The following is a 111,267-nucleotide window of genomic DNA, read 5'->3' as shown; positions in this document are numbered from 1 at the left end:
GCAACGTCGCCGTGCAGGGGGTGCACGCGGTGCCCCAGGTGGTGCGGGCGGTCAAGGAGCTGGACGCGCGGCCCGATGTGGACGTGATCATCGTGGCGCGGGGCGGCGGAAGCGTGGAGGACCTGCTGCCCTTCTCCGACGAGGAGGTCGTACGGACGGTGGCGGCCGCCCGCACCCCGGTGGTCTCGGCGATCGGGCACGAGCCGGACTCCCCGCTGCTGGACCTGGTCGCGGACCTGCGGGCCTCCACGCCCACGGACGCGGCGAAGAAGGTGGTCCCGGACGTCGGGGAGGAGCTGGAGCGGGTGCGCCAGCTCCAGGGGCGGGGGCTGCGCGCCCTGCGCTCCCTGCTCGACCGGGAGGAGCGGGGGCTGGAGCACTGCCTCGCGCGCCCGGTGTTCGTGCACCCGCAGCGGATGGTGGAGACCCGGGAGGCCGAGCTGGAGGCCCTGCTGGCCCGCAGCCGGCGCACGCTCGGGCACCTGCTGGACCGGGCCGAGTCGGAGCTGGAGCACACCCGCGCCCGGGTGGTCGCGCTGTCTCCGGCGGCCACCCTGGAGCGCGGGTACGCGGTGCTCCAGCGGGCGGACGGGCACGTGGTGCGGGCGCCCGGGGAGGTCGCGGCGGGCGAGGTGCTGCGCGCGCGGGTCGCGGAGGGCGAGTTCGCGGTGGCGGTCGCGCGGCCCGGCGAGGCCCGGTCCGGCGAGGCCTCGGACGGGGCGCTGGAGTCCGGCTCGAGCGCCGGCGCAGCCCCGCTAGAGAACTGACACATTCCACTCAATTCGATGCACGGCACACCTACGATGGGACACGGGGAATGACAGACACCGACAGGGCGCTGGGGTACGAACAGGCCCGCGACGAGCTCGTCGAGGTCGTCCGCAGGCTGGAGGCCGGCGGCACCTCCCTGGAGGACTCGCTGGCGCTCTGGGAGCGCGGCGAGGAGCTGGCGCAGGTCTGCCGGCACTGGCTCGAAGGGGCCCGCGCCCGGCTGGACTCGGCGCTCGCGGCCCGGGAGGCGGCGGCCGGGGAGGCCGAGGACGGCCGCGAGGAGTGATCCGCCCCACCCGACCGGGAGAGTTAGTTGAAATTTCATCTACTTTCCCCTTACAGTCGGAGACACCGCACCACTCCGCAAAGAAGAAGGCCTACCGATGTCTCTCGTGCTCGACGCCGCTGCTCAGGACCTGCTGTTCCGCGAGGCCCGCACCGCCAACTCGTTCACCGACGAGCCCGTCACGGACGAGCAGGTCCAGGCGATCTACGACCTGGTCAAGTACGGCCCGACCGCCTTCAACGCGACCCCGCTGCGCGTCACCCTGGTCCGCTCCCCCGAGGCCCGCGAGCGCCTGGTGAGCTTCATGTCGGACGGCAACAAGGCCAAGACGGCCGCCGCCCCCCTGGTCGCCATCCTCTCCGCGGACAACGAGTTCCACGAGGAGTTCGACACCCTCCTGCCGCACTACCCGCAGGTCAAGGACTACTTCACCGAGCGCCCGGTGCGCGAGGGCTTCGCCGGCATGAACGCCGCGCTGCAGGCCGCGTACTTCATCGTGGGCGTGCGCGCCGCCGGCCTGGCCGCCGGCCCGATGACCGGCGCCGACCTGGAGGGCATCCGCAAGGAGTTCCTCGACGACGACCACACCGCGCTGATGGTCGTCAACATCGGCAAGCCCGGCGAGAGCGCCTGGTTCGACCGCAGCCCGCGCCTGGCCTACGACGAGGTCATCACCACCGTCTGAGCCGGTGAGCACGAAGGCCGCCCGCCCCGGGATCCCGGGGCGGGCGGCCTTTTCGTCGTGCGCGCCGTACGTCCTGCGGCGCCTACGGGGTCTGCGGCCCCTGCTTGAACTCCAGCGCCGCCGCCATCGCGCCCAGCTGCTCGAAGGAGGCCGTGCCCGTCACCACGGTCACGTACCCCTGCTCCTGCCGGACGAGCGCGTCGTACTTCTCGCCGTCCCAGCGCTCCCAGGCGCGGTCGCCGACCTGCTGGCTCTGCCCGGTGGCCGCCGCCCGCTGGGTGATCCCGGCCACGTTCTTGGCGGAGGTGTCGGTGGACTGCTCCACGGCCACGTACTGCTTGTCCGGGTCCTGGAAGCCCAGGTGCCAGGCGTTCGCGTTCTTGCGCTCGAACGTCACCGAGGTCGCCCGCCACTGCTCCGGAAGGCCCACCGGCACGGCCACGGGGTACGGAGCCGCACGCCGGGCCGTCAGGGCCTCCACCCGGTAGTCCACCGTGCGCGTCGGGTCGGCCGTGTCGTCATGGGGGACGAAGATGTAGATGCCCGCCACGACCACGCCGATCACCGCCAGCGACCGGACCATGTCCCAGACCGTCTGCTTGCCTTTCATACCTGCCACCGCACCATCGTCCCGCATCGCCCGGGGCGATCACCGCCGGGGTGGGCGTGGCGGCCCCTGCGGGTGTCCCGCCAGGGGCGCGCGGTGTCCGCTCAGCCGGACACCATGACCGATATTCCGCTCATACGTGACCCGGTCTGCTCAATATGTCGACCAACCGATAGAGTTCCAGCACCCTCACATCCCGGCCGTCGTCGTACAGAAAGGTGCGCTCCGATGACCGAGCACAACCTGCCGCCCCAGCTCGAAGTGGCTCCCGATTCGCCCGACCGCAACCTCGCCCTGGAACTCGTACGGGTCACCGAGGCCGCGGCCCTCGCCGCGGGCCGGTGGGTCGGCCGCGGCGACAAGATCGGCGCGGACGGCGCCGCGGTCAACGCCATGCGCACCCTGATCTCCACCGTTTCGATGAACGGCGTCGTCGTCATCGGCGAGGGGGAGAAGGACGAGGCCCCCATGCTGTTCAACGGCGAGCGCGTCGGCGACGGCACCGGTGCCGAGGTCGACATCGCCGTGGACCCGATCGACGGCACCACCCTGAACGCCAAGGGCATGCCGAACGCCATCGCCGTCCTCGCGGCCGCCGACCGCGGCACCATGTTCGACCCGTCCGCGGTCTTCTACATGGACAAGCTGGTCACCGGCCCCGAGGCCGCCGACTTCGTCGACATCAACGCGCCCGTCTCGGTGAACATCCGCCGGGTCGCCAAGGCCAAGAACATCGCCCCCGAGGACGTCACGGTCGTCATCCTGGACCGCCCGCGCCACGAGGGCATCGTCAAGGAGATCCGCGAGACCGGCGCCCGGATCAAGTTCATCTCCGACGGCGACGTCGCCGGCTCGGTCATGGCCGTGCGCGAGGGCACCGGCGTCGACCTGCTGATGGGCATCGGCGGCACCCCCGAGGGCATCATCTCGGCCTGCGCCATAAAGTGCCTCGGCGGCGTCATCCAGGGCAAGCTGTGGCCCAAGGACGAGGCCGAGCGCCAGAAGGCCATCGACGCGGGCCACGACCTGGACCGCGTCCTGACCACCAACGACCTGGTGTCCGGCGAGAACGTCTTCTTCGTCGCCACCGGCATCACGGACGGCGAGCTGCTGCGCGGCGTCCACTACCGCTCGGAGACCGCGACCACGTCCTCGCTGGTCATGCGCTCGAAGTCGGGCACGATCCGGCAGATCGACTCCACGCACCGCCTGTCGAAGCTGCGCGCCTACAGCGGCATCGACTTCGACCGCGCCCAGTAGGAGCGGTCCGGCCGGCGACGGCACGGCGAAGGGGCGGTCCCGGTGCGGGGGGCCGCCCCTTCGGCGTGCGTGCGGTGCGTGCGGTGCGTGCGGTGTTCCCGCGGTGTCGTGCCCGGTTCGGGGCGGCGGTGCGGCGTCGCGCGCCGCGCCTGCGGGCCTTCGCGTTCCGGCGTTCCGTCCGCGCCGGTGCCGCGCTCCCGCGGGGGCCCTGCGTGTCGCCCCCGGTGCCGTGCCCGCTCAGCCCGCCGCGGCGACCGCTCCGGGCGCGCCCGCGCCGGGCAGCAGCTCGGCGGCGCGCCGGCGCCTGCGTCCCAGCACCACCCTGCGCTCGGCGGCGGTGAGTCCGCCCCAGACGCCGTAGGGCTCGGGCTGGAGCAGTGCGTGCTCGCGGCAGGCGACCATCACGGGGCAGCGCGCGCAGACCCTTTTGGCGGCCTCCTCGCGGGCGAGGCGGGCCGCGGTCGGCTCCTTGGACGGCGCGAAGAAGAGGCCCGCCTCGTCCCGGCGGCACACGGCCTCGGTGTGCCATGGGCCGTCCTCCGCCCCGGCCCCGATCCGCGGCTTCGGCACGGCGGCCGGGCGCGTCTGAAGATCCTGGACGGCGACTGCCTGCAGGGACTGATGCGGCGGATGCGGCACGGTCTACTCCTGACGACGTATACGCGAGCGAGAGACGATGCACCAGTCCCTACCCGGGTGGACGTTCCGCTATGCCGGGCGCGCCACCGGGGCGACCGGGTTCGTCCGAAACCGGCCGTTCCGCAGCCGCGTTCAGTCCGGGTGCCGGCGCAGCCGTGCCGCCAGGTCGACCAGGCGCGACCCCCGCTTGGGGCGCGCCTCGATGTTGCCGAGCAGGGCGAAGCCGCGGACGATCACCACGGGTGCCTGCGGGTCGGCGGCCGCGCCCTCGCCGCGCACGTCGAAGTTGCCGAGGACCCCGCTGCCGTAGCCGCGCAGGGTGACGTTCTCCGGGACGAGCACCTCGACGTTGCCGAGGACGCTGGTCACGGTGATCTCGGTGACCTGCTGCTCGAAGACGGCCCCGGTGAGGTCCAGGGTGATGTCGCCCATGACCGAGACCGCGCGGGTGCGCGCGCCGGGGCGCCAGCGGCCCGTGCGGGCGGAGCTGCTGCACACGGCGACCACCGTCTCGACCGGTCCGGCGGCGGGCGGCGGCACCGCCGCGACGGCGGGCGCGGGCGCGGCCGGCCGGGGTGCGGCGGCGGGCGCGGGGAGGTCGCGTACCAGCTGGTCCAGCTCCCCCACCGTCTTGACGGCGTACAGGGTGTCCAGGCGCTCGGAATGCTCCTCGGAGGTCAGCCGGCCCTCCGCGAGGGCGTCGGCGAGGATCCCCGCGATCCGGTCCCGGTCGGCGTCGGAGGCGCGCAGCGCGGGGGGCCCGGCGACGGGCGCGGGGGCAGGGGCGGCGGAGTGCTTTTCCAGGTCCACACGGCCAGCATAGCGAGACACGATAGATCGCGATACTGCTGGGTGAGCCTTACCTCACAGACACGGCGGCCGCGAGAGGTCCTACGCTGGATAGCCGCGCTGCCAATTGGTCGCCAGCGCTGTCTGCCGAGTTGAGGAATGGCTACCGACATGCCGGAGTTCGCGTACACCGACCTGCTGCCCCTGGGCGAGGACACCACCCCCTACCGGCTGGTGACCTCGGAGGGCGTCTCGACCTTCGAGGCCGACGGCCGTACGTTCCTCAAGGTCGAGCCCGAGGCGCTGCGCAAGCTCGCCGCAGAGGCCATCCACGACATCCAGCACTTCCTGCGCCCCGCGCACCTCGCCCAGCTGCGCCGCATCATCGACGACCCGGAGGCGAGCTCGAACGACAAGTTCGTCGCGCTCGACCTCCTGAAGAACGCGAACATCGCGGCGGCCGGCGTCCTGCCGATGTGCCAGGACACGGGCACGGCGATCGTCATGGGCAAGCGCGGCCAGAACGTGCTGACCGAGGGCGGCGACGAGGCGGCGCTCTCGCGCGGCATCTACGACGCGTACACCAAGCTGAACCTGCGCTACTCGCAGATGGCCCCGCTCACCATGTGGGAGGAGAAGAACACCGGCTCGAACCTGCCCGCGCAGATCGAGCTGTACGCGACCGACGGCGGCGCGTACAAGTTCCTCTTCATGGCCAAGGGCGGCGGCAGCGCCAACAAGTCCTTCCTCTACCAGGAGACGAAGGCGGTCCTCAACGAGGCCTCCATGATGAAGTTCCTGGAGGAGAAGATCCGCTCGCTCGGCACGGCCGCCTGCCCGCCGTACCACCTGGCGATCGTGGTCGGCGGCACCTCGGCCGAGCACGCGCTCAAGACCGCCAAGTACGCCTCCGCGCACTACCTGGACGAGCTGCCCACCGAGGGCTCGGCGCTGGGCCACGGCTTCCGCGACCTGGACCTGGAGCAGCAGGTCTTCGAGCTGACCCAGAAGATCGGCATCGGGGCGCAGTTCGGCGGCAAGTACTTCTGCCACGACGTGCGCGTCGTCCGCCTCCCCCGCCACGGCGCCTCGCTCCCGGTCGCGATCGCCGTCTCCTGCTCGGCGGACCGCCAGGCGGTCGCGAAGATCACCGCCGAGGGCGTCTTCCTGGAGCAGCTGGAGACGGACCCGGCGCGCTTCCTGCCGGACACCGAGGACGCGCACCTCGACGAGTCGGCCGACGTGGTGAAGATCGACCTGAACCAGCCGATGGACGAGATCCTGGCGACCCTGACCAAGCACCCGGTCAAGACCCGGCTGTCCCTCACCGGACCCCTGGTCGTGGCCCGCGACATCGCGCACGCCAAGATCAAGGAGCGGCTGGACGCGGGCGAGGGCATGCCGCAGTACCTCAAGGACCACCCGGTGTACTACGCCGGCCCCGCGAAGACCCCCGAGGGCTACGCGTCCGGCTCCTTCGGCCCGACGACGGCCGGCCGCATGGACAGCTACGTCGAGCAGTTCCAGGCGGCGGGCGGCTCCAAGGTCATGCTGGCCAAGGGCAACCGCTCGCAGCAGGTGACGGACGCGTGCGGCACGCACGGCGGCTTCTACCTCGGCTCGATCGGCGGCCCGGCGGCCCGCCTGGCGCAGGACTGCATCAAGAAGGTCGAGGTCCTGGAGTACGAGGAGCTCGGCATGGAGGCGGTCTGGAAGATCGAGGTCGAGGACTTCCCGGCCTTCATCGTGGTCGACGACAAGGGCAACGACTTCTTCCAGAACCCGGCCCCGGAGCCCACCTTCACCCACATCCCGGTCCGCGGCCCGGGCCTGTAGCCGGTGTCGTGAGGGCCCCCTTCCCCGCCCGGGGGGAGGGGGCCCTCGCGCGTGCCGGTGCCGGCCCCGGCGGCGGGTTAACGTCGGGGGCACCGGCCTGCCCCTGGCCGTTCATCCCGGTTCGCAAGGATTCCCGTATGGCACCGACGACCTCGTACTCCCGCACCGCGCGCGCCGTCCGCGTCGTCGCCCATCGCGGGGCCTCGCACGAGCATCCCGAGCACACCATCGAGGCCTACCGGCAGGCCGTCGCCGACGGGGCCGACGCCCTCGAGTGCGATGTGCGGCTCACCGCCGACCGTAGGCTCGTCTGTGTGCACGACCGGACCGTGGAGCGGACCTCCGACGGGCGCGGGGCCGTCTCGGCGATGACGTACGAGGAGCTGTCCGCCTTCGACTTCGGCCGGTGGAAGGGCGAGGCGCACCGCGGGGCCCGGGTGCTGCTGTTCGAGGACCTGCTCAAGGAGGCGCTCGCCGCGGACCGGCCGGTCGGGCTGGCGGTGGAGACCAAGCACCCCACCCGGGCCGGCGGCCGGCTGGAGGCCGAGCTGGTGCGGATGCTGCGGGACCACGGGCTGGCCGACGGCAGGTCCGGTCTGGTCGAGGTGATGAGCTTCTCGCGCGGTGCGCTGACCCGGCTGCACCGGCTCGCGCCGGGGCTTCCCGCGGTCCACCTGATCGAGCGCCGGCTGCGGGCCCCGCGCCCGCCGTTCGCGGGGCACGCCGGTCCGGGCATCGACCTGGTCCGCAAGGACCCGGGGCTGGTGGGGCGGTTGAGGGCCAAGGGGCTGCGGGTGCGGGTGTGGACCGTGGACGAGCCCGAGGACGTGGAGCTGTGCGTCCGGCTCGGGGTGGAGACCCTCATCACCAACCGGCCCCGGCAGGTGCGCGAGCAGCTCGCGGCGCTGTGAGGCCGTGGGCTGCCGGTGACGGGGGAACACCCGGCCGGGTGCACTCCGGCCGGGTGTGGGGGGTCCGGTGGCGGTGAGGGGGCTGCGGGGCTACGCGAAGCGCTGGGCCGCCGAGCCGTTGCAGGGCTGCAGGCGCAGCTGCTCGTGGGCGGCGGAGACCGTCAGGCACGTGCCGGGGGCGGAGGCGGGGCGCAGGGTGGCGCCGTCGCGGACGAACTGCTGGTTGGCGCCGCCGTGGCAGTCGTAGAGGATCAGCCCGGTGCCGGCGCGGTAGTCGGCGCCCGGGACGTCCAGGCAGCGGTCGTGGGTGAGCTCGGTGCGGACGGCCTTGCGGGAGGCGTCGTACCACCAGCCCTGGTTGCGGCCGCCGTGGCAGTCCCAGCCCACCACCTTGGTGTCGTTGGCGCTGGAGCCGCCGAAGGAGTCGAGGCAGTTGCCGGTGGCCTCGTTCTTCAGGGGCTTGTAGAGGGAGTCCCAGGCCCCGGCCTGGAGGACGGGCGTGCCGGTGCTCGCAGGGTCGGCGCAGGAGGCCTCGCGCAGGCCGGAGGCGTAGAGCTGGGTCAGACAGGACGCGAAGGCGCCGTGGCCGCGGTAGTTGGGGTGGAAGGACTGGCGGGCGGTGTTCTCGTCCCAGGGGAAGTGGTCGCCGAGGTCGAGGTAGAGGCCGCGGGCCCAGGCGTCCTCCATGCAGACCTCGTGGCCGTGGAAGAGCCGCGAGTTGTCCAGGTAGAGCGCGCCGGAGGCGAGGGCCGCCGCGCGCATGCCCTTCTCGAAGGCGGGTACGGCCTGGTTGCGGCCCCAGGCGGCGTCGGAGTCGTAGCCGGCGCAGCCCCCGGGGAGCTTGCCGGGGAAGTTCGGGTTGTCGTAGAAGTCGGGGCCGATGGGGCTGGGGTAGCCCATCACGACGAGCTTGTAGTCGGAGTCGGCGTAGCCGGCGTCGCGCATGACCGTCTTGAGGTCGGCGACGGTCGCCTCGACCTTGGGCTTCAGGCCGTCGACGCGCGCCTGCCAGCCGGGGCCGTACTTGGGCTCGCAGGTGCCCTGGCTGAGCACCCAGCGGGTGACGCAGTCGGTCATGACCGGGCCGAACTGGAGGTCGTCGTTGGCGCCGGCGACCAGCACCACCATCTTGATCCTCGTGTTGCGGGCCTTGACGGCGAGGCTGTCGCTCTGCACCAGTTCGTCGGCGTACTGCTTGCTGCCGCCGATGCGGATGTTGCCCGTGTAGCCGCCGGAGCAGGCGACGTTGAAGGTGAGGTCGGCGGCGATTCCGGTGCGGTGGATGGCCGCGTCCGGCGAGCGGTGGCACTGGTTGGCCGAGGTGTTGGTGGCGGGGTCGTAGTTGCCGGTGCCCTCGCCGGAGATCTCGCTGTCGCCGAGCGAGATGAGGCCGGTCTTGCGGTCGGCGAGGGGCCTGATGGCCGGGTCCCCGTAGATCCTGGTCGCCTCGGCGGCGCGGACGGCCTCCAGCTCCGGCGGCAGGGGGGTGATCGAGCCGGACGCGGCGGGGGCCGCGTGGGCCGTGGGGGTGACGGCCGCGACTCCCCCGAGGGCGGCCGCGAACGCCGCGACGGCGGCGAAGGTAGATCTGAGCCTGGGTTTCGTACGCGCACGTGCCATGAACGCCTCCCCGATGTCGGTGTTACCCCCGGTATTTACTGGCCGGTAGGGGAGATGGGAACAGTTCGAACAAGACAATTGCTCAACTTTTTGAGGAGGCTACGCACATGACCGACGATCAGCAGCCGCAGGAGTACCGCACCGAGCACGACTCCATGGGCGAGGTACGGGTGCCCGCGCACGCCAAGTGGCGTGCCCAGACCCAGCGCGCGGTGGAGAACTTCCCGCTCTCCGGGCAGCGCATCGAGCGCGCCCACATCGAGGCGCTCGCCCGGATCAAGTCCGCGGCTGCCCTGGTCAACGCCAAGCTCGGCGTGGTGGACGGGGACCTCGCCCAGGCGATCCGGTCCGCCGCCGCCGAGGTCGCCGACGGGCGCTGGGACGAGCACTTCCCCGTCGACGTCTTCCAGACCGGGTCGGGGACCTCGTCCAACATGAACGCCAACGAGGTGATCGCCACCCTGGCCACCGAGCGGCTCGGGCGCGAGGTCCACCCCAACGACCACGTCAACGCCTCGCAGAGCTCCAACGACGTCTTCCCCTCGTCGATCCACATCGCCGCCACCGCCGCCGTCTCCCGCGAGCTGGTCCCCGCCCTGGAGCACCTCGCCGCCGCGCTGGAGCGCAAGGCGGAGGAGTTCGCCGAGGTGGTCAAGGCCGGGCGCACGCACCTCATGGACGCCACCCCGGTCACCCTGGGCCAGGAGTTCGGCGGGTACGCCGCCCAGGTCCGCTACGGCGTCGAGCGGCTGCGCTCGGCCCTGCCGAGGCTGGCCGAGCTGCCGCTGGGCGGGACGGCGGTGGGCACCGGCATCAACACGCCGCCCGGGTTCTCGGCGGCCGTGATCGCCGAGGTGGCCGCCGCCACGGGTCTGCCGCTGACCGAGGCGCGCGACCACTTCGAGGCGCAGGGGGCCCGGGACGCGCTGGTGGAGACCTCGGGGGTGCTCCGTACGATCGCCGTCTCGCTCACCAAGATCTGCAACGATCTGCGCTGGATGGCCTCGGGCCCGCGCACCGGATTGGCCGAAATCAATCTGCCGGATCTCCAGCCGGGGTCCTCGATCATGCCGGGAAAGGTCAATCCGGTCGTCCCGGAGGCCGTTCTGATGATCGCCGCACAGGTGATGGGGAACGACGCGACGGTCGCCGTGGCGGGCGCCGCCGGCAACTTCGAGCTCAACGTGATGCTGCCGGTGATGGCCCGGAACCTGCTCGAATCGATCCGGCTGCTCGGCAACGGGAGCCGCCTGCTGGCCGACCGCACCGTGGACGGGATCACCGCCAACTCCGAGCGGGCCAGGGAGTACGCCGAATCCTCGCCCTCGGTGGTGACCCCGCTCAACCGGTACATCGGGTACGAGGAGGCGGCCAAGGTGGCCAAGCGGGCGCTCGCCGAGCGGAAGACGATCAGGGAGGTCGTCCTGGAGTCCGGATACGTCGACCGGGGCGACCTGACCCTCGCTCAGCTGGACGAGGCGCTCGACGTCCTGCGGATGACCCGCCCCTGAAAGCCGTTCCGGACAGGGGCCGAATCCAGTCGTTTACGACCCTCGGCCCCCTCCGTGACCTGCACCGCAGCATCCGGCGGGGCCTCCGCCCTAAGATCTGCGCATGACAGGTACCTACAGCCCCGGGGGCGGCGCGGCGCGGCCCGCCGCACGGGGTGGGACGCGGGAGGCGCACTGGGCGCCCGGGGACCGGATCCTCTGGCGCTACCGCGACCACGCCCCGGGGCTCCGGGGCCGCATCCACATCGCCCGCCCCGTGACGGTGGTGCAGGACACGGACGAGCTGCTCGCGGTGTGGATGGCTCCCGGCACCGAGTGCGTCAAGCCGGTGCTGGCGGACGGCACTCCGGTGCACCGCGAGCCGCTCGCCACCCGGTACACCGCGCCGCGGACCACCGTACGGTCGCACTGGTTCGGCGGGGGCGTGCTGAAACTGGCCCGCCCCGGGCAGCCGTGGTCGGTCTGGCTGTTCTGGGACGGCGACTGGCGGCTCAGGAACTGGTACGTCAACCTCGAGGAGCCGCGCACCCGGTGGGCCGGCGGGGTGGACTCCGTGGACCACTTCCTCGACATCGCCGTCTACCCCGACCGCAGCTGGAAGTGGCTGGACGAGGACGAGTTCGCGCAGGCGCAGCGGATCGGGCTGCTGGACCGGCACCAGGCGCAGCGGGTGCGGGACGCGGGGCGCGCGGCGGTGGACGTCGTGAAGGCCTGGGGGGCTCCGTTCTGCGACGGCTGGCAGGACTGGAGGCCCGATCCGGCCTGGGGAGTTCCGGTTTTGCCCGAGGACTGGGACCGCACCCCGGCGCATATGACCTCATGAGACCCTTGATGCGCCCCCGGGGTTCAAACGTAGGATCGTCCTCCGCCGGTCGTACGCGGGGGGTCTCCGCGGTCCCGTATCCGTAAATGACCTGCGGCGACCGGGACTTGACCGGAGGTCGACGCGAGCGAAAGGTAACGAGCGGGACGCGGTACCCGGGGGTGGTGGTGCCCCCGCCGCTGAGCGGGTATACCGCGACTGACCGAGTTGAGTGCAGCGCACATCGAGCGCAAACGGACGGAATTCCACGCGTGACGGAGTACCCCACCTCCCAGGAGGGCCCGCAGCCCGCCGTCGCCTCCGGCGGGGGTACGGACGAGCTCGGCCACGGCAAGGCCCCCATCGCGGCCGCCGAGGCCGTACGCACGCATGCCGACTTCCCGCGCCCGCGCGGCACCACCGGCGAGGGCTCCGGGCACGGCCCGGCGGACACCGGCCCGGCGGCCGCGCGCAGCCGCGACGGCGAGGCCGCCCGCAACGCGGGCCGGCGCGGGCCGCAGACCGACGGGGTCCCGGCCGGGCCGTCCGGCGCCGAGGCCGCCGTACGGGCGGTGGTGGACGCGGCTCCGGGCACCGGTGTCGGCGCGGCCGGCGCGGGCTCCGGTTCCGGGCCGGGCCACGGCCCGGGTGAGGTCGGCGTGGCCCGCCGCGAGGGCGACCGGCTGCGCTTCGTCGGCGCCGCGACGCGCCGGATCGCGCGCGGCATCGACCTCGACGAGATCGTGCTCGGCCTGTGCCGGGCGACCGTGCCGACCTTCTCCGACGCCATCCTGGTCTACCTGCGCGACCCGCTGCCCGTCGGCGACGAGCGGCCCGTCGGCCCGGTCGTCTTAAGGCTGCGCCGCACCGACCGGCTCCGGCCGATCGACGACCTCACCGACGCCGCCGAGGGCGCCGGGGCCGCGGGGGGCCCCGGCGAGCTCGACTTCAGCCAGCTGCCGCTGGTCGGGCCGCAGGGCGACCTGCCCGCGGCCGAGCTGTGCGAGATCCGGCCCGGCGGGGCCCTCGCCGAGGTGCTGCGCGGCGTACGGCCGGTGTTCGGGTCGGCCGCCGGGGCCAAGGACGCGCTGCCAGAGCTGCTGGGCGCCGACCATCCGGTGCCGCGCGGCCAGCGGGCCATCCTGGCCCCGCTGCGGGGCCGCCGCCGCGTGATCGGCGCGGCGGTGTTCCTGCGCACCCCGGACCGGGACGCCTTCGAGCAGAACGACCTGCTCGTCGCCGCGCAGCTGGCCACGCACACCGCGCTCGGCATCGACAAGGCCGTGCTCTACGGCCGCGAGGCCTACATCGCCGACGAGCTCCAGCGCACCATGCTGCCCGACGGCCTGCCCCAGCCCACCGGGGTCCGCCTGGCCTCCCGCTACCTGCCCGCCGCCGAGACGGCCCGGGTGGGCGGCGACTGGTACGACGCCATACCGCTGCCGGGCAGCCGGGTGGCGCTGGTGGTCGGTGACGTCATGGGCCACTCCATGACCTCGGCGGCGATCATGGGCCAGCTGCGCACCACCGCCCAGACCCTGGCCCAGCTGGACCTGCCGCCGGCGGAGGTGCTGCACCACCTGGACGAGCAGGCGCAGCGCCTGGGCTCCGACCGCATGGCCACCTGCCTGTACGCGGTCTACGACCCCGTCTCGCACCGCATCACCATCGCCAACGCCGGCCATCCGCCGCCGGTGCTGCTGCACCTGGGCGGCCGCGCCGAGGTGCTGCGCGTACCGCCGGGCGCCCCCATCGGGGTCGGCGGTGTGGACTTCGAGGCCGTGGAGCTGGACGCCCCGGCCGGGGCCACGCTGCTGCTGTACACGGACGGGCTGGTGGAGTCCCGGCTGCGGGACGTGTGGACCGGCATCGAACAGCTGCGGGAGCGGCTCGCCGCCACCGCGCAGCTGACCGGGCTGGACCACCCGCCGCCGCTGGAGGCCCTCTGCGACGACGTGCTGGACATGCTGGGCCCGGGAGACCGGGACGACGACATCGCGCTGCTGGCGGCCCGCTTCGAGGGGATCGCGCCCAGCGACGTGGCGTACTGGTTCCTGGACCCGGAGGAGACCGCTCCGGGCCGGGCCCGCCGGTTCGCCCGGCGGGCGCTGACCCGGTGGGGCCTGGAGGAGCTGAGCGACTCGCTGGAGCTGCTGGTCAGCGAGGTCGTCACCAACGCCGTCCGGTACGCGGAGCGGCCGGTGACGCTGCGCCTGCTGCGCACGGACGTGCTGCGCTGCGAGGTCGGGGACGACTCCCCGCAGCTGCCGCGCCAGCGCAGGGCCCGGGAGACCGACGAGGGCGGGCGCGGCCTGTTCCTGGTCAACCGGCTGGCCCGGCGCTGGGGTGCGACCCGGCTGAGCAGCGGCAAGGTGGTCTGGTTCGAGCTGCCGCTGCCGGGGCCGCACGAGCGGCGCTGACCCCGGACGACCGGTACGGCCGCGGCCCCGCAGCGTCTTCGCTGCGGGGCCGCGGGCCGTTCGGTGCCTAGCGCTGCTGCGGGTTCGGCAGCAGTATCGGCGGGGTGGGGTCCTTCGTCGGGGTCGGGTCCTTCGTCGGCGGCGTCGGCTTCTTCGTCGGCGGCGTCGGGTCCTTGGTGGACGAGGTCGGGTCCGGCTTGCCGGAGCTGCCCGACGGGTCCGGGGTGCCGGACGGGCGGGCGCCGGAGGTCGTCGGCGACGGGGAGACGGTGCCGCTGGGGGTGGCCGACGGGCTGGCGGAGCGCGCGGGCGGCGGGGTGCCCATCTTGGCGTCCGACAGGTCGAACTGGCCCGTGGTCTGGCCCTTCAGCGCGGCCGTCGTGTACGCCTGCCAGATCTGCGCGGGGAAGCTGGAGCCGCCCGCGCGGCCCTTGCCCGCGGTACCGGTCAGGGTGACCTGGTTGTGGGTGTTGGGGTCCTCGCCGAACATGGCGACGACGGTGACCAGTTCCGGGGTGTAGCCGGTGAACCAGGCGGCCACGTTCTTCTCGGTGGTGCCGGTCTTGCCCGCGGCCTCGTAGGCGGAGCTGCGCACGGCCTTGCCGGAGCCGTCCTCGACGACGCCGGTGAGGACCTTGGTGACGGTGTCGGCGGTGGTGCTGGTGAGGACCTGGGAACCGATGGGGGTGACGGGCTTGAACTCGCCGTCCTTGTGCTCGGCCTTCTTGATGATGGTCGGGGTGACCTTCTTGCCGTGGCTGTCGAGCGTGGCGTAGACGGCGGCCATCTCCACGGTGTTGGCGCTCATCGTGCCGAGCGACATGGCGGGCCTGTCCGCGAGCCAGCCCTCACGGTCGACCATGCCGAGGGAGAGCGCCGTCTTCTTCACGTTCGCCGGCTTGGCGTCCACGATCAGCTGGGCGTAGACCGAGTTCACCGAGGAGTTGGTGGCCTCCTGGATGGTGACCATCGGGTCGCCGTAGTTGATGTCGTCCTGGTTCTCCGGGGCGAACGGGGTGTCGCTGCCGACCACGGGGCGCTTGCTGGTGCCGTCGTAGAGGGTGTTCGGGTTGATCGGACGGCCGTCCTGGGTCTTCGCACCGTTCTCCAGGGCGGAGGCCAGCACGATCGGCTTGAAGGTGGAGCCCGGCTGGTAGTCGGTGCGCAGGGCGTTGCTCGCCGACTTCTCGGTCAGGCCCACGCCGCCGTACATCGCGACGATGTAGCCGGTCTTGGCGTCCACGGAGGTGGCGCCGGCCTGGACGCTCTGGTCCTGGGGCCGGTCCTTGGTGTTCTTGCGCTCCAGCTTGGACTCCAGCTCGTCCTGGACGGCCTTCTCCAGGGCGGCCTGCTTCTTCTTGTCGATGGCGAGGGTGATCGTCCAGCCGCCGGCGGCTATCTCGGAGTCCTTGATGCCCTGCCGGTTCATCTCGACCTCGGCGGCCTGGATCAGGTAGCCCTTCTGCCCGTCCATGCCCGGACGCGGCTTGGGCTTGATCGGCTCCTGGAACTTCAGGGTCTGGCGCTTGGCCTTGTCCAGCTTGCCCATCTCGACCATGTTGTCGAGGACGGCGTTGAAGCGGATCATGACCAGCCGCTTGCCGTTGGGGCCGGCGGTCGCCCAGTCGTACTGGCTGGGTGCCTGGATGACGGCGGCGAGGTAGGCGCCCTGCTCCAGGGTCAGCTTCTCGGAGTCGACTCCGTAGTAGGCCTGGGCGGCGGCCTGGATGCCGTACGCGTTGCGGCCGTAGAAGTTGGTGTTCAGGTAGCCGGCCAGGATGTCGGGCTTCTCCATGCGCTGGTCGACCTTGAGGGAGATGATCAGCTCCCGCAGCTTGCGCGTCGGCGACTGGTCCTGGGTCAGGTAGTAGTTCTTGACGTACTGCTGGGTGATCGTCGAACCGCCGGCCGTGCCCTTGCCGCGGACCGTGTTGACCAGGCCCCGGGCCACGCCCATGACGTCGACGCCGCGGTCCTGGTAGAAGGTCTTGTTCTCGATGGCGATGAACGCGGTGCGGACGTCCTCGGGGATCTTGTCGATCGTGACGATCTCGCGGTTCATGTCGCCGGTGCGGGCCATGATCGAGCCGTCGGCGTACTTGTAGGTGTTGCTCTGGAGCGTCGCGGTCTTGTTCGGGTCGCTCGGCTCGTCCACGGAGAAGTAGAGGGCGACGGCGGCGACGACCATGAGGAGGAGTCCGCCGAGGAAAGTCCCCAGGATCGTCTTCCAGTTGAGGAAGCGGCGTATGCCGCTGCGCTTCCCGGTCGCCTTGCCCGCGCGCCCGCCGGCGCGCCCGCTCGGCGCTTTCCGCGCACCGCGTTGCTGCTGCGCCCGTCGCGCATCTGCTCGGCCCATCGCTCCCGCTCCGCTCGATTACCCCCCCGACGTCAGCTCAGAAAACTAACACCGCAGGCTGTGACAAAGGTTGATCAACCCTGATCAATACCGGTCAAATCGGACGTGAGAATCAGCACCCACTCCGATGGAACCGACGCTCACGATGCCGGAAGGGTTGCGGTGACCGCAAAAAGTGATATCACTTTGATAGGGCGCCGCGGTCGACGACGGCCGGACACAACGGGCCAAACAGGGGGAATCCATGACAGTCGCAGCTGACACACGGTCCGGCGAGGTACGGGAGTTCACGGCCCGCAGCGTCGGCGGCGGGCCCGCCCTGCTCGGCGGGCTGGCGGGGGTCGCCGCCGGTGCGGGCCTGCTCGCCCTCGCCGCGGCGGCGGACGCGACGGCCGCCAGGGCGGTCCTGATCCCGCTGGGCGCCCTGCTGGCCCTCGGCGCGCTCTTCGCCATGACCGGGCTGAACACCGTGGCCCCGGGCGAGGCCAGGGTGGTCCAGCTGTTCGGCCGCTACCGGGGCACGGTGCGCACGGACGGGCTGCGCTGGGTCAACCCGCTGACCTCGCGCGAGAAGATCTCCACCCGGGTCCGCAACCACGAGACGGCCGTCCTGAAGGTCAACGACGCCTACGGCAACCCCATCGAGCTGGCGGCGGTCGTGGTGTGGAGGGTCTCGGACACGGCGCGGGCCGTCTTCGAGGTCGAGGACTTCACCGAGTTCGTCGAGACGCAGACCGAGGCGGCGGTGCGCCACATCGCCATCGAGTACCCCTACGACTCCCACGAGGAGGGCGGCCTCTCGCTGCGCGGCAACGCCGAGGAGATCACCGAGAAGCTCGCGGCCGAGCTGGCGACCCGGGTCGAGGCGGCGGGCGTGCGGATCATCGAGTCCCGCTTCACGCATCTCGCGTACGCTCCGGAGATCGCCTCCGCGATGCTCCAGCGCCAGCAGGCGGGCGCCGTCGTGGCGGCCCGCAAGCAGATCGTGGAGGGTGCGGTGGGCATGGTCGAACTCGCCCTGACCCGGCTGGCCGAGGAGGACATCGTGGACCTGGACCCGGAGCGCAAGGCCTCCATGGTCTCGAACCTGATGGTGGTGCTCTGCGGCGACCGCGCGGCCACGCCGGTCATCAACACGGGCACCCTCTACCAGTGACCCCCTCCGGCGGAGCGCGCCCCGGCGGCCAGGACCCGGGCGAGCCGGGGGCCGCCCGGGCCGGGCGGCAGGCGCGTAAGCAGGTCCTCCTGCGGCTGGACCCCCAGGTGTACGAGGCCCTCGCGCGCTGGGCCGGCGAGGAGCTGCGCAGCGCGAACGCGCAGATCGAGTTCCTGCTCCGCAGGGCCCTGTCCGAGTCGGGCCGCCTCCCCGGGGGCGCCGCCCCGATCCCCCCGCGCGGCCGCCCCCGCAACTCCCCCGACTCCTGAGCCGGACGGCGCGCGGCGCGCGCCACTCCGTACGCCCCCACCCGCACCCGAAGGCCCGCCGGCGCCCCGCCGGCGGGCCTTCGGCGTGACCGGTCGCGCGAATCCGCACCTCGGGCAGCTATACACCGTGCGTATACACCCCGTGTATAGTCGCGCCCATGTCCATCGGTCACACCCTGCTCGGCCTCCTGGAGGCCGGCCCGCGCCACGGCTACGACCTCAAGCGCGCCTTCGACGAGACCTTCGGCCACGACCGCCCCCTCGCCTACGGGCAGGTCTACTCGACCATGTCCCGCCTCCTGAAGAACGGCCTCGTCGAGGTCGAGGGGATCGAGAGCGGCGGCGGCCCCGACCGCAAGCGCTACGCCATCACCAGCGCCGGCATCACCGACGTCGAGCACTGGCTCTCCCAGCCCGAGAAGCCCGAGCCCTACCTCCAGTCCACCCTGTACACCAAGGTGGTCCTGGCCCTGCTCACCCACCGCAGCGCCGACGAACTGCTGGACACCCAGCGCGCCGAGCACCTGCGCCTGATGCGCATCCTGACCCAGCGCAAGCGCAAGGGGGACATCGCCGACCAGCTGGTCTGCGACCATGCCCTGTTCCACCTGGAGGCCGACGTCCGCTGGCTCGAACTGACCGCCGCCCGACTGGACCAACTCGCCCGGGAGGTACGCCGATGACCCCGGCCGGATCCCTGCTCACCGCCACGGACCTGTGCAAGGCGTACGGACCCACCAAGGCCCTGGACGGGGCCGGGTTCTCCATCCACCCCGGCGAGGTCGTCGCCCTCATGGGGCCCTCCGGCTCCGGCAAGTCGACGCTGCTGCACTGCCTCGCCGGGATCGTCCGACCGGACTCCGGCACCGTCACCTACGCCGGCCGCGAGCTGTCCGCGATGAACGACGCCGAGCGCAGCGCCCTGCGCCGCGGCGACTTCGGCTTCGTCTTCCAGTTCGGCCAGCTCGTCCCCGAGCTGACCTGCGTGGAGAACGCGGCCCTGCCGCTGCGCCTGGCCGGGACCAGGCGCAAGGAGGCCGAGCGGACCGCCCTGCACTGGATGGAGCGGCTCCAGGTCGAGGACCTCGCCGCCAAGCGCCCCGGCGAGGTCAGCGGCGGCCAGGGCCAGCGCGTGGCCGTGGCGCGGGCCCTGGTCACCGGCCCCCGGGTGATCTTCGCGGACGAGCCCACGGGCGCCCTGGACTCCCTCAACGGCGAGCTGGTGATGCAGCTGCTCACCGAGGCCGCGCGGTCCGCGAACGCCGCCGTCGTCCTCGTCACGCACGAGACGCGCGTCGCCGCGTACTCCGACCGCGAGATCGTCGTACGCGACGGCCGGTCCCGCGACATGGAGCGGATCGTATGAGCACGGCGCGGGCCTGGGCCCGGGACCTCGCGATGGGCGCCCGGTTCGCCCTCGGCGGCGGGCGCGAGGGCTGGTTGCGCACCCTGTTCACCGGCGTCGGCGTCGGCCTCGGAGTGGCGCTGCTGCTGATCAGTACGGCGGTCCCCGGCGCGCTCCGCGCCCGGGACGAGCGCGCCGACGCCCGCTCCACCGTGTCGGCTCCCGAGGCGGCGGCGCCGGGCCGGAACACCCTGCTGGTCGGCAACGCGAACATGACCTTCCGCGGCCAGGACATCGAGGGCCGGCTGCTGAGGCCGGAGGGCTCCGAAGCCCCGCTGCCGCCGGGCCTGAAGGCGTTCCCCGCAGCCGGCGAGCTGGCCGTCTCCCCCGCCCTGGACGAGTTGCTGCGCTCCCCCGGCGGCGCGCTGCTGCGCGAACGCCTCGACGGGCGGATCAGTGCGGTCATCGGCGACGCCGGGCTGACCGGTCCGGCCGAACTCGCCTTCTACCAGGGCGCCGACAGCCTCCCGCTCCCCGGGCCGGGCGAGTACCGCGTCAAACGCGTCACCGGCTTCGCCGACGCCCTGGAGAGCGGGCCGCTCAGCCCGGTGCTCATGCTGATGGCCGTGCTGACCTTCGTGGCGCTGCTGATGCCGGTCGCCGTGTTCATCGCCGCCGCCGTCCGCTCCGGCGGGGAGCGGCGCGACCTGCGGCTGGCCGCGCTGCGCCTGGTCGGGGCCGACGCCCGGACGGTCCGCCGGATCGCGGCCGGCGAGGCGCTGGCCGGGGCGGTGGCCGGGCTGGTCCTCGGCTCCGGGTTCTTCCTGATCGGGCGCCGGCTGGTCGGCTCGTTCTCCTTCAACCAGCGCAGCGTCTTCCCGGCCGACCTCGACCCCTCGCCGGGGCTGGCGGCGCTGGTGGCCCTGGCCGTGCCCCTCGCGGCGGTCGGCGTCACCCTGTTCACGCTGCGCGGGGTCGTCATCGAGCCGCTGGGTGTCCTGCGCACGGCCGCGCAGGGCCGCCGCCGCGTCTGGTGGCGGCTGCTGCCGCCCCTGGGCGGGCTCGGCCTGCTCGCGCCGCTGGCGGGCCGGGGCAACGACCACGGCCGCTTCAGCCAGTGGCAGGTCACCGCGGGCGTGGCGCTGCTGCTGGTGGGGATCACGGCGCTGCTCCCCTGGCTGCTGGAACGTTTCGTCGCACGGCTGGGCGGCGGTCCCGTCTCCTGGCAGCTGGCCGTTCGCCGCCTCCAGGCCTCCAACGGCCCCGCCGTCCGCCTGGTCAACGGCATCGCGGTGGCGGTCGCCGGGGCCATCGCGCTGCAGATGTTCTTCACCAGTACGGAGGGCGACTTCACCGAGGAGACCGGGCAGGATCCGTCCCGGGCGTCGGTGGCGGTCATGCTGCACAGCGGCAGGGAGTCCGGCATGGAGGCGCTCGCCCAGCGGATCGCCGCGACCCCGGGCGTGGTGCGGACGGTGGCGCTGGAGCACGTCAACACCGCGGCGCAAGTGCCCAGTCCGGAGTCGGTGCCGTTGACCGTCGGCACCTGCGAGGCGCTCGCCGAGGTCGCCGAGATCGGCGCCTGCCGGGACGGGGACGCCTTCGTCCTGTCCGGCGGCCCCCTCGGCTTCGCCGTCAAGCCCGGTGACCGGCTCTTCGCCGGTGACGTCTCGGTCTCCCCGCAGCAGTCCGCCGAAGCGGGCGGCAAGACGGTCGAGTGGGCCGTCCCGGCGGACGCCCGCACGGTCCCGGCGCGCGAGGACCCCGCGGGAGGCTTCCGCACCGGCCTGCTCGCCACCCCCGCCGCCGCCCCGCAGGGCCTGGCCCGCGCCAGGTCCGCGCAGGTCTTCGTCCAGGTCGACGATGCCGACCCGGACGCGCTGGAGCGGGTCCGGACGGCCGCCTTCAAGGCGAACCCCTTCGACACGGCGATGACCCTGCGCTCCACCCGGCAGGACCCCCACTACACGGGCATCCGCACCGGGCTGTTCTTCGGCGCGACCGGGGTGCTGGTCCTGATCGGCACCAGCCTGCTGGTCTCCCAGCTGGAGCAGCTGCGCGAACGCCGCAAGCTCCTCTCGGCGCTGGTCGCCTTCGGCACCAAGCGCTCGACGCTGAGCCTGTCGGTGCTGTGGCAGTCGGCCCTGCCCGTCGGCCTCGGCCTCGTCCTGGCGGCGGCCGTCGGCATCACCCTGGGCGGGGTCCTGACCCGGATGGCACGCGTCCCCTTCCGCGTCGACTGGGGCTCGGTCCTCGCGCTCACCGGCGCCGGCGCGGGCGTGGTGGCGGCGGTCACCCTGCTGTCCCTGCCGGCGCTGCTGCGGCTGATGCGCCCGGACGGGCTGCGCACGGAGTAGCGGGGCAGCGGGGCAGCGGGGCAGCCCCGGCAGCGGCGCACGGCCTCAGTCGGTGGGCCACACCGGGAGCGGGCGCACCGCCTCGCGCAGGGCGCCCGCGACGGCCCGGAACTCCTCCTGGCGGGCCGTGCCGGTCCGCATGGCCAGCGCGATCCGCCGCGAGGGGGCCGGCTCGGCGAAGTACCCGGTCGCCAGGTGCTCGTTGCGGGCCGTCTCCAGCCGCAGCGCGGTACGCGGCAGCAGGGTCACCCCGAGCCCCCCGGCGACGAGCTGGACGAGCGTGGAGAGCCCCGCCGCCGTGGTGGTCACGTCCGCTCCGGCGCCGCGCCCGGCCTCCCGGCAGATGTCCAGGGCCTGGTCGCGCAGGCAGTGCCCCTCGTCAAGCAACAGGAGCTGGAGCCCGCGCAGTTCCTCGCGCGGAATGTCGCGCCGCCCGGCCAGCGGGTGCTCGCGCGGGGCCAGCAGGACGAAGTCCTCGTCGAAGAGCGGCAGTTCGGTGACGCCGGGCACGCCCAGCGGCACCGCGAGGAGCAGCAGGTCCAGCCGCCCGCCGGCCAGTCCCTCCAGCAGCGAGGCCGTCTGCTCCTCGTGCACCTGGAGGTCCATCCCGGGATAGCTGCGGTGGAACAGCCCGAGCACGGTCGGCAGCAGGTACGGGGCCACGGTCGGGATCACCCCGAGCCGCAGCACCCCGGTGAAGGGGGCCCGTACCGAGTCGGCCTCCTCCAGCAGCCCGCCCAGCGCGTCCAGCACGCCCCGCGCCCGCACCGCGATCCGCTCCCCCGCCGGGGAGAGCAGCACCTTGCGGGTGGTGCGTTCCAGCAGCCGCACCCCGAGTGCCTCCTCCAGCGCCGAGACGGCACCGGAGAGAGCGGGCTGGCTCATGCCGATCGCCGCGGCGGCGTCGCGGAAGTGCAGGTGCTCCGCGACCGCCGCGAAGGCGCGCAGCTGCGCCAGCGTCGGCTGCTTCGGTCCTCTACTACTCACAGCCACTGATAGGTACCTCCGATCACCCGACACAAGACTAGCTATTTCCGCAATCAATGCAGCTGTGCCAGCATGTGAGATCCGTCCAACCCTCTCGGAAAGCCCCCAAAAGGGTCACTTTCCATTCCGCAAGGAGTGAGTGTGCTCACTGTCGGTGACAAGTTCCCCACCTACGATCTGACCGCCTGCGTCTCCCTGGAGGCCGACAAGCAGTTCGCGCAGATCGACCACAAGGCCTACGAGGGCAAGTGGCGCGTGGTGTTTTTCTGGCCTGCCGACTTCACCTTCGTCTGCCCGACCGAGATCGCCGCGTTCGGCAAGCTGAACGACGAGTTCGCGGACCGCGACGCGCAGGTCCTCGGCGTCTCGGGCGACTCGGAGTACGTCCACCACGCCTGGCGCAAGGACCACGCCGACCTGCGTGACCTGCCCTTCCCGATGCTGGCCGACGTCAAGCACGAGCTGATGCAGGCCTGCGGCGTCGAGGGCGAGGACGGCTTCGCCAAGCGCGCGGTCTTCATCGTCGACCCGAACAACGAGATCCAGTTCGCCATGGTGACCGCCGGTTCCGTGGGCCGCAACCCCAAGGAGGTCCTGCGGGTCCTCGACGCCCTGCAGACCGACGAGCTGTGCCCGTGCAACTGGAACAAGGGCGAGAGCACCCTCGACGCCGGCGCCCTGCTGGCCGGTGAGTGACGGATGTCCCTCGACTCCCTCAAGTCGGCCATACCGGACTTCGCCAAGGACCTGAAGCTCAACCTCGGTTCGGTCATCGGCAATCAGGACACCCTGACCCAGCAGCAGCTGTGGGGCACCGTCCTGTCCTGCGCGATCGCCGCCCGCTCCCCGCGCGTCCTGCGTGAGCTGGAGCCCGAGGCCAAGGCCGCGCTGTCCCCGGAGGCGTACACCGCCGCCAAGTCCGCCGCGGCGGTCATGGCGATGAACAACGTCTTCTACCGCACGCGCCACCTGCTCTCCGACCCGGAGTACGGCACGCTGCGCGCGGGCCTGCGGATGAACGTCATCGGCAACCCGGGCGTGGAGAAGGTCGACTTCGAGCTCTGGTCCCTCGCGGTCTCCGCGATCAACGGCTGCGGCCAGTGCCTGGACTCGCACGAGCAGGTCCTGCGCAAGGCGGGCGTCGGCCGCGAGACGGTCCAGGAGGCCTTCAAGATCGCCTCGGTGATCCAGGCCGTCGCCGTCACCCTCGACGCCGAAGCGGCCCTGGCCGCCGAGTAGCACCCGTACGGGTCCTCCCGTACGCGCCACCGTGCCCCCGCAGCCCTTCCGGGCGGCGGGGGCACGGTCGTAGGCTCAGGCTCGCTGATCGTCCCCGGCCTCCAGCGCGGCAGCCCGTACCGCAGTGGCTCCGTGCGGCCCCGGGCCGCTCGCGGCGCCGGCCGCGTGGTTCCGCTCGCGCGAATAGGCCCGCAGGTAGACGACCACGGTGTTGGTGACGGCCACCAGGGGCACCGCGACCACCGCTCCGCCGATGCCCGCGATCATCCCGCCGGCCGCCACCGCGAGCACCACCGCGAGCGGGTGGACCCGTACGGCCCGGCCGAGGATGAAGGGCTGGAGCACGTGCCCCTCGATCTGCTGGACCGCCAGTACCACGCCCAGCACCGCCAGGGCGATGACGGGCCCCTGCGTCACCAGCGCCACGACCACGGCGAGCGCCCCGGAGATGACGGCGCCGACGAGCGGGATGAAGGCGAACAGGAAGATGAACACGGCCAGCGGCACGGCCATCGTCACGTCGAGGAAGTACAGCCCGAGACCGATGAAGACGGCGTCGATCAGCGCGACGAGGACCGTGCCGCGCACGTACGCGGTCAGCGTGCGCCAGGCACGCGGACCGGCGCCCGCGACGCCGGGGCGGGCGGCGGCCGGGACCAGGCCGAGCACCCAGGTCCAGATGCGCTTGCCGTCGTAGAGCAGGAAGAGCGTCGAGAACATCGCGAGGAGCATGCCCGTCAGCACCTCGACGAGCACCGTCACGCCCTGGAGTCCGGCGGAGGTGATCTCCTCGGTGTTGGTGCCGATGGTCTCGCTGAGGTTCTTCGCGATGTCGTTGATCTGCTTCTCGGTCACGTGGAACGGACTGTCCAGTGCCCAGCTCTTCAGCTCGTTGATGCCCTCGCGGAGCCGGTTGGAGAGGTCGTCGAGGTTCTCCATGACCTGCCAGACCACGAACCAGCCGACCAGTCCGATGACGACGAACCCGAGGATCGCCGTGACGGCGGTGGCCAGCCCGCGCGGCAGGCCGAGCCTGCGCAGCCGCACCACGAACGGCTGGAGCAGCGCGGTGACGAGCAGGGCCGCGGCGAAGGCGAGGACGACCAGGCGGACTTCGCTGATCACCTTCATCAGCACCCAGACCATCCCGGCGAGCAGCAGCAGCCGCCAGCTGGCCTCGGCGGCGACCCGCACCCCCCACGGGATGACGGTCACCGGGTCGGGCCGCGCGGGCGCCGGGAGCACCGCGCGGTGCCCGGCCGCCTCCTCGGCTCCGGGCGCTGGCGCGGCCACCACGGAGGCGGGCAGCGGCGGTTCACCGGCGTCCTCCGCCTCGACCTCGGCCCGCCGTTCGTGCAGGCGAGCCTCCATCCGGCTCAGTCTGCTGCCGAGCCGGCCGAGCCAGCCTGCCCTCTTCGCCATGTCGTTCCCTTCCCCCGCCCAGCGGTGACACCTCGCACGACCGTACACGCGCGGAACCCCACACCGTCGTACGGTGTGGGGTTCCCCGAGGTTGTACGCGGGCCCTACGAGGGGGCTCTACGCGGGGCTCTAGTACCAGCCGTTGGCCTGGTGGAAGCTCCAGGCGCTGCACGGGCTGCCGTAGCGCTCGTTCATGTAGCCCAGGCCCCACTTGATCTGGGTGGCCGGGTTGGTGCGCCAGTCGGCGCCGGCCGAGGCCATCTTCGAACCGGGGAGCGCCTGGACCAGACCGTAGGCTCCCGAGGAGGAGTTCACGGCCTTGTAGTTCCAGGTCGATTCCTGGTTGATGATGTTCGAGAAGCACTGGAACTGGCCCGCCGGGACCAACTGCTGGGCGATGGCCTTGACCTGGGCGACCGTGTAGGAGCCCTGGACGGCGAAGTCGCCGGCGTCGCGCGTGGCGGACCGGCTGGCGACCTCGCCCTTCTCCTCGCGCTCTTCCTTGAGCTTGGCGTCGGCTTCCGCCTTCTTCGCCTGCTCCGCCTTCTCGGCCTCCGCCTTCTTGGACTTGGCGTCCTCGGCGGCCTGGAGGCGGGCGGCCTCCTCCGCCGAGCGCTTGGCGTCGGCGTCGGCGGCGTGGGCGATGCTGTCGGCCTGCTGCGCCAGGGTGGCGCTCTGGACCTGGGCCTGCTCGCCGACCGGGATGTCAGTGAGGAGAGTCGCGCCGGACGCGGTCGTCTCGAGATCGTTCGAGGCGGCATCGCCAGTGGCGACGCCGACGACTGCGCCGACGGTGGTGACCGCGGTGGCCGAAGCCACTGCGAACCCCCGGACCGAGATCCGGCTCACACGGTGTCCTTCCAGCAGCGTCCGCAGTGACCGCGCGGTCGCAAGAGTGCCCCCTCGACACTGGTCTCCGGGGTGATGAGGTCACTGGAGACGCGGGCCCGTGGGCAACTCCCTTGCGGGGGCTGCCGCGTGTTCCGGGCGGCATACGGACGTCGGCTGTGGAGTTGTGGTACTGCGCGTATCCCAACGGGAGATACACCTGTGCCGTATGCGGGGCCTGACGGAAAACAGACTCTGCCGGACCTCGACGCCGCAGGGCAATTCCGCGTTGCGTGGGAAAGGTCACACCTGCCATGACGCCGCTGTTTTCGGCAAAGGCCTGTGCAGCGGGACGCCGCCCGGCTAGGCTCCTGCGCCTTTGCCGGGCGGCGTCAACTCACCGGCCCGCTATGGGGGTTTTACCCCGTTCTCGGCTAGAGGTTCTCCAGCATCTCCGTCACGAGGGCGGCGATCGGGGAGCGCTCGGACCGGGTCAGCGTGATGTGGGCGAAGAGCGGATGCCCCTTCAGCTTCTCAACGACGGCGACCACTCCGTCGTACCGGCCGACCCGCAGATTGTCCCGCTGGGCCACGTCATGGGTCAGGACCACCCGGGAATTGGCCCCGATCCGGGACAGAACGGTCAGCAGGACGTTGCGCTCCAGGGACTGGGCCTCGTCCACGATGACGAACGCGTCGTGCAGCGACCGGCCGCGGATGTGCGTGAGCGGCAGGACCTCCAGCATCCCGCGCCCCAGCACCTCCTCGATGACCTCGCGCCCGGCGACCGCCGACAGGGTGTCGAAGACGGCCTGCGCCCAGGGGCTCATCTTCTCGGCCGCGTCCCCGGGCAGGTAGCCGAGGTCCTGGCCGCCCACCGCGTACAGCGGCCGGAAGACCATGACCTTCTGGTGCTGCCTCCGCTCCAGCACCGCCTCCAGGCCCGCGCACAGCGCCAGCGCCGACTTGCCGGTGCCGGCCCGGCCGCCCATCGAGATGATCCCGATCTCCGGGTCGAGCAGCAGGTCCAGGGCGATGCGCTGCTCGGCGCTGCGGCCGTGCAGCCCGAAGGCCTCGCGGTCGCCCCGTACGAGCTTCACGTTGCCGTCGGCCGTGACGCGGCCCAGGGCCTTGCCGCGCTCCGACTGGAGGACCAGCCCGGTGTGCACGGGCAGTTCCGCGGCCTCCGGTACGTGGAGCCGCTCCTCGGAGTAGAGCAGGTCGACCTGCTCCCCGGAGAGCGCCAGGTCGCTCATGCCGGTCCAGCCGCCGTCGGTGATCGCGAGCTCCGCGCGGTACTCCTCGGCGAGCAGCCCCACGGAGGAGGCCTTGATGCGCAGCGGGAGATCCTTCGAGACGACCGTGACGTCGTAGCCCTCGGCCTGGAGGTTGCGGGCGACCGCGAGGATCCGCGAGTCGTTGTCCCCCAGCCGGAAGCCCGCCGGCAGGACGCCGGGGTCGGAGTGGTTGAGCTCGACGCGCAGGCTGCCGCCCAGGTCGCCCAGCGGGATGGGGGCGTCGAGGCGGCCGTACCGGACCCGGAAGTCGTCGAGCAGGCGCAGGGCCTGACGGGCGAAGTAGCCGAGTTCGGGATGGTGCCTCTTGGCCTCCAGCTCGGTGATCACCACGATCGGGAGCACGACCTCGTGCTCGTCGAAACGGGAGAACGCGTTGGGGTCGGCCAGCAGGACGCTGGTGTCGAGGACGTAGGTCCGCCTGTCGGGCAGGCGGCGCTTTGTGCTGGTCACCACGGAAGGACGTACCCCCTCGGAAGAGGTCGGGCCATGAAGACCGGACCGGTCATCGGCGCCATTGCCAGGGCCGAATTCCGGCCCTCCAATCCGTCCGTGCGAACCGCACGCGCGTCCTGGTGCAAAGGGCCTCCCGGGCGGACGGCCCTGTGCCGTCCGCTGAGACTCGACACCCGTGGATCGGGCATCGACCTGCCAGGGTTATGCCCTCGAACGAGCGCCGCCATGCCATGGCATATGACGGACGCTCGGTGAATCCCAGGTGAAGGCTTTTCGCGGGGGCGGGAGGGGCCGAGGGGGTGTCAGCCGCTCCCGGTCAGGTGCCGTACCGCCGGTGGCGGGCGGCGTAGTCGCGCAGGGCGCGCAGGAAGTCGACCTTGCGGAAGGCCGGCCAGAAGACCTCGCAGAAGTAGTACTCGGAGTGCGCGCTCTGCCAGAGCATGAATCCGGACAGCCGCTGCTCACCGCTGGTGCGGATCACCAGGTCCGGGTCGGGCTGGCCGCGGGTGTAGAGGTGCTCCGCGATGTGGTCGATGTCCAGGACCTCGGCGAGCTCCTCGAAGGAGGTGCCCTTCTCGGCGTGCTCCAGGAGGAGCGAGCGGACGGCGTCGGCGATCTCCTGGCGGCCGCCGTAGCCGACGGCGACGTTGACCAGTATCCCGTCGACGTCGTGCGTGGCCTGTTCGGCCTCCTTCAGCACGGTCTGCGTCCGCGCGGGCAGGATGTCCAGGTTGCCCACGTGGTGGACGCGCCAGCGGCCGTCCTCGGCGAGGCCCCGGACCGTGTTCTCGATGATGTTGAGCAGCGGCCGGAGCTCGACCTCCGGCCGGTCCAGGTTGTCCGTGGAGAGCATCCACAGGGTGACGACCTCGACGTCCGTCTCGGTGCACCAGCCGAGCATCTCGGAGATCTTGTCGGCGCCGGCCTGGTGGCCCTGCTCCGTCGTACCTCCGGACGCCTTGGCCCAGCGCCTGTTCCCGTCCAGGATGACGCCGATGTGCTTGGGCGACGCGTCATGGTCGAGGCGGCCTTCCACCCGGCGTGCATAGAGCCTGTACACCAGGTCGCGCAGCTTCACGATCTTCCAGCCCCTCCGTGCAAAGCCCCCGTGCGAATTGCGGTCTCCCCCGAGTCCGCCACATTACTGCGCGGCGGGATCGGGTACCCAACTCGGTCCGTCACAGGTCCGTGATAGCAAGGACAACGTGACTGATAACAATCCCTATCGGGCAGAGCCCTCGCGCTACGACTCCATGCACTACCGGCGCACGGGTCGCAGTGGCCTCAAGCTCCCCGCCATCTCCCTCGGCCTCTGGCACAACTTCGGCGACGACCGGTCCCTGGAGTCCCAGCGGGCGATCCTGCGCCGCGCCTTCGACCTCGGCGTGACCCACTTCGACCTGGCCAACAACTACGGCCCGCCGCCCGGCTCCGCCGAGCTGAACTTCGGCAAGGTCTTCGCCCAGGACTTCGCGCGCTACCGCGAGGAGCTGGTGCTGTCCACCAAGGCCGGTTACCTCATGCACCCCGGCCCGTACGGCGAATGGGGCAGCCGCAAGTACCTGCTGGGCTCGCTCGACGCCTCGCTGAAGCGGATGGGCGTGGACTACGTCGACATCTTCTACTCGCACCGCTTCGACCCGCAGACCCCGCTGGAGGAGACCATGGGCGCGCTCGCGTCCGCGGTCCAGCAGGGCAAGGCGCTGTACGTGGGCGTGTCCTCGTACACCGCCGAGCAGACGGCGCAGGCGGCGCGGATCCTGACGGACATGGGCGTGCGGCCGCTGATCCACCAGCCCTCGTACTCCATGATCAACCGCTGGACGGAGGAGGACGGGCTGCTGGACACCCTGGAGGAGGCCGGCATGGGCTGCATCTCCTTCGCGCCCCTCGCGCAGGGGATGCTGACCGGCAAGTACCTCCGGGGGATCCCGGAGGGCTCGCGGGCCAGCCAGGGCAAGTCGCTGAGCCCCGAGCTGCTGTCGGACGACGTCGTCCGCCGGCTCGGCGGGCTGAACGACATCGCGGCCCGGCGCGGGCAGTCCCTGGCCCAGCTGGCGCTGACCTGGGTGCTGCGGGACGACCGGATGACCTCGGCGCTGATCGGCGCGTCGAGCGTGGAGCAGCTGGAGGAAAACCTCGCCGCGCTGTCCGCGGAACCGCTGACGGAGGAGGAGCTGAAGGAGATCGACTCCTTCGCGGTGTCCACCCCCGGCACCAACCTCTGGGCCCAGCGCGGCTGACCTGCGCGTTTGCCCGGGGGGCGGGTGGAACGAAAAACGGGCCGGTCCGTGGGGGGGATACGGACCGGCCCGAGGGGGGGGTTCCACCATAACCCTTCGTAAAGCGTCCTGCGTGCATCGGCGCAAGATGATTACGCTCCGAATCCGCCCAGCAGCACTCCGGTGAGGGCTCCGGCGGCCATCCAGGGGCCGAAGGCGAAGCCCTGGTGGCGGCCCGCCCGGCCCCGCAGCACGAGGGCGAGGCCGTACAGCGCCCCGTAGAGCAGCCCGAGGAACGCCCCGGCCGCCCATACCCCCCACCCGTACCACCCAAGAGCGACCCCCAGCGGCAGCGCCAGCTTGACGTCGCCGAGGCCCATCCCGGCGGGGTTGACCAGGAACAGCACGAGGTACGCGGCCCCGAGCGCGAGCCCGCCCAGCAGGGCGAGCCGCCAGGACCCGGCGGCGCCCGGCAGCAGCGCGGCCGCGCCGAGCAGCGCGGCGCAGGCCGCGGCCAGGGGCAGGGTCAGCACGTCGGGGAGCCGGTGCACCGCGAGGTCCACCAGGGCCAGCAGCACCAGGGCCGGCGCCAGGGCGATGAACACCGCCGCCTCGGGCCGCGCCCCGACGGCCGCGCCGAGCCCGGCGCACACGGCAGCGGTGGCGGCGGCGACCCGGCCCGCGCGGGGTCCGTAGCCGGGCGCGGCGCCCAGCCAGCCGGGCAGCGGCCGCCCCCGGGGGCAGTGCGCCCGCCAGGGCTCGCCGGGCTCGACGGAGAGCCGGTAGGCGGCGCGCGGCAGCCCGAGCCCCGCGGTGGCCCCGTACGCGGCGCCGAGGATGATCACGAGTACGCCCACCCCCCGACGGTAGGCCCGCCGCGCCCCCGCGGGGATGGGCCCGTGGACCCCTTCCGCGCCGGGGACGGGCCGGGGACGGCCGGGGACGGGCCGGGGACACCTAGGGTGGCCGCATGGCGCACTGGCAGGACGGCCCCGGCACCCTCCGCTTCGGCACGTCGGCGATCCCGCTGGAGATCGCCGCCTCCTACCGGGCCCGGACCCGCGGCCTGCTCGGCCGCGACGGCGTCGAGGGGGCGCTGCTGCTGACCCCGGCCGCGAGCGTGCACACCTTCCGGATGCGGTTCCCGATCGACGTGGCCTACCTCGACCGCCGCATGCGCGTGATCGCGCTGACCACGATGCCGCCCGGCCGCCTCGGCCTCCCCCGCCTCCGCGCCCGGCACGTCCTGGAGGCCGCGGCCGGTGCGATGGCCGGCTGGGGTCTCGGTGTCGGGACCCTGGTGGCCGTCTCGACTCGGACTGGGTGACGCGCCGTCCGGGCGGTAGGTTGGGGCGGTTGAGCTGGGGTCTCAGGGGAGCGGCATGACGGAGAACGCGCGGATCAAGGCGCTGGAGCAGATCATGCCGGCGACGCACGGCGCCGACGAGGACATCGACTGGCAGGCGGCCGAGGCCGTCTGGGGGACCCGTTTCCCGTCCGACTTCGTGGCGTTCATGGGGCGTTTCGGCGCCGGCTCCATCAACGGCGAGGCCAGCATCCTGCTGCCGCTGCCCAAGCCGGGTCTCCAGTGGGACCCGGCCGAGATGGCCGAGGAGACCGCCAACGCCCGGCAGGTCCTCCGGGAGGCCGCCGGCGGCCGGGACGCCTTCGACGTGGACCCGGAGTCGGTCATCGCCTGGGGGGTCACCGGCGGGTCCGACATCCTGTGCTGGCTCACCACCGACCCCGACCCGGACCGCTGGCCGGTGCTGGTCATCGGCCGGCACACCGCCGACGCCTTCGCCGTCCACCCGTACGGCATGGCCGAATTCCTGCTGCGGCTGTGCTCGGACGAGTTCGACGTCAGCCCCGTGAGCATCACCTTCTGGGACGGCGGGCACCTCAGCTTCGTGCACTGGCGCAAGGCCCAGCGCCGCTGGCAGGAGGGCCGCAACCCCGAGACGGGCGAGCCCGACCCGTACGCCGGCGAGTTCGCCGACTAGCCTCCCGCCCCCGAAAGGCTTCGAGCCCGTTTTCCATCCGGAAACGGGCTTTTCGGCATGTCTACGCGCGTCCCATTCCTGGCGCTCATATCGGAAAGCACAATGCGGAAAACCCATGGTTGGAGCATTCGCCACACGTTCCGACCCCGCGGAATCAACCCCACCGCTCTCGGGAGAGAATTCCGGCCAGACGGGCCACGGCGGGACACCCCAGCCCGGAGCAACTCATAAGTAACAACGGGACTCAAAAGAAAATCAGGGGTATCCACCCGTGCGAAGAAGAATGTTCGGCGCGGCCGCCACCGCAGCCGTGTTCGGTCTACTGATACCGCTGTCCGGCTGCGGAGGCTCCTCGGGGGACGGCGGCGACGGCGACACGCTGCGGCTGATCGCCGCGGAATACGGCAACACCTCCGCGAACAGTTCCAAGGCTTTCTGGGACAAGGTGACGGCCGATTTCACCAAGGCCAACCCCGGCCTCAAGGTCGAGGTGAAGCTCCTCCCGTGGGCCGACATCGACCGCGAGGTCTCCCGTATGGTCAGCGCCGGCAAGGCGCCGGACATGGCCCTGATGGGCTCCTACTCCGACTTCGCCGCGCAGGGCAAGCTGTATTCCGCGGAAGAACTCCTCTCGATCACCGCCGAGGCGAACTTCCTCCAGCCCCTCGCCGAGGCCGGCTCGGTCGGGAACACCCTCTACGGCCTGCCCTTCGTGGCGAGCAGCCGCCTGCTCTTCTACAACACCAAGCTGTTCGCGGACGCGGGCATCCTCCCCAAGGACGGCTCGGGCACCTGGCAGCCCAAGACCTGGGCGGACCTGAAGACGGCCGCCAAGGCGCTCCAGACCAAGGGGGTGAAGTTCCCCTACGCCCTGCCGCTGGGCCCCGAGGAGGCGCACGCGGAGGCGATGATCTGGGAGCTGAGCAACGGCGGCGGCTACGCCGACAGCAGCGGCAACTACAGCCTCGCCTCGGACCAGAACATCCAGGCCTTCAACTGGCTCAAGACGGAGATGGTGGGCCCCGGACTGACCGGCCCGACCTCGCCCTCGCAGCTGAACCGCGCCGACGCCTTCGCCGCGTTCCTGCGCGGGGAGGTCGGCATGCTCAACGGCTACCCGTCCCTGTCCCACGAGGCGCGCGCCAAGGGCATCACGGTCGGCGCGGTGTCCATGCCGGTCTCGGACTTCCTCGGCACCGGCGAGACCCCGCCGACCGTGGGCGTGGCCGACTGGATGATGGCCTTCAAGCAGAACGGCAAGCGCGCGGAGATCGGCAGGTTCCTGGACTTCCTCTACCAGGACAAGAACCTGTCGGACTTCGCGGGCCGCTACCACCTGCTGCCCTCGACGGTCACGGCCTCCCGCACCCCCGCGGGCGGCGGCCTCGACAAGAACGACGAGCAGTTCCTGACCGCCCTGCGCGGCGCCCAGCTCTACCCGGTCAACGACCCGGCCTGGGTGACCGTCAGCGACACCATCAAGCGCAACATCGGGCGGGCCGTCGAGCCGGGCGGCAACCCGAAGGCCGTCCTGGAGGACATCTCCTCGAAGGCGAGCGCCGCCTCCAAGAAGAAGAGCTGAGGACCGCCGGCTTCCGGACCTCCGCCCCCCCCCTGCCGCACCCCATCCCGTACGGCAGAACCGCCGCCGGCACTTGATCCAAGGCCGCGGCCCCGTCGCCCGCCGAGCGCCCACAAGGTGCGCGGGGCGACAGGCCTTCCCCACCGCTCCTCCGCGCCGCCGGGCCGTCAGGCCCCGCCGTTCTCCGTGGAGAACGCCGTGCGGTACCGCTCGCAGCTGGAGTCCCAGCGCAGCTTCCCCGTCACCGTCCCGTAGTGGGTGCGGGTGACCGACCACTCCACCGTGTACTCGCCGGTGTCACAGGCGATCCGCTTGGAGCCCGCGACCTTCTGACGCCCCGTCGCCGGCTGCCCGGTCAGCTTCTGCTCCACCTCCGCCGCCTCGGCCCCCCTCGCGTCGCGCAGCACGGCGCGCACGACGATCGGGTGCTTGCCGTTCTTGGTGGTCAGGCCCTTGTTGACGAGGACGTCGGACACCGCCCAGGCGAACTCGTACGAGGGCATCCAGGCGAGCGTGCTCGGGTCGGCGACCCGGCGCTCGTCCCTCGGGTCACCCGGACGGGCGGGGCGGGCGACCGTCTCGTACTGGATCCCCGGGTGGAAGCGGACCTGGCCTTCCAGCTTGTGCTTCTGGTCCTTGGTCCACTGGGACTTCATCTCCTTCTCGCCCCCGGCCGGGTCCTGGAGGTACCCCGTGCCCGGTGCGGCGGCGGCGGACGCCTGGCCGAGGGCGGGGGCGACGGCCGCGGCGGCCGCGGCGAGGGCGAGGGCAGCGGTGCGAGTGCGCTTCATGACCGGCCCAACGGGCTCCCGCGGCGGGCCGGAACGACGCCGCGCGCGCGTTCACCCGTACGGGAACGGCCACAGGACCCGCAGGTGACAGATTCCGCTGCGGAACGGAACACGTCCGGGGGCGCGGTGGTTGTCTGGGCCCGGACGAGAAAACGATCTACGCGGGGCTACGGGGGATGTCATGGGTGTGACGGTGGACGGTACGGTCGCGCCGGGCTGGGAGACGGTCCGGGACGAGTTCGAGGCGTTCGTGTCCCTCGAACCGAACCCGCCGGAGGCCCAGCTGGCGGTACGCCACCACGGCCGGACCGTGGTGGACCTGTGGGGCGGCGAGGACACCGACGGGGGCACCCTGAGCCCGGTCTTCTCGATCACCAAGGGCGCCGCCCACCTGGTCGTGGCGCTGCTGGCGCAGGAAGGCGCCCTGGACCTGGAGCGCCCGGTGTCGGCGTACTGGCCGGAGTTCACCGGGCACGGCAAGGAGCGGCTGACGGTACGGCAGCTGGTGTCGCACCGCTCGGGGCTGATCAACAGCGACGAGGGCTTCTCGTACGAGGAGATCGCGGACGACGCGGTCGTCGCGGCCCGGCTCGCCGGGCAGAAGCCGTTCTGGGAGCCCGGTACGGCGTACGGCTACCACGCCTTCGTGATCGGCGCGCTGACGGGCGAGGTGGTACGGCGGGCCACGGGCCGCTCCCTCCAGGAGCTCTACGAGGAGCGGGTGCGGGCGCCGTACGGGCTGGACCTGTACATGGGGCTGCCGGAGGGGCTGCTCGACCGCTGGAAGCCGATCCTGGAGATGCTGCCGACGCCCGCGCAGCAGGAGCTGCTCGCGGCGCGCGGGCCGCTGCCCGAGATGATGAAGACCGCCTTCAACGGGCACCGCGAGCCGCCGATGGACCCGGTCGCGTACGCCAACCACCCCAAGGTGCGCGCCCTCGGCCCGGCTTCGGCGGGCGGCACCGGCACGGCGCGCGGGGTGGCCGCCCTGTACGCGGCGGCCGTCGGCGGGCTGGACGGCCGGCCCGCGCTGCTGGAGCCGGCGACCGTGGCCGACGTCGCCCGGGTGCACACCCCGGGCCTCGACCGGGTCACCTCCGAGGTGGACCACTTCGGGCTGGGCTTCGAGACGCAGGCGGCGGTGGGCCCGGAGGCGTTCGGGCACTGCGGCGCGGCGGGCGCCCAGGGCTTCGCCGACCCGGTCACGGGGATCGCGTACGGATACACCCGCCGCCGCTTCGCCTTCCCGGGCGGGCTGGCCCCGGAGAACGGGCGCCTGACGGCGGCGGTGCTGGAGGTGGCGCGGGGGCTGTAGCCGCGGGTCCCGCTCAGGCCTGGCCGGTTTCGAAGCGGCTGATGTGGCCGTCGGAGACGGTGAACCGCCAGGCGGTCCGCATCTCGCCCCAGGTGTCGTTGCGGTAGTTCGCGACGAGGGCCCGGCCGCCGTCGGACTCGGACTCGACGTCCATGTGGCCCCGGGAGGCGAAGATCTCCCGCTCCGCCCACTCCTGGAGGTCGCGGTCGGAGCCGTCGTCGGACATCGTCGCGCCGGGGGCCAGCACGGCCGCGAAGGCGTGCTGGTCGCCGGCGTTGACGGCGGTGACGAAGGCGCGGACGGCGGGATCGGTGAGCTGGGCCGGCTTGATCACGGGGCCTCCTGGTCGTGCGTACGGTGCTGCGCGCGGTGCGCGCGACCAGGGAACACCCCCGGCGGGGCCGGCGGGCCGACCCTCACCCGTTCGCCGCCCGGCGGCGTGTCAGGAGGGGTCGGGGGCGGTCCGTACCGGGAATCCGGTCGGCCGGCCCTGCTCCTCCAGCCAGGACAGCACCTGGTCGAGCGCGGCGACGGTCTGCCGGCGGTCGCCGCCGCCGTCGTGGAAGAGCACGGTGGGGCCGTTGCCGAGCTCCCGCTTGACGGCGTCGGTGATGGCGGCGGTCCCGGGCTTGTGGAAGTCCTTGGTGTCGACGTTCCAGCCGAGCGGGCGCATGCCGTGGGCGACGGCGACGCGCCTGCTGTCGGGGGTGAAGGCGCCGCCCGGGGCCCGGTAGTACTCGACCTTCGCGCCGCCGCCGGCCGCTTCCTCGATCAGCTTCTTCGCGTCGAGGATCTGCGCCTCCTGGTAGGCGACGGGCTTCTTGTCCATGGCCGTGTCGTGGGCCATGGTGTGGTCGCAGAGCCGGTGGCCGGCCGCGACCACCTTCTTGACCAGGTCCGGGTGGGCCTTGGCCTGCGGGCCGATCATGCAGAAGACGGCCTTCACGTCGTGCCGGGCGAGCACGGCGAGGACCTGCGGGGTCCAGCGGGGGTCGGGGCCGTCGTCGATGGTGATGTTGACGGCGTTGCCGCCGGCCTCGGAGGCGTGGGCGATGCTGTCGGGCAGCGCGGCCGGCTGCGCCTGCGGACCGGCGCCGGGGGCCGCGCCCGGTCCGCTCCCGCCCTGGGCGCCGTCCGTACCGGTTCGGCCGGCGGCGTGTCCGGGCCGGGGGGCGGGGGCGTCGCCGGGGGTGACCAGGGCCGTCACGCCCCAGATGGTGGCTGCCACGGCGGCGGCCGAGGCGCCGACGGCTATCCGGGCCCGGAGGCCGTGCTGCTGCGTGCGCGTCATGTTCCACTCCCCGTCCGGCCGTGCAAGGGTCTTGTGGGTCATGACGCCTTGACACCTGGCGGGGTTCCCCTGAATTGCCCGACAACTTCCGGGTAATGGGGTCTTTGATCCTCAATAACCTCAGATGTCACAGGGGTTGGCGGGCATGCAGAAGGCGGGTGCGGCCCGGGGGGAACCCGGGCCGCACCCGCCCTGCGGCCGGTCGGCCGGTCAGTGCGCGAAGGAGTCCTGCGGGGCCTGCGCCGTCTTGGCGGACTCGCCGGCCGGGGCCGGACCCGCGCCGCGCAGCGGGACCTCCTTGACGAACCAGGCGAGCGCGAAGCCCACCACGGCGATCGCCGCGCCCAGCAGGAACGCCGAGTGCGTACCGGCGGCCACCGCGTGCTGGTAGGCGTCACGGACGGCCTCGGGCAGCTTGGCCAGGCTCGCCGCGTCCAGCTGGGCCGAGCCGGCGGCCTGGGCGGCCTGCGGTCCGAGCCGCTCGGTCATGGTGTCGGTGACCTGCGAGGTGAACAGGGAGCCCATGAGGGCCACGCCGAAGGAGCCGCCGAGGGTGCGGAAGAGGGTCGCCGAGGAGGAGGCGACGCCCATGTCCTTCATGTCGACGCTGTTCTGCGCGACCAGCATGGTGATCTGCATGAGGAACCCGAGACCGGCGCCGAGAACGGCCATGTAGAGGCCGGAGACGAGGCGGGTGGTGCCGGTGTCCATCGTGGCGAGCAGGAACAGTCCGACGACCATCAGCGCGCCGCCGGCGATCGGGAACACCTTGTACTTGCCGCTGCTGGTGGTGATCCGGCCCGCGACGAGCGAGACGGCCATCATCGACAGCAGCATCGGCAGGAGCAGCAGGCCCGAGTTGGTGGCGGAGGCGCCCTGCACCGACTGCTGGAAGAGCGGGAGGTAGAGCACGCCGCCGAACATGGCGAAGCCGACGAGGAAGCCGATCACCGACATGAGGGTGAAGTTGCGGCTGCGGAAGATGTGCAGCGGCATGACCGGCTCGGCGGCCTTGGTCTCGGCGTAGAGGAAGGCGGCGATGGACAGGACGCCGACGACGATCAGGCCGATGACCTCGGCGGAGCCCCAGGCGTACTCGGTGCCGCCCCAGGTCGTCACGAGGACGGTCGAGGTGATGGCGACGGTCAGCAGGGCCGCGCCGAGGTAGTCGATCCTCGGCCGTTCGCCCTGTCCCGTCTTCTTCGGCAGGTGCAGCACGGCGGTGACCATCGCGAGGGCGACGGCGCCGAGCGGGAGGTTGATGTAGAAGGACCAGCGCCAGCCCATGTGGTCGGTGATGGTGCCGCCGACCAGCGGGCCGCCGATCATGGCGAGGGCCATCACGCCGGCCATCATGCCCTGGTACTTCCCGCGCTCGCGCGGCGGGATCAGGTCGCCGATGATCGCCATGACGCCGACCATCAGACCGCCGGCGCCCAGGCCCTGGACGGCGCGGAAACCGATCAGCTGGCCCATGTCCTGGGCCATGCCGCTGAGCGCGGAGCCGACGAGGAAGATGATGATCGAGGTGAGGAAGGAGCCCTTCCGGCCGTACATGTCGCCGATCTTGCCCCAGATGGGGGTGGAGGCGGCGGTGGCCAGGGTGTACGCGGTGACCACCCAGGAGAGGTGCTCGAGGCCGCCCAGCTCGCCGACGATGGTCGGCATCGCGGTGCCGATGATCATGTTGTCCAGCATGGCCAGCAGCATGGCGATCATGAGGGCCATCAGGACGACGCGGACGCTGCGCGGCTTCACCCCCTCCGCGGCCTCGGCCTGCTTCACTGTCTCGCTCATGTCCGTCCACTCCCCTGGCGCCGGCGCTCCGCGCCGCTCATCTGCCGTTCTTCCGAGCCGGCCGGGACTTACTTGTCGCCCGGCTAGTTCACTACACTGGGGAAGGTAGACCCGCTACTAGCCGGGCGTCAAGTAAGTTCCTTTGGGGAGAATCATGTCCAGCAGCTCCAGCGACGGCGGCGCGAGCAGCGCTCCGCAGGCCAGGCGCGGGAACACGCGCCAGCGCATCCAGGACGTCGCGCTGGAGCTCTTCGCCGAGCAGGGGTACGAGAAGACCTCGCTGCGGGAGATCGCGGAGCGCCTCGACGTCACGAAGGCGGCGCTGTACTACCACTTCAAGACCAAGGAAGACATCATCATCAGCGTCTTCGAGGACCTGACGCGGCCGATCGACGAGCTGATCGAGTGGGCGCAGGAGCAGCCGAGGACGCTGGAGACCAAGCGGGAAGTGCTCCGGCGCTACAGCGAGGCGATGGCGGCGGGCGCGCCGCTGTACCGCTTCATGCAGGAGAACCAGGCCACGATGCGGGAGCTGAGCATCGGGGAGACCGTCAAGCGGCGGCTGTTCACCCTGGTGGAACTGCTGCGCACGCAGGAGGGGCCGCTGACGGACCAGGTGCGGTGCGTGAGCGCCCTGTTCACGCTGCACGCGGGGATGATGTTCCTCCAGCACGTCGAGGGCGACCCGGAGGAGACCCGGCTGGCGGCCCTGGAGGTCGCGACGGACCTGATCACCCGGGCCCACCACGGCGAGGCGTAACCGCCGGCCGACGCCGGCGACGTACGGGTCAGGCGCGGTCCGCCGGGGGCGTGGAGGACTTCGAGGAGGCACGGCGGGCCCGGAGGAGCGCGGGGACGCCGAGGCCGAGCGAGGTGCCCAGGGCCAGGCCGAGGCCGATGTTGTCGAACACCAGGAGCCCCAGCACGAGTCCGGCGGACATCCCGGCCGACAGGCCCATCGCCACGTCCGGGTGCGCGGAGTCCGGGCGGGCGTCGCGCTCGTCTTCGTGTGTCATGCACACAGTGTGTCAGTTTGCCCCGTACGGGGGAGGACGCGGCGCGGCATGGCGGCGGCGGGGTGAGCAGGCGGTAGGGCATGGGGTGCACGCTCGGCGGCGAGGCTCCCTGGAGGCCCCATGACAGCGGTGGACCACGCGGCCCGGACCGAGCGGCGGGTGCGCCAGGGCTCGGCGGTGCTGCGGTGGCTGACGACCACCGACCACAAGGTCATCGGCAACCTCTACCTGGTGACGGCCTTCTCCTTCTTCCTCTTCGCCGGCGCGCTCGCCCTGCTCATGCGGGCCGAACTGGCCCGCCCGGGGCTCCAGATCCTGTCGAACCAGCAGTACAACGAGGCGTTCACCATCCACGCCACCATCATGATGCTGCTGTTCGCGACGCCGGCCTTCACCGGCTTCGCCAACGCCGTGATGCCGTTGCAGATCGGCGCGCCCGACGTGGCCTTCCCCCGCCTGAACGCCTTCACCTACTGGGTCTACCTCTTCGGCGGCCTGATGGTCGTCTCCGGCTTCCTGACCGCCGACGGGGCGGCGTCCTTCGGGTGGTTCGCGTACGCCCCGCTGAACAGTGCGGTGTTCTCCCCCGGTACGGGACCCGACCTGTGGGCGATGGGGCTGGCCGTGGCGGGGCTGAGCACGATCCTGGGCTCGGTCAACTTCATCACCACGATCATCTGCCTGCGCGCCCCGGGCATGACGCTCTTCCGGATGCCGATCTTCACCTGGAACGTGCTGTTCACCTCGGTCCTGGCGCTGCTGGCCTTCCCGGTGCTCACCGCCGCCCTGCTGTGCCTGGAGGCGGACCGCACGTTCGGCGCACACGTCTTCGACCCGGCGAACGGGGGCGCCCTGCTGTGGCAGCACCTGTTCTGGTTCTTCGGGCATCCGGAGGTCTACATCGTGGCCCTGCCGTTCTTCGGCGTGGTGAGCGAGATCCTGCCGGTGTTCAGCCGCAAGCCCATGTTCGGCTACGCCGCCCTCATCGGGGCGACGATCGCCATCACCGGGCTGTCGGCGACGGTCTGGGCGCACCACATGTTCGCGACGGGCGCGGTGCTGCTGCCCTTCTTCTCGCTGCTGTCGTTCCTGATCGCCGTGCCGACGGGGGTGAAGTTCTTCAACTGGATCGGGACGATGTGGAAGGGCTCGCTCTCCTTCGAGACGCCGATGCTGTGGTCGACCGGGTTCCTCGTCACCTTCCTGCTGGGCGGTCTGACCGGGGTGCTGGTCGCCTCGCCGCCGCTGGACTTCCACCTGACCGACAGCTACTTCGTCGTCGCCCACCTCCACTACGTCCTCTTCGGCACGATCGTCTTCGCCACCTTCGGCGGCCTCTACTTCTGGTGGCCCAAGCTGACCGGGCGGATGCTGGACGAACGGCTCGGGAAGATCCACTTCTGGACCCTGTTCACCGGCTTCCAGATCACCTTCCTCGTCCAGCACTGGCTGGGCGAGGCGGGGATGCCGCGCCGGTACGCCGACTACCTCGCGGCCGACGGATTCACCCTCCTCAACACGGTCTCCACGGCCGGCTCCTTCCTGCTGGGGCTGTCCACGCTGCCCTTCCTCTTCAACGTGTGGTTCACCCGCCACCACGGCAGGCGGGTCACCGTCGACGACCCGTGGGGCTGGGGCCGCTCCCTGGAGTGGGCGACCAGCTGCCCGCCGCCGCGGCACAACTTCCACGCCCTGCCCCGGATCCGCTCGGAGTCCCCGGCCTTCGACCTGCACCACCCGGAGGTTCCCGTTGAAAGGTGAGGCCTGGCTCTTCACCGGTACCGCCCTGTTCTTCGGCGTCACCACCGTCGTCTACGGCTCGCTGTCCGACGAGCCGGCGGGCAGTGCCGCGCTCTGCGTGTCCTTCGTGATGTCGGGGCTGGTCGCCGCGTTCCTGTGGCGGCAGTACCGGCGGGGCGGGGAGCGGGCGGAGGACCGTGCGGACGCCGAGGTGCGGGAGGCGGGCGGGCGCCGGGGCTTCTTCCCGGCCCGCAGCTTCTACCCCGTCCTCACCGCCGCCGGGACGGCGCTCGTCGGCCTGGGCGTGGTGGAGGGGCTGTGGCTGTGCCTGATCGGCTTCGGTGTCCTGCTGCCCGGGGTCCTCGGCTTCGCCTTCCAGAACCTCGGCCACGCCGAGTAGGTCAGGGCCGGTCCGCGGGGGGCTCGGGCCGGTCCGGTCCGGCGAGGGTGGCGGCGATCTTCCGGCGCTGCTCGGCGGTCACCGGGTACGGGACGCGGTCGCGGTAGTACCAGGCGCTGATCGCCGCCCGGGTACGGTGCAGGGCCCGGCGCGGCCGGGAGCGGGCGGGGTCGTCCTCGTACTCCAGCGGCCGGGGCAGGTCCCGGACGAGCAGGGCGTAGCGCTCGTCGGGCGGGAGGGGCGCGTGCTGCGGGTGGAAGCCGCCTTCGACGCCCTGGACCGCGAGGCCGGTCTCCCCGCCCTCCGTCAGCAGGGCCCTTTCGTGCGCCTGGAGGGCCAGGCACAGCCGCCTGGTGAGCCAGAAGACCGCCACCGGCACCGCGAAGAGCGCGACGCGCAGCGTCCAGGTCAGCTCGGGCAGCGGCAGGGCGAAGACGAAGGCGAGGACGTCCTGGGCCCCGGCGAGCAGCAGGACCGCGTACCAGGAGAGGCCCGCCGCGCCGAAGGCCGTACGGACGGGCCGGTCGCGGGGGCGGTCGCACAGGTGGCGCTCGCCGTCCGCGCCGGTGATCCAGCGCTCGAAGAAGGGGTAGGCGTAGAGCACCGCGAAGAGCAGGCCGGGCATGAGGACGGCCGTCACCAGCGGGTTCCAGGCGATGGTGTGCCCCCACAGCCGGGTCTCCACACCGGGCATCAGGCGCAGGGCGCCCTCCAGGAAGCCGATGTACCAGTCGGGCTGGGAGCCGTCGGACACCAGGTCCGTGCGGTAGGGGCCGTAGACCCAGATGGGGTTGACCTGGGCGACGGCGGCGAGCGCGGCCAGGACTCCGAAGACGGCGAGGAACAGGCCGCCCGACTTGGCCAGGTAGTGGGGGAAGAAGGGCTGGCCGACGGCGTTGCGGGCGGTCCTGCCGGGGCCCGCCCAGTGGGTGTGCTTGAGGTGGACGACGAGCAGCAGGTGCACGGTGACCAGCCCCAGCAGGAGGCCGGGAACCAGCAGGATGTGCACGGGGTAGAGGCGGGAGACGATGTCCGTGCCGGGGAACTCGCCGCCGAAGACGAGGAAGCCGAGGTAGGTGCCGGCGACCGGTACGGACAGCAGGACGCCCTGGGCGATGCGCAGACCGGTGCCGGACAGCAGGTCGTCGGGGAGCGAGTAGCCGGCGAAGCCCTCCAGCATCGCCAGCATGAACAGGGTCACGCCGATCAGCCAGTTCACCTCGCGCGGGCGGCGGAAGGCGCCGGTGAGGAACACGCGCAGCATGTGCGCGCCGATGGAGGCGAGGAAGACGATCGCCGCCCAGTGGTGGATCTGGCGGATCAGCAGGCCGCCGCGCACGTCGAAGCTGATGCGCAGGGTGGAGAGGTAGGCCTGCGACATGAGGACGCCGCGCAGCGGCTCGTAGGAGCCACGGTAGGGGGTTTCCCGCATCGACGGGTCGAAGAAGAGGGCCAGGTACACCCCGGTCAGCAGCAGGACGACGAAGCTGTAGAGGGCCAGCTCGCCCAGCAGGAACGACCAGTGGTCGGGGAACGCCTTGCGCAGCGTCCCGCGGGTGAGCTCCGCCAGTGGCAGGCGTTCGTCGAGGGCCTGGGCTCCCCGTACCGCCCGTGCTCTGCGCTTGGACCCCGGCACCGGCCTGCACCTCCTGACCGCGCCGCCCGACGCGTACGCCACGCCACGCTACCGAAACGGGTCAGGTCGGCACAGAACAGACACGGCCGCTCAGTCGCGCAGACGCCGTTCGGACTCCGCGATGGGGACGTCGTTGATGCTGGCCTCGCGGCGGCGCATCAGGCCGTCGTCGTCGAACTCCCACTGCTCGTTGCCGTGGCTGCGCCACCACTGGCCGGCCGCGTCGTGCCACTCGTACGTGAAGCGGACGGAGATGCGGTTGCCGGTGTACGCCCACAGCTCCTTGCGCAGGCGGTAGTCGAGCTCGCGCTCCCACTTCTCGGCGAGGAAGGCGCGGATCTCGGCGCGGCCGGTCAGGAAGCGGTCGCGGTTGCGCCAGACGGAGTCCTGCGCGTAGGCGAGGGCGACCCGTTCGGGGTCGCGGGTGTTCCAGGCGTCCTCGGCGGCCTGCACCTTGGCGCGGGCGGTCTCCTCGGTGAACGGGGGGGTGAGCATGGGTGGTTCCTCTCGCGTCACGGCTGGGAGAACGATCGTTCCCCACCGTAGAGAACGAGCGTTCTCGCCGCAAGGCATTCTGAACTACCCTTCACCCCATGGACGATGACGAGGCACGGACCCGGCTGCTCGACGCGGCGGAGGCGCTGTTCTACGCCGAGGGCATCCAGGCCGTCGGCATGGACCGCGTGCGCGAGCGGTCCGGCGTACCGCTGAAGCGGCTCTACCGGGTCTTCCCGTCGAAGGAGGTCCTGGTCGCCGCCTGCCTGGAGCGGCGCGACGCCCGCTGGACCGGCGGCCTGCGGGAGGCGGTGGCCGGGTCCGCGGAGCCGGTGGCGGCCGTCTTCGACTGGCTGGCGCGGTGGTTCTCGGAGCCGGACTTCCGCGGCTGCGCCTTCCTCAACGCGTACGGGGAGCTCGGCGCGGGCCCCGCCGCCGTACTGGACGTCGTACGGCGCCACAAGGCCGGGCTGCGGTCCCTGCTGGGCGGCCTGACCGACTCCCCCGCCCTCGCGGACCAGCTGCTGATCCTGGTCGAGGGCGCCACGGTGGTGGCCGCCCTGGACCCGGGCCCGGAACCGGCCCTGCGGGCCCGCGAGGCGGCACTGCGCCTGCTGGAGCCGGCGGGGGGCTGAGGCGGGGGCGCGAGGCCCCGGGGCGGGCCCGAGGCGTCGGGGGCCGTACGGATGCCGGCTCAGGCCCGGGGCCGGTCACCACCGGAAGAGCACTCCGCGCCAGGTCCACCCCGCGCCGAGGACCGCGTCCCGCAGGGGATCCCTCATGTCCCGCGAGTCGTAGCGGGACGTCTCGACCAGGCGCCGACGACCGTCGGGCCCCTTCTGGAACTCCCACGTCCGGGAGACCCTGGCCCCGCCGCCCCGCGCGTACTGCCGGCCGGAGTGCTCGTGCGAGAGCTGGCCCCACTGCTCCTGGAGCGTGTGCACCTCGCGGCTCGCGGGGACCAGCCGCAGCCGGATCGCGACGGTCAGGTCGGGCTCGGTGATCCGGCGCTCCGCCACCAGGTCGGCCTTCTCCTTCGGGAGGGCGTGACGCACGCGGAACGGCGCATCCGGTCCGTTGAGGGCCAGCAGCGCTTCCCGGAGCTCCACGGTGTGCAAGGTCCTGCCGACCCCGGCGGGGTATCTGGTGCCGGTCACCCTGTCCCAGAGCCGCCCCATCGTCAGACCTCCGCTCCGGCGTCCGGGCGCGCGGTGCGCACGACGTCCCAGCCTATGCGCGGACACCGGGCAGATTGTCATGACCCGGTAACGGCTCTTGGCCGGGCGGAAGTTGCCGTGCATATGATCGGACCCTTCCGACGGGGGAGTTCAGGACATGGCAGAGGACACCGCCCAGGGCCTGGTCGGCATGCGGCTCAACCACGTACCGCCGGAACCGTCATCCGGGCCCGGCGGCCCCGGCGGCTCCGGCGACTTCGCCTCGACACCGGCCGAGAAGAAGGCGGCGGCCAACACCATCGAGACCGAGCTGGAACCGAACACCAAGAAGGCCGCGGAGCACGCGGACGAGGCCACCGGCACCGCCCAGAAGGGCTTCGAGGGCTGGGAGACGGCCGCCGGCCTGAAGACGGTGGCGGACACCTGGGACCAGCAGGTCAAGACCCTGATGGGCCGTCTGTCGGCGGAGAAGACCTCCCTGCGCGGGGCCTCCGGCCTCTTCGTGCGCAACGACGTCGGCACCGGTGACCAGTTCCTCGCCTCGCGTTCGAAGCTGAACAGTTTGTAGGGGGAGCCGTGGCACTGAACTACTACGAGGTCATGACCACGGACCTCGGCCTGCTGACCACGGCCGCGGGCAAGTGGGAGGCCATGGCGGGCGAGCTGAAGAAGGTCGAGACCCGCTACGGCGACACCGTCCAGAAGATCACCACGGGCCAGGACTGGCAGGGCCTCAGCGCCGGAACCGCCCACACCGCCTTCGCGGCGACCCGCTACGAGTACGCGGCCGCGCAGATCCAGGCCAAGGCGATAGCCGGCCTGCTGCGCGAGGCGCACGAGAAGTTCACCGACCTCAAGAAGAAGCTCGAAAGCGCGCGGGCCGACGCGGTCGCCGCCGGCATGACCGTCTCCGAGCAGGGCCGCGTCGCGTTCGACCACGCCCGCCTCACCCCCGCCGAGCGGAGCGCCTACCACCACGACCCCGACGGCCAGAAGACGATCGCCGAGGCCGTCACGAAGTGGCAGCAGCACCTCGACGACCGGGTGAAGGCCGTCACCGAACTCGACCAGGGCGTCAAGAACGCCCTCCAGGGCGCGGTCGTCGACAGCAACAAGGACGCCTTCGGCAAGGGCGCGGACCAGACGCTGACGGGATTCAACGCGGGGGCCCGGGGCGAGCTGGCCAAGGCGCCGAAGCCGGACGAGTCCGCGGTGACGACGAAGCCGGACGGCGCCGAGTTCACCGGCCCCGACGCCGGCTTCAGCGTCAGCGGCACGAAGTACGGCAAGGAGGGCTCGGCCAAGGCGTACGCCGAGCTCTTCCACTTCACCGCGAAGGGCGAGTCCACCAAGGGCGGGGTGAACTGGTCCGGGATCGACGACTGGTCCCTGGGGGCCCGGGCCAGTGCGAACTACGGTGCCACCAACAGCGGCATCACGGGCAAGGCCGAGGTGTCGGCGGGCCTGCGCGGCTTGCTGGAGGGCCGCGCCCAGAAGGGCTACGGCGAGGTGTACGGGCGCGGCGAGGTCTTCGTCGGCGGTGAGGCCTCGGCCAGCCTGGGCGTGGGCAAGGACGGGTTCAACGCCGGGGCGAAGGCGTTCGCCGGGGAGAAGGTCGGCGCGGCCGGCGGTGCCGAGCTCGCCGGGCTCGGCGCCGGCGGGACCGCCGAGGCCTGGTACGGCGCGGGCGCCGAGGCCAAGGCGACCTTCGGCAAGGGCGACGACGGCAAGTGGCACGTCGGCGGCGAGGTGGGGCTCGCCCTCGGTATCGGCGGATCGGTGGGCGCGGAGTTCACGGTCGACACGGACAAGGTGGGCGAGGCCTTCGACGACGCGGCCGATGCGGTCGGTGACTTCGCCGGGGGCGTCAAGAACACGGTCGGCGGCTGGCTCGACTGATGTACGTTTCCGAGGTTGCCGAGCAAGGAGGGCCCGAGATGCCCGCGACACTGCCCGTCCCGATCGAGTTCCGGCTCCCGCAGGGGTGGCAGGCGGCCCCGCCGGACGAGGTCGGCGCCCCGGACGTGGCGTTCGTGGCGCTGCGTCCGCAGCCGGACGCGCCGGACGCCGGGTTCACGGCGAACATCACGGTCGACGGTGAGTTCCTCGCCGACGGGGTGACGCTGGAGGAACTGGCCGACGCCTCGGTGGCGCGGGTGGAATCCGGCGCCGAGGCGGTGCGGCTGGCCGGTCGCCGCGAGATCGGCTCGCCGCAGGCACCGGGCCTCACCCAGCGGCTGGACGTGACGGCCTTCACCGGCGGCGCCCTGCGCGAGCTGGTCCAGCTCCAGGTCTGCATGACCATCCAGGACATCGCCGATCCCCACAAGCGTGCGGTGATCCGCCTCGTCCTGACCGCCACCGCCGCACAGCACGACGGCGTACTGGGGGACTTCCAGGAGTTCCTCCGCACGGTGCGCCCCGACACGCGCCCGGTGTCCTGACGGTGGGCCTCTGGGAGAGGTTGACGGGCACCCGGCATCCGGACCCCGGCGCCGAACCGCTGTCCTCGCCGGAGGTCCGGGAGGCCCTCCGTTCCGTGGGGGGCGCGGACAAGCCGTATGTCGTACGCACCGCCCGCCCGGCGGAGAAGGCGGACCTGGTGGCGGAGTGGCGGGTGCTGGAGCCGGCCTGGCGGGACTTCTTCCTCCCGACCCGGGTGCAACGGACCCTGAAGATCCGCATGCGTCTGGTCGCCGAGGAGCACGAGGTGCGGGCGCTCGACGAGCAGCTGGAGATCGAGTGGGTCGGTGACACTCCGACGCTGGCCGTGCCGGCCTCGACCGAGTTCAGGCGCGGGCAGACCCGCACGGTCTCGAAGCGGTGGACGGTCGAACGGGGCCCCGGCGGGCGCCCCCGCCTGTCACCCGACCGGGTCTTCGACACGGCCGACCTGAAGGACCCCCTGCGCAAGGCGGTCCTCGGCGCGGGATGGACCTGGCGCGGCGTGCTGTTCCGGCTCTGACGCCGGCCGCCGTTCCGCCGCCCGCCGGCCCGGCCGGGCCGGTCGCGTCAGCGGCAGTCGACCTCGTGCAGGGCGGGCTGTACGGGGTCCCCCTCGCGGCCGTGCAGGGTCAGGGCGCCGTCGTCCGGGCCCCACCTCAGCTCGTACTGGCCGGCCGCGACGGGGCGGATGCCGTCGTCGGTCATCCACGAGCTGCTCCTGAAGGCCAGGCCCATGCCCTTGGCCGCGTACAGGTCGCCGCTGCCCCCCATGAGGAACGCGGTCTCGCGCACCACGGCCCGGCAGCCGTCCGGTCCCGCCGGCTCCAGCACCCGGTACTCCGCCCACAGATCCCCGAGCCCGCCGAACGCGGTGCCGGCGACGGCCGCCAGGGCGGACAGCGCGAGCACCGCCCACTGCCATCCCGCGCGGTCGGGCGCCGGGCGTCGCCGGAACAACACCCGGACCGCGGCGGCGGCCGGCAGCAGCAGGAACCCGGCGACCACCCAGTGCGGCAGCACCCACCCGGGGACGACCAGGACCAGGTCGGTCCAGCCCACGACGGCGGCGAGCGCCGCGCACAGGACGGCACACAGATACGGCAGGTCCACCGCGCTCCGCCGTCGATCCGTGTCGCTCACCATCCGCCCAGGATAGGGGGATTGCTGCAAATGATCATGACCTGGGGTAACGCCCTACGGTGGGCCCCGACCACGCGCACCACGCGCGAGCAAGACCGGCGGCCTTAGCCGCCACGGGGAAACGCGGCCCTGCGGGCCGCGTCGTAAGGAACGCATGTTTCAGCAGGTCAGACAGAAGATCGTCGTACTCCTCACCGTCCTGTGCCTGACGGTCGGGGCGGGGGCCGGTACGGCAGCGGCCGCCGAGCCGCCCGAGCGCGAGCCCACGCTCCTGGAGATGGCCGCCAAGGTCTCGAAGTACGCGAACTGCCGGTCGCTGCCGCTGCTCCAGCGGCCGCAGTGCGCCAAGGACTTCGCCCTCAAGTCCCTCAAGCTCAGCCTTGCCGTGGGCGCCTACCTCTACGTCTCGCAACCGGCGATGAAGGACGGAGGGGCGGCCTTCACCGAGGTGAACAAGGAGCTGGGCACGCTCGCCGGCCAGCTCCAGCCGCTCCTGACGCAGGCCGGGCACGAGACGGACCCCGCGCGGCGCAGGGAGATCTACAAGCAGCTCGCCAAGACGTACAAGGCGGCCCGGCCCCACCTGGAGAAGTTCCGCGGCCAGCTGTTCAAGGCCTCGGAGCTCGCCGACGCGATCGGTGAGCCGTCCGCCGAGTTCACGACCCTCCTCTCCGTCTACCTGGGGGACTACTTCCCGGAGCGGAAGCCGGTCGAGCCGGCGCCCGACGGTCCGAGCATCTTCGACGCGCTCGACGAGCTCAAGGGCATCGGCAAGGACATCGACAAGATCATCGCGGGCCTCGACCAGATGAACGAGGCCCTCGACGAGATGAACGCCGTCATGGTCGACGTCAACGACAGCATCGACGGGATCAACAAGGGCCTGGACCAGGCCAACCGGGGCATGGACCAGCTCAACAAGGGCGTGGCCCAGATGAACGAGGGCCTGGGCCAGGTGAACACGGCCGTGACCGGGTTCAACAAGGTCGCCGACGGGATCCTCTCGGTACCGGACTTCAGGTTCGACTTCTCCCACGTCAACGAGGCGATCGGCGCGAACATGGTGCCGGCCGAGGTGCAGGCCGCCCAGGACCGCAAGATGAGCCTGCTGCTCGACATGCTCCCCGGCATCGGCGACGCCAAGGGCGTCGTGGAGGCCATCCGGGGCAAGGACCTGGCCACCAACGAGGAACTGAGCGTCCCGGACCGCGCGCTGGGCGCCCTCGTCGTGCTGCGCTGGGTCAGGACCGGCGGCAAGCTGACCGCCGAGGCCATCCGCGCCGCCCGCAAGGGCGAGAAGGTCGCCGGGTGCTTCAACAGCTTCCCGGCCGGTACGCCGGTGCTGATGGGTGACGGGGCCACCCGGCCCATCGAACAGATCGAGGTCGGCGACACGGTCCTCGCCACCGACCCCGAAACGGGCACCACCGGCCCGCGCCGGGTCGACGCCACGATCCACACCCCCGACGACCGTGACTTCACCGGCATCACCGTCCGCCAGGACGCCGCCCGGGGCTCCCTCACGGCCACCGACCACCACCCGTTCTGGTCGGAGAGCCGCAAGCAGTGGACGGACGCGGCCGAGCTCAACTCGGGCGACACCCTCCGCACGCCGGACGGCACGACCGTCGAGATCGACCAGGTCGTCCACTGGAAGGAACTCCAGGGCGCCTACAACCTCACGGTCAACGACCTCCACACCTACTACGTCCTCGCCGGCGCCACGCCCGTCCTGGTCCACAATGCCAACGGACTGTGCAGCAGGCCGGGTGCCATCGCCCAGGCGACCGGGTATTCCGTGAAGCAGGTCAAGGACGCGATCCACAAGGTCAAGGCCCAGGGAGGGTGGCGCGGCATCGGCGGGAACAAGAACCCCGACATGCTCGTCGACCCCAGGACCGGCGAGGTCTACCCCCAGATGCCCGACGGCAGTCCCGGTGAGAGCATCGGGAACATCTTCGAGTACCTGCGGGGCAGAGAGTGATCCAAGAGCTTGACGACCGCTGGATCCTCGGACTGAGGGGCAGCCGCGTCGTGGCCGTCGGCCGTGCGCAGGACGGACCGGAGCTGGTGGTGACGCTCGCCGACGGCACGGGCCTCGCGGTCTCCGGGCCGGTGCTGCTGACCGACGGGCCGTGCTCGGCCCCCGGGGCGGTGGCGCTTGCCGTCGAGGAGTCGGACCGGCTCGTCGGGGCCACCGTCCTGTCGGCGGTCGCCTTCCGGTCAGGTCTTCTGCGGTTCGTGTTCAGTACGGGCCACCACCTGAACGTCCGCGGAGCGGAGCCCGGGGTCACGGCGCGCGTGCGGCAGCCGGAGGTGTTCTCCTGGCGGTGCCGCCGGGGGGTCGCCACCATGGAGGTCCCGGGGCCGGAAGGGGCCGGGCACTAGCCCACGGGAGCCGGGCCGCCGGTCGTGCACGCCACGCCCGGCGACCCGGCCGCTAGCCGGCGGCGCCGCGGGGGAAGGTGATCTCCACGCGGCGGTTCTTCTTGCGGCCCTCTTCGGTGCCGTTGTCGGCGATCGGGTAGTCCTCGCTGTAGCCGCGGACGTCGTAGGTGACACCGGGGCTGGTGACGGTCTTGGCCAGCTCGGCCTGGACGGCGTCGGCGCGCTGCTTGGAAAGCTCCTTGCCGTGCTCGTAGCTGCCCTGGTCGTCGGTGAAACCGAAGACGCGGATGCGGGTGGCCTTCTGGGTGTTGATCTCCTGGGCGATGGCCTGGATGCGGGAGGCGGCCTGGGCGTTGAAGACGGCGCTGTTCTCGGGGAAGAGGACCTCGGACTGCAGGGCCATCATGACGTTCTGATTGGTCTCCTGACGCCGCTGCTCGCCGCCGAGATCCTCGACGACCTCGGCGATGTCGAGCACCTTGATGGGTGCGAGGGTGCCGCCCTGGGGGATCTTGAGGCCGGGGGCGTTGGGATCGACCTGCACGGGCGCGGCGGCGGAGGGCTCCGTGCCGGGGGGTACGGAGGGCTTGGGGTCGTCGGCGTGGGCGCTCGTCGCGCCGATGAGATGGGCGCCGGCGATGACGAGGCCGACGACGGCTGTAGCTGCGGCTACGCGGTGGCGTTTGGTCATGGGGTCACCCGGAGAGTTTGACGGTGGCCGTGGCGAAGGTGGGCAGGCTGAACTCGATCTCCGTGGTGCTGGTTGGAGGCGAGGGGAACTGTGCGAAGAACGGGATCGTCTGACCGGCGGCAACGCTTGACACCCCAGACGTGCAAAGGCACCGGGACTCCGTGTCACGCAATACGTAGTACCGCTTTTTGCCTGCCTTGTCGACGAATGTGGCGCCCGCCACCGACTCGCCAGATCCATTGAGTTCAACGCCCCGCCAGGACACGGTATCCGTGAACGTCTCCGCCCCCGTGTTCCTGATTTGCCCGCTGACCGTCAGGTACCCCCCGGCATCACGCTTGGCCGAGGTGACCTCCAGAACCACGCCTTGCTGCCCTTTCAGCGTGGCAATGACCACGACGGGCGCGGATGTCTGGCCAGCCGTCTGTGACGACGCACCACTAGTTCCCTGGGGTTGCGACTCCGAGGCTTTGGGCGGTGCCCCCTGCTTACCGTCGTCACTGCTTCCGCACCCGGCTAGCGTGACGGCTAGTACCGCCATCATGACAACGGCCGCTCCCCTGCGGATCTTCACCGTCTGCCGAAGGCTCATCTGCACTGCTTCCTTGTCGGATGGTTCACGGTCAGTCGCTCAAGCGCACATCGAATAGCAGACGCCCTAATGCACGCCATCGACTGGGCTCCGCAGGATCGAAGGTGATCCCCTTCCCCCCCTTGCACTGGATCTTCACAGCCGCAGCCTTCGGGGGACTGTCATCGCTCGGCGGCGGCTTCTCCCCCGCAGAGGGCGTGGGGATAGGCGTAGGCGCGGGTGTGGGCGGCACCACTGATTCCAGATGACAGCGCGGCTCGATCACGGCGTTGGCGTCTGCCGTCCCATTCATGTCATCGGTGCCAGGGATTACCGAGCTCCCGACGGTCCGCTTGGTCCTGACCGAGACTTTGAAGTTGAGGCCGCTGGCGGCACACGAGGCCGTAGCGCCATTGTTCTCAGCGAAGTCGGCGGCCTTTCCACAGGCTCCTGTGGAATCGAACCGACCTCCTTTGAGAATGGCCTCCCAGTCCTTGGGTTGGAGCTCAGCAAGAACCAATCCGGGGAGCAAGTGGTCGCGAGCATCTTGCGCCGCAGCGAGGGCCGCGGCGTCAGCAGCACCCTGGGCATCACTGCGAGTAACAGAGGCCTGCCCGATGACGAAGAACGCCAGGGCGGCGAAAAGAAGACCGGCGATCGCCACGATGTAAATGGGGAACGCTTGACCGCGATCCTGCGATCCTCTGCCTCGCTCAGCCACTATCCGGCTTTGATCTTGTCGACGGCATCCTTGATTCGCTTCGTGATCTCCGCCCCGATACCCGAGCCGACGATCGCTCCGATGATCACTACGACCACCAGGATGATGCCGAGGTACTCGAACGCGGTCTGGCCCCGGTCCGGGTTCGCGTAGCGCCTGCGGATGTGGGATACCGCCGTGTTCGTCCAGCCCGTCAGGCGGAGCTTCGTCTCGACTGAGGCCTTCAGCAGCGTGTTGTTCGACATAGGGGGTCCCTCCCGGTCCGGTTCCGCTGTCGATGGGCGGACCGTACGGGGAGTCACCGGTCGTCACCAAGGGTCCCGGGGCCCAAATACGGACCCATTGCGTACTCCGTCTACCCATGACCGGTCACTCCTGGACGGGCGGTTCCCAGCCAGCGGGCTATCGCCTCGCTGCGGGTGGTGCTCTGGAGCTTCGCGAAGATGCGGTTGATGTGGTTCTTGACCGTCTTCTCGCTGATGAAGCAGGCGCCGGCGATCTGCTGGTTGTTCATGCCGGACGCGATCAGGTCCATGATCTCCACCTCCCGCGAACTGAGCCCGAACACAACGGAGTTGTGCATGCGCTCCGTCGACTGTCCCACAGAACGTTGCGTTTGCGAAGAGGACCGGAGTTCCGCCAGGACCGCCGTCGCCGCCGTCGGGGTGAAGTGGGCGCGGCCGTCGCGGACGTCGTGGACCGCGCGGATCAGTTCCTCCGCGGTGAACTCGCCGTGGACGAGGTAGCCGCCCGCCCCCAGGAGCAGGGCCTCGCGGACGGAATCCGCCTCCTGGCTGTACGTCAGCATCAGCACCGGCGCCCGGCACACCAGATGCGGCAGCGCCGAGATGCCGTCCACCCCCGGCATCCGTACGTCCAGCAGGATCACGTCCGGGGCGTGCAGCCGCGTCAGGTGCAGGGCCTCCCGGCCGTCGCGGGCCTCCGCGACCACCCGGAGGCCGTCGGCCGTGGCCAGCAGGGTGCTCAGGCCCGCCCGGACGACCGGGTTGTCGTCGGCGATCAGGATGTCGATCGGGGTCATCGGATCCCCTCCAGCGGGAGCGAGAGACGGACACGGGTGCCCGGGCGGCCGGCCGGGCGGGGGCCCAGCGAGAGGGCGGCTCCGATCGCCGCCGCGCGTTCCGTCATGCCGAGCACGCCGAAGTGGGCCCCCGAGGGCGGCTGCGGCGGCAGGCCGCGGCCGTCGTCCTCCACCGACAGGGTGAGGTGCGTGCCGGTCACCGACACCGTCAGCAGGGTTTCCGTGGCCTCCGCGTGGCGGCGTACGTTCTCCACGGCCTCCGCGGCCACCGACAGGATGTGCCCGGCCACCCTCGGGGGGAGCGCGGGCAGCGCCCCCGTCACCCGGACTTCCGCGTCCAGGGCGCGCAGCGCCGGCAGCAGCGGGACCTCCACGGCCCGCAGGTCCGTCAGCAGGGCCCGCGACTCGGAGGCCGCGCGGCGGGCCGCCGCGGCCACCAGTGCGGCCTGCTCCCTGAGGACGGCGGGGTCCGAGGTGCGGGACAGGGCGTCAGCGGTCAGCGCGAGGCCGTGCAGGGTCTTCGACACCGAGTCGTGCATCTCCCGCGCCATCCGCTCCCGCTCCTCCCGGACCGCTTCCGCCGCCGCCAGCCGCGCCCGGGTCTCGGACAAGCGGAAGAGGAAGTCGCGCACCGAGGAGCCGGCCGCCCCCGCCAGGACGCAGAGGAGGGACAGGACCAGGCCGCCGCCGAGGGCCGCCACCACCACCGTCTGCGCCGCCGCGAACAGCGCCGAGCCGCGCCAGCCGTACACCAGTCCCGCCAGGAGCGGGGTGCCCAGGGCCACCAGCCCCAGCGGGGACGAGGGCGTGGCGGTGACCAGCAGCAGCGCGCCCACCGCCATGTCGGCGGCCAGCAGCCACCGGTGGCGCAGCAGCAGCGGCCCGAAGCGCTCCCAGTCGCGGAACAGGAGGTAGGAGAGCATGAAGGTGCCGAGGACGGCCCCGCCGACCAGGTACGTGGGGATGCCGGGCGCCGTCCGGCCCAGGGCCGGCGGTGCGCCCAGGGGGATCATGACCAGCCGTACCGCGAACACCTGGCGGCACAGGGCCTGGAGGGCGTTGGCTTCCAGGCGCATGGCTCAGCCGCCTCCCAACAGCGCGCCGAAGTCGACGTTCGCGCCGTAGACGAAGCCGCAGACGAGGAGGATCAGCGTCCCCGGCAGCATGAACATCGTCACCGCGAAGGTGGCCTTCGGGACGGCGCGGGCGGCGCGCCGGCGGGCGTTCTGGGCGTCCGTGCGCCGCATGTCCTCGGCGATGGCGATGAGGGTGTCCACGATGGGGGAGCCCAGCTCCTCGCCCTGCTGGAGGGCGGTCACGAACTGGGCGACCTGCTCGCTGTCGTTGCGGCGGCGCAGCTCGTCGAAGGCCTGGCGGCGGCTGACGCCCATGTCCATCTGCTGGAGGGTGATGCGGACCTCGTCCGCCCAGGGTCCCTCGTACTTGCCCGCCACCCGCTCCAGCGCCTGCCGGAAGCCGAGCCCCGCGCTGACGACGACCGCGAGGACGTCGAGGAAGTCGGGCAGGGTCCGCTCGATGTTGTCGCGGCGGATCCTGATCGCCGACCACAGGCCGGCCTCGATCCAGAACAGCCCGAAGGCGATCATGAGGAGGGCGGGGACGAGCTTGTCGTTCATCAGCATGGCCAGGGCGCCGAGGCCGCCGAGGAAGCCGTACACCGCGCGCCGGGCGGCGTACCGGTCGATGGTGAGGCCGGCCGGGTTGCCCGCCATGTCGATCTGGCGGCGCTTGCGGGCCACCTGCTTGGGCCCCATCAGCCGCAGCACCAGCGGCGCCCAGCGGATGCCGAGGCGGTCCACGGCCGAGCCGACGGCCGTCGTACGGGTCGCGCCGACCTCCAGGGCGAGCGCGAGGTCGCTCGGGAGTTTGACGTCGGCGCGGTAGAGCCGGACGCCGTACAGGATCCCGAAGACGGAGAGGGCGGCGGCGAGGGCAAGGAGGAGGGGGAGGTAGGTGTTCATCGCTGCGGCCGGCCCCTCAGACGTCGATCTTCGAGAGGCGGCGGATGAGGATGAACCCGAGCGTGAAGAGGCCGAGCGCGACCAGCACCGCCGTCTGGCCGATCAGGGCCCCGGTCATCCGGTCCAGCGCGCCCGGCATCATCATGTCGACCAGCAGCAGCGAGCCCAGCCCGATGGCCGGGACGAGGTACGCGGTCACGGTGACCTGTGAGAGCTGCGTACGGATCTCCCGGCGCGTCTCCTTGCGCTGTTCCAGGGTGACGGTGAGGTTGCGCAGGCTGCCGACGATGGCGCCGCCCGCCCGCGCCGACAGGACGAGGGTGGAGACGAGGACGACCAGTTCGCGCGACGGGAGCCGCTCCACGATCTCCCCGAGGGCCTCCTCGATGGAGTGGCCGACCGCGAGCCGGTCCGCGACCCGGGAGAGCTCCTCCCCCGCCGGGGCCTCCAGCTCCTCCGCCGCGATCCCGATGGCGGTGCGCAGGGCGAGCCCGGCCTGGGTGGCGTTGGCGAGGATCCGGGCCAGCTCGGGCAGCTGGTTGATGAACCGCTCCGTGCGCCGGGCCCGCTGCCAGTTGAGGAAGGCGTTGGCGGCCCACAGCCCGATCAGGCCCGCGACCGGCCCGAAGAACGGCGCCAGGAGGGAGGCCGCGACCAGCCATGTCCCGGCGACCGCCATCAGCACGTAGACGAGGAACTCGCCCGGGGTCAGGTCCAGGCCGGTCGTCGCGAGCTTCAGCTCGATCCGCCGGCCGAGCCCCGTCCCGCGCAGGCGCCGGTCGACGCCCTGGAAGCGGCGCCGCCGTCCGGCGGGCTCCGCCGCGCCCTCCGCGGAGAGGCGTTCGACGAGGGCGGCGCGCTGGGAGAGCCCGGCCGCGTACGCGTGCACCCCGAGGGACACGAGCAGGCCCGCCAGCAGGGTGGCGCCGAGGGTGAGGAGGACGAGGTGGGTCACAGGACGGTCCGGGAGGTCAGCGGGTCGAGGTGGTCCTCCGGGGCGACGCCGAAGGCCTGGGGGATGGGCTGGTTGCTCATATAGAGGCGCTCCGCGATCCGGCGGGGCAGCGGGGCGTAGGCGAAGTAGCCGTGCACGCGCCCGTCGGCGCCCATGGGCTGGGCGACGTAACGGCAGACGGTGGTGATCCGGAACGGCTCGCGGCCGTGGGAGTCGAGGATGGAGATCTCCGTGATGCGGCGCGAGCCGTCGCCGAAGCGGGTGAGCTGCACGATGACGTTGACGGCGCTGTTGATCTGGTCCTGGAGCGCCTCGAAGGGGATCTCGACCTCCGACATGGAGGCGAGCGTCTGGAGGCGCATCAGGGCGTCCTGCGAGCTGTTGGCGTGGACGGTGGCGAGGGAGCCGTCGTGGCCGGTGGACATCGCCTGGAGCATGTCGAGGGTCTCGCCGCCGCGCACCTCGCCGACGATGATGCGGTCGGGGCGCATGCGCAGGGAGTTGCGTACGAGGTCGCGGATGGTGATCTGTCCCTTGCCCTCCACGTTCGCGGGGCGGGATTCGAGGCGGATGACGTGCGCCTGCTGGAGCTGGAGCTCGGCGGAGTCCTCGATGGTGATGACGCGCTCGCCCTCGGGGATCAGCCCGGAGAGGGCGTTGAGGAGGGTGGTCTTGCCGGTGCCGGTGGCGCCCGAGACGATCAGGTTCATCTTCGCCTGGACCAGCCCGGAGAGCAGGAGCAGCATCTGCTCGTCCAGGGAGCCGAGGGCGATCATCTCGGTCAGGGTGAAGGCGCGCGGGAAGCGGCGGATGGTGAGGGTCGCGCCGGTGAGCGAGAGCGGCGGGATGATGACGTTGACGCGCTCCCCGCTGGGCAGGCGCGCGTCGACCATCGGGTTGGCCTCGTCCACCCGGCGGTTGACGGTGGAGACGATGCGCTCGATGGTCTGCATCAGCTGCTCGTGCGAGGCGAAGCGGATCGGGAGCTGCTCGACGCGGCCGGAGCGCTCGACGAAGATCTGGTCGGGCCCGTTGACCATGATCTCGGAGATGGAGGCGTCCTCGAGGAGCGGTTCGAGCACGCCGAGCCCGAGCGCCTCGTCCACGACGCGGCGGATCAGCTGGGCGCGTTCGGCGGTGGAGAGGACGGGGCCCTCGCGGCTGATGATGTGCCCGAGGACGCGCTCCAGGCGCGCCCGGCGCTCGGCGGGCGCGAGCGCGGACATCTCGGCGAGGTCGATCTCCTCCAGCAGCTTGGCGCGGTAGGAGGAGACCAGCCGGCCGTCCTCGCGGGGGCCGTGGCGGTCGTCGGGGGTGGTGACCCGGGAGCGCAGGCTCATGGGCGGGCTCCGTTCGGGTCGTCGTTGGGCATGACGGCGGTCGCCTTGGCGGCCTCGACGGACAGCCCGGGCACGATCGAGTTGATGGGGATCGTCACGGTGGCCGTGACGGCGTCGGCGCTCTTGCTGATGGCCACGTCGGCCGTGAGACCGCCCCGGACGGCCGCCTGACCGGCGGCAGCTCCGCCCGAGCCCTTGCGGGCCTCGACCCGGGCCGCCGTACGGGCGGCCGTGTCCGCCTGTTCGTGGACGTACGCGATCCAGCCCAGCTGGATCCCGCACAGCGCGACGAACAGCAGGATCGGCACGAAGCCGATGTACTCCAGGGCGACCTGGCCCCGGTCGGAGCGGATGCGTTGTCTCATGCCCTCACTCCTCCCTCTCCATCGCGGCTCCGGCCGTTCCGTCGATCCCGCCGAAGCTCAGGCCGGGGAACAGGACGGGAATCTGGAGCGTGACCGTCACCTTGTAGACGTCGCCCTCCCGCCGGCAATTGGGGGTCCCCATGTTCCACGCGCCGCTGATGTGCTCCCCCGCCGCCGCCACGCATGCGCCGCTACCCCGCACCGCGCCCGCCCGCGCCGCCTCGTCGGCCGCGTTGCCGGCCAGGGAGAACGCGTAGCCGATCAGCACGCACTCCCACACCGCCGCCACGAGCAGCAGGATCAGCGGCACCATGCCCACGAACTCCAGGGCCACCTGCCCCCGGTCCCGGTCCTCCCGCACGGACCCGCGCGCCGGCACGGCTCAGCCCTCCCGGCCGCGCCGCAGCCGGGCGACCGGGCCGGCCGCCCGGACGGCCAGGGCGGAGCCCGCGCCGGCCCCCGCCCGGCCGGCCGGAACCGGTGCCTTGTCCGGCGCCGACAGCAGGCCCAGCTCGCCGGCCACCGCCCACAGGGCCTGCTTCACCGTCGAGCGGTTGTCGAGGTCCTGCACCCGCCCCGCGTCCACGACGGCCTGGAGTTCCTTGAAGGCGGCGGGGACGGGGGTGCGCACGGCCCGGGTCCTGGTGATCTTCTCGATCAGCGAGGGCTGGATCTCGGTGTGCTTGCTCCAGCGGTTCACCATCACCGCCGTGTCCTCGGCCTTGCGCACCTGGAGCCGCTCCCACATCCGGACCATCCGCTTGGTGGCCCGTACGGAGACCACGTCCGGGGTGGTGACCAGTACGGCCACGTCGGCCTGTTCCACGGCCGCGGCGTTGGCGCCGGTCACCTGGGTGCCGCAGTCGATGACGACCAGCTCGTAGCGGGCGCGCAGGGCTCCGATGACGTGCCGGGCCGCCCGCTCGTCCACCTCCTCGCCCCGCTCCCCCTCCGCCGGGGCCAGCAGCAGCGCGAGGCCGGTGCGGTCCTCGTACACGGCGTCCTGGAGGACCCGGGGCGAGATGTCCTGGATGCCGGCGAGGTCGGCGATGGAGCGGCGGAACTGCACGTCGAGGTAGGAGCCGACGTCCCCGGCCTGGAGGTCGAGGTCCACCAGTGCCGTGCGGCGTCCCGAGGCGGCCGCCGCGAGCGCGAACTGGACGGCGGTGAAGGTGGCGCCGACGCCGCCCTTGGCGCCGGTCACGGTGACGACCCGGCCGCCCGGGCCGGAGAACGCCTGCGCGCCCCCGCCCAGGTGGCGGCGTACGCCGACGGCCCACAGGGCGGCGGCCTGGACGCGGGCGGCGAGCTCCTCGTACGAGAGGGGCAGGCTGATCAGGCCCCGCGCGCCGGAGTCCATCGCGGCGGAGAACAGGCCCGGGCCGGCGTCGGAGGAGAGCAGGACCACGCCCACCGCCGGGAAGCGCAGGGCGACTTCGCGGATGAGCTCCAGGGCGGGGACGGGCCCGATCCGCTCGTGGACCAGGACGACCTCGGGGAGCTCGTCGACGGACTCGGCGGCGAGGCGGCCCAGCACGTCGAGGAGGGAGGTGGAGTCGGGGACGGGAGGGGCGGGCTCGGCGTCCGGCAGCTGGCTGAGCAGGGCCACGATGGAGCGGGCGGCGTCCGGGTCGCCGGCCGCGGGGAGGATTCGAGTGGTCATCCGCGCCTCACTTGTCCCCGTCGAGGGTGTACGTGCGGTCGGCCGGGCCGGGGGCCGAGTCGGTGCCGGGGGCCACCAGGGCCAGCCGGACGTGCTCCGCGAAGGACTCGGCGTAGGCGACGCGCTGGGTGTCCTTCGTGTTCAGGGCGAAGGTGATCGGCACGGCCTCGGCGGGGCCCTTGCGGTCGCTGTCCTTGTCGAGGGCGGTGAGCTTGCCGACGCCCAGGACGCGGGCGTTGGCGACGATGATCACCGAACGGGAGGGGTCGGTCTCCTTGGCGCCCTTGAAGGTGGCGATGATGTTGACCTTGGCCCCGGAGGTGATCTTGCCGGCCACGCCGGTGGCCGCGTCGATCATGATGGCGATCTCCTGCTCCCCCGCCTGGAGCTGCGGTTTGTCCACGAACATGTCGCTCTGGAGCAGGGAGCCCTTCTTCAGGGTGGTGAGCGCGATCTTGCCCTGGAGCGCGCCGAGGTCGTCGACGGCGGTGTCGGACAGCCACCGCTCGGGGACCTTCACCTCTTCGAACTGGCCGGCCGTGAGCGCGCTGTACGGTGCGATGTCGCCCTTGACGCGGTACGCGACGACCTCGTTCCCGACCTTGGAGTTGACGTCGCCGATCACGACGAGGACCCCGGCGAAGGCGGCGAGGGCGCACAGGACCGACAGGAGCAGCAGGATGACGCCGCGGCGCTGGCGTGAGTTCATGGGCCGTACTACCTCGCCGTTCTTCGTTCGTTCGGGCGGTCAGGATCCGGATCCGGAGCGGGCGGCGGGCACCTCGGGCGGGGGTGCGGCCAGGGGGGCGGCGCAGAAGCCGCAGCGGTCGCCGATGAGCTCCAGGCCGCACCAGCCGCACTGCTCGCGGCGGACCGAGGCGACCAGCTGGTGGAGCACGGAGACGTCGGGGATGGCGGCGGCGAACTCGACGAGCTTGGGGGTGGCCCACCAGCGGGCGGAGTCGGCGGGGAGCGGGTTCTCCATGACGCCCTGCACCTGCCAGGCGGGGGCCAGTTCGGCCGTCACCCAGTCGGAGGCCAGCTGGCCGCGCGCGAACGTCAGGTGCGTGGCGAAGGCGGGCCCGGGCGGCAGCACCCCGGCCGCGGCGGGGTTGCCGAGCCGGGCCAGGTGCGGGGAGGGGTGGGCCAGTACGGCGAACTGGGCGCCGGGCGACCAGGAGCGGGCGTGCGCCTTCAGCCCGACCGGCACCCGGTCCAGCTTGGCGACGCTGCCGAGCAGGGCGCCCGCGTAGACGTAGTGGGACAGCAGCCGGGCGGCGGAGGCGATCACGCCCGGGCTGAAGTCGCAGACGGTGAGCTGGCGCAGCTGACGCACCAGCACGGCGGTGCCCAGCGGCGGGAGGTCGACGTCGAGGAGCGCGATCCGGTCGGTCTCCAGGATGGCCCGCACCGTGCGCAGCCGGCGGACGGTGGCGGGCGGCAGCCAGGGCGGTACGACGGCCACGAGGTGGCCGTGCCGCTCCAGCAGGGCGGTGGTCTCGGCGAGCGAGGCCTCCAGGTCGGCATCGGCCGGCGGGCGCAGTACGGCGGCGCCCGGGGTGTGCCGGTCGGGGGCCGGCAGCACCAGATCGGCACTGGTGACAGCGATGGCGGTCGGCACGCGGATCCCCCCGTTCACCCTCTGCGCGGCGCCCGTCGGGCCGCCCGTCGACCGGCCTTCGCGTACGCGCGCATGCTGCGCGACCGCAAACGATCGACGCTCTTCCCCCTTGCCCCAGCACCATATCCGCGTCACCCCTGACAGGGCAGGGGCTTGGAGATTCCCGCTCGGTGAGCACCTGTCACAGGAGGCGGGAAACCCGGACAACAGGGAAGGGCGCTCCGTGCATTTCAAGCCACATTGCAAACACTCTTGACACGGGGATTGGTCTGGACCAACTTGGCTGGCGCCGGCTTTCGGTCCCGGGGACCCCACTCCCCGTCCGCTCCTCCCCCTTCCGCTTCTCCCCTTCCTCCCCCCACGGAGCCCACGTGAACCGCATACGCTCCCTCGCCCTGCTGGGCGCGGCCACCCTCACCGCCGGCGGGCTGACCGCCCTCGCGGCGGGCCCCGCCCAGGCCGCCGACGTCAACGTCGCCCGCAACGGCGGCTTCGAGTCCGGTCTCGCCAACTGGTCCTGCTCGAACGGCAGCGGCGCCTCCGTCTCCTCCCCGGTCCACACGGGGGCGGGCGCCCTGAAGGCGACCCCGGCCGGCTCGGACAACGCCCGGTGCAGCCAGACCGTCACGGTCAAGCCGAATTCCACGTACACGCTCAGCGCCCAGGTGCAGGGCTCGTACGTCTACCTGGGCGCGACCGGCACCGGCACCCAGGACGTCTCCACCTGGACGCCGGGCACGGGCGGCGGCTGGCAGAAGCTGTCGACCACCTTCACCACCGGGCCCGCCACCACCCAGGTCACCGTCCACACCCACGGCTGGTACGGCCAGCCGGCCTACTTCGCCGACGAGTTCAGCGTCTTCGGCCCCGACGGCGGCGGCCCCACCGATCCCGGACCGGGCCTGCCGGGCGCACCCTCGGGGGCCGCCGTTTCCGGCCAGAGCCAGAGCGGCCTCACCCTTTCGTGGAACGCGGTCGCCGGGGCGGCCGGTTACCACGTCTACCAGGACGGGGTGCGCGTCCAGACGGTGACGGGTGCCACCCGGGCCGCGGTCACCGGACTGGCGGCCGGCAAACTCGTACTCCTTCCAGGTGAGCGCGTACAACGCGGCCGGCGAGGGTCCGAAGTCGGCGCCGGTGACCGGTACCACCACCGGGGGCGGCGGCCCGAACCCGAACCCCTCGGTGCCCCGGCACGCGCTGACGGGCTACTGGCAGAACTTCGACAACGGGGCGACCGTCCAGCGGCTCTCCGACGTCTCCGCCCAGTACGACATCATCGCCGTCTCCTTCGCCGACGCCACGGCCACGCCGGGCGCCATCGCCTTCCACCTCGACTCGGCGGGGCTCGGCGGCTACACGGTGGCGCAGTTCAAGGCGGACGTCGCCGCGAAGAAGGCGGCCGGCAAGTCGGTCGTCCTCTCCATCGGCGGCGAGAAGGGCACGATCTCGGTCAATGACTCCGCCTCCGCGGCCAACCTGGCCGACTCCGCCTGGGCGCTGATGCAGGAGTACGGCTTCAGCGGGATCGACATCGACCTGGAGAACGGACTCAACCCGACGTACATGACGCAGGCCCTGCGCGCGCTGTCGGCGAAGGCGGGCCCCTCCCTGGTCCTGACCATGGCCCCGCAGACCATCGACATGCAGTCCACGCAGGGCGGGTACTTCAAGACCGCGCTGGCCGTGAAGGACATCCTGACGGTCGTGAACATGCAGTACTACAACAGCGGCGCGATGAACGGCTGCGACGGCAAGGTCTACTCCCAGGGCTCGGTCGACTTCCTGACCGCGCTGGCCTGCATCCAGCTGGAGGGCGGTCTCGACCCCTCGCAGGTGGGCATCGGGGTGCCGGCCTCGCCGAGCGGCGCGGGCAGCGGCTACGTCTCCCCCACGGTCGTCAACAACGCCCTCGACTGCCTGGCCAGGGGCACGAACTGCGGGTCCTTCAAGCCGTCGAAGACCTACCCGTCGCTGCGCGGGGCGATGACCTGGTCGACCAACTGGGACGCCAAGGCGGGTGGCGCCTGGTCCAACGCGGTGGGTCCCAAGGTCCACGGGCTGCCGTAGGCGGTAGAGGTGTGGGGGTGGCTGATTCGGTCCGGTGCGCACACGGGGTCATTGACCGGGACATGCCACGAGAGCACGCTGTGCGCGTCCGCACGGCTACCCCCACACTCCCACCCAGGAGAACGCATGCGGCTCCACCACCGCCGAAGGGCCGCCGTCACCGCGGCCCTGCTGGCGCTCGCGCTCGGCGCACCCGCCTACGGCATGAGCGCGACGGCAGCACCCCCGCCCAGCCCCTCGACCGCCACCCTCGACGAGGCCGTCGTCCAGTACGAGATCCAGGGCCCCTCCACGGCCGCCGAACGCACGGCCCTGCTGCGCACCGGGGTCTCGATCGACGAGGTGGACGCCCGCTCGGTCGTGGTCAGCGCCGACCCCGTGCAGGCCAGGAGCCTGCGCGCGCTGGGCTACACGCTGACCGCCCTGCCCGGGCCGCCGGACCGCAGCGAGCGGGGCGTCGCGGCGGCCCCGATGGACTTCCCCTCGGCCGACTCCCGCTACCACAACTACGCCGAGGCGAACGCGGAGATCGACCAGCGCATCGCCCAGTACCCCGGGATCATGAGCAAGCGGGTCATCGGGAAGTCGTACCAGGGCCGCGACCTCGTGGCGATCAAGATCAGTGACAACGTCGCCACCGACGAGGCCGAGCCCGAGGTGCTGTTCACCGCCCACCAGCACGCGCGCGAGCACCTGACCGTGGAAATGGCCCTGTACCTGCTCAAGGAGTTCGGCTCGAAGTACGGCACCGACTCCCGGGTCACGAACATGATCAACGGCCGGGAGATCTGGATCGTCCCGGACCTCAACCCCGACGGCGGCGAGTACGACATCGCCACCGGCTCCTACCGCTCCTGGCGCAAGAACCGCCAGCCCAACAGCGGCTCCTCGTACGTCGGAACCGACCTCAACCGCAACTGGGACTACAAGTGGGGCTGCTGCGGCGGCTCCAGCAGCAGCAAGGGCTCCGAGACCTACCGCGGGCCGGCGGCGGCCTCCGCACCCGAGGTGAAGGTGGTCTCCGACTTCGTGCGCAGCCGGGTCGTCGGCGGCAAGCAGCAGATCACGGCCGCGATCGACTTCCACACGTACAGCGAGCTGGTGCTCTGGCCCTTCGGCTGGACGTACAACGACACCGCGCCGGGCCTGACGGCCGACGACCTCGCCGCGTACAAGAAGATCGGCACGAGCATGGCGGCCAGCAACGGCTACACGCCCGAGCAGTCGAGCGACCTGTACATCACCGACGGCACGATCGACGACTGGCTGTGGGGCGACCAGAAGATCTTCGCCTACACCTTCGAGATGTACCCCGCGAACGGCGGAGGCGGCTTCTACCCGCCCGACGAGGTCATCGACCGCGAGACGGCGCGCAACCGGGACGCGGTGCTCCAGCTGCTGGAGAACGCGGACTGCATGTACCGCTCGATCGGCAAGGAAGCCCAGTACTGCCCGCCGGCGTAACGGCCGGACGGGCCGGGGCGCCCCACCGCCAGGGGGGCGCCCCTCACCCGCGCCTGCCTCGGGGTCAGGCCAGTACCGCGAGGGCGTCGATCTCGATCAGCAGGCCGGCCGGGAGGCCCACGTACACCGTGGTGCGGGCGGCCGGCGCCTCCTTGAGGCCCTGCTCCTCGAAGTAGGCGTTGTAGATCTCGTTCATCTCGGCGAAGTGGCCGGTGTCGGTCAGGTAGACGCGGATCATCATCACGTCGTCCCAGTCCGCGCCGCCCGCCTCCAGCACGGAGCGGACGTTCTCCAGGGTCTGGAGGGTCTGCTCGCGCAGCGTCGGCCCGGCGATGGCGGGCGCCTTCCCCGCGACGTGGGGCAGGTAGCCGACCTGGCCGGCGACCTGGAGGATGTTGCCCTTGCGGACGCCGTGCGAGAACTTCGCGGGCGGCGCGGGGTGGGAGTCGGGGGTGACGGCGGTCTTCTCGCTCACGGGTGTCCTCCGGGTCGGGGTCGGTCGTGGGGGTGTTCCCCCGGCTGATGGTGTCAGCGGTGCGGGGTGCGCGGGGCGTCCGCTCGACCGGTTCCCGAGCACGGCGCCCGTCGGCGCTCCCGGCGGAACCGGGGAACGTTGACCCTCGTCCCCCCGGGTGTTAGACCACAGGCACCACGCGCAGCACAGCCGCACCACCCCAGGAGGACCCCATGGGCAGCGACGCAGTCCGCCGGCTCGCCGACGACCCCGTCGACCACCGCTTCAAGGGGCTCCCCCCGGACGCCCAGGCGGCGGGCCTCACCGTCGGGGAACTCGCCGCCCAGCGGCGCGACCTCCACACCGGCGGGTTCACCACTCCCCTCCTCACCCTCGACGCGGACGCGCTCGCGCACAACCTCACCGCGCTCGGCACGTACGCCGCCCGCCACGGCCTCGCCTTCGCGCCCCACGGCAAGACCTGCATGGCCCCCCAGCTCTTCGAGCGGCAGCTCGAGCACGGCGCCTGGGGCATCACCGCCGCCGTGCCCCACCAGGCGCGCGTCTACCGGGCCTTCGGGATCCCGCGCATCTTCCTCGCCAACGAGCTCGTCGACCCCGCCGCCCTGCGCTGGGTCGCCGCCGAGCTCGCCGCCGACCCAGGCTTCCGGTTCGTCTGCTACGTCGACTCCGTGCGCGGGGTCGCCCTCATGGACCGGGCCCTGCGGGGGCAGGGCGCCGTCCTGGACGTGGTCGTCGAGCTCGGCGGCGGCGAAGGGGGCCGCACCGGGGCGCGTACCGACGAGGACTGCCGGGCGGTGGCCGACGCCGTCGCCGCCACCGCCACCCTGCGCCTCGTCGGCGTCGCCGGCTACGAGGCCGAGGTCCCCGGGGCCGACTCCGAGCGCGTGCACGCCTGGCTGCGCCGGCTCACCGGCCTCGCCGTCGAGTTCGACAAGGCCGGGCGGTTCGGCCCCGACGTCGAGGAGATCGTCGTCAGCGCCGGCGGATCGGCCTGGTTCGACGCCGTCGCCGACGTGTTCGGGGAGCTGCCCGAGCTGTCCCGGCCCACGCTGCGGCTGCTGCGCTCCGGCGCGTACGTCTCCCACGACCACGGCTGGTACGGCCGCCTGACCCCCTTCAACCGGATCCCCGAGGAGGGCGGGCTGCGCCCCGCCTTCCGGCTGTGGACGCAGGTCGTCTCCCGCCCCTCCCCCACCCAGGCCTTCGTCAACGCCGGCAAGCGCGACGTCGCCTACGACCTCGGCCTCCCGGAGGCCGAGCTGGTCCGCGACGCCCTCGACGGCACCGAGCGGCCCGCCACCGGGATCCGGGTGGTCAAGCTGTCCGACCAGCACGCCTGGCTGGAGACGGACTCCGCCGAGGACGTGCAGGTCGGCGACTGGGTCGCGCTCGGCATGTCGCACCCCTGCACCATCTTCGAGAAGTGGCCGCTGATCCCGGTCGTGGAGGCCGACGGCACGGTCGGCGACTACGTCCGGACGTTCTTCTAGCCGTGGACCTCGTCATCCGGGGCGCCCGCGTCGTCGACGGCACGGGCGGGCCCTCGTACACGGCGGACGTCGCCGTGCACGAGGGCCGGATCGCCGCCATCGGCCGGATCCGGGCCGGCGGGCGGCTCACCGTCGACGCGCACGGGCTCGCCCTGGCCCCCGGGTTCGTGGACATGCACGCCCACAGCGACCTGGCGCTGCTGCGCGACCCGGACCACGGCGCCAAGGCCGCCCAGGGCGTCACCCTGGAAGTCCTCGGCCAGGACGGCCTGTCGTACGCGCCCGCCGACGAGCGGACCCTGGCCGGGGTGCGGACCGCGATCGCCGGCTGGAACGGCCCCGGGGACGACGTCGACTTCGACTGGCGCACCGTCGGGGAGTACCTCGACCGGCTGGACCGCGCCCACGGCGGACGGGGCATCGCCGTGAACGCCGCCTACCTCGTACCGCAGGGCACGGTGCGCGCGTACGCCCTCGGATGGGACGACCGCCCCGCGACCACGGCCGAGCTCGCCCGCATGCGGCAGCTGGTCGCCGAGGGGATGGAAGAGGGCGCCGTCGGCATGTCCTCCGGGCTCACCTACACCCCGGGCATGTACGCCTCGGGCGCCGAACTGACCGAGCTGTGCAAGGTCGTGGCCCGGTACGGCGGCTACTACTGCCCGCACCACCGCTCGTACGGGCGCGGCGCGCTCGCCGCCTACGCCGAGATGCTCACGCTGGCCCGCGAGGCCGGCTGCGCCCTGCACCTGGCGCACGCCACCATGAACTTCGGGGAGAACCGGGGCCGCGCCCCCGAGCTGCTGGCCCTGCTGGACGCGGCCCTGGCCGACGGCGCCGACGTCACCCTCGACAGCTACCCGTACACCCCCGGCTGCACCACCCTCGCCGCGCTGCTGCCCGGCTGGGCGCACGAGGGCGGCCCGCAGGCCCTGCTGGCACGGCTGCGCGACGAGGACACCGCCGAACGGATCCGGTACGCGCTGGAGGTGGAGGGCTCCGACGGCTGCCACGGGGTCCCGGTGGACTGGGCGAGCGTGGAGGTCTCGGGGACGAGCGACCCCGCGTACGGCGGCCACGTCGGCCGGCGCCTCGACGGCTGGGCCACCGCCCGGCAGCTGCTGCTCGGCGACCGGCTCGGGACGGCCGTCCTCCAGCACGTCGGCCACGAGGAGAACGTCCGGGCGATCATGCGCCACCCGGTCCACACGGGCGGCTCCGACGGCATCCTGCACGGCGCGAAGCCGCACCCCCGCGCGTACGGCACCTTCCCGCACTACCTCGGGCACTATGTGCGCGAGCTGGGCGTCCTCTCCCTGGAGGAGTGCGTGGCGCACCTCTCCGGCCGGCCGGCGGCGCGGCTGCGGCTGCCCGACCGCGGGCTGGTGCGCGAGGGCCACCGCGCCGACCTGGTGCTGTTCGACCCGGAGACGGTCGCGGCCGGGTCCACGTACGAGCGGCCGCGCGCGCTGCCCACGGGGATCCCGTACGTGCTGGTCGACGGACGCTTCGTCATGCGGGACGGGGCCCGGACCGACGTCCTGGCAGGACGGGCCGTACGCCGCGTACGCCGAAAGGCCGTTCACACCTGACACATACGATGAACGCCATGGCCGCCTTCCTCCTCCCCGCCCTCCTCTTCCTCGCCTTCTGCGTCAGCGTGTTCAAGGACCGCCGCCGCTTCAGCAACGCGGTGCTGTTCGGCCTGACGTTCGTGTCCCTCTCGGCGGCCCTGCTCTTCCAGCTGACCGCGCTGCCGCCGTGGGCGGCCCTCGGCATCATGCTGGTCGCCCTGGCGATGCCCGCGCTCGGCACCATGGCGATCGGCGTCTTCCTGATCGCCAACGGCGTGACCATGATCCGCAGGGAGGGCCGCAGTCCGGCCAACCTGATGTCGATGCTCGCCGGACTCGGCATCTTCGGGATGATCGCGCTGCTGGTCGTCGTCCCGCAGTTCCACTCGACCGTCCTGAACGGCATGGCCGCGACCCTGACCCTGGTCGTCGCCTACGTCTCCTTCCTCTTCCTGTGCTTCCTCGGGTACGCCTTCCTCTACGGCCGGATCAAGGTCCGCGGGGACGTCGACCACGTGGTCATGCTGGGCTCCGGCCTGGTCGGCGGGGACCGGGTGCCGCCGCTGCTGGCCTCGCGCCTGCGCAAGGGGCAGCGGATCCACGCGGCCCAGCTGGCGCGCGGCTCGCGCCCGCCGGTGCTGCTCGCCTCGGGCGGCAAGGGCTCCGACGAGAGGGTCTCGGAGGCGCGGGCGATGGCGGACTGGCTGATCGCCGAGGGGGTGCCGGCGGAGCACGTCGTGCTGGAGGACCGCTCGCGCACCACCGAGGAGAACATGCTGTTCTCGAAGGAGATCATGCTGGCGGGCGACCCGGGCTACCGGTGCGTGATCGTCACCAACAACTTCCACGCCTTCCGGGCCGCGATGATGGCCCGCAAGGCGGGGGTGAACGGGCAGGTGGTCGGCTCGCCGACGGCCCGCTACTTCCTGCCGAGCGCCACCCTGCGCGAGTTCGTCGCCGTGTTCTGGGAGCACCGGGTGGTCAACCTGTGGATCTGCGGGGTGCTCGTGGCGACCGGCGCGGCGGCGACGCTCGCGGCCGCCGTCTGACGGACGTACGGCGGGGGTGGCGGTTACGCCTTCTGCCGGAGCGCCGGGACCACGGGCGGCGGCGGTGGCTCCGGCTTCGGCCTCGTGGGCGAGGCCGTTCGGCCCCTCCCCGGTGTCATGGCCGGGCGTCCCCGCCGCCCGAGGTGCGTTCATGGGGCCGGGCGCGGAGTATGGGGGCCTGGGGGGCACCGTAGGAGGTATCCGATGGACAGTGAACCGAACGAGCAGCCCACCCGGTCGGACCGGCTCTTCACGGGTGGGGAGCGCGCGTACGACCCCGAGGACCTGGTGATGGCGACCGGCCACGACCCGACTCCGGAGCGGGTCGAGAAGGCGCGGAAGCTGATCGAGAAGGAGGGTCCGCAGGTCATCGAGCGCTTCCTGCCGTAGCGGTCGGCCGACCGGAGGCTGTTGGGCCACGGCCCGGGGTCGCACCCCGGGCCGTGGCCGATTCGTGTCCCGGCCACCTCCGGCCCCGCCGGGGGCTCGGGGGTGCCGCCAGACCAGCGGGCGTCCAGACCTGCGGGCGTGCGCTACGGATCCGGCGCATCCAGAATCGGTAAAGGCTCGTTAGCGCTCCGGGGGCCGCCCTACGGAGGTCAGATGAACAGCGTTGCCGTGCCGGTCGCCCGGGTGCTCCCCGTCGACTGGGACCACCCGACGGACCCGCACCCCGGTCCGCGGCTCGACCACGTCCGGACCTACGTGGCGAGCGGGGGTACGGACGGCCACCTGTGGCGCGGGGTCCCGACCCTGCTCCTGACCACCCTCGACCGCGCGACGGGCCGGGCGGTGCGCACGCCGCTGATCTACGCCGAGGACGAGGGCCGCCACCTGGTCGTGGCCGCCGGCTGGGGACGGCGGCGCCACCCCGCGTGGTACCGCAACCTCGCCGCCCATCCGCAGGTCCGCCTCCAGGTGGGCCCCCGGACCTTCGCGGCCTGGGCGCGCACGGCGAGCGCGGTGGAGCGGGAGACGTACTGGGAGGCGCTGACGGCGCTGTGGCCGCCCTTCGACGACTACCAGGTCCTCGCGGGGCCCCGGGAGCTGCCGCTGGTGATCGTGGAGGGGTGAAGGAGCGCCCCCGGGCACCGTCCGGGGGCGGATCAGCCGCCGGCACGTGGGTGCCGGAACCCCTTGACGACGAGCCAGAGCGCGAGGGACACCTCCCAGGCGAACACCGGGAGCGCGGCGAGGGAGCCGGGCAGGGACAGCTGGGCGTAGAGCCCGAACATCACGGCGACGGCCGAAGCGCAGATCAGCGGGCCGCCGAGCAGGCCGAGCACGGCGATGGGCCGCGGCACCAGCCGGGAGCGGTGCACCAGCCGGGCCAGCAGGGCCGTGTTGACCCCGAGGGCGATGTTGGGGCCGAGCAGGAACGTCCAGGCGTGGACGGCCACCAGTGCCGTGTCGGCGGCGGCCGAACCCGGGCCCGCCGCGTCCCGGCGCAGGGTGACCAGGGCGAGCACGGCGACGATGCCGACGAGGATGAGGGCGGCCTCCAGGAGGCGGGCGCAGACGTATCCGAGGGCCATTCCCTCGCCCCACCGCCTGACCACCGGGTACAGCGTGGCGCCGGTGCCGGCCACGGCGCCCACCAGGACCAGCTCGCACAGCGCGCCGAGCAGCGCCCGGCTGCCGGCCGCCGCTTCCGCGCCGCCCCCGAGGAGCGGTTGGTAGAGGACGGCCCCCGCGACGGCGGCGACCTCCGTCACGAGGAACAACACTCCGGCGACGACTGCGGTTCTTCTGTCCGACTTCATTCCCTGCCCCCTGAGAGGGAGGTGTACGGCGTACACCTCATGCTGCGCCGAACCATAGGTGTACGCCGTACACTCGTCAAGGAGGGGGAGCAGGACGAAGGACGAAAGGGAAAGGGAGGGGCCGATGACGCGGCTGAACCGGGAGCGCGTCCTGCGGGCCGCCGTCGCGCTCGCCGACGAGGGCGGGATCGACGCGCTGAGCATGCGCCGGCTGGCACAGGAGCTGGACGTCGTCCCGATGGCGCTCTACAAGCACGTGGCCAACAAGGAGCAGCTCCTCGACGGCATGCTGGACGTCGTCCTCGGCGGGATCGACCCGCCGCTGCCCGACCCCGACTGGCGGGAGGCGGTGCGGCAGCGGATCCTCTCGGCCCGGCGGGTCCTCCTGGGCCACCGCTGGGCGTACCGGGTGATCGAGTCGCGGTCCGTACCGACGCCGGCGGTGCTGGAGTACCTGGACTCGATGATCGGCGCGTTCCGGGACGGCGGGTTCTCCGCCGACCTCACGCACCACGTGATGCACGCGATGGGCAGCCGGCTGCTGGGGTTCAGCCAGGAGCTGTTCGACGACTCACGCGGCGCCGGGCCCCCGGACCCGGCGATGGCGGAGCGCTACCCGCGCATCGCCGAGCTGGCCGCTGCGGCGGCGCACGACGGGGACTCCGTGGTGGGCGGGGGCTGTGACGACCAGTTCGAGTTCGAGTTCGCGCTGGACCTGCTGCTGGACGGCTTCGAGCGACTGCGCGAACGGGGCTGGACCTCGGGCCCCGGCGGGGGCGGGTGAGACGGGGCGGCGGAGGCCGGGGGCCGGGTGCCGGAGGCGGCCGGCCGGGGGGTGGGGCGGGCCATGCAGTTGCCTCAGAGCTGCGGGGATCGTTGCCCCGTCTGTGACGGAGTGGAGGCGCGGGCCAGCGGGTCAGGCACGCTCCGTACCATCCATAGGTGATCAACCCGTTCTTCCACGCACCCAGACGCCGCTTCATCACCCTGGCCGTGCTGGCTGCCGTTGTCGCCTTCGGGTGGTACGCCGTTCAGCCGGTCCATCCGCGATGCACGGTCCACTCAGCGGTCGGCTCGGGGGCCCTCGTGCCCGCCGGCACCTCGGCGGAAGAGATGGAAGCCGTAGCCAGGCAGGCTTACGAGGACGCCTTGGCCGACGGCGCGTGCGGACCATCACACGCCCGATTCCGAGACTGGATTGGCTGACCTGAGCCCGCAGCCCGACGCGCTGCGGCCCTTGCCGCCGTCGTGGGGGGCTTGGGCTGCCAGAGGCCGCCATTGCCCTCGCCCGGGCCCGAGCCGAGGGACCGATCGTCATTGGCCGGGGTGGCGAGCGGGCCGGCCACCTGCCGGAACACGGTCTCCAGCACGTCCTCCCCGAGCCGGGCTCGCGCCCGGCACAACGATGACCGGTTCACCCGCGTGAGGGCCCGGCTGGGGGGCAACGATCCCCTCGACTCAAAGGCAACTGCACTGGGTGGGGCGGCGCCCGGGCCGCTGTGCGGGCCTAGGGGGCCGGGGGTCGGCCGGCCGGGGTGGCCACGGCGGTGTAGGTGCGGCCGGCCACCGCGTACTCGCCGAGCGGGGTCATGCCGAAGGCGTCCACGTGGACCCGCCAGGACGGAACGTTGCCGGACTCGATGAAGGCGACCAGCGCCTCGGCGCGGCCGGCCGACGCCTCGACGGCCCTCGCGTACAGGCCCCGGGCCACGCCGTGCCCGCGGAAGGCGGCGTCGACCACGACCGGCCCGTACAGCAGCCACCGCACCCCGCTGAGGGGCCGCCCGTGCCAGGTCAGGGAGTCCTGCGCCCGCAGCAGCCCGAGGACCGCCGCCGGCGGGTCGCCCATGTCCGCGGCGACCGACAGTGCGAGCAACCCGGCGACCCGCCCCTGCCCGGCGTCGGCCACCAGCAGCTCCCCGTCCCCGGCCATGCCCCGCAGGGCGTCGACGCCGAAGGCCCCCTGCACGAAGCCCTGCGCGGCGCGCTGTTCCGCGGTGAGGGCGTCGTGGTGGTTGGCGGCGAACAGCCGGGCCATGGCGGGCGCGTCGGCCTCGGTGGCGTATCGGTAGCGCATGGGGCGATGCTGCCACGGCGTTCCGGCGGCGGAAGGGCGGGGCACGGTTCAAGGGGGTCGGTGGTGTGCCGGGGGCTGCCCGCCAGTCCACTGTCCTTCCGTGCCGGCCCGGTCCCTCAAGGGCGCTCCTTCGTCGCGTCGCTTCGCGATGGCCTTCGGCCACCCTTGACCGACCGGCCCGTCCCGGAATGCCAAAGACTGCCGGGAAGCCCCCGAGGAAACGGCATGGGGGAAGCGTTCAAGGACGGGCCCGTCACAGACCCGCGAGGGACTGGGCTCCGCTACCTCCCGGATACGGCCCCATGCGCATGACCCGGGGGGCAACGTGCGCATCAGATCGCTACACGCTCCTCCTGGCTTGGCGTCCGGCGGCCGTCTTGGGCCGGTTCTCGCGCCACGCGCCGGTGGTGCGCTCAGCGGTTGGTGTTGAGGAAGCCGATGACCACCGCGCCCCACCAGCAGGCCTGGGAGACCAGGGCCGTGGCGCCGCCCCAGAGGAGGAGGCCGCGGCCGATCGGGGCGGTGGCGGATCCGAGGCGGCGGCCCAGCAGGCCCGCCTGGAGGCCGTTGACGGTGAGGAGGGCCACCAGGCCGATCTTGGTGAGGGTCAGCGGGGAGTCGAGGTCCGGGTGCAGCATCAGGCCGCTCACCACCAGGCCCCCCAGCCCGGCCCAGATCGGGACGTGCAGCCGGGACGTCGCGCCGAGCACCTCCGCGATGCCGCAGCGCCCGGTGGCCCACAGCAGGCCGTAGTAGTCGGCGGACAGCACCGCTCCGAAGCCGAGCACCAGCGAGGCCAGGTGCACGAACAGCGCGGCGGAGTGCATGGAGGCGTCGGCCTGCATGTGGAGGGAGCACCACAGCCCCGCCGCCAGGACGACCAGTGCGCACAGGGCCCCCGCCGCGACGGTCCACCAGGAGTCGTACAGGCGGACGGGGCGGGGGGAGAGTCTGGCTGCGGGGGACGACATGGCGGCTGGCTCCGGGATACCGACGGGCGCGGCTCGGTCTGCCGCGTCAAAGCAAGGTAAGGCTCACCTAAAGGGACCGCGCCGTCAATCCGGGTCCACGGGCCGGGACCGTGAGCCCGGACACACGCCCCCGGCCGGCGGCGAGCCGGGGCCTCGCCGCCTGGATGGGGACCGGGCCGGGCGTCGCGCGGGGATACCCGCGGGCGGGCGCCCCCCCCGGGGGGGGTGACGAGCGCAACATCGGGGCGGTCGGCGGCCGCGGCCGTTCACCCATTCCGCAGGCCGGACGGCGCCCCGGCCGCCGTTTCAAAGGGTGGACAGGTCCGCCGCCTGGCCATCGCGCGAAGTGGGACATATCGCTCGGTGGAATTCCGCCGGAACAGCCGAGCGGGCGCGCCGCACGGCCCGTAAGCTCCCGTCATGCAGGTGATCCAGTCAACGAAACTCGCCAATGTCTGCTACGAGATCCGCGGACCCGTCCTCGAAGAGGCGATGCGGCTCGAAGCGGCAGGTCATCGCATCCTCAAGCTGAACACCGGCAACCCCGCGGCCTTCGGCTTCGAGTGCCCGCCGGAGATCCTCGAGGACATGCTCCGCAACCTGGGCAACGCCCACGGCTACGGTGACGCGAAGGGCCTGCTGTCGGCGCGGCGCGCGGTCATGCAGCACTACCAGACCAAGGGCATCCACCTGGACGTCGAGGACATCTACCTCGGCAACGGCGTCTCCGAGCTGATCCAGATGTCGATGCAGGCGCTGCTGGACGACGGCGACGAGGTGCTGGTCCCCGCCCCGGACTACCCGCTGTGGACGGCCTCCGTCTCGCTGGCCGGCGGCACGGCCGTGCACTACCGCTGCGACGAGCAGGCCGACTGGATGCCGGACCTCGCGGACATCGAGCGCAAGGTCACCGACCGCACCCGCGCGATCGTGATCATCAACCCGAACAACCCGACCGGCGCCGTCTACGACGACGAGATGCTGCGGGGCCTGACGGACATCGCGCGCCGGCACAACCTGGTCGTGTGCTCCGACGAGATCTACGACCGGATCCTCTACGACGGCACCACGCACACGAACACCGCCGCGATCGCCCCGGACCTGCTGACGCTGACCTTCAACGGGCTGTCGAAGAACTACCGCGTGGCCGGGTTCCGGGCGGGCTGGATGGCGGTCTGCGGGCCCAAGAAGCACGCCTCGTCGTATATCGAGGGCCTGACGATCCTCGCGAACATGCGGCTGTGCGCCAACATGCCCTCGCAGCACGCCGTCGCCACCGCGCTGGGCGGGCGGCAGTCGATCGTGGACCTGGTCCTGCCGGGCGGGCGGCTGCTGGAGCAGCGCGACACGGCGTACGACCTGCTGACGCAGATCCCGGGCATCACGTGCGTGAAGCCCAAGGGCGCCCTGTACCTCTTCCCGAAGCTCGACCCGTCCGTCTACAAGGTCAAGGACGACCGGCAGATGGTCCTGGACCTGCTGCGGGCCGAGAAGATCATGGTCGTGCACGGTACGGGCTTCAACTGGCCCGAGCCCGACCACTTCCGCATCGTGACCCTGCCCAACGCCACGGACCTCGCGGACGCCGTGACCCGGATCGGGCGCTTCCTGGACGGCTACGGGCAGCCGTAGGGGCGGGCGGGGCCCGGCGGACGGCGCTCCGGCCCCGCTCTACCAGGATTCAACTCAACCTTAGACCGGTTCCAATGTAGGATGGCCTCCTGACCCAGCAGGAGGCCTCCTCATGTACGAGCCGATCCGCACCAAGTCGGTCGTCCACCGAGTGGACGGCAACCGCACCGACGCCGCCACCTACCCGCAGAGCAGCCGGGGCGAAGCCCTCGACATCCAGCTCGCGGGGCACCTCTCCGCACTGCTCGCCGTCACCGACGAACTCGGCCTCGACGACGACGGCGCCGTACGCATCGCCGCCCAGGTAACCCGCCTGCGCGGCTCCCAGCCCGTCCGCGTCGCCTACCCGGCGCTCGCCGACGGTGCCGACACGCGCACGCTGCACCGCCGCGCCCGCGACCTCGCCGCCCGCGCCCTGCTCGTCGCCGCCTCGCGCGCCGACACCGCCGCAGCGATCCTCGCGGCGCAGCGCATGGACGCCCACACCGCCGCCCTCGCCTCCACGGAACGGGCCGGCGCCCACTGACGGCCCCGGTCCGGGACCGCGCAGGCTCCGGACCGGGCGCCCTGTCCTTTCAGGGACGGGATCCAAACCATTCCCGTGCAATCGAAGTGACTCGTGCGCCTGCGCCACCCCGGCCGGGCCGAGCAACAGCGCGGTGAGCTCCGAAGACCAACCGCGCCGTTGTTCCGGTCATATGGCACGCGGCTTGGCGTCCCGCCGGGAGAGCGCCAGGACACTCAGGGCGAACATCAGGACGCCCAGGGGGACGTGGACCGCGGGCACGTGGGCGATGCCCAGCACGACCTGGGCCGAGGCGAGGACGAGGAAGCCGGACGCGTACAGGACCGGACGCGGCGAGCCGCCGCCCGGGCGCCACGCCAGGACCGCGGCGAGGACGTACAGCATCGACGCCCCGTACATCACGCGCGCCCCGACGCCGTGGAGCAGCTCGCCGTGGGACGAGGTCAGCAGGAGTCCGGCGGTGACCGCCTGGAAGAAGATCGCCAGGGTCTGCAGGGCTGTCGCGACCTGGACGAACGTGGGGCGGCGGCGTTCCGTGGCCATGATGTGGTCCCCCTCTTCTGCCGTACGGCAGTTGATCGGTACTGTCTCGACAGTCCGACGACGCAGGCCCGTGAAATGTGAGACCGCCATGAGCACACCGGCCGAGCAGGTCGTCTTCGGCGAACGGCGCCGGCTGCTCAACATCGCCTACCGGCTGCTCGGTTCGCTGGCCGAGGCCGAGGACGCCGTACAGGAGGCCTACACCCGCTGGTACGCGATGTCGCCCCGGCAGCGGGAGGCCGTCGAGTCGCCCGGCGCCTGGCTGACGACGGTGGCCGGCCGGATCTGCCTGGACGTGCTCGGCTCGGCGCGGGTCAGGCGCGAGCGTTACGTCGGCGCATGGGTGCCCGAGCCGCTGCCCGACCCCGCGGAGTGGGCCGGCACGGCCGATCCCGCCGACCGCGTCACCCTGGACGAGTCGGTGGACATGGCCTTCCTCGTCGTCCTGGAGTCGATGACCCCGGCGGAGCGCGTGGCGTTCGTCCTGCACGACGTCTTCCGGTACCCCTTCGACGAGATCTCCCGGATCGTCGGCCGGACACCGGCGGCCTGCCGGCAGCTGGCCTCCTCGGCCCGTCGGCGCACCCGCCGCGCGCAGAGGCCGCCCGCGGTCGAACAGGCGGCTCTGCTGCGGGACTTCAAGGAGGCGTGGCAGGCCAAGGACATCAAGGCGCTCGTCGGCCTCCTCGACCCCGACGCCACGATGACCGCCGACGGCGGCGGGCTGGTCGGCGCGGCCCTGCGCCCCGTCGAGGGCGGCGACCGCATCGCCCAGTACCTGGTCCACCTCGCCGACAGGGCCCCCGGGCTGACGCTCCTGGAGCGGACGGTCAACGGCCGGCCGGGCCTGGTCGCCCAGCACGCCGGCGTGACCATGACCGTCGCGGCGTTCGGCCTCACGGACGGCCGCATCGCCCGTATCTGGGCGGTCCGCAATCCGGAGAAGCTCCGCCCGTGGAGGACGGCCTGATGAACGGATCGCCGCTGATCAGGCACCTCTCGTGGGGGGAGATGGAGGCCGAAGGGCTCGCCCCCGCGAAGGACTTCGTGCTGTATCCGGGGGGCGGGCACCCCTGGGACTGGAACAGGCACGGCACCCGCCACGACCCGGGCATCCGGCCCGGGGACGTACGGGAACTCCTCGACCACGGCTGCACGGTCGTCGTCCTCAGCCAGGGCATGGACCGCCGCCTGAAGACGACGCCGGAGGCCCTGCGGCTCCTGCACGAAGCGGACGTCACCGTGCACGTCGTGGACACCGAGGCCGCTGTCGACCTCTACAACCGGCTGGCACGGGCCGCCGAACCCGTCGGGGGCCTGTTCCACTCGACCTGCTGACCGGGGCGCGCACACGAGTTCACGCCCCCTCAGCCCGCACCCTCCACCCCCTCGACCCCGCACCACACCCCGGCCCCCGCCGCCCACACCGGGCCGACGGCCTCCGTGCGGGCCGGCGGGGCGTCAGGGCTCAGGCCCGGCAGCCGGACCAGCACCCGGGCCTCGCGGGCGTCCGGAGCCGACGGCCGCCGGTCGCGGAACCCGACCGTGGCCACGTACGAACCCTCGCCGCGCGCCTCCAGCACCGCCACCGCCCGCCGGCTCGGCCGGTCGATCCGGCACCCGGTGACCCGCACCTGCGGCGGCACCGCCGCCGGGCCGGAGGAGGGGCCGCCGCCGGCCCACACGTACAGCCCCAGAGGGGCGAACACCAACAGGCACGACAGGCCGACCATCCCCACCACCCAGCCCTGCCATTTCCCTGCCATGCCCCGATCCTGCCGCCGCCCGCCCCCTCCCACCAGCACCGCCGAACCCGCACGGCATTTCGAAGCGGAAAAGCCTGACGGCGGACCTCCAGGACAGGGAGGTCCGCCGTCAGCAGACGCACACGGCCCATGGGACGGACGGCGGCCGGGACAGTGGCCGGTCGTCGGTCAGGCGTGTGCTGCGGTGGAAAGCCCTGGTCGGGGATTCCCACAGCGGCGGGAGCACCTTGGTCGGGGACTCCCACGTTCGTGTGCCCTGTCGTGCCAGGGCGGGCCGGTCGCCGGGCGGGCGGCCGGCCGGTCAGGCGGTCAGCCCAGGCGCTCGACGAGCGCGTGGTACTGGTCCCACAGCTCCTTGGGGGTGTGGTCGCCGTAGGTGTTCAGGTGCTCGGGGACCAGGGCGGCCTCCTCGCGCCAGACCTCCTTGTCGACGGTGAGGAGGAAGTCGAGGTCCTCGTCGGCGATGTCGAGGCCGTCGAGGTCCAGGGCGGCCTTGGTCGGCAGGACGCCGATGGGGGTCTCGACGCCCTCGGCGGTGCCGTCGAGGCGGCCGACGATCCACTTCAGGACGCGGCTGTTCTCGCCGAAGCCGGGCCACACGAACTTGCCCGCGTCGTTCTTGCGGAACCAGTTCACGTAGTAGATCTTCGGGAGCTTGGCCTGGTCCTTGTCGGCCGCGACCTTGACCCAGTGGGCCATGTAGTCGCCCATGTTGTAGCCGCAGAAGGGCAGCATCGCGAAGGGGTCGCGGCGCAGTTCGCCGACCTTGCCCTCGGCGGCGGCGGTCTTCTCGGAGGCGATGTTCGAGCCGATGAAGACGCCGTGGTTCCAGTCGAAGGACTCGGTGACCAGCGGCACGGCGGAGGCGCGGCGGCCGCCGAAGAGGATCGCGGAGACGGGGACGCCCTTGGGGTCCTCCCACTCGGGGGCGATCGTCGGGCACTGCGCGGCCGGGACGGCGAAGCGGGCGTTCGGGTGGGCCGCCGGGGTCCCGGACTCCGGGGTCCAGGCGTTGCCCTTCCAGTCGATCAGCTCGGCCGGGGGCTCCTCGGTCATGCCCTCCCACCACACGTCGCCGCCGTCGGGGGTGAGCGCGACGTTGGTGAAGACGGTGTTGGCGTACATCGTCTTCATGGCGTTGGCGTTGGTGTGCTCGCCGGTGCCGGGGGCGACGCCGAAGAAGCCGGCCTCGGGGTTGATCGCGTAGAGGCGGCCGTCCTCGCCGAAGCGCATCCAGGCGATGTCGTCGCCGATGGTCTCGACCGTCCAGCCGGGGATGGTCGGTTCGAGCATCGCCAGGTTGGTCTTGCCGCAGGCGCTCGGGAACGCGGCGGCGACGTACTTGGCCTCGCCCTCGCCCTGCGGCGGGGTGAGCTTGAGGATCAGCATGTGCTCGGCGAGCCAGCCCTCGTCGCGCGCCATGACGGAGGCGATGCGCAGCGCGTAGCACTTCTTGCCGAGCAGGGCGTTGCCGCCGTAGCCGGAGCCGAAGGACCAGATCTCGCGGGTCTCGGGGAAGTGCGAGATGTACTTGGTGGTGTTGCACGGCCACGGCACGTCGTCCTGGCCCTCGGCGAGCGGAGCGCCGAGGGTGTGGACGGCCTTGACGAAGAAGCCGTCGGTGCCGAGCTCGTCGAGGACGGCCTTGCCCATGCGGGTCATGGTGCGCATGGCGACCGCGACGTAGGCGGAGTCGGTGATCTCGACGCCGATCGCGGAGAGGTCGGAACCGAGGGGGCCCATGCAGAAGGGGACGACGTACATCGTCCGGCCCTTCATGGAGCCGCGGAAGATGCCCTGCTCGCCCGCGAAGATCTCCTTCATCTCGGAAGGAGCCTTCCAGTGGTTGGTCGGGCCGGCGTCCTCCTCCTTCTCGGAGCAGATGAAGGTGCGGTCCTCGACGCGCGCGACGTCGGAGGGGTCGGAGGCGGCGTAGTAGGAGTTCGGGCGCTTGGTCTCGTCGAGCTTCTTGAACGTGCCCTTCGCGACGAGCTCCTCGCACAGGCGCTCGTACTCGGCCTCGGAGCCGTCGCACCAGACGATGCGGTCCGGCTGGGTCAGGGCTGCGATCTCCTCCACCCAGGAGACGAGCTCCCGGTGGGTCGTCGGGACGGAAGTGGGAGCCGCGTTGTCGCGCGCCACGATTGCTCCTTGTTGAGGGGTTTGTTTGGTGTATGCCCCGTGGGGGCTGCGACCCGGACGCTTCGCGCTCCGCTCATCCGGTGCCGACCGCACTCATCTGATCATCCGGTGGATGTGCGCATATGTCCAGGGGGCCTCTCACGTGAGCATCGCCACGTCCGTCAATCTTCCGTAAAGAGGGCCCGCGGAAAGCTACGGGCCCGTAGGTAGCATGTGGACCATGACTTCAGACGCCGCCGCCGCCCCGGCCGCCGAGGCCTCCCCTGTCGTCCAGGCCCTGGAAGCGGCCGAGACCGCCCTGGAGGAGAAGCCGCTCATGCGCGGCTGGCTGCACCTCGGGATGTTCCCCGCCGTGGTGGTCGCCGGTCTGGTGCTGATGGCCTTCACCGACTCGACGCGGGCCCGGGTGGCCTGCGGCGTGTACGTCCTCACCGCCTGCCTGCTCTTCGGCGTCAGCGCGGTCTACCACCGCGGTACGTGGGGCCCGCGCGGCGAAGCCGTCCTGCGCCGGCTCGACCACGCCAACATCTTCCTGATCATCGCGGGCACCTACACCCCGCTGACCGTCCTGCTGCTGCCCGGCTCCACCGGCAGGACGCTGCTGTGGGCGGTGTGGATCGCGGCCGCGGCCGGCATCGCCTTCCGGGTCTTCTGGGTCGGCGCCCCGCGCTGGCTCTACACCCCCTGCTACATCGCGATGGGATGGGCGGCCGTCTTCTTCCTCCCCGACTTCATGCGCACCGGCGGCGTCGCCGTCCTGGTGCTGGTGATCGTCGGCGGTCTGCTCTACAGCGCGGGAGGGGTCATCTACGGGATGAAGCGCCCCAACCCCTCCCCCCGCTTCTTCGGCTTCCACGAGGTCTTCCACTCCCTGACGCTCGCGGCCTTCGTGGCCCACTACGTCGGCATCTCGCTGGCCGCGTACCGGCACGCGTAACCGGTACGGCGTCGCCCGGCGCCGTGACGCGTCGGCCGCGTGGGGCGGCGCCGGCCGTGACGTCTCGTCAGCGGTGGCCGTGCGGGCCGGCCGCGCGGCCGCCGGACGTGATCCGCCCGATCCGGTCGCCGGTCAGCTCCGTGAACCACAGGTGGCCGTCGGGGCCGGCGGTGATGTGGAAGGGCGTGCGGTCCGCGCCGGACTCGGGCAGCGGGTACTCGGTGACCTCGCCGTGCCGGGTGATCCGCCCGATCCGGTTGACGTTGGACTCGGCGAACCACAGGTTCCCGTCCGGGCCCGCCGTGATGCCGACCGGGCCGCTGTCGGCGCGGGGCAGCGCGAACATCGTGACCTTGCCGTGCCGGGTGATCCGCCCGATCGCGTTGGCGGTCGGGTCGGTGAACCAGAGGTTCCCGTCAGGGCCGGCGGTGATGTTGAAGGGGGCGCCCTCCGCCGCCGGCAGCGCGTACCCGGTGACCTTGCCCGACGGGGTGATCTTCCCGATCCGGTTGGTGGCGGGCTCGGTGAACCACAGGTTCCCGTCCGGGCCGTTGGCGATCCGGTACGGGGCCCCCTCGCCGGCGGGCAGCGGGAACTCGGTGAGCCTGCCGCGCGGGGTGATCCGCCCGATGCGGCCGGTACCGTTCTCGGCGAACCACACGTTGCCGTCGGGCCCCGCGGTGATGCCGACCGGATAGCTGTCGGGCTGCGGCAGCGGGAACTCGGTGACCTTGCCGGTCGTGGTGATCCGCCCGATGCGGTTGCCGCCGGGCTCGCTGAACCACAGCCGGCGGTCGGGCCCCGCGGTGATGTCGTCCGGGAAGCCGCCGGGGCGGGGCAGCGCGAACTCCTCGATCCGGCCGTGCGGGGTGATCCGTCCGATCCTGTCGGTGGCGTTCTCGGTGAACCACACGTTCCCGTCGGGGCCCGCGGTGATGCCGACCGGACCGCTGCCGGCCGTGGGCGTGGCGTACTCCCTGATGCTCCCGACGTCGTCGGCGGCCTGCGCCTGCCCGGCGAGGACCGGCGGACCGAGCAGGGCGCAGGCCAGGAGCACGGCGAGACACCTGCGGCGCACGGCCGGCGCGGCAATCGGGGCGGACGGGGCGAGCGGGGCGGACGGAGCGGGCGGAGCGGTCTCGGGCATGGGCGCGGAACCTTTCGACCAGAACGGGACAGGCCGGAAAACTCAGCGCTCAGCGTAGGAGCCCGGCCCGCCGGGGAGCCGGGACGCCGGGCCGTCAAACGGGTGCAATTCCCTTGCCCCGCACCCCGGCTCGACCGGGCCGCCGTCAACGCCGCCTGCGTCGACCGGTGACGCACGCCGCCGGGCCCCCCGCCGTGCGGGCGGCGGGGGGTCCGGCGGGCCTGCGGCTCAGCAGGTGAAGCCGTCGCCGTCCGCGTCAAGGCGCAGCGGGTCGCTGCCGTTGACCTTCATCCGCTGCGGGAACCGGTGGGCGGCCAGCCATGCGCAGCGGGCCTGCGTCGTCTTCTTCACCTCCGCCGGGAAGGCGCCCGGTACGCACACGCCCGCCGTCCCGTAGTGCCGGTCGCAGCCGGCCACCGTGGGAGCGACCGGGGCCGCCTCCCGCTGCGCCGGGTTGGGCTTGGGCGCCGCGAGCCGGTCGGCGAAGGCGTGCTCGTGCGGGGCGGGCCGGGGCTGCTGCGCGGCAGCCGCCAGGGCGGGTGCTCCGCCCAGGTGGACCCAGGTCGCCACCGACGGGACGCCGTTCGCGTCGACGCCGAAGAGCATGTACCAGCCGGGCGGCGCCAGGTTGGGGTTGCTGGTGACGTTGAGGTCGATGGTGGTGCCGTCGACCACCGTCATCGGCAGGTCCACGAACCGCTGGTTGGGGTCGGAGGAGTGGGTGACCGCCGCGGGGCGGATCAGTTCCGCCTTGGCGATGGGCCGGTTCACGGTGATCCGCTGCGTGTCCCCGTACACCCACTCGGTGTCGATCACCGAGGTGAGCTGCGGGCGCGGCCCCTTGAACAGGTAGGGCGGGGTGTAGACCGACACCGCGTGGTTGTAGGTGCCGTTGCCGGGGTTGTCCCCGACGGACATGACCCTGCCGTCGGGCAGCAGGAACGCCCCCGAGTGGTACGTGCGCGGGATCGGGTCGGTGGCCAGGCCCGCCTGGTAGGTGTTGCTCGCCGGGTCGAAGAACGAGGCCTCGAAGACCGGGTCGGCCCGGTCGTGCAGGCCTCCGCCGGTCTCCAGCACCTTCCCGTCGGGCAGCAGCACTGCGGAGACGTACATCTTGCCCTCGGCGCCGGTCTGCGGGCGCTTGCCGGCGCCGGTGTCGACCAGGCCCTGGGGCAGGTCGGGACCGGCGGTGTAGGCGGGGCTCGGCTTCTTCAGGTCGATGACGTCGGTGAGCCGGTTGGCCGCCGGGTTGCTCTCGTTGTTGCCGCCGCCGACCGTCAGCACCCGCTGGTCCTGCGCCGGGGGCAGCAGGACGCTCGCCGACTCGTCCCGCTCGTCCTTCCTGCGCAGTCCGGGCACGTCGGTGATGGTGTTCGCGTCGTAGTCGTAGACCGAGGCGCCCGAGCCGGCGGTGCCGTTGCCGAAGGTGTGGCTGCCGGAGTAGAAGAGCCGGCCGTCCTGCATGAGGATCATGGACGGGTACAGGCCCCAGTACGACCAGGTCTGGTTGACCTCGTTCATCGGCAGCCACCTGCCCTGCGCCGCCGAGAACTTCTCCGCGGTGACGTTGCCCGTGGAGTCCTCCTTCAGCCCGCCGAAGGAGATCACGTCACCGTTGCCGAGGATCGTGGCGGACGGGTACCAGTGGCCGCCGTTCATGTCGTTGGTCTTCGTGTACTTCTCGGTGGCCGGGTCGAAGACGTACGAGTCCTTCAGGCCCTGGTAGCCGATCGTGCCGTCGGCGGACGGGTAGCCCTTGTTCCCGCTCATGACCAGCACCCGGCCGTCCGCCAGCTGCACGTGCCCGGAACAGAACATGTCCACGGGCGTCGGGATCGTCTTGACGCTGCCGGCCACCGGGTCGTAGACGGCGGAGGTGAAGGTCCCCGCGTTGAACTGGGCGATGTCGTTGCCGGAGCCCGCGATCAGCAGCACCTTGCCGTTCTTCAGGACGACGGCGTGCATCGAGCGCACCGGGTTCTGGGCCGCCATCACCTCCCACTTGCCCTTGGCGCACTGCTCGGCCGTGCCCGTGCAGGACGGCTGGGGCGGAGCCGCGCCCACCTCCTCCACCGCGTAGTCGTCGGTGGTGAGGGTGCCCACGCCGTAGACCGACAGCCCCCACGCGATCTTGTCGGTGTTCGGGGGGACGGCCGGCGTACGGACCTCCGTGCGCGCCCACGCGGCGCTGACCGGCGGGTTCTGCAGGTCGGTCCAGTACTGCCAGCCGGCGGTGGTGTCGTGGCGGAACACGGTCACCGACACGTCGGGGGTGTTCGACTTGTACCAGGCGGACAGGTCGTACTGCTTCCCCGGGACGACGGTCGGCGCGCAGGCGGCGTTCTCCGTGACCAGGGCCTTGCGGTCGCCGCTGACGCGGCGGGTGAGGGAGACCTTCATGGCCTTGGTGCCGCCGTGCGCGTCGGCGACGGTGGCGAAGGTGAAGTCGTTGTCGCCCCAGCCCGACCTGGACCAGCAGGAGGGCATGTCGGAGCCGGCCGCGCCGGCCGTCTCGAAGCCGGGGTTGGTGAGCAGGTTGGGCGGTCCGGCCGCGGCCTGCTGGGGTGTGGTCAGGAGGAGGGAGGCGGTCATCGCGCCGACGGCGGCCAGGGCGGCCCGGCGCCCCGCCCTCCGTCGGATCTTCCTTCGCATACACGGGTCCTTTCGGTGCGGCTCGGCTCCTGGTGGTGGCGCTCAACTCCCGGTGGTGCGCGCCGCGCGCGGCCCGCGCGGCAGGTAGACGAGCGCTTCGGTGGCGGCGAAGCGCAGCACGAAGGTGGTGACCAGCGCGAGCGCGGTCGCGGGCAGCACGCCGAGGCCGAAGCGGCCCACGAACAGCGCGATCAGCGGGATGCGCAGCAGCAGGTCGGCGTTGGCGAGGAGCGCGAAGCGGCCGACGCGGTCCGCCCAGTGGCGGTGGCGGCGCCGGTCGCGGAAGAGCAGGGTCTCGATGAGCAGGAAGTTCCAGACCACCCCGGCCTGGTTGGCGAGCACCTCGGCGGCCAGGTACTGCATCCCGGCGTGGGTGAGCAGCCACAGCGCCAGCAGGTTGGGGGCGAAGCCGGAGAGCCCGATGAGCCCGAAGCCGATCATGCGGGCGAGCGGGCTCGCGGAGCGCAGGGCCGCCAGGTGCGTCAGGAACCGCACCCCCTCGCGGGCGGTGGACTTCGACTCCCCGGCGAAGCGGTCCTGGAAGACGAAGGGGACCTCGGCGCGCCGCTCGGGACGGCAGCGGACGACGAGCTCCAGCAGGACCTTGTAGCCGAGCGGGCGGAGCGCCGCACCGGTGACGGCCGTACGCCGCACCGCGAAGAAGCCGCTCATCGGGTCGCTGACGCCGCGCAGGGCGCGCGGGAAGAGCCCCTTGGCCAACCAGGTCGCGCCGCGCGAGACGGCGACGCGGTAGCCGCCGGCGAGCCCGGCCCGGCTGCCGCCCGGCAGGTAGCGGGAGGCGACGACGAGGTCGGCCCCGGTGCGCTCGCCCTCGCCGACGAGTTCGGGGACCAGGTGGGGCGGGTGCTGGAGGTCGGCGTCCATGACGACGATCCAGTCGGAGCCGGCCCGTGCGATCCCCTCGACGACGGCCCCGCCGAGGCCCCCGGCCGGGCTCCTGCGGTGCAGGACGGACACCGGGAAGGGGCAGTCCGCGGCCGCCTTCTCGATGACGGCGGGGGTGTCGTCGGTGGAGTCGTCGACGAACAGGACCTCGCGGGGCGGCCGGTCCGGCACCGCGGCCCGCAGCCGGGCGAGCAACTCGCCCACGTTGGCGGACTCGTTGAAGGTCGGGATGACCAGGGTGACCGTCCCGGCGGCGGCCGCTGACGGAGCGTCGACCTCCGGATCATCCAGGGCGTGCGGGGGCCACAGGTCCTCGCTCATGGTGGTTCAGCTCCCACTCTCGCGGTCGGTGCGGCGGATCTCGATGCGGTCCTCGCCCGTACCGAAGACGGCGACCGCGGTCGAATGCTCCAGAGCAGCCTTCACGGTGGGCAGGTCCGCCGCGTCGCGACGCACGGTGGGCGAGGAGACCACGTAGTCGATGTCGCGCCAGCCCCGCGGGAGGGTCCGGGTGACGGCCGGGTCGAGGTCCGCCTTGTAGAACCAGATGGCGCCGTCCCCGGGTGCGAAACCGTGGTGGACGGCGTCCAGCCAGAGCGCGTCGTCGACGAGGACGCGGGTGCCCGCCGGGTCGGCCACCTCCCGGCCGAGCCAGGCCGCCGCCTGCCGGTACGGGGCGTTGGCGTCGGCCGTCAGGGCCGTGCGGTCGCCCTCGTACCAGCGCGGCAGCACGTACGCGGCGGCCGCCGCGGCGAGTACGCCGACCAGCGCCCGGCGCGCGTACACCAGCCCCCGGCGCTCCCCCGGCGCGCGTCGGCGGCGCAGTACCGCGTGCGTGACGCTCGCCGCGGCGGCGGCGAGGACCAGGGCGAGGAAGGGCAGCGCCTGGATCACGTACATCGCCGGCAGGTAGCCGGAGGGGCGCATCGCGACCACGGCCAGCAGCACGGCCGCCAGGGCCGGCCCCGCCAGCGCGCGGGCGGTCACCGACCAGCGGTGGGTGACCAGCAGCAGGACGGCGCCGGCCAGCCCGCCGAGCGGCAGGACCGTGTCGTAGTACAGCCAGGACCGGAACACCCCGTGCGAGCCGGAACCGGGGTCGAGGATGAAGCCGGAACCGGGCCGGCTCATCTGGTACGTGATGCCGTCGATCAGGGACACGTGCCCGGCGCCGGGCAGCAGCTCGTCGTTGAGCAGGGCGAACAGCGGGTACGAGAGCCCTATCAGCGCACAGGCGGTGACCGCCCCGGTCACGGCGAACTTGCGGGTGTCACGGTGGCTGTGGCGCCACATCGTCACCAGCAGCGCCGGCAGCACCACCAGCATCGTCTCTTTGGTCAGGACGGCGGTGGCGGCCGCCAGCCCCGCGCCGAAGTGGTGCCACAGGTGCCGGCTGGGCGACGCGGCGAGGCAGAAGGCCAGCAGCATCCACATCACGGCGAGGTTGTCGAGGAAGATCTCCCGCTGGAGCACCACGGACAGCGGCGACAGCCCGAAGAGCCCCATCGCCAGCCCCGCCGCCCACCGCGGCAGCCACAACCGGCGCGCCAGGACGTACAGCAGCACCGCACTCGCGGCGGAGACGGCCAGCATCGAGAAGCGCATCGGCGCGACCGTCATCCAGTCGGGCACGAACAGGGACGGCAGGTACGTCAGCCCGGCGATCTGTATCCAGCCCAGCGGCGGGTGGTCGTACCAGTACGTGTAGTGCGCCAGCCCGTCGCCCTGCTGGACGGCCCACGCCTGGGCGAGGTAGGTGCCCTCGTCGTCGCTCAGGGTCGGGAAGTGCGTGATGTTCCAGCCCTGTACGAGGACCACCGCCAGCAGGACCGCACCGCAGAGCAGCAGGTCCGGACGGGAGGAGCGGAAGCGCACCACCGGACGGTCCGGCGCGGCCGGACGCACCCCGGGGCCGCCGCCCCGGCCGCCGCCCCGGCCGCCGGGCAGGGGCCGGACGGGCAGGCGGGCGGTGGCCGGTGCCGGTGCGCAGGCGGCGGCGGTGGCGGCGGCGTCCGTACCGGCCGGCTGGGGATCAGTGGCCGTGGGCAGGGTGGCGGTCACCGGTGGCTGTCCTCTCGGGTCGGGGTGGCGGAGGTCAGGTGGGCACCGGTGTGGCTGGTCAGCTCCCACTCGTTGCGGCCGCGCTGCTCGCGCCAGACCGCACGGATCGCGGCGCCCGCCAGCATCACCTGGTAGAAGGGGCCGCCCACGATGAGCTTGAGGTAGTGCACGAAGCGCACGCGCAGGCCGTACTGGCGGCCGAAGTCGTGCAGTCCGACGATCTCGAAGACGAAGGTCACCATCGCCGTGATCATGGGCAGGAAGGTGATGATCGCGACGCCGACCGGCACGTCGAGGAAGAGGGCCACGGCGAAGTTCACCGGGATGATCACCCCGGAGGCGGCCTGCATGAAGGGCGTCATCAGGGTGTACCGGGCCAGCCAGCGCTGGCCCCGGCCGGGCAGTTGCCGCCAGTCCTTCTTCCGGTAGACCTGGAGGAAGCCCTGGTTCCAGCGGGTGCGCTGCTTGAGCAGGCTCATCAGCGAACCGGGGGTCTCCTCCCGCGTGACCATGTCGGAGTCGTACGCGACGACCACCTTCTTGCCGACCGAGGACAGCCGCACCCCGAGGTCGCAGTCCTCGGCCAGGCAGTCCTGGTCCCAGCCGCCGGCCTCCCGCAGCACCCCGGTGCGCACGAAGACCGTGTTGCCGCCCAGCGGGATGAAGCCCTTCTCCGCGTGCAGGTGCAGGCGCGAGCGGAACCAGAAGAAGTACTCCAGGCAGTTGCGCAGGCTGTACCAGCTGGAGTGGAAGTTGATGAGCTGCACCCCGCCCTGCACCACGTCCGCCCCGGTGGCGCGGAAGGCGTGGTCGACGTGGGTGAGCAGCTCGGGGTGGACCTGGTCCTCGGCGTCGAAGACCCCCACGATGTCGCCCCGGCAGTGCGGCAGGGCGGTGTTGAGGGCCTTCGGCTTGTTCTTGGTCGCGTTGTGGTCGACCACGACGCGTACGCGCTCGGGCGCGCGGGCGGCGGCCCGCCCGGCCACCGCCGCGGTCTCCGGGTCGTCGTGGCCGACGATGACGATGATCTCGTAGTCGGTGTGGCTCGATTCGAGCAGCCGGTCGATGGTGTGTTCCAGCACCGCCTGCTCGTGGCGGGCCGGCAGCAGCAGCGAGAAGGCCAGCCGGCCGCCGCCGTCGGGCCGGTCGAAGCGCGTCGAGGCGAGCGTCTCGGGCGTCCGCCACGCGTGCATCTGCCACCACAGCGTGAAGGCGGCCATCCAGAAGAGCGCCACAGAAACAGCGGAAACCAGCACGGACGTGAACAAACTGCCCCCCACAGACATGCCGCAACCCCAGGCGGCGATCACAACCCCCCGGAGACGGCACGGCCCCCCGGCCCGCCGGCTCCGCTTCCCCCACGCGCGCACCCCCCGGTGCGCGGTCTCGGCGACTCCCCAGGACACGAGACTAGGCAGCGAAGACGAAACCCAGGAGCCGCCCGGATAAAAACCACGTTTCCCACGCACCGGACGGCAACCGGAATTGACGGCACTCCCGCAGAATCAGGGGCGAACCACACCCAACTGCTCGGCCAGCTCGACCAGTTCGGTCGTAGGCCGCGCGCAGACGAAATGTCGACACACATACGCCGTCGGAAGGTCGCGCACGAGTGTGCGCTCGGCCAGAAGGGGGAACTCGCCGCCGCTGCCGTCCGCCGCACGCGGCAGACCGGCCGCCACCACCGCCCCCGGAGCCGTCCCCAGCAACGCCGTCCGGTGCAGCGCGGCCGTCGCCGGATCCTCCGGATGCCCGACCACCGCCACCTCGCGCGGCCCGTCCACCAGCGCCTCCGCGACCGCCAGCCCGTGCCCGATGAAGCGCGGGGCGCGCGGTCCCAGGGCGTGCACCACGCCGAGCGCCCGCTCCGCCGCCGTCCGGTGCGCCTGCGAGCCGGTGTGCGCGGCGTACGAGAGCAGCGCACCGGCCGCCGCCGTCCAGCCCGAGGGGGCCGCCGTGTCGGTGGGGTCCTGCGGCCGGCGGATCAGCTGCTCCGCGTCGTGCGCGGTGTCGTACAGGGACCCGTCCTCGGCGGTGAACCGGGCCATGACCAGGTCGACCAGGAACCCGGCGAACTCCAGCCACACCCCCTCACCGGTCACCGAGGCCAGCGTCAGGAAGCCCTCGGCCACGTCCCCGTAGTCCTCCAGCACCCCCGCGTTGGCCCCGGCCCGCCCGTCCCTGCTGGTACGCGCCAGCCGGGCCCTGCCGTCCATGTGGACCCGCACCAGCAGGTCGGCGGCCTCGATCGCCCGCTCCACCAGGTCAGGCCGCTCGAAGAAGGCCCCGCACTCGGCCAGCGCCGCGATCGCCAGCCCGTTCCAGGCGGCCACGACCTTGTCGTCGCGCCCCGGCGCGGGCCGCCGGCCCCGGGCGGCCAGCAGCCGCTCCCTGAGGGACGCGATCCGCGCGGCCTCCACGACGGGCCCGTCCTGCGGCAGTTGCAGCACGGACTTCCCGTGCTCGAAGGTCCCCTCCTCGGTCACCCCGAAGTACGCGGCGGCCAGCTCGCCGTCCTCCTCGCCCAGCACCTCGGCCAACTGCGCGGGCGTCCAGGCGTAGTACGCGCCCTCCACGTGCCGGCCGCTGTCCGGATCCTCGCTGTCGGCGTCGAGCGCGGACGCGAAACCGCCCTGCTCGGTGCGCAGTTCGCGGACCATGAAGTCGGCGGTCTCCAGCGCGACGCGGCGCGCGAGGTCCGAACCGGTCGCCCGCCACAGGTGCGCGTACACCCGGCACAGCAGCGCGTTGTCGTACAGCATCTTCTCGAAGTGCGGCACGACCCACTCCCGGTCGACGGAGTACCGGGCGAACCCGCCGCCGAGCTGGTCGTAGATCCCGCCGCGGGCCATCGCCTCACAGGTGTCGGCGGCCATCTGCAGGGCCCCCTCGGACCCGGTGCGGGCGTGGTGGCGCAGCAGGAACTCCAGCACCATGGACGGCGGGAACTTCGGCGCCCCGCCGAACCCGCCGCGCGCGGCGTCGTAGTCCCGCGTCAGCCCGAGCAGCGCCTGCCCCAGCTCCTCCGGCCCCGGCAGCCCGGCCTTCCCGTAGTCCAGCTGCCGCCCGGCCAGGTCCTGCACGATCCGCTGCGCGACCTCCCCGACCTCCTCGCGCCGCCCGACCCAGGCACCCCGCACGCCTTCGAGCACCTGCATGAAGGAGGGCATCCCGTGCCGGGGCTCGGGCGGGAAGTAGGTCCCGAAGTAGAAGGGCTCGGCGTTGGGCGTGAGGAACACGGTCATGGGCCACCCGCCCTGCCCGGTCGCCGCCTGCACGGCCTCCATGTAGACGGCGTCGACGTCGGGGCGCTCCTCGCGGTCGACCTTGACATTGACGAAGTGCTCGTTCATGTAGGCGGCCGCGAGCTCGTCCTCGAAGGACTCGCTCGCCATGACATGGCACCAGTGACACGCAGAGTAACCGACCGACAGCAGAACGGGCACATCGCGCCGTTTCGCTTCCTCGAACGCCTCGGATCCCCACGGCCACCAATCGACCGGATTGTCAGCGTGCTGAAGCAGATACGGCGAGGTCACACCAGCCAACCGGTTCATACGACCCAGCCTCTCACAACGCCCGGCACGACCGGCGAAGCCCGGTGGGGCGGCTCGCTCCGGGTCGCGATGCCGCTACCGGCCGCCCCGCCCCGGCTCATGGTGCCTGAGCAGCGGGGCCAGGTCGCGGGTCCAGGCGTCGTGGACGGTGGTCCAGTCGGGGGTGCAGCCCCGGGTGCGGTCGGCTAGGTCGGGGTGGCGTTCGGGGGCGGCGCCGAACAGCAGGCAGAGGTGGGCGGCCGCTCGGTCGGCGGGCGGGGCGTGCTCGTCGTGCCCCTGGCCGGCGCCCGACAGCCGGTACTCCTCGGCGGCGGTCCGCAGGGCGCGCTCACCCTGCGGGCCCTCGCGGATCAGCATGAACGCCGCGAAGCGGTCGGCGGCGTCCTCCTCCGCCCGGTCCGAGGCGACCGGCAGGCCGAGGGCGTCGATGAGGGCGTGGCCGGCTTCGTGGTACACCGTCTCGGTCGTGACGGCGGCGACGGCCTCCTCGTCCCCCAGGAGTTCCCGCTCCTCCTCCAGGTCGTCGTAGCAGAGCTCGATGCGGTGGGCCGCCGGGTCGTAGCCGGTGCCCTCGCCCGCGCAGGAGCGGGCGACGACGGTGACCGGGGCCGGGACGTCCAGGTAGGCGTTGAGTGCGGCGAGGGCCCGTTCGGCGGGCTTGCGGGTGCGCAGCAGGGCGGCGTCGTCCTCGTCGGCCGCGGCGGGGGTCTCGTACCGGAGGAGGAACCCGTGGGCGGGTGACGCCTGTTGGCACCCCGCCGAGGCCGCGAGGAGGGCTGCGCAGAGGGCCAGGGCCGTCCGCCGTGAGGTCATGCACCCAGCCTAGGCGTACATATATGCGCGCGGATGGCCGTCCAGGGCTCAACTCCCTCTGAACTAGCTCAGATTCCTCGCGCGGGCGGCTGTCCCGCAGGACACTTGGCGCACGTTTCCGCCACTCTCCGAGGAGGATGCCGATGCGGGACAGCCATCGTGTCGAGGCCGAACGGGTGCTGGTCCGGGCCGTCGGGGAGGAGGTGCGGCGGGCGGGGGCGGGGGATCCCGGGGTGTTGCTGGCGCGCGGGCGGGACGCGCTCGACGGGCTGGCGGGGGCCGCCGCCGAGGAGTACGCCGCGTACGTGGCGGCCCTGGACGAGGCGGCCGCCGGGGAGCAGTCCTTCGGGGAGGCGTTCCGGCGGGGGAACACCGGGACGGCCCTGCTGGCGGCCGGGGTCGCCGCGGCCGCCGCCGTCGGGGCGGACCTGGCCTTCGGGGTGGACGGGGGGACGGCCCTGAGCGCGGGGATCGTCGCCGGCGTGGCGGGGGCGGCTGCGACGGTGGCGCGGGTGACCGCGCTGCACCTGCCGGCGGCGAACCGCCGGGCCGGGGCCGCGGGCCGCCCGGGCGGGCCGGAGCAGCTGCGGTTGCAGTGGCTGACGGCGCTGGAGGTGCGCGGGATCCGGCCGTTCCTGGAGCAGGAGCGGGCGGTGGCGGCGGCGTCGGCGGTGCGGGTGCCCGTGCCGGCGCGGGCCCGGGAGAAGCGGGGGGCCGTCAACGGCAACGGGGCGGCGGCGCCGCTGCTGCGCGGGGGTGACCGCAGCGCGGAGGCGCGTCGGCGCAGCATGCTGGAGCAGTCGTTCGGGCAGCTCCCGGACGCGGACGCGCTGTTCACGGGGCGGCGTGCCGAGCTGACGCGGATCGCGCAGTGGGTGCAGGCGGCGCGGGCCAGTACGGAGACCTGGCCGGTGGTGGTGGTGCTGCACGGTGAGCCGGGAGTGGGCCGTACGGCGCTGGCCCTGCGGGCGGCGCACGCGCTGCGGGACCAGTTCCGCGGGGCGTGCGTGGTGGACCTGCGGGGCGGGTCCGCGGCCGCGGGGGAGGCGCCGCTGTCGACGCGGGAGGCGTTGCTGCACCTGCTGAACCGGCTGGGTGCGCCGCGCGAGCAGCTGCTGTTCCGTGAGGGGGCCTCTGCGGAGTCGCAGGTGCGCCGGCTCACGGAGCTGTACCACCAGCACTTGCAGGGGTTCCCGGTGACGGTGGTGCTGGACGACCCGGTGGATCCGGAGCAGGTGCGGGCGCTCGTGCCGGAGCACTCGGAGAGCCTGGTGCTGGTCACGGCGAGGGAGCCGCTGGAGCTGCCCGAGGACCTGGGGGCGTGGGTGCACCGGCTGCCGGTGGCGCGGCTGGCGGAGGCGGAGGCGGCCGAGGTGCTGCGGGCGGGGGCGCGGGCGGCGGGTGAGGCGGCGCCGGAGGGGGCGGCGCTGTCGGGGCTGCTGGAGCTGGCGGCGGGGCTGCCGCTGGCGCTGCGGGTGCTGGCTCCGCTGGGGGCGGCGCGGGCCTCGGACGGCGGTGGGGGCGGCGGCCTGGGGCACGCGCTGGAGCTGGCCTACGTACGGCTGCCGGAGGAGCGGCGCCGGCTGCTGCGCCGGCTGACGCTGGCGGGGCGGGCGTCGCTGGGTGCGGCCGCGGCGGCGGCGCTGGCGGGGGCGGACCGGGTGGAGGCCGGGCGGCTGCTGGACGAGCTGGCGCGGGCGGGGCTGCTGGACCTGGTGCGCGGGGAGCGGTACCGGATGCACGACGCGGTGCGCGCGTACGCGGCGGCGCGGCTGGCGGCGGACGAGGACCGGTCGGAGGCGGCGGCTGCGCACGAGCGGCTGGTGCGGGACTACGCGCGGCTCGCGGACTCGGTGATCCGGATGGTCGACGGGAAGATGTCGACGCGGGCGAACCCGGTTTCGAAATCGAACGCGGTCGGCGGCCACGGTTTTCCCTCGCTGGACGCGGCGCTGCGCTGGCTGGACGAGGAGTCGAGCTTCATCACGGCGGCGCTGCGGCATTCGGAGGGGGTGGACCAGCAGGCGGTGCTGGATCTGCTGGGCGCGCTGTGCGATTTCTGCCTGCTGCGCGGGGACCTGTACCGGCTGGGGGAGATCAACGAGCTGGCGCGGGCGGTGGACCAGGGGCGGCTGCACCGTTCGGTGCAGTGGCGTACGGGTATCGCAGCGCGGCAGCTGGGGGACCTGGACAAGTCCCGTACGACGCTGACGTCGCTGGTGGACCAGTACCGGGAGGCGCGGCAGGAGGCGGGCGCGGGGATGGCGCTGGTGTCGCTGGGGATCACGCTGCACCACCAGGGGAACCTGCCGGAGGCGGCGGCGCGGATCCGGGAGGCGCTGGTGCTCCAGGAGGCGGAGGAGCTGGCGGGGGACCGGGCGTGGGCGTTGCACGCGCTGGCGGCGGTGGAGCGGGACCGGGCGCGGCTGGGCGAGGCGCTCGGGCTGCTGGAGCGGTCGCTGGAGCTGCACCGGGAGAGCGAGAGCGTGCACGGGGAGGCGTGGGCGCACTTCCAGCTGGGGCAGGTGTTCCTGCGGACGGGTGAGGTGGGGCGGGCGGAGGAGGAGCTGCGGCTGGCGCTGGACCTGTACGGGCGGACGCGCGACGACCGGGGCGAGGCGTGGGCGCTGACGATGCTGGGGCGGGCGCGGGTGGAGGACGGGGATCCTGAGGGGGCGCTGGAGCGGTTGCGGGAGGCGTTGGCGCGGCACCGGCTGGCGGAGGACGCGCGGGGTGAGGCGTGGACGCTGTACTACCTCGGGCAGGCGCTGGAGGAGGGCGGTGAGCGGGACCGGGCGGTGCGGGAGCTGGAGCGGGCGCGGACGATGTTCTCGCGGATGCGGGACGTGTACGGGCTGGCGCACGCGCGGTTCCAGTCGGGGCGGGTGACGCGGGACCAGCGGGCGGCGCAGACGGGGAACCTGCGCAATTCGGGTTTCGCGCGGCAGTTGCTGGTGGACGCGCGGGCGGGTTTCCGGCGGATCGGGCTGGCCCACGGGGAGGCGTGGACGTGTGTGGAGCTGGCGGTGATCGACGCGGGTAACGGGCGGGTGGCCCAGGCGGTGGGGCTGTGCGAGGACGCGGTGCGGCTGTTCGTCTCGTACGGGGACCGGCGCGGGGAGGACTGGGCGCGGTTCCTGCGCTGCACGATGCTGGCGTACGCGGGTACGGGCGGATCGGCGGTGGAGGAGGCGCGGGCGGAGCTGGCCCGGCTGGTGGCGGCGCCGCATCCGCTGCGGGACGGCCGGCTGGAGGACTGCCTGGAGACGTACGGGGTGGTGCTGGCGCGCGGGGTGGATGCGGCGGAGGGCTGGCAGGCGTGGCGCCTGGGCCTGATTCCGGACCTGCGGGCACGGGAGGTCATGGGGGTGCCGACGGCGTAGGGCGTCGTCGCGGGTGCGACGGCGTAGGGCACGTCGCGGGTGCGACGGCATAGGGCGTCGTCGTGGCCGCGGGTACGCCGCGGCGCCGTCCCGCCCGGTGACGGGGCGGGACGGGGCTCGCGCGCAGTGTCGCGGGGCCTACGCCTTGGGGGCGTCGGCTGCCGGGGAGGCGGCCGGGCCGGCGGCGGCCGGCTCGGGGGCTTCCTGGAAGTCGACGCGGCCCATGTGCCGGCTCATGGACTTCATCAGGCCCCATACGGCGAGGGCGAGGGCGGCGAACACGACGAACCCGAGGAGGCCCGGGGTCACCTTGTTCTTGTCGAAGGTGTCGGCGGCCAGCGGAAGGAGCTGGGTGACTGCTGCCTGCATAGCGCTCATGGCTACGCATTCTCCCGGATGCCCGCGAAGAGGTCGGACTCGGGGAGGGAGGTGTTGACGAGCGACTTCGCCAGCTCGTACTCCTCGGTGGGCCAGACCTCCTTCTGGATCTCCATGGGGACGCGGAACCAGCCGCCGTCGGGGTCGATCTGCGTGGCGTGCGCGATGAGCGCCTTGTCGCGGATCTCGAAGAAGTCGGCGCAGGGGACGTGGGTGGTCAGGGTCCGCTCCTTGCGCTCGAACTCCTTCCACCGCTCCAGCCACTCGCCGTAGGGGGATTCCAGGCCGCGGGCGAGGAGCGCCTCGTGGAGGGCGATGGTGCGCGGCTTGTTGAAGCCCTGGTTGTAGTAGAGCTTCTGCGGCTGGTACGGGGCGCCGTACTCGGCCTCGGGGAACTTGTCGGTGTCGGCCGCGCCGTCGAAGGCCACCATCGTGATCTTGTGGGTCATGATGTGGTCGGGGTGCGGGTAGCCGCCGTTCTCGTCGTAGGTGGTGATGACCTGCGGCTTGAAGGCGCGGATCTTCTTCACCAGTTCGCCGGCGGCCTCCTCGACGTCCGCGAGGGCGAAGCAGCCCTCGGGGAGCGGGGGCAGCGGGTCGCCCTCGGGGAGGCCGGAGTCGACGTATCCGAGCCACTCCTGTTCGATGCCGAGGATCTCGCGCGCCTCGTCCATCTCCTTGGCGCGCACCTCGTGGATGTTCTCCTCGATGTACTTGTCGCCCTGGAGCTTGGGGTTCAGCACGGAGCCGCGCTCGCCGCCGGTGCACGTGACCACGAGGACCGGCACCCCCTCGGACACGTACTTGGCCATGGTGGCCGCGCCCTTGCTCGACTCGTCGTCGGGGTGGGCGTGGACGGCCATCAGTCGAAGCTGCTCGGTCAAGACAGGATCCTCTGTGATTCGGCGCGACGGTCAACCTCTATATTGACCGAATCGGGGGACGGAAAATTCCTGGGTTTGTGCACCCTCCCCGGCGAGAGGAATCGATCATGAGCGCGGTACGCGAAGGGCTCCCGGAGGGCCGGTACGGCCGGTCGGCGGACGAGCGCGCGGACCGGAAGCTCAAGGTCGTCGGGTCGGTGCTCGGGGTCGGGCTGCTGGCCGTGGTCGGGTGGATCGGCTGGGACTACGTCGGCGGGCAGAGCGTGAGCGCCGAGGTGATCAAGTTCCAGGTCGTCTCCGACAGCGAGGTCAAGGTGCACCTGGAGGTCCGCAAGGAGGCCTCGGTCACCGGTGTGTGCACGCTGAGCTCGCAGGACCGGGAGCACGGCGAGGTGGGCCGTGCCGACTTCACGTTCGCGCGGGGCGAGCGGCGGGTGGACGAGGTGGTCACCCTGAAGACCACCGGCCGCGCCACCATGATCGAGCTGGTCGGCTGCCAGGAGGCGGGCGCCGCCCGCTGAGTCCCGGCCGGGGCGCCTTTTTGATCATGCCCGGGACCGCCGCCTAGCATGTGCACGCCAACCCCCCGTGCCGTGTCCAGCCGACGGAAGACACCCATGCGCCTCCAGCGGATACTCGCCGCCACCGCCGCCCTCGCCGCACTCGGCGCCCTCGCCACCGCCTGCGAGGACCCCGCCAAGGCGGGACGGCCCCCCGCCTCCCCCACCGCGGCCGCCGGAGCCCAGGCCCGGCCCACCGCCGACGGCAAGGGCAACGGCGCCGCGCCGGCCTCGCTGGCCGAGGCGCAGGCCTACGTACAGAAGTTCGCCTCCTGCGTGAACATGAGCACGGACCCGAAGGACCCCCGGCTGCCCGCCACCGACGACACGAAGGAGGGCAACTGGGCCGTCACCGCGCGGGGCGTCTGCACGGACACCGTCAGGCACGGCGAGATCGTCTTCTTCATGGTCTCGGACATGAAGGCCTTCCAGCAGGCCTACTACGACCACACCATGAAGCAGATGAAGCAGGGCGACGGCGCCTACGGCATGTTCAGCCGGGTGATCGTCGGCAAGAACTTCGTGGTCGTCCCGTCGAAGACCCGGACCGCCGTGGACCTCGTCAACTCCGACCTGCGCGTCATCAGCTGCAACCCCGGCTTCGGCGTCCCGGACGGCTACCACCGGGAGAAGGCCCAGGTCGACTACTGCGGCCTCACCGACTTCGTCAGCAGCGAGGACGGCGACGGCAGCAAGAATTACGAGGAGCCGCACGACCCCTCCACCGAGGGACCGGAGAAGCCGGGCCAGCCCGCCACCGGCAGCCTGGGCCTGCCGAGCGCCGGCAGCCTCGACGAGCTGAAGAAGCTCGTCGGCCAGGGCGGGGTCGACTGCACGAAGATGACCGTCACCGACGAGCACGTCGAGTCGATCGACTACCAGCCGGTCGTCGACGGCGAGCCCCGCTTGTGGGGCGTCAAGCAGCGTGCCGTCTGCGGTGAGCTCGGCGGGGAGCGGCGCGCGCACAATCTGAACTGGCTGGACACCGTCTTCGACATGAAGACCCTCCAGACCAGGGCGAAGGCGGCGCAGCTGGCCGACCTGAAGGACGACGGGCGGCTGCGGGCCACCGCGAGCAAGCTGATGGTCGGGACGAACATCGCCGTGGAGACCAACAGCGAGAGCATCCGCCACGGGCTCTACCAGCTCCAGTTCCTCTACCTGAACTGCGAGACCGGATTCACCGCCCCGGCCGGCTACCGGCTGGAGAAGGCCCAGGTCGAAGGCTGTGTACTGACCAACTTCGAGCGCCCCGCCAGGTGAGGGACCGCGGGGAGGACGCGCGTGCCCGCCGGGCGCGATGACACACTTCATACACAGGGTGTCCTCCCCCTTTTCTTCCCGAATTGTTAGGCTCGTGGTTTCGCCCGCCGCTGGCGGCTATGTACCCCTGTACCGACGAGGAGCACCCGTGACCCAGACGAGCGAGAGCGTCACCTGGCTGACCCAGGCGGCGTACGACCAGCTGAAGGCCGAGCTGGACTACCTCTCTGGTCCCGCCCGCACGGAGATCGCCATGAAGATCGCGGCTGCCCGCGAGGAGGGCGACCTGCGCGAGAACGGCGGTTACCACGCGGCCAAGGAGGAGCAGGGCAAGCAGGAGTTGCGCGTGCGCCAGCTCACGCAGCTCCTGGAGAACGCCAAGGTCGGCACGGCGCCCGCCTCCGAGGGCGAGGTCGCGCCGGGCACCCTCGTCACCATCGCCTTCGACGGCGACGAGGACGACACGCTGGAGTTCCTGCTGGCCTCCCGCGAGTACGCCTCCGGCGACTTCGAGACGTACTCCCCGCAGTCCCCGCTGGGTGCCGGCGTGAACGGCAAGAAGGTCGGCGAGGACGCCCAGTACGAGCTGCCGAACGGCAAGAAGGCCACCGTCAAGATCCTGGCCGTCAAGCCCTTCAACGGCTGATCACCCCCCTTTACGCACAGCACCGCGCGCACGTACGAGCCCCCGCCGGACCGGGTCCGGCGGGGGCTCGCGCGCGTCGGGGCCGGGGCCGCGGGCTCAGGCGGTCGCCGAGCGGTACTTGCGGACCGCGAGGGTCCGGAAGACCACGATGATCAGCAGCGACCAGAGCACGGAGGCCCACACCGCGTGCTGCATGGGCCACGCCTGCGGCACCGGATAGCCCTCGGGGAGGTTCCCGAAGAGCTCGCGGGCCGCCTGGACGGTCGCGCTGAAGGGGTTCCACTCCGCGATGTGCCGCAGGAAGGAGGGCATGTTCTCGGAGGGGACGAAGGCGTTCGAGATGAACGTCAGCGGGAAGAGCCAGATCAGCCCGCCCGAGGTGGCCGCCTCCGGGGTGCGCACCGACAGGCCGATCAGGGCGCCGATCCAGGAGAAGGCGTAACCGAGCAGGAGCAGCAGGGCGAAGCCGGCGAGCACCTTGCCGAGGTTCTCGTGGGTGCGCCAGCCGACGAGCAGGGCGACGACCGCGAGGACGACCACGGTCAGCGCGGTCTGCACGAGGTCGGCGAGGGTGCGCCCGGTCAGGACGGCGCCGCGGGCCATGGGCAGCGAGCGGAACCGGTCGATCAGGCCCTTGTGCATGTCGTCGGCGATGCCCGCGCCCGCGCCGGCGGTGGCGAAGGTGACGGTCTGGGCGAAGATGCCGGCCATCAGGAACTCGCGGTAGGCGGCCGGCGAGGTGCTGCCGCCGACCGCGATGGAGCCGCCGAAGACGTAGCTGAACAGGACGACGAACATCACCGGCTGGATGAGGCCGAAGATGACCATCTCGGGGATGCGGGACATCCGGATGAGGTTGCGCCGGGCGATGACCAGGGAGTCCTTGACGCCCTGGGTGATGCCGCCGCCGGGGCGCGGCGCCGCGAGGTCCGTGTCCGGGGAGGTGATGGTCACTTCGCCGTCTCCTTGCGTCCGCGGCCGGCGTCGGGGGCGCCGTTCTCCTCCTGGGCCAGCTCGGCCGCGTGGCCGGTCAGGGAGATGAACACGTCGTCCAGGGTGGGGCGGCGCAGGCCGATGTCGTCGATCTCGATGCCGCGGGAGTCCAGCCCGCGGATGACCTCGGCGAGCAGCTTGGCGCCGCCCGCGACGGGGACGGTGAGCTTGCGGGTGTGCTCCTCGACGGTGGTCTCGCCCTTGCCGAAGCCGGCGAGGACCGCGCGGGCGGTGGTGATGTGCTCGCGCTCGTGGACGACGACCTCGACGCGTTCGCCGCCGGTCTGCGCCTTGAGCTGGTCGGAGGTGCCGCGGGCGATGACCTTGCCGTGGTCGACCACGCAGATGTCGTGGGCGAGGCGGTCGGCCTCCTCCAGGTACTGGGTGGTGAGCAGCAGGGTGGTGCCGCCGGCGACGAGTTCCTCGATGACGTCCCACAGGGCCTGCCGGTTGCGCGGGTCGAGGCCGGTGGTGGGCTCGTCCATGAACATCACCGGCGGGCGCACCACGAGGGCGGCGGCGAGGTCGAGGCGCCTGCGCATGCCGCCGGAGTACGTCTTGGCGGTGCGGTCGGCGGCGTCGGCGAGGTCGAAGCGCTCCAGGAGCTCGACGGCCCGGGCCTTGGCCGCCTTGGCGCTCATCTGGTAGAGCCGGCCGACCATCTGGAGGTTCTCGCGGCCGGTGAGGTACTCGTCGACGGCGGCGAACTGGCCGGAGAGACCGATGGAGCGGCGGACCTCGTTGGGGTGCTTGAGCACGTCGATCCCGGCGACGACGGCCCTGCCGCTGTCGGGCCGGAGGAGGGTGGTGAGGACGCGGACGGTCGTGGTCTTGCCCGCACCGTTGGGGCCGAGCAGGCCCAGCACGGTGCCTTCCGGGACATCGAGGTCCACGCCGTCCAGCGCTCGTACGTCGCCGAAGGTCTTGACCAGGCCTTCGGCATGGATGGCGCCTGGCATAGGGGGTTCTCCCTGAGCGATCGGGCCGGAATCCGGAGGTTTCCCAGGCACAGCCTAGGAGGGCCGGGCATCACCCGCCCGGCGCAACGGCACCGTAAGGCGTCATATCGCGTCCCGCCACGGATTTATCGCGTCCGGCGGCGCGGCCCACATCCCGGGCGCAGGCGTCAGGACATGACGCGGTAGCCGGCGCCGTGCAGCGTGCGCGCCACCTCCGTGCAGTGCTCGGGCCCCTTCGTCTCCAGGTGCAGCTCCACCTCGACCTCGGTGAGCCCGAGGCGCGGGTCGGTCCGTACGTGGCTGACGTCCAGCACGTTGGCGTCGACCGTCGACAGCACCGCCAGCAGCCCCGCCAGGGCACCCGGCCGGTCCGCGACCCGCAGCCGCAGCGACAGGTAGCGGCCCGCCGCCGCCATGCCGTGCCGCAGGATGCGCTGGAGCAGCAGCGGGTCGATGTTGCCGCCGGACAGTACGGCGACCACCGGGCCGCTCCCGTACAGCTCCGGCTCGCTCAGCAGCGCGGCGACCGGGCTGCACCCGGCGGGCTCCACCACCAGCTTGGCCCGCTCCAGGCACAGCAGCAGCGCGCTGGACAGGGCGTCCTCGGACACGGTGCGTACGTCGTCCACCAGTTCCCCGATGATCGCGAAGGGCACGTCGCCGGGGCGGCCGACCTTGATGCCGTCCGCCATCGTGACCGGGTTCTCGATCGACATGGGGTGGCCCACCCGCAGCGACGGCGGGTACGCGGCCGCGCCCGCCGCCTGCACGCCGATCACCTTGACGTCCGGGCGCAGCGCCTTCACCGCGACCGCGATGCCGGCGGCGAGCCCGCCGCCGCCGATGCCGACGAGGATCGTGCGCACCTCGGGGCACTGTTCCAGGATCTCCAGGCCCACGGTGCCCTGTCCGGCGATGATGTCCCGGTGGTCGAAGGGGTGGATGAACACCGCCCCGGTCCGGTCCGCGTACTCCTGGGCCGCCGCCAGGGTCTCGTCGACGACCTGGCCGTGCAGGCGCACCTCGGCGCCGTACTCCTGGGTGGCGGCCACCTTCGGCAGCGGGGCGCCGACCGGCATGAACACGGTGGAGCGGACCCCGAGCAGGGAGGAGGCCAGCGCCACGCCCTGGGCGTGGTTGCCGGCGCTGGCCGCGACGACCCCGGCGGCGCGCTGCTCGGGGCGCAGGCCCGCGATGCGCACGTACGCCCCGCGCAGCTTGAAGGAGCCGGTGCGCTGGAGGTTCTCGCACTTGAGGTGGACCGGGGAGCCGGTGAGGGCCGACAGGTGCCGGCTGCCCTCCATCGCCGTCACCCGGGACACCCCGGACAGCATCTTCTGGGCTCCGCGGACGTCGTCGAGGATGACCTGCGGGACGGGCACGGGCACGCGGTAGTTCATGCGGCCAGTCTCGCAGCCCGCGGCGGCCCCGGCTCAGGGGCGCGGAGAGCCCGGCGGCGGGCCCGCGGGAGGGGCGAGATCTCGCCATGCGGGACGGTCCCGCCGCGGCCGCGGCAACGGGCCGTATCAGTTGTCAAACGCGGCGTACGGGGCGCCGCAGGGCCGCGTACTCTGTCCCCCATCCCTGTCGGCCCCACGCGAAGAGAGCCCACGGCCATGCCCTCGATCCCGGCCAGTTCCGACCTGCCCACGGCGGCCGAAGCGCCCGCCGGAGCCGGACTCCTCGACGCGCTCCAGCACCAGGTGGCGGTCTTCGCCCGCCGGGCCGAGCAGACCCGCCTGGGCGGGGTCGGCCAGGCCCGCAACTCGATGGACCGCGCCGCGTACCTGCTGCTGAACCGGCTCGATCTCGAAGGTCCGATGGGGGTGAAGGCCCTCGCGGGCGGGATGGGCATCGACTCGTCCACCGTCACCCGCCAGGTCGCCCCGCTCGTCGACAGCGGCCTGGTGAAGCGGACCTCGCACCCCGAGGACGGCCGGGCCGTGGTGCTCGCGCTGTCCCCGCGCGGGCTGGCCCGCCTGGAGGAGGTCCGCTCCTCGCGGCGCGAGCTGATGGCCCGGGTGACGGAGGGCTGGGCGGAGGAGGAGCGCGAGGTGTTCACCGCGCTGCTGACCCGTTTCAACGGCTCGCTGTCGGAGCTGATGTCCGCCGCTTCCGAGGGCGGCCCGGCCTCCTGACCCGGCCTGCGGTCCCCTCGCCGGTCCGGCCGCCGGCGCCGCCCGTGACCCGGTGGTGTCCGACCCCTTGACCGGGGTGGTGGCACCGGCCGCACCATGTGTCCTGTGGACCGGGGGCGGGATGCGGAGTTCGAGGCCTTCGTCGCGGGTGCGGCGGGGCGGCTGCTGCACGTCGCGGCCCTGCTGACGGCCGAGCCCCCGGCCGAGGCGCCCGCCGCGCGGCGGATCCTCGCGGGCGCGCTGGCCCGCACGTACGCGCGGTGGGAGCGGCTGCGCGACGACGACCCGTACGACCACACCCGCCGAGAGGTGTGCGCCGCGTACGCCCGCACCGCCCGGCGCCGTCCCCGCGGCGGCGGAGTGCTGGCACCGCTGGGCCCGCTGGAGCGGCTCGTCCTGGTGATGCGGATCTACGAGGGCGTCGCGGAGGAGGTCACGGCCGCGCAGCTGGGGCTGCCGCCCGAGCGGGTCGAAGCCGTGTGCAACCGGGCGGTGGCCACACTGCGCTCCCGCACCCCGGCGGCCGCCGCGTGAGCCCCCTCGACCGCAAGGAGGCGCAGGTCAGGCAGCTGCTGGAGGGCCCGCACCCGGCGGTCCCGGCGGGCCTCGCGACGGCGGCCCGGACGCACGGCAGGCGGCTGCTGCGCCGCAGGCGGGCCCTGCGCCGGTTCGGCTGGGCGCTGCTGTGGGCGGCGGCCGCGGCCTTCACGGTGTGGGCGGCGCTGACCCGCCCCTGGGTGGTCCCGCCGTCCGAGGTGTCGCCGCCCCTGCAGGGCTGGTAGCCCTCCAGGGGCGGCGGACGGTCTAGCCCAGGGCCTGGGTGAGGTCCGCGACGAGGTCGTCGGCGTTCTCGATGCCCACGGAGAGGCGGATCAGGTCCGCCGGGACCTCCAGGGCCGAGCCGGCCACCGAGGCGTGGGTCATCCGGCCGGGGTGCTCGATGAGGGACTCGACACCGCCGAGGGACTCGGCCAGCGTGAAGATCCGGGTGCGGCCGCAGACCGCGACGGCCTCCTCCTCGCCGCCCGCGACCTGGAACGACACCATGCCGCCGAAGTTGCGCATCTGCTTGGCGGCGACCTCGTGGCCGGGGTGCTCGGGCAGGCCCGGGTAGAGGACCTTGGTGACCTTCGGGTGCCGCTTGAGCACCTCCACGATCTTCGCCGCGTTCTCGGCGTGCCGGTCCATGCGCACGGCCAGGGTCTTGATGCCGCGCAGCACCACCCAGGAGTCGAAGGGCCCGGCGACCGCGCCCATCGCGTTCTGGTGGTAGGCCAGCTCCTCGCCCAGCGCCTCGTCGGCCGTGACCAGGGCGCCGCCGACGACGTCCGAGTGGCCGCCCATGTACTTGGTCAGCGAGTGCACGACCACGTCGGCGCCGAGCGCCAGCGGCTGCTGGAGGTAGGGGGAGGCGAAGGTGTTGTCCACGACGAGCCGGGCGCCGGCCTCGCGCGCGATCTGAGCGGTCATCGCGATGTCGGTGATGCCCAGCAGCGGGTTCGAGGGGGTCTCGACCCAGATGACCTTGGTCTTCGGGGTGAGCGCGGCGCGCACCGAGGCCGCGTCGGAGGTGTCGGCCACCGACCACTCCACGCCCCAGCGGGAGACGACCTTCGCGAAGAGGCGGAACGTGCCGCCGTAGGCGTCGTTCGGGATGACCACGTGGTCGCCCGGGGACAGCAGCGTACGCAGCAGGCAGTCCTCGGCGGCGAGCCCGGACGCGAAGGCGAGGCCGCGCCGGCCGCCCTCCAGCGCCGCGAGGTTCTCCTCCAGCGCGGAACGGGTCGGGTTGGCGCTGCGGCTGTACTCGTAGCCGCCGCGCAGTCCGCCCACGCCGTCCTGCTTGTAGGTGGACACCTGGTAGATGGGCGGTACGACCGCACCGGTCTGCGGGTCCGCCGTGTTGCCCGCGTGGATCGCGCGGGTCTCGAAGCTCTGGTGCTCGTGGCTGTCGTCGCTCATGAGGCAGATGCTATGCCCCGTCAGGCCCGCGGTCCTCTCCTGGCCTGACCGCGGGCTGACCCGCCCCGGGCCGGTCGCCGTTCGCCATTGCGCCGCCGGGTCTGGTTCGCTTGGCGGCATGGAGATTATCTGGGTGCTGATGCTGCTCGCCCTGGCCGCGGCCATGGTCTACAGGTTCGTACGGGCCGGGCGGGGCGGCCTGACCCGGGTCGCGCCCGGCAGCCCCGACGCCGCCGACCCCGCCGACTACGGGTTCGCGCGGCAGGAGGAACTGGACGTCCGGGTCCCCGGGCCCGACCAGGACCTGATGGACGCGCTGGAGAACGTCCGGCGCACCGGCCACTGGCAGGCCGCGTCCGCCCTCCTCGCCGGCACCCCCAAGGACGGCGAGCGGCGCTGGCAGCGCGTGCAGGCCTTCGGCGGTGCGGCGGCGCTGGAGCTGGCGGAGCGGCCCGGAGCGGGCGCGCAGTGGCTGAAGGCGTGGCGGCTGGAGGCGGAGAAGGACCCCGGCGGCGCGCAGGTGCACGCGGAGCTGCTGGTGCAGCAGGCGTGGCGGCATTCGGGCGGGGTGGGCTCGCAGGACCACCGGATCATCCTGGAGGAGGCCCGCGAGGCCTGCCGCAGGGCGGCGCTGCTGGCCCCGGGCGACCCGGTGCCCTTCATCACGGAGCTGGCCGTCGCCCGGGGCCTCGCGTACCCGGAGGCCGAGTTCGACGCACTGTGGGCCAAGGTGATCGACGTGGCCCCGGCGCACATGGGCGCCCACCTGGCCGCCCTGCACTACTGGTGCGGGAAGTGGCACGGCTCCCGGGAGCAGGCCGACGCCTTCGCCGCGGCGGCCGCGGCCCGCGCCCCGCAGGGGTCGCTGCTGGCGGCGCTGCCGCTGTTCTCGGTGTACGAGAACATGCCCGACACGGTCCTGGTCAGCGACTTCGGGCGGACCGCCGTCGTCTCGCGGGCGCTGGAGGGCGCCCTGTACGCGGTGCACCAGGCGCGCGCCGACGACCCGGTGGCGGCGCACGTACGGCACCTGCTGCTGTGGTTCCTGGTGAGCACCGGCCGCTGGGCGGAGGCGATGGAGCAGGTGCGGCACGTGGACGGCTTCGTGGGCGCGCTGCCGTGGTCGGCGCACGAGGACCCGGCGGCCGCGTACGCGGTGGCCCGGGCGATGGCGGTGGCCGGCTACGAGGCCAACGGCGGCTCCCCGGCGACCCTGCCGCACTGACCGCGCGCGGGGGCGGACGGCCGGTCCGCCCCCGGCCGCACGGAGCGGGACCCCCGCTGCCCGGCCCGCGGCGCCGGGCCATAAGGTGCGCGTAAACATCGCATCATGTGCGCGTCAAAAACGCACCATTTCCGTAGGGGACCCCCATCCATATGGGCGCTTCGCTGCGCGCTCTGCGCGCCCTCGTCCTGCTCGCCGGTTTCTACCTGCTGAGCGTCGTCCTGCTGGCCCTGCTCGGGCTCGCCGACTGGGCCGCCTTCAGCTGGCTGCACGGCGCCGTCGCAGGCAAGATCGTCATCGGAACGGTGGTCCTGGCCATCCCGATCGTGCGCGGCATGTTCATGCTCCGCACCCCCCGGTCCGAACCGCAGCCCGGCGTCCGCGTCACCGACGCGCAGGAACCCGTCCTGTGGCAGACCGTCCGGGAGGTCGCCGAGCAGGTCGGCACCCGCGCCCCCGACGAGATCGTCCTGATCGACGAGGTCAACGCGGCCGTCTCCGAGGACTCCCGGCTGCTCGGCCTGCGGTCCGGCACCCGCCGCCTCTACCTCGGCCTGCCCCTGATGACGGGCCTGGACGAGATGCAGCTGCGCGCCGTGCTCGCCCACGAGATGGGCCACTACGCCAACCTCGACACCCGCCTCACCCCGCTGATCGTCCGCGGCCGCGCCCAGCTGGTCCGCACCATCACCCACTTCCACGACCGGGCCGACAACACCGAGGCCAAGGAGCGCGCCAAGCAGGAGAAGCGCGCCGAGAAGCGGATCGCCAAGGGCAAGAAGGCCAAGGAGATCGACACCGACGGCGCGGGCTTCTCGTACCGCGCGATGGCGGCGGTCTACACCGGCTACGCCCACTTCTACATGCGGGCCACCCTCTCCTCCTCGCGCCGCCAGGAGCTGGCCGCCGACCTCGCCTCCGTCCGCGTCGCCGGCCGCGACGCGGCCGCCTCCGCGCTGCGCGAGCTGAACGCCATCGGCTCCGCGCACGACTTCTACATGAGCTCGTACGCCACCCTCGGCGTCGGCGCCGGCCTGCTGCCGCGCCCCGGCCAGGTCTTCGGCGGGCTGCGCCACCTCCTCGACGCCCGCTCCGGCGAGCTGGAGGACCTGCGCCGCGAGCTGTCCACCGAGCCCGCCTCCCCGTACGACTCCCACCCCGCGCTCGCCGAGCGCGTGGCCCGCATCGAGGCCCTGCCCGACGACGGCCGCGGCGGCCAGGCGGCCCGCCCGGCGCTGGAGCTCCTCTCCTCCCCGCAGGAGGCGCTGGCCGCGCTGGAGCAGGTGGTCCTCACCCCGCAGGCCCTCGCGCTCACCCGGGTCGACTGGGACGACCTCGTCCACCAGTCGATGAGCACCTACGCGGGCCGCGGCGCCGAGGAGGTCCGCGAGGCCCTCACCGCCGAGGGCGCGGGCCCCGGCCTCGCCGCCCTGCTCGACGCCATAGACGCCGACCCGGCGGTGCGCTGGCGGATCGCCGCGCGCTTCCCGCAGTCCGAGGAGGCCCGGGCCGCGACCGGCCGTACCGCCCGCGAGTTCGCCCGCCCGGTCGTCCGCAGCGCGCTGAGCCGGCTCGTCACCGTCGAGCTGACCGCCCGCGGCGCCGCCCGCTGGCAGCTGTCCTGGTCGGACTCGGCCACCCTGTCCTACCCCGTTCCCGGTTTCGAGGACGAGCTCGGCCCCGCCCTGGACGCGGCCGTCGCCGACCAGCCCGACACCGAACTCCTGCGGAAGCTGGTGCTCGCCCCGTGACCGTCGTCCTCATCGCCCTCGGCGTCCTGCTGCTGGCCGTCGCCGGCTGGGTGCTGCGCGGGGTCTACCTCATCCGCAAGGCCAAGCGCCTGGAAGCCGAGATCGGCGTGCTGGACGCGCAGGCCGAGGCCTCGGAAGCCGACGAGCAAGCCCGCAAGGCGGCCGCCGTCGTCGCCCTGGGCTTCGTCGCCGAAGCCGACCTCGACACCGAGAACCCGGCGCCGGTCCCGGCCGGGCGTCTCGCCGTCCTGGAGGCCGTCCGGTCCGGGGACTGGGAGGCGGCGGCCGCGTACCTCGAAGCCGCCGGCCAGGACTGGCAGGAGCGCCTGGAGCGGACGCGCCCGCTCGCCGAGGCGGCCGCCGAGGACGACGCGTGGCTGCTGGCCTGGCGCGCCGCCCGGCCCGAGGACCCCACGGCGGCCCTCGTCAACGCCGACACCAGCGTGATGGTGGCGTGGAACGTCCGCGGCAGCCAGTCCGGCAGCCGCACCACGCAGGAGCAGTTCCGCCTCTTCCACCAGCTGCTGACCAAGGCGCAGGCCGACGCGCACGAGGCCCAGAAGCTGGCCGACCCCGCCGACCCCACCCCGTACGTCGTCGAGCAGGCCATCGGCATGGGCCTGGGCTACTCGCACGAGCGCTACCGGGAACTGTGGGAGCGGATCACCGAGCGCGCCCCGAGGCTGCTGTGGTCGCACGTCACCGGGCTCCAGTACTGGTGCGACAAGTGGCAGGGCTCGCACGAGCTGGCCATGGACTTCGCCCGCCGGTCGGCGGCCGCGGGCGAGCCGGGCGACCTGCTCACCCTGCTGCCGCTCATGGCGTACTTCGAGCAGGAGAGCCGCGAGGAGGACCTGCTGCCGGAGACGTACTACAAGGAGCCGGAGATCGTCGCCGCGGTCGACGCGGCCCTCGCGGACCTGGCCGCCGCGGGCAACGACCACCCGGGCACCCCGCGCATGCGGCACATGCTGGCGTACCTGCTGTTCTGGCAGGACCGCGACGCGGAGGCGGTCGAGCAGTTCCGCCACGTCGACGGGCACATCGGCGCCGTGCCGTGGACGTACGCCGGGGAGCCGAAGCGCCGCTACCTGTACGCCCGCGACTGGGCGGTGGGCGTGACGACCGGGTGACCGCGTCGTGAGGCGGGGGGGGGGGGGGGGGAACCCCCCCCCCCCCCCCGCCCGTGAAACCCCCACAAAGGGGCGCGGCAATGTATGGGTACAGCTGGGCGGGGGGGGGGGGGGGGGAAGGGGGGGGGTGTGGTGGG

The 111,267-nt window shown here is 72.5% G+C and carries 108 protein-coding genes and 1 pseudogene (1 of these 109 only partly in view); 55 read left to right on the top strand and 54 right to left on the bottom strand.

The features are described from left to right. From xseA to AB0D45_RS05685, 3 genes are all read left to right on the top strand, one after another. Positions 1-767, top strand: the 3' portion of a protein-coding gene (gene xseA / locus AB0D45_RS05695) for an exodeoxyribonuclease VII large subunit (RefSeq protein WP_362455414.1). The gene continues 523 nt to the left of window position 1, outside the view; only the last 767 of its 1,290 coding nucleotides appear in the window; its start codon lies off the left edge, out of view; the stop codon is at positions 765-767. A 50-nt stretch (positions 768-817) separates the two neighbouring features. Next, the gene (locus tag AB0D45_RS05690; protein WP_362455413.1) at positions 818-1,057 is read left to right on the top strand and encodes an exodeoxyribonuclease VII small subunit; all 240 of its coding nucleotides are present in this window, start codon (positions 818-820) and stop codon (positions 1,055-1,057) included. Positions 1,058-1,154: 97 nt separating this feature from the next. After that, positions 1,155-1,742 (top strand): malonic semialdehyde reductase, encoded by a 588-nt coding sequence (locus AB0D45_RS05685; RefSeq protein ID WP_361598434.1) that lies wholly within the window; start codon positions 1,155-1,157, stop codon positions 1,740-1,742. Between the two features lie 82 nt (positions 1,743-1,824). Here the strand turns inward: AB0D45_RS05685 and AB0D45_RS05680 are convergent, their stop codons facing one another. Further along, positions 1,825-2,352, bottom strand: a complete 528-nt coding sequence (locus AB0D45_RS05680; protein ID WP_361608925.1) for a DUF4245 domain-containing protein — start codon at positions 2,350-2,352, stop codon at positions 1,825-1,827. Positions 2,353-2,577: 225 nt separating this feature from the next. On the opposite strand from AB0D45_RS05680, the gene glpX reads away from it, so the two are divergent. Next, positions 2,578-3,609: a class II fructose-bisphosphatase gene (gene glpX / locus AB0D45_RS05675; protein ID WP_361608913.1), complete on the top strand. Its 1,032-nt coding sequence runs from the start codon at positions 2,578-2,580 to the stop codon at positions 3,607-3,609. 237 nt (positions 3,610-3,846) lie between these two features. Here the strand turns inward: glpX and AB0D45_RS05670 are convergent, their stop codons facing one another. Both AB0D45_RS05670 and AB0D45_RS05665 read right to left on the bottom strand, forming a co-directional pair. Further along, positions 3,847-4,179, bottom strand: coding sequence for a WhiB family transcriptional regulator (locus AB0D45_RS05670; protein WP_362455447.1), 333 nt, complete (start codon positions 4,177-4,179; stop codon positions 3,847-3,849). A gap of 201 nt (positions 4,180-4,380) precedes the next feature. After that, positions 4,381-5,058, bottom strand: coding sequence for a DUF1707 domain-containing protein (locus tag AB0D45_RS05665; protein ID WP_362455412.1), 678 nt, complete (start codon positions 5,056-5,058; stop codon positions 4,381-4,383). A gap of 150 nt (positions 5,059-5,208) precedes the next feature. Between AB0D45_RS05665 and AB0D45_RS05660 the strand changes: the two genes are divergently transcribed. Together AB0D45_RS05660 and AB0D45_RS05655 are read left to right on the top strand one after the other, a co-directional pair. After that, positions 5,209-6,873 (top strand): fumarate hydratase, encoded by a 1,665-nt coding sequence (locus tag AB0D45_RS05660; protein WP_362455446.1) that lies wholly within the window; start codon positions 5,209-5,211, stop codon positions 6,871-6,873. Positions 6,874-7,010: 137 nt separating this feature from the next. Then, complete coding sequence (locus AB0D45_RS05655; protein WP_362455411.1) at positions 7,011-7,784, top strand: glycerophosphodiester phosphodiesterase family protein; 774 nt, start codon at positions 7,011-7,013, stop codon at positions 7,782-7,784. Positions 7,785-7,874: 90 nt separating this feature from the next. Here the strand turns inward: AB0D45_RS05655 and AB0D45_RS05650 are convergent, their stop codons facing one another. Next, positions 7,875-9,404 (bottom strand): ricin-type beta-trefoil lectin domain protein, encoded by a 1,530-nt coding sequence (locus AB0D45_RS05650; protein ID WP_362455410.1) that lies wholly within the window; start codon positions 9,402-9,404, stop codon positions 7,875-7,877. Positions 9,405-9,511: 107 nt separating this feature from the next. Here AB0D45_RS05650 and AB0D45_RS05645 point away from each other — a divergent pair, with 107 nt between their 5' ends. From AB0D45_RS05645 to AB0D45_RS05635, 3 genes are all read left to right on the top strand, one after another. Further along, positions 9,512-10,915, top strand: coding sequence for a class II fumarate hydratase (locus tag AB0D45_RS05645; RefSeq protein WP_362455409.1), 1,404 nt, complete (start codon positions 9,512-9,514; stop codon positions 10,913-10,915). 103 nt (positions 10,916-11,018) lie between these two features. After that, positions 11,019-11,738, top strand: coding sequence for a DUF402 domain-containing protein (locus AB0D45_RS05640; RefSeq protein ID WP_362455408.1), 720 nt, complete (start codon positions 11,019-11,021; stop codon positions 11,736-11,738). Between the two features lie 251 nt (positions 11,739-11,989). Continuing rightward, positions 11,990-14,137, top strand: a complete 2,148-nt coding sequence (locus AB0D45_RS05635; RefSeq protein WP_362455407.1) for a SpoIIE family protein phosphatase — start codon at positions 11,990-11,992, stop codon at positions 14,135-14,137. A 67-nt stretch (positions 14,138-14,204) separates the two neighbouring features. Here the strand turns inward: AB0D45_RS05635 and AB0D45_RS05630 are convergent, their stop codons facing one another. Beyond that, a complete protein-coding gene (locus AB0D45_RS05630) occupies positions 14,205-16,493 on the bottom strand; it encodes a transglycosylase domain-containing protein (protein WP_362455406.1) in 2,289 nt (762 codons plus the stop codon). 244 nt (positions 16,494-16,737) lie between these two features. Here AB0D45_RS05630 and AB0D45_RS05625 point away from each other — a divergent pair, with 244 nt between their 5' ends. The 5 genes from AB0D45_RS05625 (at position 16,738) to AB0D45_RS05605 (ending at position 21,620) form a co-directional block, all read left to right on the top strand. Continuing rightward, complete coding sequence (locus tag AB0D45_RS05625; protein ID WP_361598163.1) at positions 16,738-17,649, top strand: SPFH domain-containing protein; 912 nt, start codon at positions 16,738-16,740, stop codon at positions 17,647-17,649. Beyond that, complete coding sequence (locus AB0D45_RS05620; protein WP_361598160.1) at positions 17,646-17,918, top strand: hypothetical protein; 273 nt, start codon at positions 17,646-17,648, stop codon at positions 17,916-17,918. The genes AB0D45_RS05625 and AB0D45_RS05620 overlap by 4 nt, the downstream gene beginning before the upstream one ends. 158 nt (positions 17,919-18,076) lie before the next feature. Continuing rightward, positions 18,077-18,601, top strand: a complete 525-nt coding sequence (locus AB0D45_RS05615; RefSeq protein WP_361598157.1) for a PadR family transcriptional regulator — start codon at positions 18,077-18,079, stop codon at positions 18,599-18,601. Continuing rightward, on the top strand, positions 18,598-19,284 hold the full coding sequence (locus tag AB0D45_RS05610; protein WP_362455405.1) for an ABC transporter ATP-binding protein: 687 nt from the start codon (positions 18,598-18,600) through the stop codon (positions 19,282-19,284). The genes AB0D45_RS05615 and AB0D45_RS05610 overlap by 4 nt, the downstream gene beginning before the upstream one ends. Further along, positions 19,281-21,620 (top strand): FtsX-like permease family protein, encoded by a 2,340-nt coding sequence (locus AB0D45_RS05605; protein ID WP_362455404.1) that lies wholly within the window; start codon positions 19,281-19,283, stop codon positions 21,618-21,620. The genes AB0D45_RS05610 and AB0D45_RS05605 overlap by 4 nt, the downstream gene beginning before the upstream one ends. Before the next feature lie 45 nt (positions 21,621-21,665). On the opposite strand, the gene AB0D45_RS05600 is transcribed toward AB0D45_RS05605, so the two are convergent. Then, positions 21,666-22,613 carry a hydrogen peroxide-inducible genes activator gene (locus AB0D45_RS05600; protein ID WP_361598148.1) on the bottom strand — a complete coding sequence of 316 codons (948 nt, stop codon included), beginning with the start codon at positions 22,611-22,613 and terminating at the stop codon, positions 21,666-21,668. 135 nt (positions 22,614-22,748) lie between these two features. Here AB0D45_RS05600 and AB0D45_RS05595 point away from each other — a divergent pair, with 135 nt between their 5' ends. After that, positions 22,749-23,303: a peroxiredoxin gene (locus tag AB0D45_RS05595; RefSeq protein ID WP_361598145.1), complete on the top strand. Its 555-nt coding sequence runs from the start codon at positions 22,749-22,751 to the stop codon at positions 23,301-23,303. 3 nt (positions 23,304-23,306) lie between these two features. Continuing rightward, complete coding sequence (locus AB0D45_RS05590) at positions 23,307-23,846, top strand: alkyl hydroperoxide reductase (RefSeq protein ID WP_361598142.1); 540 nt, start codon at positions 23,307-23,309, stop codon at positions 23,844-23,846. Positions 23,847-23,921: 75 nt separating this feature from the next. Here the strand turns inward: AB0D45_RS05590 and AB0D45_RS05585 are convergent, their stop codons facing one another. The 4 genes from AB0D45_RS05585 to AB0D45_RS05570 form a co-directional block, all read right to left on the bottom strand. Continuing rightward, complete coding sequence (locus AB0D45_RS05585; RefSeq protein ID WP_362455403.1) at positions 23,922-25,268, bottom strand: AI-2E family transporter; 1,347 nt, start codon at positions 25,266-25,268, stop codon at positions 23,922-23,924. 129 nt (positions 25,269-25,397) lie between these two features. Continuing rightward, positions 25,398-26,135, bottom strand: a complete 738-nt coding sequence (locus AB0D45_RS05580) for a transglycosylase SLT domain-containing protein (protein ID WP_362455445.1) — start codon at positions 26,133-26,135, stop codon at positions 25,398-25,400. A 395-nt stretch (positions 26,136-26,530) separates the two neighbouring features. Then, a complete protein-coding gene (locus tag AB0D45_RS05575; protein WP_361598133.1) occupies positions 26,531-27,847 on the bottom strand; it encodes a PhoH family protein in 1,317 nt (438 codons plus the stop codon). A 316-nt stretch (positions 27,848-28,163) separates the two neighbouring features. Then, a complete protein-coding gene (locus AB0D45_RS05570) occupies positions 28,164-28,925 on the bottom strand; it encodes an isoprenyl transferase (protein WP_125601088.1) in 762 nt (253 codons plus the stop codon). 127 nt (positions 28,926-29,052) lie between these two features. Between AB0D45_RS05570 and mgrA the strand changes: the two genes are divergently transcribed. Further along, a complete protein-coding gene (gene mgrA, locus AB0D45_RS05565) occupies positions 29,053-30,090 on the top strand; it encodes an L-glyceraldehyde 3-phosphate reductase (protein WP_362455402.1) in 1,038 nt (345 codons plus the stop codon). 131 nt (positions 30,091-30,221) lie between these two features. On the opposite strand, the gene AB0D45_RS05560 is transcribed toward mgrA, so the two are convergent. Next, entirely contained in the window at positions 30,222-30,926 is a 705-nt protein-coding gene (locus AB0D45_RS05560) for an A24 family peptidase (RefSeq protein WP_362455401.1), read from the bottom strand. Positions 30,927-31,039: 113 nt separating this feature from the next. Here AB0D45_RS05560 and AB0D45_RS05555 point away from each other — a divergent pair, with 113 nt between their 5' ends. From AB0D45_RS05555 to AB0D45_RS05545, 3 genes are all read left to right on the top strand, one after another. Next, a complete protein-coding gene (locus tag AB0D45_RS05555) occupies positions 31,040-31,396 on the top strand; it encodes a DUF192 domain-containing protein (protein ID WP_361598123.1) in 357 nt (118 codons plus the stop codon). Positions 31,397-31,451: 55 nt separating this feature from the next. Continuing rightward, on the top strand, positions 31,452-32,072 hold the full coding sequence (locus AB0D45_RS05550) for an SMI1/KNR4 family protein (protein ID WP_362455400.1): 621 nt from the start codon (positions 31,452-31,454) through the stop codon (positions 32,070-32,072). 283 nt (positions 32,073-32,355) lie between these two features. Continuing rightward, positions 32,356-33,654 carry an extracellular solute-binding protein gene (locus tag AB0D45_RS05545; protein WP_361598117.1) on the top strand — a complete coding sequence of 433 codons (1,299 nt, stop codon included), beginning with the start codon at positions 32,356-32,358 and terminating at the stop codon, positions 33,652-33,654. A gap of 167 nt (positions 33,655-33,821) precedes the next feature. Here AB0D45_RS05545 and AB0D45_RS05540 read toward each other — a convergent pair whose 3' ends face one another. Further along, on the bottom strand, positions 33,822-34,445 hold the full coding sequence (locus tag AB0D45_RS05540) for a hypothetical protein (protein WP_362455399.1): 624 nt from the start codon (positions 34,443-34,445) through the stop codon (positions 33,822-33,824). Positions 34,446-34,626: 181 nt separating this feature from the next. Here AB0D45_RS05540 and AB0D45_RS05535 point away from each other — a divergent pair, with 181 nt between their 5' ends. Beyond that, positions 34,627-35,760: a serine hydrolase domain-containing protein gene (locus AB0D45_RS05535; RefSeq protein WP_362455398.1), complete on the top strand. Its 1,134-nt coding sequence runs from the start codon at positions 34,627-34,629 to the stop codon at positions 35,758-35,760. A 13-nt stretch (positions 35,761-35,773) separates the two neighbouring features. On the opposite strand, the gene AB0D45_RS05530 is transcribed toward AB0D45_RS05535, so the two are convergent. The 3 genes from AB0D45_RS05530 to AB0D45_RS05520 all read right to left on the bottom strand — a co-directional run bounded on the left by AB0D45_RS05530 (position 35,774) and on the right by AB0D45_RS05520 (position 38,848). Further along, complete coding sequence (locus AB0D45_RS05530) at positions 35,774-36,094, bottom strand: nuclear transport factor 2 family protein (RefSeq protein ID WP_361598108.1); 321 nt, start codon at positions 36,092-36,094, stop codon at positions 35,774-35,776. 108 nt (positions 36,095-36,202) lie between these two features. Further along, positions 36,203-37,051: a polysaccharide deacetylase family protein gene (locus AB0D45_RS05525; RefSeq protein WP_362455397.1), complete on the bottom strand. Its 849-nt coding sequence runs from the start codon at positions 37,049-37,051 to the stop codon at positions 36,203-36,205. Positions 37,052-37,261: 210 nt separating this feature from the next. Further along, the gene (locus AB0D45_RS05520; protein WP_361598105.1) at positions 37,262-38,848 is read right to left on the bottom strand and encodes an MDR family MFS transporter; all 1,587 of its coding nucleotides are present in this window, start codon (positions 38,846-38,848) and stop codon (positions 37,262-37,264) included. Between the two features lie 154 nt (positions 38,849-39,002). On the opposite strand from AB0D45_RS05520, the gene AB0D45_RS05515 reads away from it, so the two are divergent. After that, entirely contained in the window at positions 39,003-39,608 is a 606-nt protein-coding gene (locus tag AB0D45_RS05515; protein WP_361598102.1) for a helix-turn-helix domain-containing protein, read from the top strand. A gap of 28 nt (positions 39,609-39,636) precedes the next feature. Here AB0D45_RS05515 and AB0D45_RS05510 read toward each other — a convergent pair whose 3' ends face one another. Further along, positions 39,637-39,864, bottom strand: a complete 228-nt coding sequence (locus tag AB0D45_RS05510) for a hypothetical protein (RefSeq protein WP_362455396.1) — start codon at positions 39,862-39,864, stop codon at positions 39,637-39,639. 120 nt (positions 39,865-39,984) lie between these two features. Here AB0D45_RS05510 and ctaD point away from each other — a divergent pair, with 120 nt between their 5' ends. Together ctaD and AB0D45_RS05500 are read left to right on the top strand one after the other, a co-directional pair. Beyond that, positions 39,985-41,625, top strand: a complete 1,641-nt coding sequence (gene ctaD, locus AB0D45_RS05505; protein WP_362455395.1) for a cytochrome c oxidase subunit I — start codon at positions 39,985-39,987, stop codon at positions 41,623-41,625. Next, positions 41,615-42,004 (top strand): cytochrome c oxidase subunit 4, encoded by a 390-nt coding sequence (locus AB0D45_RS05500; RefSeq protein ID WP_361598093.1) that lies wholly within the window; start codon positions 41,615-41,617, stop codon positions 42,002-42,004. Before ctaD ends, AB0D45_RS05500 begins: the two co-directional genes overlap by 11 nt. A 1-nt stretch (position 42,005) precedes the next feature. Here the strand turns inward: AB0D45_RS05500 and AB0D45_RS05495 are convergent, their stop codons facing one another. Together AB0D45_RS05495 and AB0D45_RS05490 are read right to left on the bottom strand one after the other, a co-directional pair. Beyond that, the gene (locus AB0D45_RS05495) at positions 42,006-43,640 is read right to left on the bottom strand and encodes a cytochrome b N-terminal domain-containing protein (RefSeq protein ID WP_362455394.1); all 1,635 of its coding nucleotides are present in this window, start codon (positions 43,638-43,640) and stop codon (positions 42,006-42,008) included. A gap of 90 nt (positions 43,641-43,730) precedes the next feature. Then, the gene (locus AB0D45_RS05490) at positions 43,731-44,135 is read right to left on the bottom strand and encodes a nuclear transport factor 2 family protein (RefSeq protein ID WP_362455393.1); all 405 of its coding nucleotides are present in this window, start codon (positions 44,133-44,135) and stop codon (positions 43,731-43,733) included. Between the two features lie 98 nt (positions 44,136-44,233). Here AB0D45_RS05490 and AB0D45_RS05485 point away from each other — a divergent pair, with 98 nt between their 5' ends. Then, positions 44,234-44,770 (top strand): TetR/AcrR family transcriptional regulator, encoded by a 537-nt coding sequence (locus AB0D45_RS05485; protein ID WP_362455392.1) that lies wholly within the window; start codon positions 44,234-44,236, stop codon positions 44,768-44,770. Between the two features lie 75 nt (positions 44,771-44,845). Here the strand turns inward: AB0D45_RS05485 and AB0D45_RS05480 are convergent, their stop codons facing one another. Then, positions 44,846-45,244, bottom strand: coding sequence for a hypothetical protein (locus AB0D45_RS05480; protein WP_362455391.1), 399 nt, complete (start codon positions 45,242-45,244; stop codon positions 44,846-44,848). Positions 45,245-45,470: 226 nt separating this feature from the next. Between AB0D45_RS05480 and AB0D45_RS05475 the strand changes: the two genes are divergently transcribed. The 4 genes from AB0D45_RS05475 to AB0D45_RS05460 are packed head-to-tail and all read left to right on the top strand — an operon-like array spanning position 45,471 to position 48,278. Continuing rightward, positions 45,471-45,881 (top strand): hypothetical protein, encoded by a 411-nt coding sequence (locus AB0D45_RS05475; RefSeq protein ID WP_362455390.1) that lies wholly within the window; start codon positions 45,471-45,473, stop codon positions 45,879-45,881. 8 nt (positions 45,882-45,889) lie between these two features. Beyond that, positions 45,890-47,212: a hypothetical protein gene (locus tag AB0D45_RS05470; protein ID WP_362455389.1), complete on the top strand. Its 1,323-nt coding sequence runs from the start codon at positions 45,890-45,892 to the stop codon at positions 47,210-47,212. 38 nt (positions 47,213-47,250) lie between these two features. Continuing rightward, on the top strand, positions 47,251-47,757 hold the full coding sequence (locus tag AB0D45_RS05465) for a hypothetical protein (protein ID WP_362455388.1): 507 nt from the start codon (positions 47,251-47,253) through the stop codon (positions 47,755-47,757). A gap of 20 nt (positions 47,758-47,777) precedes the next feature. Beyond that, positions 47,778-48,278: a hypothetical protein gene (locus tag AB0D45_RS05460; protein ID WP_362455387.1), complete on the top strand. Its 501-nt coding sequence runs from the start codon at positions 47,778-47,780 to the stop codon at positions 48,276-48,278. A 47-nt stretch (positions 48,279-48,325) separates the two neighbouring features. On the opposite strand, the gene AB0D45_RS05455 is transcribed toward AB0D45_RS05460, so the two are convergent. Continuing rightward, positions 48,326-48,901 carry a hypothetical protein gene (locus AB0D45_RS05455; protein ID WP_362455386.1) on the bottom strand — a complete coding sequence of 192 codons (576 nt, stop codon included), beginning with the start codon at positions 48,899-48,901 and terminating at the stop codon, positions 48,326-48,328. 151 nt (positions 48,902-49,052) lie between these two features. Between AB0D45_RS05455 and AB0D45_RS05450 the strand changes: the two genes are divergently transcribed. Together AB0D45_RS05450 and AB0D45_RS05445 are read left to right on the top strand one after the other, a co-directional pair. Further along, positions 49,053-50,882, top strand: coding sequence for a polymorphic toxin-type HINT domain-containing protein (locus tag AB0D45_RS05450; RefSeq protein ID WP_362455385.1), 1,830 nt, complete (start codon positions 49,053-49,055; stop codon positions 50,880-50,882). Then, positions 50,879-51,286 (top strand): DUF6188 family protein, encoded by a 408-nt coding sequence (locus AB0D45_RS05445; RefSeq protein ID WP_362455384.1) that lies wholly within the window; start codon positions 50,879-50,881, stop codon positions 51,284-51,286. The genes AB0D45_RS05450 and AB0D45_RS05445 overlap by 4 nt, the downstream gene beginning before the upstream one ends. A 52-nt stretch (positions 51,287-51,338) precedes the next feature. On the opposite strand, the gene AB0D45_RS05440 is transcribed toward AB0D45_RS05445, so the two are convergent. The 14 genes from AB0D45_RS05440 to AB0D45_RS05375 form a co-directional block, all read right to left on the bottom strand. Next, the gene (locus AB0D45_RS05440; protein WP_362455383.1) at positions 51,339-51,977 is read right to left on the bottom strand and encodes an OmpA family protein; all 639 of its coding nucleotides are present in this window, start codon (positions 51,975-51,977) and stop codon (positions 51,339-51,341) included. A 4-nt stretch (positions 51,978-51,981) separates the two neighbouring features. Further along, positions 51,982-52,569 (bottom strand): hypothetical protein, encoded by a 588-nt coding sequence (locus AB0D45_RS05435; protein WP_362455382.1) that lies wholly within the window; start codon positions 52,567-52,569, stop codon positions 51,982-51,984. A 31-nt stretch (positions 52,570-52,600) separates the two neighbouring features. Further along, positions 52,601-53,269 (bottom strand): pilus assembly protein TadG-related protein, encoded by a 669-nt coding sequence (locus AB0D45_RS05430; protein WP_362455381.1) that lies wholly within the window; start codon positions 53,267-53,269, stop codon positions 52,601-52,603. After that, the gene (locus AB0D45_RS05425) at positions 53,269-53,514 is read right to left on the bottom strand and encodes a hypothetical protein (RefSeq protein ID WP_362455380.1); all 246 of its coding nucleotides are present in this window, start codon (positions 53,512-53,514) and stop codon (positions 53,269-53,271) included. The genes AB0D45_RS05430 and AB0D45_RS05425 overlap by 1 nt, the downstream gene beginning before the upstream one ends. A 110-nt stretch (positions 53,515-53,624) precedes the next feature. Beyond that, positions 53,625-54,311, bottom strand: a complete 687-nt coding sequence (locus AB0D45_RS05420; RefSeq protein ID WP_361598048.1) for a response regulator transcription factor — start codon at positions 54,309-54,311, stop codon at positions 53,625-53,627. Further along, complete coding sequence (locus AB0D45_RS05415; RefSeq protein WP_362455379.1) at positions 54,308-55,387, bottom strand: histidine kinase; 1,080 nt, start codon at positions 55,385-55,387, stop codon at positions 54,308-54,310. Before AB0D45_RS05415 ends, AB0D45_RS05420 begins: the two co-directional genes overlap by 4 nt. Before the next feature lie 3 nt (positions 55,388-55,390). Further along, on the bottom strand, positions 55,391-56,293 hold the full coding sequence (locus tag AB0D45_RS05410) for a DUF5936 domain-containing protein (protein ID WP_362455378.1): 903 nt from the start codon (positions 56,291-56,293) through the stop codon (positions 55,391-55,393). Positions 56,294-56,309: 16 nt separating this feature from the next. After that, a complete protein-coding gene (locus AB0D45_RS05405) occupies positions 56,310-57,248 on the bottom strand; it encodes a type II secretion system F family protein (RefSeq protein ID WP_362455377.1) in 939 nt (312 codons plus the stop codon). Then, a complete protein-coding gene (locus tag AB0D45_RS05400; RefSeq protein WP_362455376.1) occupies positions 57,245-58,588 on the bottom strand; it encodes a CpaF family protein in 1,344 nt (447 codons plus the stop codon). The genes AB0D45_RS05405 and AB0D45_RS05400 overlap by 4 nt, the downstream gene beginning before the upstream one ends. Continuing rightward, the gene (locus tag AB0D45_RS05395; RefSeq protein ID WP_362455375.1) at positions 58,585-58,953 is read right to left on the bottom strand and encodes a TadE/TadG family type IV pilus assembly protein; all 369 of its coding nucleotides are present in this window, start codon (positions 58,951-58,953) and stop codon (positions 58,585-58,587) included. Before AB0D45_RS05395 ends, AB0D45_RS05400 begins: the two co-directional genes overlap by 4 nt. Before the next feature lie 4 nt (positions 58,954-58,957). Further along, positions 58,958-59,332: a TadE/TadG family type IV pilus assembly protein gene (locus AB0D45_RS05390; protein ID WP_362455374.1), complete on the bottom strand. Its 375-nt coding sequence runs from the start codon at positions 59,330-59,332 to the stop codon at positions 58,958-58,960. A gap of 3 nt (positions 59,333-59,335) precedes the next feature. Next, positions 59,336-60,616 carry an AAA family ATPase gene (locus AB0D45_RS05385; protein ID WP_362455373.1) on the bottom strand — a complete coding sequence of 427 codons (1,281 nt, stop codon included), beginning with the start codon at positions 60,614-60,616 and terminating at the stop codon, positions 59,336-59,338. Between the two features lie 7 nt (positions 60,617-60,623). Then, a complete protein-coding gene (gene cpaB, locus AB0D45_RS05380) occupies positions 60,624-61,325 on the bottom strand; it encodes a Flp pilus assembly protein CpaB (RefSeq protein ID WP_361598024.1) in 702 nt (233 codons plus the stop codon). Positions 61,326-61,364: 39 nt separating this feature from the next. Continuing rightward, complete coding sequence (locus AB0D45_RS05375) at positions 61,365-62,237, bottom strand: hypothetical protein (RefSeq protein WP_362455372.1); 873 nt, start codon at positions 62,235-62,237, stop codon at positions 61,365-61,367. Positions 62,238-62,632: 395 nt separating this feature from the next. Here AB0D45_RS05375 and AB0D45_RS05370 point away from each other — a divergent pair. Both AB0D45_RS05370 and AB0D45_RS05365 read left to right on the top strand, forming a co-directional pair. After that, a pseudogene (locus tag AB0D45_RS05370) lies at positions 62,633-64,307 on the top strand (glycoside hydrolase family 18 protein). 126 nt (positions 64,308-64,433) lie between these two features. Further along, a complete protein-coding gene (locus AB0D45_RS05365; RefSeq protein WP_362455371.1) occupies positions 64,434-65,771 on the top strand; it encodes a M14 family metallopeptidase in 1,338 nt (445 codons plus the stop codon). A 64-nt stretch (positions 65,772-65,835) separates the two neighbouring features. Here AB0D45_RS05365 and AB0D45_RS05360 read toward each other — a convergent pair whose 3' ends face one another. Further along, positions 65,836-66,246 carry a RidA family protein gene (locus AB0D45_RS05360; protein WP_362455370.1) on the bottom strand — a complete coding sequence of 137 codons (411 nt, stop codon included), beginning with the start codon at positions 66,244-66,246 and terminating at the stop codon, positions 65,836-65,838. A gap of 212 nt (positions 66,247-66,458) precedes the next feature. Between AB0D45_RS05360 and AB0D45_RS05355 the strand changes: the two genes are divergently transcribed. The 5 genes from AB0D45_RS05355 to AB0D45_RS05335 all read left to right on the top strand — a co-directional run bounded on the left by AB0D45_RS05355 (position 66,459) and on the right by AB0D45_RS05335 (position 71,436). Beyond that, entirely contained in the window at positions 66,459-67,739 is a 1,281-nt protein-coding gene (locus tag AB0D45_RS05355; RefSeq protein WP_362455369.1) for an alanine racemase, read from the top strand. A 2-nt stretch (positions 67,740-67,741) separates the two neighbouring features. Next, positions 67,742-69,331: a D-aminoacylase gene (locus AB0D45_RS05350; RefSeq protein ID WP_362455368.1), complete on the top strand. Its 1,590-nt coding sequence runs from the start codon at positions 67,742-67,744 to the stop codon at positions 69,329-69,331. Positions 69,332-69,348: 17 nt separating this feature from the next. Further along, positions 69,349-70,362 carry a YdcF family protein gene (locus AB0D45_RS05345; RefSeq protein ID WP_361598003.1) on the top strand — a complete coding sequence of 338 codons (1,014 nt, stop codon included), beginning with the start codon at positions 69,349-69,351 and terminating at the stop codon, positions 70,360-70,362. A gap of 204 nt (positions 70,363-70,566) precedes the next feature. Further along, complete coding sequence (locus tag AB0D45_RS05340) at positions 70,567-70,752, top strand: hypothetical protein (RefSeq protein WP_361598000.1); 186 nt, start codon at positions 70,567-70,569, stop codon at positions 70,750-70,752. A 213-nt stretch (positions 70,753-70,965) separates the two neighbouring features. After that, the gene (locus AB0D45_RS05335; protein ID WP_362455367.1) at positions 70,966-71,436 is read left to right on the top strand and encodes a nitroreductase/quinone reductase family protein; all 471 of its coding nucleotides are present in this window, start codon (positions 70,966-70,968) and stop codon (positions 71,434-71,436) included. Positions 71,437-71,468: 32 nt separating this feature from the next. Here the strand turns inward: AB0D45_RS05335 and AB0D45_RS05330 are convergent, their stop codons facing one another. Beyond that, complete coding sequence (locus AB0D45_RS05330) at positions 71,469-72,125, bottom strand: DUF4386 domain-containing protein (RefSeq protein ID WP_362455366.1); 657 nt, start codon at positions 72,123-72,125, stop codon at positions 71,469-71,471. A 124-nt stretch (positions 72,126-72,249) separates the two neighbouring features. Between AB0D45_RS05330 and AB0D45_RS05325 the strand changes: the two genes are divergently transcribed. Then, entirely contained in the window at positions 72,250-72,909 is a 660-nt protein-coding gene (locus tag AB0D45_RS05325; protein ID WP_362455365.1) for a TetR/AcrR family transcriptional regulator C-terminal domain-containing protein, read from the top strand. Between the two features lie 158 nt (positions 72,910-73,067). Then, positions 73,068-73,331, top strand: a complete 264-nt coding sequence (locus tag AB0D45_RS05320) for a hypothetical protein (protein ID WP_362455364.1) — start codon at positions 73,068-73,070, stop codon at positions 73,329-73,331. A gap of 301 nt (positions 73,332-73,632) precedes the next feature. Here AB0D45_RS05320 and AB0D45_RS05315 read toward each other — a convergent pair whose 3' ends face one another. Further along, positions 73,633-74,202, bottom strand: coding sequence for a GNAT family N-acetyltransferase (locus tag AB0D45_RS05315; RefSeq protein WP_362455363.1), 570 nt, complete (start codon positions 74,200-74,202; stop codon positions 73,633-73,635). Positions 74,203-74,615: 413 nt separating this feature from the next. Continuing rightward, a complete protein-coding gene (locus AB0D45_RS05310; protein WP_361601939.1) occupies positions 74,616-75,173 on the bottom strand; it encodes a hypothetical protein in 558 nt (185 codons plus the stop codon). A gap of 420 nt (positions 75,174-75,593) precedes the next feature. Here AB0D45_RS05310 and AB0D45_RS05305 point away from each other — a divergent pair, with 420 nt between their 5' ends. Beyond that, complete coding sequence (locus AB0D45_RS05305; protein ID WP_361601936.1) at positions 75,594-76,805, top strand: pyridoxal phosphate-dependent aminotransferase; 1,212 nt, start codon at positions 75,594-75,596, stop codon at positions 76,803-76,805. Positions 76,806-76,917: 112 nt separating this feature from the next. Continuing rightward, entirely contained in the window at positions 76,918-77,331 is a 414-nt protein-coding gene (locus tag AB0D45_RS05300; protein ID WP_361601933.1) for a hypothetical protein, read from the top strand. A 168-nt stretch (positions 77,332-77,499) separates the two neighbouring features. Here AB0D45_RS05300 and AB0D45_RS05295 read toward each other — a convergent pair whose 3' ends face one another. Beyond that, complete coding sequence (locus AB0D45_RS05295; RefSeq protein WP_361601931.1) at positions 77,500-77,874, bottom strand: hypothetical protein; 375 nt, start codon at positions 77,872-77,874, stop codon at positions 77,500-77,502. Positions 77,875-77,962: 88 nt separating this feature from the next. On the opposite strand from AB0D45_RS05295, the gene sigJ reads away from it, so the two are divergent. Together sigJ and AB0D45_RS05285 are read left to right on the top strand one after the other, a co-directional pair. Then, positions 77,963-78,844: an RNA polymerase sigma factor SigJ gene (gene sigJ, locus AB0D45_RS05290; RefSeq protein ID WP_362455362.1), complete on the top strand. Its 882-nt coding sequence runs from the start codon at positions 77,963-77,965 to the stop codon at positions 78,842-78,844. Continuing rightward, a complete protein-coding gene (locus tag AB0D45_RS05285; protein ID WP_362455361.1) occupies positions 78,844-79,212 on the top strand; it encodes an MTH938/NDUFAF3 family protein in 369 nt (122 codons plus the stop codon). Before sigJ ends, AB0D45_RS05285 begins: the two co-directional genes overlap by 1 nt. A 29-nt stretch (positions 79,213-79,241) precedes the next feature. Here the strand turns inward: AB0D45_RS05285 and AB0D45_RS05280 are convergent, their stop codons facing one another. Both AB0D45_RS05280 and AB0D45_RS05275 read right to left on the bottom strand, forming a co-directional pair. Further along, positions 79,242-79,640, bottom strand: a complete 399-nt coding sequence (locus AB0D45_RS05280) for a hypothetical protein (RefSeq protein ID WP_362455360.1) — start codon at positions 79,638-79,640, stop codon at positions 79,242-79,244. 309 nt (positions 79,641-79,949) lie between these two features. Next, positions 79,950-81,782 (bottom strand): phosphoenolpyruvate carboxykinase (GTP), encoded by a 1,833-nt coding sequence (locus tag AB0D45_RS05275; RefSeq protein WP_361601919.1) that lies wholly within the window; start codon positions 81,780-81,782, stop codon positions 79,950-79,952. Between the two features lie 316 nt (positions 81,783-82,098). Here AB0D45_RS05275 and AB0D45_RS05270 point away from each other — a divergent pair, with 316 nt between their 5' ends. Then, the gene (locus AB0D45_RS05270; protein ID WP_361601960.1) at positions 82,099-82,719 is read left to right on the top strand and encodes a hemolysin III family protein; all 621 of its coding nucleotides are present in this window, start codon (positions 82,099-82,101) and stop codon (positions 82,717-82,719) included. 67 nt (positions 82,720-82,786) lie between these two features. On the opposite strand, the gene AB0D45_RS05265 is transcribed toward AB0D45_RS05270, so the two are convergent. From AB0D45_RS05265 to AB0D45_RS05235, 7 genes are all read right to left on the bottom strand, one after another. Beyond that, a complete protein-coding gene (locus AB0D45_RS05265) occupies positions 82,787-83,866 on the bottom strand; it encodes a hypothetical protein (RefSeq protein ID WP_362455359.1) in 1,080 nt (359 codons plus the stop codon). A gap of 228 nt (positions 83,867-84,094) precedes the next feature. Further along, complete coding sequence (locus AB0D45_RS05260; protein ID WP_362455358.1) at positions 84,095-86,518, bottom strand: galactose oxidase-like domain-containing protein; 2,424 nt, start codon at positions 86,516-86,518, stop codon at positions 84,095-84,097. Positions 86,519-86,560: 42 nt separating this feature from the next. Beyond that, positions 86,561-87,745 (bottom strand): glycosyltransferase family 2 protein, encoded by a 1,185-nt coding sequence (locus AB0D45_RS05255; protein ID WP_362455357.1) that lies wholly within the window; start codon positions 87,743-87,745, stop codon positions 86,561-86,563. Positions 87,746-87,751: 6 nt separating this feature from the next. Further along, complete coding sequence (locus tag AB0D45_RS05250; protein ID WP_362455444.1) at positions 87,752-89,302, bottom strand: phospholipid carrier-dependent glycosyltransferase; 1,551 nt, start codon at positions 89,300-89,302, stop codon at positions 87,752-87,754. A 179-nt stretch (positions 89,303-89,481) separates the two neighbouring features. Then, positions 89,482-90,753 (bottom strand): glycosyltransferase, encoded by a 1,272-nt coding sequence (locus AB0D45_RS05245; protein WP_362455356.1) that lies wholly within the window; start codon positions 90,751-90,753, stop codon positions 89,482-89,484. A gap of 237 nt (positions 90,754-90,990) precedes the next feature. Next, positions 90,991-93,042, bottom strand: a complete 2,052-nt coding sequence (locus AB0D45_RS05240; protein ID WP_362455355.1) for a thioredoxin domain-containing protein — start codon at positions 93,040-93,042, stop codon at positions 90,991-90,993. A gap of 75 nt (positions 93,043-93,117) precedes the next feature. Continuing rightward, positions 93,118-93,855 (bottom strand): DUF4344 domain-containing metallopeptidase, encoded by a 738-nt coding sequence (locus AB0D45_RS05235; protein ID WP_362455354.1) that lies wholly within the window; start codon positions 93,853-93,855, stop codon positions 93,118-93,120. A gap of 143 nt (positions 93,856-93,998) precedes the next feature. Here AB0D45_RS05235 and AB0D45_RS05230 point away from each other — a divergent pair, with 143 nt between their 5' ends. Next, positions 93,999-97,238: a tetratricopeptide repeat protein gene (locus AB0D45_RS05230; RefSeq protein WP_362455353.1), complete on the top strand. Its 3,240-nt coding sequence runs from the start codon at positions 93,999-94,001 to the stop codon at positions 97,236-97,238. A 138-nt stretch (positions 97,239-97,376) separates the two neighbouring features. On the opposite strand, the gene AB0D45_RS05225 is transcribed toward AB0D45_RS05230, so the two are convergent. Then, complete coding sequence (locus AB0D45_RS05225) at positions 97,377-97,616, bottom strand: hypothetical protein (protein WP_361601895.1); 240 nt, start codon at positions 97,614-97,616, stop codon at positions 97,377-97,379. A 2-nt stretch (positions 97,617-97,618) separates the two neighbouring features. After that, positions 97,619-98,500 carry a mycothiol conjugate amidase Mca gene (gene mca / locus AB0D45_RS05220; RefSeq protein WP_361601892.1) on the bottom strand — a complete coding sequence of 294 codons (882 nt, stop codon included), beginning with the start codon at positions 98,498-98,500 and terminating at the stop codon, positions 97,619-97,621. Positions 98,501-98,607: 107 nt separating this feature from the next. On the opposite strand from mca, the gene AB0D45_RS05215 reads away from it, so the two are divergent. From AB0D45_RS05215 to greA, 3 genes are all read left to right on the top strand, one after another. Beyond that, the gene (locus AB0D45_RS05215) at positions 98,608-99,021 is read left to right on the top strand and encodes a DUF4307 domain-containing protein (RefSeq protein WP_361601889.1); all 414 of its coding nucleotides are present in this window, start codon (positions 98,608-98,610) and stop codon (positions 99,019-99,021) included. A gap of 96 nt (positions 99,022-99,117) precedes the next feature. After that, a complete protein-coding gene (locus AB0D45_RS05210) occupies positions 99,118-100,323 on the top strand; it encodes a hypothetical protein (RefSeq protein WP_362455352.1) in 1,206 nt (401 codons plus the stop codon). Positions 100,324-100,471: 148 nt separating this feature from the next. Next, complete coding sequence (gene greA, locus AB0D45_RS05205) at positions 100,472-100,969, top strand: transcription elongation factor GreA (protein WP_361601883.1); 498 nt, start codon at positions 100,472-100,474, stop codon at positions 100,967-100,969. 96 nt (positions 100,970-101,065) lie between these two features. Here greA and AB0D45_RS05200 read toward each other — a convergent pair whose 3' ends face one another. From AB0D45_RS05200 to ilvA, 3 genes are all read right to left on the bottom strand, one after another. Further along, the gene (locus AB0D45_RS05200) at positions 101,066-101,923 is read right to left on the bottom strand and encodes an ABC transporter permease (RefSeq protein ID WP_362455351.1); all 858 of its coding nucleotides are present in this window, start codon (positions 101,921-101,923) and stop codon (positions 101,066-101,068) included. After that, positions 101,920-102,921 (bottom strand): ATP-binding cassette domain-containing protein, encoded by a 1,002-nt coding sequence (locus AB0D45_RS05195; protein WP_362455350.1) that lies wholly within the window; start codon positions 102,919-102,921, stop codon positions 101,920-101,922. The genes AB0D45_RS05200 and AB0D45_RS05195 overlap by 4 nt, the downstream gene beginning before the upstream one ends. A 167-nt stretch (positions 102,922-103,088) precedes the next feature. Further along, a complete protein-coding gene (gene ilvA / locus AB0D45_RS05190) occupies positions 103,089-104,321 on the bottom strand; it encodes a threonine ammonia-lyase (protein ID WP_361601880.1) in 1,233 nt (410 codons plus the stop codon). A gap of 216 nt (positions 104,322-104,537) precedes the next feature. Between ilvA and AB0D45_RS05185 the strand changes: the two genes are divergently transcribed. The 3 genes from AB0D45_RS05185 to AB0D45_RS05175 all read left to right on the top strand — a co-directional run bounded on the left by AB0D45_RS05185 (position 104,538) and on the right by AB0D45_RS05175 (position 105,841). Then, positions 104,538-105,059: a MarR family transcriptional regulator gene (locus AB0D45_RS05185; protein WP_125822237.1), complete on the top strand. Its 522-nt coding sequence runs from the start codon at positions 104,538-104,540 to the stop codon at positions 105,057-105,059. Positions 105,060-105,155: 96 nt separating this feature from the next. Further along, positions 105,156-105,593, top strand: a complete 438-nt coding sequence (locus tag AB0D45_RS05180; RefSeq protein WP_362455349.1) for an RNA polymerase — start codon at positions 105,156-105,158, stop codon at positions 105,591-105,593. Further along, a complete protein-coding gene (locus tag AB0D45_RS05175; protein ID WP_362455348.1) occupies positions 105,590-105,841 on the top strand; it encodes a hypothetical protein in 252 nt (83 codons plus the stop codon). Before AB0D45_RS05180 ends, AB0D45_RS05175 begins: the two co-directional genes overlap by 4 nt. A 22-nt stretch (positions 105,842-105,863) precedes the next feature. Here AB0D45_RS05175 and AB0D45_RS05170 read toward each other — a convergent pair whose 3' ends face one another. Next, complete coding sequence (locus AB0D45_RS05170) at positions 105,864-107,021, bottom strand: cystathionine gamma-synthase (RefSeq protein WP_361602987.1); 1,158 nt, start codon at positions 107,019-107,021, stop codon at positions 105,864-105,866. Between the two features lie 118 nt (positions 107,022-107,139). On the opposite strand from AB0D45_RS05170, the gene AB0D45_RS05165 reads away from it, so the two are divergent. From AB0D45_RS05165 to AB0D45_RS05155, 3 genes are all read left to right on the top strand, one after another. After that, positions 107,140-108,246 carry a hypothetical protein gene (locus tag AB0D45_RS05165; RefSeq protein WP_361602984.1) on the top strand — a complete coding sequence of 369 codons (1,107 nt, stop codon included), beginning with the start codon at positions 107,140-107,142 and terminating at the stop codon, positions 108,244-108,246. A gap of 152 nt (positions 108,247-108,398) precedes the next feature. Continuing rightward, positions 108,399-109,997 carry a M48 family metallopeptidase gene (locus AB0D45_RS05160; RefSeq protein ID WP_361602981.1) on the top strand — a complete coding sequence of 533 codons (1,599 nt, stop codon included), beginning with the start codon at positions 108,399-108,401 and terminating at the stop codon, positions 109,995-109,997. After that, positions 109,994-111,130, top strand: coding sequence for a hypothetical protein (locus tag AB0D45_RS05155; RefSeq protein ID WP_362455347.1), 1,137 nt, complete (start codon positions 109,994-109,996; stop codon positions 111,128-111,130). The genes AB0D45_RS05160 and AB0D45_RS05155 overlap by 4 nt, the downstream gene beginning before the upstream one ends. Positions 111,131-111,267 lie beyond the last annotated feature (137 nt).

Origin of the sequence: Streptomyces sp. NPDC048352, assembly GCF_040651895.1 — a bacterium.
GTDB lineage: Bacteria > Actinomycetota > Actinomycetes > Streptomycetales > Streptomycetaceae > Streptomyces.
Note: the sequence above shows the minus strand (reverse complement) of the source record. Positions and strands in the feature narration are given on the sequence as shown.

Bases quoted from the DNA above. Each gene is read 5' to 3' on its own strand.
- AB0D45_RS05690 (WP_362455413.1), top strand. From the start codon at position 818: ATGACAGACACCGACAGGGCGCTGGGGTACGAACAGGCCCGCGACGAG.
- AB0D45_RS05685 (WP_361598434.1), top strand. From the start codon at position 1,155: ATGTCTCTCGTGCTCGACGCCGCTGCTCAGGACCTGCTGTTCCGCGAG.
- AB0D45_RS05680 (WP_361608925.1), bottom strand. From the start codon at position 2,352: ATGAAAGGCAAGCAGACGGTCTGGGACATGGTCCGGTCGCTGGCGGTG.
- glpX (WP_361608913.1), top strand. From the start codon at position 2,578: ATGACCGAGCACAACCTGCCGCCCCAGCTCGAAGTGGCTCCCGATTCG.
- AB0D45_RS05660 (WP_362455446.1), top strand. From the start codon at position 5,209: ATGCCGGAGTTCGCGTACACCGACCTGCTGCCCCTGGGCGAGGACACC.
- AB0D45_RS05655 (WP_362455411.1), top strand. From the start codon at position 7,011: ATGGCACCGACGACCTCGTACTCCCGCACCGCGCGCGCCGTCCGCGTC.
- AB0D45_RS05650 (WP_362455410.1), bottom strand. From the start codon at position 9,404: ATGGCACGTGCGCGTACGAAACCCAGGCTCAGATCTACCTTCGCCGCC.
- AB0D45_RS05645 (WP_362455409.1), top strand. From the start codon at position 9,512: ATGACCGACGATCAGCAGCCGCAGGAGTACCGCACCGAGCACGACTCC.
- AB0D45_RS05640 (WP_362455408.1), top strand. From the start codon at position 11,019: ATGACAGGTACCTACAGCCCCGGGGGCGGCGCGGCGCGGCCCGCCGCA.
- AB0D45_RS05630 (WP_362455406.1), bottom strand. From the start codon at position 16,493: ATGGGCCGAGCAGATGCGCGACGGGCGCAGCAGCAACGCGGTGCGCGG.
- AB0D45_RS05625 (WP_361598163.1), top strand. From the start codon at position 16,738: ATGACAGTCGCAGCTGACACACGGTCCGGCGAGGTACGGGAGTTCACG.
- AB0D45_RS05615 (WP_361598157.1), top strand. From the start codon at position 18,077: ATGTCCATCGGTCACACCCTGCTCGGCCTCCTGGAGGCCGGCCCGCGC.
- AB0D45_RS05610 (WP_362455405.1), top strand. From the start codon at position 18,598: ATGACCCCGGCCGGATCCCTGCTCACCGCCACGGACCTGTGCAAGGCG.
- AB0D45_RS05605 (WP_362455404.1), top strand. From the start codon at position 19,281: ATGAGCACGGCGCGGGCCTGGGCCCGGGACCTCGCGATGGGCGCCCGG.
- AB0D45_RS05590 (WP_361598142.1), top strand. From the start codon at position 23,307: ATGTCCCTCGACTCCCTCAAGTCGGCCATACCGGACTTCGCCAAGGAC.
- AB0D45_RS05585 (WP_362455403.1), bottom strand. From the start codon at position 25,268: ATGGCGAAGAGGGCAGGCTGGCTCGGCCGGCTCGGCAGCAGACTGAGC.
- AB0D45_RS05555 (WP_361598123.1), top strand. From the start codon at position 31,040: ATGGCGCACTGGCAGGACGGCCCCGGCACCCTCCGCTTCGGCACGTCG.
- AB0D45_RS05550 (WP_362455400.1), top strand. From the start codon at position 31,452: ATGACGGAGAACGCGCGGATCAAGGCGCTGGAGCAGATCATGCCGGCG.
- AB0D45_RS05545 (WP_361598117.1), top strand. From the start codon at position 32,356: ATGTTCGGCGCGGCCGCCACCGCAGCCGTGTTCGGTCTACTGATACCG.
- AB0D45_RS05540 (WP_362455399.1), bottom strand. From the start codon at position 34,445: ATGAAGCGCACTCGCACCGCTGCCCTCGCCCTCGCCGCGGCCGCCGCG.
- AB0D45_RS05535 (WP_362455398.1), top strand. From the start codon at position 34,627: ATGGGTGTGACGGTGGACGGTACGGTCGCGCCGGGCTGGGAGACGGTC.
- AB0D45_RS05525 (WP_362455397.1), bottom strand. From the start codon at position 37,051: ATGACGCGCACGCAGCAGCACGGCCTCCGGGCCCGGATAGCCGTCGGC.
- AB0D45_RS05520 (WP_361598105.1), bottom strand. From the start codon at position 38,848: ATGAGCGAGACAGTGAAGCAGGCCGAGGCCGCGGAGGGGGTGAAGCCG.
- AB0D45_RS05515 (WP_361598102.1), top strand. From the start codon at position 39,003: ATGTCCAGCAGCTCCAGCGACGGCGGCGCGAGCAGCGCTCCGCAGGCC.
- AB0D45_RS05510 (WP_362455396.1), bottom strand. From the start codon at position 39,864: ATGACACACGAAGACGAGCGCGACGCCCGCCCGGACTCCGCGCACCCG.
- ctaD (WP_362455395.1), top strand. From the start codon at position 39,985: ATGACAGCGGTGGACCACGCGGCCCGGACCGAGCGGCGGGTGCGCCAG.
- AB0D45_RS05490 (WP_362455393.1), bottom strand. From the start codon at position 44,135: ATGCTCACCCCCCCGTTCACCGAGGAGACCGCCCGCGCCAAGGTGCAG.
- AB0D45_RS05485 (WP_362455392.1), top strand. From the start codon at position 44,234: ATGGACGATGACGAGGCACGGACCCGGCTGCTCGACGCGGCGGAGGCG.
- AB0D45_RS05475 (WP_362455390.1), top strand. From the start codon at position 45,471: ATGGCAGAGGACACCGCCCAGGGCCTGGTCGGCATGCGGCTCAACCAC.
- AB0D45_RS05465 (WP_362455388.1), top strand. From the start codon at position 47,251: ATGCCCGCGACACTGCCCGTCCCGATCGAGTTCCGGCTCCCGCAGGGG.
- AB0D45_RS05455 (WP_362455386.1), bottom strand. From the start codon at position 48,901: ATGGTGAGCGACACGGATCGACGGCGGAGCGCGGTGGACCTGCCGTAT.
- AB0D45_RS05450 (WP_362455385.1), top strand. From the start codon at position 49,053: ATGTTTCAGCAGGTCAGACAGAAGATCGTCGTACTCCTCACCGTCCTG.
- AB0D45_RS05440 (WP_362455383.1), bottom strand. From the start codon at position 51,977: ATGACCAAACGCCACCGCGTAGCCGCAGCTACAGCCGTCGTCGGCCTC.
- AB0D45_RS05435 (WP_362455382.1), bottom strand. From the start codon at position 52,569: ATGAGCCTTCGGCAGACGGTGAAGATCCGCAGGGGAGCGGCCGTTGTC.
- AB0D45_RS05425 (WP_362455380.1), bottom strand. From the start codon at position 53,514: ATGTCGAACAACACGCTGCTGAAGGCCTCAGTCGAGACGAAGCTCCGC.
- AB0D45_RS05420 (WP_361598048.1), bottom strand. From the start codon at position 54,311: ATGACCCCGATCGACATCCTGATCGCCGACGACAACCCGGTCGTCCGG.
- AB0D45_RS05415 (WP_362455379.1), bottom strand. From the start codon at position 55,387: ATGCGCCTGGAAGCCAACGCCCTCCAGGCCCTGTGCCGCCAGGTGTTC.
- AB0D45_RS05410 (WP_362455378.1), bottom strand. From the start codon at position 56,293: ATGAACACCTACCTCCCCCTCCTCCTTGCCCTCGCCGCCGCCCTCTCC.
- AB0D45_RS05400 (WP_362455376.1), bottom strand. From the start codon at position 58,588: ATGAGCCTGCGCTCCCGGGTCACCACCCCCGACGACCGCCACGGCCCC.
- AB0D45_RS05395 (WP_362455375.1), bottom strand. From the start codon at position 58,953: ATGAGACAACGCATCCGCTCCGACCGGGGCCAGGTCGCCCTGGAGTAC.
- AB0D45_RS05385 (WP_362455373.1), bottom strand. From the start codon at position 60,616: ATGACCACTCGAATCCTCCCCGCGGCCGGCGACCCGGACGCCGCCCGC.
- cpaB (WP_361598024.1), bottom strand. From the start codon at position 61,325: ATGAACTCACGCCAGCGCCGCGGCGTCATCCTGCTGCTCCTGTCGGTC.
- AB0D45_RS05365 (WP_362455371.1), top strand. From the start codon at position 64,434: ATGCGGCTCCACCACCGCCGAAGGGCCGCCGTCACCGCGGCCCTGCTG.
- AB0D45_RS05355 (WP_362455369.1), top strand. From the start codon at position 66,459: ATGGGCAGCGACGCAGTCCGCCGGCTCGCCGACGACCCCGTCGACCAC.
- AB0D45_RS05345 (WP_361598003.1), top strand. From the start codon at position 69,349: ATGGCCGCCTTCCTCCTCCCCGCCCTCCTCTTCCTCGCCTTCTGCGTC.
- AB0D45_RS05340 (WP_361598000.1), top strand. From the start codon at position 70,567: ATGGACAGTGAACCGAACGAGCAGCCCACCCGGTCGGACCGGCTCTTC.
- AB0D45_RS05335 (WP_362455367.1), top strand. From the start codon at position 70,966: ATGAACAGCGTTGCCGTGCCGGTCGCCCGGGTGCTCCCCGTCGACTGG.
- AB0D45_RS05330 (WP_362455366.1), bottom strand. From the start codon at position 72,125: ATGAAGTCGGACAGAAGAACCGCAGTCGTCGCCGGAGTGTTGTTCCTC.
- AB0D45_RS05325 (WP_362455365.1), top strand. From the start codon at position 72,250: ATGACGCGGCTGAACCGGGAGCGCGTCCTGCGGGCCGCCGTCGCGCTC.
- AB0D45_RS05315 (WP_362455363.1), bottom strand. From the start codon at position 74,202: ATGCGCTACCGATACGCCACCGAGGCCGACGCGCCCGCCATGGCCCGG.
- AB0D45_RS05310 (WP_361601939.1), bottom strand. From the start codon at position 75,173: ATGTCGTCCCCCGCAGCCAGACTCTCCCCCCGCCCCGTCCGCCTGTAC.
- AB0D45_RS05305 (WP_361601936.1), top strand. From the start codon at position 75,594: ATGCAGGTGATCCAGTCAACGAAACTCGCCAATGTCTGCTACGAGATC.
- AB0D45_RS05300 (WP_361601933.1), top strand. From the start codon at position 76,918: ATGTACGAGCCGATCCGCACCAAGTCGGTCGTCCACCGAGTGGACGGC.
- AB0D45_RS05295 (WP_361601931.1), bottom strand. From the start codon at position 77,874: ATGGCCACGGAACGCCGCCGCCCCACGTTCGTCCAGGTCGCGACAGCC.
- sigJ (WP_362455362.1), top strand. From the start codon at position 77,963: ATGAGCACACCGGCCGAGCAGGTCGTCTTCGGCGAACGGCGCCGGCTG.
- AB0D45_RS05285 (WP_362455361.1), top strand. From the start codon at position 78,844: ATGAACGGATCGCCGCTGATCAGGCACCTCTCGTGGGGGGAGATGGAG.
- AB0D45_RS05280 (WP_362455360.1), bottom strand. From the start codon at position 79,640: ATGGCAGGGAAATGGCAGGGCTGGGTGGTGGGGATGGTCGGCCTGTCG.
- AB0D45_RS05270 (WP_361601960.1), top strand. From the start codon at position 82,099: ATGCGCGGCTGGCTGCACCTCGGGATGTTCCCCGCCGTGGTGGTCGCC.
- AB0D45_RS05265 (WP_362455359.1), bottom strand. From the start codon at position 83,866: ATGCCCGAGACCGCTCCGCCCGCTCCGTCCGCCCCGCTCGCCCCGTCC.
- AB0D45_RS05260 (WP_362455358.1), bottom strand. From the start codon at position 86,518: ATGCGAAGGAAGATCCGACGGAGGGCGGGGCGCCGGGCCGCCCTGGCC.
- AB0D45_RS05255 (WP_362455357.1), bottom strand. From the start codon at position 87,745: ATGAGCGAGGACCTGTGGCCCCCGCACGCCCTGGATGATCCGGAGGTC.
- AB0D45_RS05240 (WP_362455355.1), bottom strand. From the start codon at position 93,042: ATGAACCGGTTGGCTGGTGTGACCTCGCCGTATCTGCTTCAGCACGCT.
- AB0D45_RS05235 (WP_362455354.1), bottom strand. From the start codon at position 93,855: ATGACCTCACGGCGGACGGCCCTGGCCCTCTGCGCAGCCCTCCTCGCG.
- AB0D45_RS05230 (WP_362455353.1), top strand. From the start codon at position 93,999: ATGCGGGACAGCCATCGTGTCGAGGCCGAACGGGTGCTGGTCCGGGCC.
- AB0D45_RS05225 (WP_361601895.1), bottom strand. From the start codon at position 97,616: ATGAGCGCTATGCAGGCAGCAGTCACCCAGCTCCTTCCGCTGGCCGCC.
- AB0D45_RS05215 (WP_361601889.1), top strand. From the start codon at position 98,608: ATGAGCGCGGTACGCGAAGGGCTCCCGGAGGGCCGGTACGGCCGGTCG.
- AB0D45_RS05210 (WP_362455352.1), top strand. From the start codon at position 99,118: ATGCGCCTCCAGCGGATACTCGCCGCCACCGCCGCCCTCGCCGCACTC.
- AB0D45_RS05195 (WP_362455350.1), bottom strand. From the start codon at position 102,921: ATGCCAGGCGCCATCCATGCCGAAGGCCTGGTCAAGACCTTCGGCGAC.
- ilvA (WP_361601880.1), bottom strand. From the start codon at position 104,321: ATGAACTACCGCGTGCCCGTGCCCGTCCCGCAGGTCATCCTCGACGAC.
- AB0D45_RS05185 (WP_125822237.1), top strand. From the start codon at position 104,538: ATGCCCTCGATCCCGGCCAGTTCCGACCTGCCCACGGCGGCCGAAGCG.
- AB0D45_RS05180 (WP_362455349.1), top strand. From the start codon at position 105,156: ATGTGTCCTGTGGACCGGGGGCGGGATGCGGAGTTCGAGGCCTTCGTC.
- AB0D45_RS05170 (WP_361602987.1), bottom strand. From the start codon at position 107,021: ATGAGCGACGACAGCCACGAGCACCAGAGCTTCGAGACCCGCGCGATC.
- AB0D45_RS05165 (WP_361602984.1), top strand. From the start codon at position 107,140: ATGGAGATTATCTGGGTGCTGATGCTGCTCGCCCTGGCCGCGGCCATG.
- AB0D45_RS05160 (WP_361602981.1), top strand. From the start codon at position 108,399: ATGGGCGCTTCGCTGCGCGCTCTGCGCGCCCTCGTCCTGCTCGCCGGT.